We start from the raw sequence: 115,343 nt of genomic DNA, 5'->3' as shown, positions 1-115,343 counted from the left end.
GAAAATCCAGAGCGTACGCTAAATTTGCTTGCGCCTATTTTTGAGCTAACAGATGAAAATATTACCGATATTTTAGCGCGACTGAGTAAAAGCAAAAACGATCCTGTGACCATCAAAATTGACTTAACCGATGCCCAATTGGCGCAGTTTAGTGAGCGCAAACCCTTTTTTCGCGGTGTGACCATTCAAAGCAAGCTGACACGTTCATACCCTTATGACGAGCTATTTGCACACGTCATCGGCTATGTGGGGCGTATCAATGATAAAGAAACCAAACGCATTGACAAAGATCGCTACGCTGGCACTGACCTTATCGGTAAAATCGGTATCGAAGATTATTACGAGGATATATTGCTAGGGCAACCGGGTTATCAGTCGGTAGAAACCGATGCTCTTGGCAATATTTTGCGTCAATTAGACACTAAACCACCTGTAGCTGGTAATGACATTACGCTGAGCTTAGATTATGGCTTACAGCAAGTCGCCCAGCAGCAGCTAGACGGTCGTCGCGGCGCTATCGTAGCAATCGATCCAAAAAATGGTGATGTATTGGCGTTTGTCAGTAATCCAAGCTATGACCCCAATCCTTTTATCTCAGGCATCTCCTTTAAGGATTATGGCAATCTGCGTGAAGATCTGGATCAGCCGCTCTATAATCGTGCGCTACAAGGGACATACCCACCCGGCTCTACGATTAAACCTTTTGAAGGCTTAGGCGGCATTCATTATGGGCTGCGCAATTGGGAAACCACTATCTATGATCCCGGTTACTTTAGCTTACCAGGAGACTCACATCGATTCCGTGACTGGAAACGCGGTGGTCACGGTACGGTAGATCTCAAAAAATCTATCGTGATGTCAGTGGATACCTATTATTATAAATTGGCTTATGAGATGGGTATTCAGCGCCTACATGATTGGATGGCACGTTTTGGATTTGGTGAACCAACAGGTATTGATTTGCCCAATGAAAAATCAGGAATTATGCCGTCACCAAAATGGAAAAAAGACACCTATGATAAAGGCTGGTTACCGGGTGAAACCATCTCAGTCAGTATCGGGCAGGGTTATTTCTTAGCCACACCATTACAGATTGCCAATGCAACCGCCATGACAGCGAACAAAGGCTATCACATTACTCCGCATCTACTAAAAAGTAGCGATGGTGCAGCACAAGTTAACGTAATCACCAAACCCGATGGTAAAATCGAATATAACGGCAAACCGTCTGACTGGCTACGTATGCACGATGCGATGGAAGAAACCGTCAAGGCAGGTACCGGACGTGGGATTTATACGCCTCGCTATCGTATTGCGGGCAAAACGGGTACTGCGCAAGTCAAGTCCATTGCGCAAGGCAAACGCTATGATAAATCTGCCATAGACAAACGTCACTGGGATCACGCGTGGTTCAATGGTTTTGCACCCGTAGAAAATCCTGAGATTGCGCTTGCAGTACTGGTCGAAAACGGTGGCGGTGGTAGTGTGGTTGCAGCACCCATCGGTCGCGCACTATTTGACTACTGGATATTACAGCGCAAAAACGACCCTATCTTGCCACCAACGGCTGACCAATTAAAAGTCATCAAGCGCCAAAAAGCTTTTGAAAAATTGATGCGTGATGCCCAGCGTGAAAAAGAAGAAAAAGCGCTAGAAGAAAAGGCAGAGGTGGAAGCAGCCACAGTCACCACGACCTCTGAGTAAAAGTACGCTAAACCAGATACGGTAAATATAAATATTATGAAAAAATCTATAAGCAGCCGCGAGCATAGGAACAATTATAAGAGCAAAAATATAGCTGCGGGCGACGTGCGGATCATTGGTGGTCAATTTAAACGCCGTGTTGTACGTTTTATCGACGCAGAGGGTCTACGTCCGACCCCAGATCGCTTGCGAGAGACGCTGTTTAGCTGGCTACTTCCTGATATTCATGGCGCTTATGTGCTTGATAGCTGTGCTGGTAGCGGTGTCTTAGGTTTTGAAGCACTGTCTCGTGGTGCCGCGCACGCCACCTTTATCGAAATAAATCCTGCGCAAAGTAATATGCTGCGGCAAAGTGCTGAACAGTTGCATCTGAGCACTGATACCCATCAAATTATCCAAGGCACTGCAGAAAGAGTATTGATGCAAGAGCAGATTGTTCCGCGCCCTTTCAATATTGTATTTATCGATCCACCGTATGCTCAAGATCTGTGGCAACCTATTTTAATAGCACTGATTACCCAGTCGTTAATTGATAGTGCAACACTGATTTATCTAGAAGCGGATAAAGATTTAGAGAGCCAATTGAAGCAACTGGAAGAGACGCTTAATAAAAATCCAGATAGCCAATCAGGTACTATTCAGCAAATAATCCGCTTTGAATGTGTGAAGCAGACCAAGGTTGGACAAGTTGTTGCTGGACTTTATCGTTTATCATCGTCATAATTGTCGGGTTAATGCCTTCCATTAACAAATTTTACAAATGTTTAGAACCGCTAAAAACTGGCCAACGCTGCAGTTTAATGTATATAAGGCGAAAATAAACCCCAATGCAGCTTGCAAGCGTAGGCACTACTGCTTATAATGTGCAGTCTGTTTTTTGAGAGCCCCGTTCCCAGCTAAACTCTCAACGAATTCTAATTTTAAGGTTTTATCATGAAAACACTTAGTGCAAAACCAGCTGAAGTGACCCATGACTGGTATGTCGTAGATGCTGACGGCAAAACCCTTGGTCGCTTAGCCACTCAAATCGCTAGTCGCTTACGTGGCAAGCATAAGCCTTCTTTTACGCCGCACGTTGACACTGGTGACTTCATTGTTGTCATCAATGCTGATAAAATCACGGTAACGGGTAAAAAAGCGCAAGATAAAAAATACTATCGTCACAGTGGCTACCCAGGTGGTATCAAGGAAACCAACTTCAGTAAGTTGCTTGCACATAAGCCTGAAGATGTTCTACACAAAGCAGTTAAGGGTATGCTTCCAAAGGGCCCTCTTGGCTATGCGATGATCAAGAAGCTGAAGCTATATGCGGGTACTGAACATCCACATACTGCACAGCAACCTAAAGAACTAGACATCTAAGGATATACTTATGGAACGCAATTACGGAACTGGTCGCCGCAAGACGTCTACTGCTCGTGTCTTTTTAGCTAAAGGTACTGGTAGCATCGTTGTTAACGGTAAGCCACTTGATGAGTATTTTAGCCGTGAAACTTCACGTATGGTTGTTCGTCAGCCTCTAGAATTACTTGACTCACCTACTGCTTATGACCTTTACATCACTGTAAAAGGTGGCGGTATTAGTGGTCAAGCTGGCGCAATCCGTCACGGCATCACGCGTGCATTGATTGAGCTAAACGAAGCCAACAAACCTGCACTAAAAGCAGCTGGCTTTGTTACTCGTGACTCACGTCAAGTTGAACGTAAGAAATTGGGTCTACGTAAAGCACGTAAACGTCCACAATTCTCGAAACGTTAATCAAAGCTATCTCTTATCTTTTTGCGGCTGTTGTCTTTATCTCAGAGCGACAGTCACAATATTAAAGAAAAGAGTAGATTTGCAAAACCTTATAAGCTGTCCGCAGCTTATAAGGTTTTTTTATGGCTGATGACTTTTGCATTTGCTCGTGATTTTGTGCGTAAACTACCTTGCAAAGCAATGCTGACTACCCCATCATGATGATAACTTTTCATTATTAGTAACAATTTTATGAAAGCGCCTGAACAATACGACCCCAGCAAACCATCTGCCAAAAGCAGCCTGCCACCACCAAGTACACAGCAGCCTGCTAAGTCCCCAGCGATACCTGCTGGCATGCCAACGATTACCCAAAATCATAAGCGCACAGCACCCATAGAAAAAAAGCCTTTTCAATGGCAGTTTTTGTTGCCCAAATATTGGGGCATTTGGCTATTGGCAGCAATGATCTTACCCATCATATATTTGCCGCTACGTTGGCAGTTTTGGCTGGGACGTCAGCTTGGCATATTTATCTATAAAATAGCAGGCTCACGTCGGCGTGATACGCTTATCAACTTGAAACTGGCTTTTCCAGAAAAGCCAGACGTCGAGCGCGAATTGATGGCAAAACAAGTCTTTGTCAATCAGGGCATTGGCGTGTTTGAAACCTTATGTGCTTGGTATCGTCCAAATGTTTTTACTCGTACCGTTTCAATTTCGGGATTACAGCACGTTGTCAATGCACAGAATGAGGGTCGTCCTGTCATTTTACTGGGCGCTCATTATACGATGCTTGATCTGGGCGGCATGCTCTGTACGCAATTTTTTCCGATGGATGGGATGTATCGACCGCAGAATAACGCGCTACTTGATTGGTTTGTTTATAATGGTCGTGCCAGTATTCTTAGCAAGCAAATAGCCAGTCGTGACATGCGCAGTTTTGTTGAATCAATTAAAGCTGGTCATGTGATTTGGTACTCACCTGACCAAGATTATGGTCTAAAACAAGGCGTCATGGCACCATTCTTTGGTGTGCCAGCAGCGACTATTACAGCATCACGGCGCATGGCAAAATTGGGCGACAAGGCACATCCACCCGCATTAATGGCGCTGCATACTTACCGGCAGACACCAGACAGTTTACCCAAAGGCAAACGCCCGCACTATCATCTAACGATTACCCCAGAAATTCAAAACTATCCAAGTAACGATGAATTGGCTGATGCGACGCGAGTCAATGAGTTGCTAGAGGGATTGATTCGTATTGATCCCACTCAGTGGATGTGGTTCCATCGTCGTTTCAAAAATGGTCCTGATGGTCGTACTGATATCTATAAGTAAGCGTGTATTGCTACGGAAGATCGCCAGAAAATTTGCTATACTTTGCAGCTTATATTTTTTATATTACCTACATATAAATAACAATGAATTTATAACAAATTGAAAAACAAAACTTTTATAAATAAAACCTTGATGAACCAAATAATGGATTTACCATGAATAACACTCATATTTCTGATAACCAAAGTTCTGACAACCAAGCTCCTAATCACTCAACGCAAGCCAAACGCATTTTGACGGGCATCAAACCGACGGGTACCTTGCATTTAGGAAATTACGTTGGCGCGATTCGTCCAGCCATTCAGTCTATCCAAAACAGTGATGACGAAGCATTCTTTTTTTTAGCAGATTACCATGGCATTATCGGCTGTTATGATCCTGCTATTATTCACGAATCGACCAAAGCCATTGCAGCGACTTGGCTTGCCTGTGGACTTGATCCTGAGCGCGTCACTTTTTACCGTCAATCAGATGTGCCGGAAATACCAGAGCTTGCTTGGATTTTGAACTGCTCATGTGCCAAAGGTTTAATGAATCGTGCTCATGCTTATAAAGCCGCTGTTGATATTAATATGAAAAAAGAAGACGTCGATCCTGATCAAGGTATTAATATGGGGTTGTTTGGCTACCCTGTACTCATGGCAGCAGATATCTTGATGTTTAATGCCACACATGTACCTGTTGGTCGCGACCAAATTCAGCATGTCGAAATGGCGCGTGATATTGCTGGTACCTTTAATCATCGCTATAAAACGCTCTTTACCTTACCATCTGCCGTTGTAGATGACGATATCCCATTACTAACGGGTTTGGATGGTCGCAAGATGAGTAAGAGCTATGGCAATACCATTCCGCTATTTGGTGATTCTAATCCGCAAGTCAGTGCCGAAAAACAGATGCATAAAGCCATCATGAAAATTGTGACCAACTCACAACTGCCTTCCGAGCCAAAAGACCCTGATGACTCTGCTATTTTTGAGATTTATAAAGCCTTTGCTACTCCTACAGAAATTGCCGATATGCGCGCGCAGTTCGCCGCTGGTATCGGCTGGGGCGATGCCAAACAAGCCCTGTTTGAGAAAATAAATACGGAAATAGCACCCTTCCGCGCGCGTTATGAGCATCTTATGGCCAACCCAAAAGAGTTAGAAGAAATCTTACAAATGGGGGCAGAAAAAGCCCGTCGTCATAGCCGTAAGCAACTAGACAAAACTCGTCGTGCCATTGGTATCCGTCCACTTGCCAAACTTAAATAATCATTTGATTATGTTAACCAAGATGGATACTAAGCGTGCAGACTGAGCTAAAAAATGAACAAGCGGCTTTACCAAAAGCCGCTCTTCTTCTAACTGTACCTCAAGCCTCTGATTCTTTAGATACTAAGCGCGCACACGACGGCTCAGTTATCAATGATATGTCTTTACGCATTTACCAGACATCCGTACAACATCTACCAGAAGATCTCTATGTGCCGCCGCAAGCCTTTGCCATTTGGCTTGAGCAGTTTGCTGGACCATTAGATTTCTTGCTATATTTGGTCAAAAAAAATAACGTTGATCTGACCCAAATGCCGATACTACCCATAACGGAGCAGTATTTGGCTTACATCAGCGAATTAGATACCGAGCATTTTGAATTGGCAGGTGATTATCTGTTGATGGCGTCCACGTTGATTGCCATTAAAACCGAGCTGTTGCTGCCCAAGCCTGAAACTCCCAGCGATGAGCGTGATCCAAAAGCAGAACTGATTGAGCGCCTTGAAGAATATGCGCAAATCAAAGTAGCAAGTCAACGCTTAGATAATCTGGTGCGTCTTGAGCGCGATGTGTTTTTGGCCATGGTCAGTATGCCCGGTCAAGACGTCATGAATGCGGAATTACCTAGCTATTCGCCAAACCTTTTGATTGACAGCTTATTTAAAATGCAACTGCAGCCCGATTATCAAATGCATACCATTAAAGTTGACGCTGTTCCCCTTGCTGATCGTATTGCCAGTATTAGCCGACAGCTCAGTACGGATGGTGAGCACTCTTTTTATGAGCTACTAGATAAAACACAAGGTAAAATAGGTGTGGTTGTCAGCTTCGTCGCCATACTAGAGCTGATAAAACGACAGTTGGTTGGTATCGTAAATACTGATTTAGAAAGTCGCCCTACCACTGACAATAATGATGCTGAAGACCGTCATATTAAACCCTTAACGTTGCAGTGGTTGGCATAGTTATTATCGACCTATCTATTCTTATAAATATCGATACACATTATCATTTAAAAAGAGTCGCTTTCTAATGACAGATACTGACAATACCAAGCAAGATTATGACAAACCATCCTCATTATCTACCGCTTTACTGTCATTGACCAATGAGCAGCGACAGCATCTAGAAGACTTAAGCAAGCATATCGAAGTGCTATTACATGCGTCAGAAGCGCCCCTCACCGCCACTGTCTTAAGAGAACACCTGTCTTTAACGGCTAAAGAGCTAACACAGGTTTTGGCGCTGCTAAGACAGCGCTTGGATATGGGTGTGCTAAGCTTGCACGAAACTGCCAGCGGTTATCGACTGCAAATCGCGAATAATTATAGTGCCTTAATTCAACGCGTCTTCCCGCAACGCCAAGAACGCCTGAGCCAAGCCTTACTTGAGACACTTAGTGTGATTGCTTACAAGCAGCCAGTGACTCGTAGCGACATAGAGCACGTGCGCGGTGTGACGCTATCAAGCAATATATTGCGTCAACTATTTGATAAAGGCTGGATTGAAGAGAAAGGTTACAAAGAAACCTTGGGTCGCCCAGCATTGCTACATACCACGCCACAATTTTTAGATGCCTTTGGACTAAGTGAGTTGGGCGAGTTACCACCGATGCCAGATATCAGCGCTATCAAAGCGATGTCTTAAGCCTTTAGAGCGTGAAGCCTTTAAAAATCATTAAGCATTTAAAACATGATATAGAAGAGATTTAGCATTATTTTCCAGAGAACCTTTATTCAAAAAAAGACAGACCGCATAGGATCTGTCTTTTCTATTTAATCAATAAAGTCTTTGATTGGTCTTTAATAATTGGCTCTTGATAACGGCCTGTTATTGATTAATAACATCAACGCCTTTTGGTGGCGTAAACTTAAACTGACTGCTACTAATGCTTGGGTTCAGTTTGATACCACTAAATTTGATGGAAGTGGTTTGACCAAGGCTATCATTTAGCACCATCATCACTGGCTTACCACCGCTAAAACTCATTGACAAGCTCTTAAAGCTAGCACTGTCTAATTTTGGGTACAGCACGTAGTAATTTTTATTGTCATATGGCTGGGTAATTTTAAAATTCTTGTCAATTTGGCTTGGGTCGCCTGATAACAGCAGTGCTGGTGTATTGCCAACTTGGCTGTCAACGTTTTGCTTGGTCGCTTGCTCTAAATCTTTGTCATAAACCCACATGGAGTTACCATTAGCGACGATCAGTTGCTGTGACGGCGACTTTGTTTCCCAGCGGAAATTATTTGGGCGTTGTACACTCATCGTACCTGTAAAAGTACCACTGTTGGCACCTTTGGTCGTTTGGCTAAAGTTAGCCGTCATGCTTTTGGTATTTGTCAGCAGCTTGTTTAAACGTTTGGCAGCGGTCAAATTATCAGCTGGTGCAGCAGTAGCTGATTGTGTCAATACCATCATTGGGGCTGCGACACCAAGCGATGTCATTAATACACCAGCTAAAGCACCGTTCATCATTTTTTGTTTTAAAGTTGTTTTGTTGGTTGATAAAGTCATCATAAATCCTCTCTAAAAATGCATAATCGCTTAAAAATTGTCGCTTTAAAATAAGACATCTTATTAAAATTTTTGTTTTCCATAAATGTTTATCTAGCAACCATAAAACGGGTGCTTATAAACAATGACAACAGTGTGCCAGTTTTTTTATTACACGCCTAGTCATGATTTGCAATCTTTACTACCGCTGCCATACACGCTTGTAACTACTCTTTTGACCATTTTTGTGATCATAAGTGGCTACACAATAATAAACCGCATGGATGGTGAGTTTTTTGACTATTCATTATTTCCTAACGTTATTTCGTAATGTTGTTTAGCAGCATAAAGCCAATTTAGCATCCTTAACCCCTACGAAAATAACTAAAAAAAAGCCCCTACTACCAAACGGTAATAGAGGCTTTTAGTCATCGGATCATTTTAGTCTTTGACTAAAACAACCTAGATGGGCAATTATGCGCTTTCAACCATTACATAACGACGGTTGAACTTACCTTTGGTCGCAAACTTTACCACACCGTCATTCAGTGCAAATAAAGTATGATCACGACCCATGCCAACGCCTTCGCCTGCGTGGAATTCTGTACCACGTTGACGAACGATGATGTTACCAGCTGTGATAGCTTGGCCACCAAAGATTTTAACGCCTAGCATTTTTGGGTTTGAATCACGACCATTACGGCTTGAACCGGCAGCTTTCTTATGTGCCATGGGAAAATCTCCTTGTTAATTTGACTTATCGCTGATGCGATAACTCTTAAGCGTTTAGTGCACTATTTAGCAGTAATTGCTAAGTGGATAATTAGGCATTAATGGCTTTGATTTTTAACAAGGTATACCATTGGCGGTGACCTTGCTCTTTGTGATAATGCTTACGACGGTTGTGCTTAACGATACGGATTTTTTCGCCGCGACCATGTTCAACCACTTCAACTTCAACGCTAGCACCTTCAACGATAGGCTGACCGATTTTGACAGTTTCGCCGTCAACAATCATCAATACATCTTCGAATTTGATTGTTGCGCCAGTTTCTGCTTTTAGTAGTTCAACTTTAAGCAACTCATCGACAACTACACGGTGCTGTTTACCACCAGTTTTGATTACTGCGTACATTGTATGACTCCGTTTAACCCGTGTGCCGTGGCTGATGTTATACCAACGCTTTTACGACGAACACGACAGGGAAAAATTAAAGGCAAGATTTTACGGCTTTTTGCTCATAAAAGCAAGCCGTCTATCTCACTTGTTTGACTGGTTTTTGTAAGGCAGTTACACGAATAACCACCTCACTTTTTATTATATCTACTGCTGATTAAGAGCGCATCCAAGATGCTACTCCAACAAAAAAACACTATATAATAATAGCGGCTATTATAACTTATATAATCAGCGACTTACAGCCTTTTATACATCTCTTAAATGAGCTTAAATGTCGCCGATAAATGACCATTAATTCTAGTGAAATTTCAGCCAACTTTTACAGTTTTTATGTCAATTTCTATATATAGTAAATCTTATTTAAAAGATAGGCGCGATGTTTTAGGCACGTTTTAACCCACAATCTAAAGGCATAGCTATGCTATTATAGAAAATAATGCCTTACCTATCTATAAAACTAAGGCTATAAAAAATTCTCTTTATTCTTATTAATATGACTATTTATTATGACCAGCATCCCTTCACATAAAACAGATTCAATGACTCAATCAACGCCTAATTATGCTTATATTCAAAGTATCGTGGCGGATGATTTTGAGATTATGGACAAGCAAGTATTCGGTAGTCTTAATTCCAAAGTTCAGCTGGTAATGAGCGTCTCACAGCATGTAATCAATGCTGGTGGTAAGCGCATGCGCCCGCTGATTACCTTGTTATGTGCACGCATGTTTGAGGACAAGCCCTCAGAAAAAGCCATGCATCTAGCCGCTATTACTGAAATGCTGCATACAGCGACCTTGGTTCATGACGATGTGATTGATGAGTCAGGACAGCGCCGTGGTAAGCCGACTGCTAATGCCACATGGGATAATGCCACCGCGGTACTGGTCGGTGACTATCTGATTGCTCGCGCCTTTAATTTATTAGTTGGCTTCCAAAGCTTACCACTGTTGCAAGTATTCTCAGATGGCACCTGCGATATCGCTGAAGGCGAAGTATTGCAGCTCCAGCATCAGCACAACCCTGCTGCGACAGAAGAGGATTACTTGCGCATTATTGATGGTAAAACCTCGCGGCTGTTTATGATGGCGACTCAAGGCGCTGCAATTTTACAAGACAGAATAGAGCATATGCAGGCTTTAGGCGATTTTGGTCAGCACTTTGGCAATGCTTTTCAAATTATCGATGATGTACTCGACTATAGTGGTGATAGTGAGCTAATGGGCAAAAATTTAGGAGACGACCTCGCTGAAGGCAAGCCAACCCTACCGACCATCAAAGCACTTGAGCTGCTAAAAGACAGCGACATCGAAGGCTATGAACAGTTGCGTGTGGCTGTACAAACTGGAAAGACACCGAACGCTGAGCAACTTATTGAGCTAGTGCGCCGCTCAGGATCATTAGATTACTGTAAGCAGCGGGCTTGGGAAGAAACCAAGCTGGCGCAACAAGCACTGAGTACGCTACCTGACAATCGTTATCGCACAGGCTTATATCAATTGACTGAATTGGCTAGCGCACGCTTGCTGTAGTCAGTATCGTCATAACAGCTGTCAATACTTGCGGCTAGCAGCCATTAGCTGTTGGTAAAGACCCTTAATGAGTAATTGTGTTAATGGTCACAGTTAATAGTTGCTAAAGTTTTTGTTTTGTTGGCAAACCTTATTTATCATTCATTAAAGACCTTACAATCTATATGGTTATGCTATTTTCACAAAAGTTTACAATTATTTCTCATTGACAGTTGTATGACTGTACATTAGCTGTTAATGAAGATGGCGCTTGCCATGACAGCATTTAATGCATTCACAAAAGCTGATATTACGATTTCTAACCATAAATCCTGCGCTCAACTACTTGACTGTGGGGTTATCCCGATAGTTTATAATTACTCGTTAACTTTACTAATCAAGGTTGTGGTTTGGCTACAGCTTTGATGCTTAAGATTCTTACACCGATACTTGATACTTATATCGCTATTAGAGGTTCTAATAGTGATGTTTGGCTAAATTCATATTATTAAGAACAAATTTAGCCAAGAAAGTAAAGATCATTAGAATCAATACTCATTTTTATATTCAATACGCTTAGATTTATTGATAAACTTTTTATACTGTCATTACTTATTTTATACCTATTGCCGAGGACATTGATGAAGCACTCTACTCTTGCGCTTGTAATAGCATCTGTACTATCTGGAGCTGTACTGATTGGCTGTGACAAAAACGAGGACGCCGCTGGCGCAGATGCCGCACAGCAGCAGATGCCGCCTGCGGTTGTTAACGTCCAGACTGTCACGCTCGATACTGTACCCCAAGTACAGACTTTTTCTGGACGTACCACGGCTTATCAGACTGCCGACGTCCGCCCACAAGTTAATGGCGTTATTGACGAAGTATTGTTCCGTGAAGGCGGCAACGTCAAAAAAGGCCAGCCACTTTATCGTATCAATACTGATAACTACGCTTCTTCTGTCACCAGTGGTCAAGCAGCAGTGCAACAAGCACAAGCAAATTACCAGACAGCACAAGCAAATAATGCCAATGCAAAAGCCGAGCTAGCCAGCCGTCAAGCATCATTAGCACAAGCGCAAAATGATTTACAGCGCTTACAAGGCTTGGTCAGCATCGACGCCATCTCAAAGCAGCAGTATGAGCAAGCACAAACACAAGTACGTACTGCACAAGCAGCGGTACAAAGTGCGGCCGCCGCTGTTGGACAGACACAAGCAGGCATCGAAAGTGCAAAAGCAGGCATTCAAACTGCTCAAGCGGGTTTAGATGCTAGTAACCTAGATCTTAACCGTACCATCGTACGTGCCCCGCTGGCAGGTCGTACTGACCGCTCTAGTGTCACCGCTGGTACTTTGGTCAGCGCAGGTCAAGCTGATCCGCTGGTGACTATCTCACGCTTAGATCCTATCTATGTTGATATCAGTCAATCATCCTCTGAGCTATTAAAGCTGCGTCAGCAAATCGCTGAAGGCAAAGCACAGCCGGGTATGAATTCGGTTGAGTTGGTATTAGAAGATGGCTCAGTCTACCCAGCACGCGGCAAGCTTGCTTTATCTGAAGCAAAGGTTGATGAATCAACAGGCGCTGTGACCTTGCGTGCTATTTTCCCAAACAGCAATAATATCTTGCTGCCTGGTATGTATGTGACGGCACGTTTGACACAGAGCGTGATTACCAATGCTGCATTGGTACCGCAAAGCGCCGTAATGCGTACACCGAAAAGTGAGACGCAAGTTTACATCGTTGATGAAAATAATAAAATCCAAGTACGTCCTGTCACTATTAATGGCACTTATAAAGGCCAGTGGGTTGTCACTGACGGCTTACAAGCAGGGGACAAGATAGTTGTTATCGGCGGCTCAAAAGTTAAGCCTGAACAAGAAGTGGTCGTTAAGCCATTAGAGAATCCAAACCCAGCACCAGCTAAAGAAGGTGCCCCTAATGCCCAGACGCCGCCGCAAGCTGCTAAAGCGATGGATAAGCCAGTTAGCAAAGATGCCACTGCTCAGAAACCAGCAGAGTCTACCGCTAACTAATTCCATTCAAAGATAGGAAGACTAGGAATATACTATGTCACGTTTTTTTATTAATCGCCCTATTTTTGCATGGGTTATGGCTATTTTAGTCATGCTCATCGGGGTGATATCGGTCATTAACTTACCGATTGAGCAGTATCCACGTATTGCACCACCGACGATTTCAGTCAGCGCAAGCTATCCTGGTGCTAATGCTCAGACGGTTGAAGATTCAGTCGTTCAGATTATTGAGCAACGCATGAAGGGTCTTGATGGGCTGATGTATATGTCGTCATCGAGCTCCTCGAATGGCGCTGCATCCATTACGCTCACTTTCGAAAATGGTACGGATTCTGATACTGCACAGGTACAGGTACAGAACAAACTCCAAGCCGCCATGAGCTCACTACCCGAGTCGGTACAGCGTCAAGGCGTCAACGTTAATAAATCCTCTAGCAGCTTTTTAATGGTGCAAGGTTTTATTTCTGAAGATGGCAGCATGGATCGTGCGGATATCGCCGATTATGTCAACTCAAACGTTGTTGACCAGTTAAGCCGTGTGGAAGGTGTTGGTGAAGTACAAGTTTTTGGTTCTGCTTATGCCATGCGCATTTGGTTAGATCCAGCGCGCTTACGTAGCTATAACATGGTGCCAGCTGATGTGGTTGAGGCAGTACGGGCACAAAACGCCCAAGTATCTGCCGGTCAGCTAGGTCAAGCACCTGCTGATACCAGTCAACAGGTTATCAATGCGACTGTCACGGTTCAAAGCTATCTACAAACGCCTGATGAATTTAAAAACATTCTATTAAAAACCGATACTGCTGGCGCAAAAGTGCGTTTAGGTGATGTGGCAGAGGTTGAGATTGGTAGTGCAGACTACGGCGTAGTGTCGCTATACAATGGTAAAGAAGCAGCCGGTCTTGGTATTTCATTGGCAGGTGGTGCAAATGCACTGGAAACTCGTGAAGCCGTTGGGGCTCGTATGGCAGAGCTGGAAGCAAACTTCCCAGCAGGTCTAACATCCGTTATCCCTTATGACACCACACCATTTGTGCGCTTGTCTATCGAACAAGTGGTTATGACACTGCTTGAGGCAATTGTTCTCGTATTTATCGTCATGTTCGTTTTCTTACAGAACTGGCGTGCGACCATCATTCCTACTCTTGCCGTACCTGTCGTACTACTTGGCACCTTCGCTGTACTTTACATCGCTGGTTTTAGTATTAACGTCTTGACCATGTTTGCCATGGTACTATCCATCGGTCTGTTGGTCGATGATGCGATCGTCGTCGTCGAAAACGTCGAGCGTATCTTGGAAGAAGATCCTGATATCTCTATTAAGGATGCTACCGTACAATCGATGGGCGAAATTAGTAAAATCGTTATTGGTATTGCGCTGATTCTATCTGCCGTATTCGTACCGATGGCATTCTTCGGTGGCTCAACAGGTGTGATTTATCGTCAGTTCTCTATCACCTTGATTACCAGCATGGTGCTATCAGCCTTAGTAGCGCTTATTTTTACCCCTGCCCTTTGTGTGACCTTACTCAAGCGTAGCAAGAGCCATGATAAAGGCAATACAGAAGAGCAAAAAGGCTTCTTTGGTTGGTTTAACCGCTCGTTTTATAAAGTCAGTCGTAGTTACGAGAATTTAGTTGGCAAAAGTTTCCGCTTGAAGTGGCTATACTTAATTCTTTATGCTGCCATTATCGGTATTATGGCAGTGGTATTCTTACGTATTCCCGGATCGTTCTTACCAGAAGAAGATCAAGGTATTATGTTTACCTTGGTTCAGTTACCTGCTGGTGCGACGCTTGATGAAACGCAAGAAGTGCTCGATAAAGTCAGTGATTATTACAGTACCCAAGAAGGCGATAATATCGCTTCAGTCTTTACGATCGCAGGTTTTAGTTTTGCAGGACAAGGGCAGAATATGGGACTGGCCTTTGTACGTTTATCGGATTGGGCTGATCGTCCCGGTGAAAAAAACACTGCACAGGCTGTCGCTGATCGCGCCATGGGTTACTTCTTTACCCAACTAAATGAAGCACAAGTATTTGCGATTGTACCGCCAGCCATTACCGAACTTGGTAACGCCAGTGGTTTTGACTTAATGATTCAAGACACCGGTAACCTTGGACATGAGGGTCTACTCGAAGCACGTAATATGCTGCTTGGCATGGCTGCGCAAAACGACAAAGTCGCAGGCGTTCGTCCAAATGGTCAAGAAGATGCACCGCAGTTAAAAGTGAATATTAATCAAGAGCAGGCCGCTGCTTATGGCTTGTCACTTGCTAGTATTAATAGCGTTATTTCTACCGCTTGGGGCTCAAGTTATATTAATGACTTCGTCGATCGCGGGCGTATTAAACGCGTCTTTGTTCAAGGTGAACCAAGCAGCCGTACTAATCCTGAAGATATTGCTAAATGGTATGTACGCAACGATGTAGGTGAAATGATTTCATTTGATGCGTTCTCTAGCAGCGAATGGCAATCTGGCTCACCGCGTCTGACCCGTTATAACAGCTTACCATCGATGAATATTCAAGGGAGTGCTGCACCTGGTCTAAGTACGGGTGAAGCGATGAGTTCGATGGAAGCAATGATGGAGAATCTGCCTGAAGGTGTGGGCTATGAGTGGACGGGTATGTCACTTGAAGAGCAAAAGTCAGGTGCACAAGCGCCGATGCTATACGCGCTTTCAATCTTGGTGGTATTCTTATGTCTAGCAGCCTTGTATGAAAGCTGGTCTATCCCCTTCTCTGTGCTATTGGTCATTCCACTTGGGGTATTAGGTGCAGTCATCTTTACTTGGCTACGTGGCTTTAATAACGATATTTATTTGCAGGTAGGTCTACTCACAGTCGTTGGTCTATCCGCTAAAAATGCTATCTTAATCATTGAGTTTGCAAAAGAGCACCAAGAGGAAGGCTATAGTCTGAGAGAAGCTGTCATGACAGCAGCGCGTCAACGTTTGCGCCCGATTATCATGACCTCGCTTGCCTTTGGACTGGGTGTTGTGCCATTATTTATCGCCACAGGTCCTGGTTCAGGCAGTCAAAATGCCATCGGTACCAGTGTACTAGGTGGCGTCGTGACCGCGACATTGTTAGGTATCTTCTTTATTCCCATGTTTTATATTTGGGTACGTAGTATGTTCCCGTACAAATACGAGAATAATAAACCAAACAATAAAGATGATGATAATAGTACGCCTGACCCGCAAAACCCAACGCCTTCTGAGAATTATCAGCCTGCAAGCTTTGGAGACAATACACAATGAGTGCTCAGAAAACATATAACACCAACTCAGCAGCGGTAGCAAATATTGCTATCACTGTGCAACCAGCGGGCTCACATATGCGCAGAAATGCTGGTCGCCTAATCGGCTTGACCGTTTTAGCGATGAGCATGGCTGCTTGTAACACGATTCCAAAAGCAGATATGCGCCCTGTGCTTGCTGAGCCAAATATCCCTATCGAACAAACCTACGGGGCATTCGATAAAGAAACAGTTAGTAGCGCTGATCAAGCAAGTATTGCGGGTCAACGCTGGCAGAATTTTTATAGCGATGAGCGTTTAAAGGGCTTGATTGCTTTAGGGTTAGAAAACAACAAAGATTTCGAAAGTGCTCGTTTAGCAATCGAGAAAGCACGTGCACAGTATCAAATTACCGATCTTAATGATCTACCAGCGATTAATGGTAGTGGTGGATACACGCGTCAAGCACAAAATAGAACTGACAAAAACCCCAATAGTAGCTATAACGTCAACCTAGGCTTGGCTAATTACGAGTTGGACTTTTGGGGCAAAATTGCTAGCTTAAAAGATCAAGCGCTACAGAATTTCTTAGCCACTACAGCGGCCAAAGATTCGACCCAAATCAGCTTGATTAGTAATATCGCTCAGAGCTATGCCAACTTGAGCTATAGCTTAGCGCAGTTAAAGCTGGCAGAAGCCACGGTTGAGAGTCGTGAAAAGTCCCTGTTTATCGCTGATAAACGCTTTGAAGCAGGCATTGATCCGAAGCTGCCATCTTTGCAAGCCAGTGCGTCATTAGAAAATGCCAAACTTGCTGTCCTACGGGCACAAAGCAGCATTTTAAAATCACGTAACGCCTTGCAGTTCTTGGTGGGTGGACCGATTCCAACCAATCTAATTCCAACACCAGCAGTCAGCAACATCACTAGCCAGCAGATATTTAGTGCAGGCTTACCAAGTGAGTTGCTACGTTATCGCCCAGATGTACTGCAAGCAGAATACAACCTAAAAGCCGCTGGTGCCAATATCGAAGTGGCACGCGCGTCTTATTTCCCGTCTATCAGCTTAGCCAGTAGCATTGGGGTTAGTAGCGGCAGTTTAGATGACTTATTCAAAAGCGGCGCTGTCGGTTGGTCGTTTGGTCCAAGCATTAGCGTGCCTATCTTTGACGCTGGTCGCCTAGATGCCAATTACGATGTGGCTAAAATTGAGCGTGAACAAACGCTCGCAGGCTACGAGAAATCTATCCAAACCGCATTCCGTGAAGTGTCAGACGTACTCGCGACACGAGCCACGCTGGGTGAGCAGCTTGAAGCACAATACCGTCTACAAGATAACTTTGAACAAACATTCCAGATAGCAGATGCACGCTTTAAAGCAGGTATCGCCAACTATCTAGATGTGCTAGATGCACAGCGTTCATTGTTCTCAACGCAGCAAGGTATTTTGGATTTAGAGCTACAAAAAATCGTGAGCCAAGTCGAGCTATACCAAGTGCTGGGTGGCGGTGCCAATCTGGATGTACCAACGGCGATTCCTGTACCACATAAAAACTTAGTGCAACTAGTGAATCTACCTGCCAATAGCAATAAAGCAAAAGCGGCAAATGCTATCGATGCGGCTAGCTCAGCGCGAGTTGCTTCTGCACAAGAAGCGAACGCCATTAAACAAGCGCAACCATCGGAAACGGCTACCTTTGAGCCGACCGCTGTCGTTGACGTCAATAATGATGGTAAAAAAGATGCTGCCGTAGGAGTCGTTACCAAACAGACGACGTATAACGAAACCAGCGTTGAGCAAGTACCGGTCACGCAGATCGTTGAGCCTTAAGCACTCATAAATAGTGTGAGGTAATTTCCTTCACATTGATAGTCGATAAGTACAAAAAGCCCTACCGACTTGGTAGGGCTTTTTGCTTTTGTAAGGCGCTTTTAGTTATAGTAGACAAATTAGCTTACACATACTTTTATCCACTTATTAATGTCCGTTCTATAAAAAAATATGCTTCAAAACAGCTTATTTAATCAAGCTGATAAATAACAATGACTAAAATCTAATGAGGACAAATCATGACTTATACCTTTAACCGTCAATTCCCTGAAACTCGTCTACGTCGACTACGCTACAACGATAACGTACGCGCGATGATTCGTGAAGTTGAGCTGCATCCTAAGCACTTTATCGCCCCTGTCTTCGTCTTAGAAGGCAAAAATAAGCGCGAAGCAATCGCTAGTATGCCAGGCGTTGAGCGCTTATCGATTGACCTACTGATCAACTATACCAAAGAATTATTAAGCGAGGGCGTCACCACTATCGACATCTTCCCTGTTATCGATAATTCCTTAAAAACACCCGACGGTAAATCAGCTTATGATGAAAATGCCCTTACTGCTCGTACCGTAAAAGCGATCAAAGATGCTGTGCCTGAAATGGTGGTAATGACCGATGTGGCGTTAGATCCTTATACCTCACACGGTCAAGATGGACTGCTGGATGATTCAGGCTATGTGATTAATGATGAAACGGTCGAAGTATTGGTCAAGCAAGCATTGGTACATGCCCGCGCTGGCGCTGATATCATCTCGCCTAGTGATATGATGGATGGCCGTATCAAAGCCATGCGTGACGCCTTTGAAGCCGAAGGCTTTGTGAATACCGCTATCATGGCTTACTCTGCCAAATACGCCTCTGCATACTATGGCCCGTTCCGTGATGCAGTCGGCAGTGCTGGCAACCTAAAAGGTGGACACAAGAAACAGTACCAGATGGATTTCGGTAATCGTGCTGAAGCGTTGCACGAAGTGGCGATGGACATAGCCGAGGGTGCAGACATGGTCATGATTAAGCCGGGTCAGCCGTATCTAGACCTTATTCGCGAAGTTAAAAATACCTTTGGCGTACCGACCTTTGCTTATCAAGTGTCTGGCGAATATGCCATGCACATGGCTGCGATTCAAAATGGTTGGCTAACCGACGCGGTGATTTTAGAATCGTTGATTGGTTTCCGCCGTGCTGGCGCTGATGGAATTTTGACGTATTTTGCGCTAGAAGCCGCTCGTCAGTTGAATAATGCCTAATATAAATTAAGCAGCTTTTTATTTATACCATCAATCTATCGCGCCAACTGTGATTAATCAGCTGGCGCGATTTTTATTATCTTATTTTAACATCTCAATAAAACTTATAAACGTTTACGCTCGTGTGGCTCATTAAAATCAAGCACTGGACCAACAGGAATGATACGCGTGGGATTGATATTGGCATGGCTAGTATAATAATGCTGCTTAATATGCTCGATGCTTACCGTCTCTGCAATACCTGGCACTTGATATAAATCACGCAAATAACCCCAAAGATTGGGATAATCAACAATACGGCGAATATTACATTTAAAGTGTCCGACATATACCGCATCAAAACGCACCAGCGTAGTAAAGAAGCGCCAGTCCGCCTCAGTTATCGTATTACCTAGCAAATAACGCTGGTCTGTCAAACGTGCCTCTAGCGTCTCTAATGCATCGAATAGCTCCGTCACTGCTTCTTCGTAAGCCTCTTGTGTGGTTGAAAATCCTGCTTTATAAACGCCATTATTAACCGCAGAATAAACCAGCTCATTAACTGCATTAATTTCTGCTAATAACTCGGTTGGTAAAAAATTACCTGCTAGTGCCCCAACCTCATCAAAAGCTGAGTTAAACATACGAATGATCTCAGAGGACTCATTACTGACGATGGTATTGGTTTTTTTGTCCCATAATACTGGCACCGTCACCCGTCCTGTATAGTCAGGCTTTGCCGCCGTATAAATCTCATATAAGTAATTAGCATTTACGATAGGATCAGCAATCACGCCATCGCCCTCTGCAAACGTCCAGCCCTTATCGCCCATAAATGGATGCACCACTGACAGCGAAATCAGGTCTTGCAAACCCTTTAGCTGACGGTAAATAATGGTACGATGTGCCCAAGGACATGCAAGCGAGATATATAAATGATAGCGATCAGCTTCGGCTTTAAAACCGCCAACACCTGATGGGCCTGCGCTGCCATCGACCGTGACCCAATTTCTAAAACCGGCATCTTCTCGCTCAAAGCGTCCACCGCTCGCCTCTGTGTCATACCATTTGTCTTGCCATTGACCATCAACCAATAAACCCATATCACTCTCCTCAACATTCTATTTTGATATAATTTTTTTGAACTATGAGTACTGTGAAACTATTATCATAATCCTCACTTTATTTTGAGAATGATACCAGTTATATACTGCCTAGCTATTAGGATTTGTAGTTCTACTGACAATAAAAAATAAACCAATTTCAATCACTATTTAATATAACTACATAAAAAAACATTAAAAGTCATTCAATATAAAGTGTGATAATCATTATTATGCTAATAAAAAAATTTATTAGAAATAAAGCTTGCAAAGTCTCAAAAACTTGATAAAATACTCAACCTAAATAGGCGTATAGCTCAGTTGGTTAGAGCGCTACCTTGACATGGTAGAGGTCAGCAGTTCGAGTCTGCTTATGCCTACCAAATATTTAGAAAGCCCCAATCTCACGATTGGGGCTTTTTTTGTCTGTAATATGTGGGCTGTCCACCCAATAAAAAGATCACCATGAATAGTATTAGATTTTGCAGTAGCGTCATGACGAAACCGCCCTTGATCCATGTAAGCAATCCAACGCCTCACCATTCTCCAGTTGCGCGGTAGAATATTAAATAAATACTTCCTGAGTAATGATCATAAGTCCATCACAGCGGTAGCACCAATACCGATTAATATTATAAAAACGACGTTATCCATGATGACTCTCTTACTGGTTTCAGTATCAATGTGATGATTGCATACAATTTTAAGTCCAGAGGGCATTATGGATATTTCGCAGGTTGCTAAACAGTCTGGTATTCCTGCTTCAACGTTACGATTTTATGAGAAAAAATGCCTAATTCGCTCTGTTGGTCGGCAAGGTATCCGCCGAGTTTTCAGCGAAGATGTATTAGAGCTTATGTCCTTGATTGCTTTAGGACGTGTTGCAGGGTTTTCACTGGATGAAATTACTGGGATATTAGGGTCTGAAAAAACTCTAGATGTTGATCGAGATTTGTTGCTGAATAAAGCCTCTGAACTGGATGAAATGATTCAAAAATTAGTCGCTATCCGTGATGGGCTACAACATACGGCAATTTACACAGCGCCTAGCCACTTGGAGTATCCGAGGTTTCGACGTCTAATGAATCTAGCAGCCACTGGCGCTATTAAAGGTAACACTTTGCATAAATAAGCAATAGAGCTGATTCTATTAGGTGATTAGGTCACTCAAATAATATTGAACTGATTAACAAATACAACTGCGATTATCCAAAAAACCTAGATTACTAGTATCACTTCACTTACCTACTTTCTCTCTATTCAATTGTGCCAAATGTATAGAGTAGCATTCGTAAATAAAGACAAACCTACTCTAAAGCCTGTCCCCTCATATAACGTTTGCTCTTAGCAACTGTCGTTAAAGCTAAACTAGCTATTTTTTATTCAAGTTATCACTCAAAGTTGGTTTTAAAATTCCAAAATATAACACCTTCAGCCATATGAAATCCTAAACTCTGGTGCTAAATTCCTGCAAACTGTCATTAGACCAGACGATCTATTGTTGATTTATTGCCTACCGTTCTTATTTTTTATTTCTTGTTTCTTCAGAGACTGGCTTACAAAATGCTCTATATTTCAGACGTGTCAATTCATTGACCAGAGATCTATAAGGCTTTTTATGATTGATATTCTCATGAACCATAGTTCTTAACACATTCATTTTTCTAACTTTCGACATACTCATTATTATTTCAGTACTAACACATTCATTGAATGACCGTCACATTTATCACTCACAAAGAAAGTCAAATATTGAAGTTACCTCGTGTAAGCGTAGCTAATATGCACACCTTGCTGAAATATAAAGTTTGTATATCTTTATGTTATATTATAACATAACGAAAATATTTACTCTTATCGTTATTTATCCCTATATAACTTCTTATTTTGGTAATCTCATGTCTCCAATTTTTCATATCAACAGATTAAGAGAACCTGATTATACTTCTGTATCTTCAGTTAATTTTAGTATTCGCCGGGTAACGACTGTATTCTCAGTAACGACAGCTTTAGGTATGGCAAGTTTGTCAGTAAATGCGAAGGATACGATGGTAGATATCAAACCTATGACATCCTCATCTTTTCACCTAAACTCTCCTGATACGACCCACCCTTCGGTGACTCTAGACACCATAGTGGTGACGTCTAACCCTTTATTGCCACAAGCGAATGAAATGGCAACCGCAACCAGTATTGTTACTGGCGATGCGCTCACTACTCAGACAAGCAGTACGCTTGGTGATGCACTAGCAAATGAAGTTGGCGTGTCTACTGATAGTTTTGGGCAAGGCGCAAGCCGACCAATTATTCGAGGGCAAAGCGCACCGCGTGTCCAAGTCATGCAAAATGGTTTGAGCGTACAAGATGCGTCACAAATCTCACCAGACCATCAAGTGGCGGTACCTGTCCTAGGTGCCAAACAAGTTGAAGTAATCAAAGGCACGTCAGCGTTGATGTATGGTGGCGGTGCTATCGGTGGTGTGGTCAATATTGTTAATGACACTATTCCTAAAGAAAAGCCTAAAAACAACATCAGCGGAAAATTGGCATTGATTGGTCAACAAGCCACAGACGGTTATTTAGGTTATGCAGAACTCAATGGCAGTATCGGTGAAAACTGGCTATGGAGTGGGTATTACCAAAAGACGGATAAAGGCAATATCCAAGTGCCACACTTAGATACCGATGAGATTGCCAACAGTTGGTACACGCAAGATAACGGTAGCATCGGCTTGTCTTATGTGACTGATATGGGCTATATCGGTGCATCATATCAGCGCCTGTCTTCAGAATATGGCTTGCCCTTTCATGTGCATAATGAATGCTCACCTGATAGCGTACTGACCAACCAACTGAGCTGTGAGGCGGATCACGAACATGACCACGATCATGGTGAAGCGCCCTATGTCGATATGACGTCAAACGTCTATCAGCTCCATGCAGAGCGAAAATTACCCATGATAGGCGTCGATAGCATCAATACGAAACTCAGCTATACCGATTATCGTCACGATGAAATAGATGAAGGTGCGGTGGGCACAACTTTTGAAAACAAAGCCATTAGTGCTCAAGCTCAAGCCACACATAGCACGTATAAAACAGGCAATCTAGGCTTTATGAAAGGTGTGGTCGGTCTAGATTACACAAACAGCCGGTTTTCTGCTGTTGGGCTAGAAGGTTATTTGCCGCAAACCGATCGTACACAAGTCGGTTTATTCTTCATTGAACGACTCACGCCTGATTATTTTGGCGCAAAAATACAGAATGCTGATAAATTTGCAGGACAACCATTATCTGCAAGTGATGCCCATGCTGGTCATAATCATGGTGAGACGACGAACTACGCTCCCCTCGATACGTCTAGTATTTTAAGAAAACAAGGCAAAAGTCCTTGGTATATTGAGTTTGGCGGTCGTCAAGATTTTCAAAATCTAATAGATAACGACAATAACATCGAAAAAACACATGCCGGAACGTCTGTCAGTTTAGAAGGTGGCAAATATCTTACGCCTAATACGCAGTTGTCAGCCAGAATCAGTCATTCTGAAAGATTGCCTTCTCCACAAGAGTTATTTTCTAATGGCGCCCATCTTGCAACCAATACTTGGGAGCGTGGCAATGGGCAATTAGAAGAAGAATCTACTGATGGCGTAGAGCTCACTTTGCGTTACGACAATGGCAATCGTTTTGATAGTAGTATTTCTGTCTTTTATAACGACAGTACAAATTATATTTATGCCAAAACTCAAGACATTGCCACTGAAGGAGAGTCTGCTGGTTTCCGTTTAGTGGATTATGTCCAAAGCGATGCCAAGCATTATGGTGGTGAAATTCAATCACGCTATTATCTTAATGACAATATTAGTATTGGCAGCTTTGCCGATATTGCGCTGATAACGCTAGATGATACAAGCCTTACACGGAAGTACGCACCTAGATTGGTAGCGCCCCGTATTGGTGGTGATATTACCTCTCAATTTGGTCAATTTGACTTGGTGCTGTCTGGATACCATCGTTTTGAGCAAGATCACATTGCTGATTTTGAAACCAATACGCCGAGCTACAACATGGTTGATGCCAAGCTTGTCTATCACAGTTCGAGCGCTCATGATTACACCGCTTTTTTTCAAGTCGAAAATATTCTGAACGAGCTTGCTTATAATCATGCCTCTTATTTGGCTGAACAAGTGCCAATGCCAGAACGCTCATTAAACGCAGGTATCACCTATAACTTCTAACAGCCTACTCTCTTTTCATTAGTCACTTGTAACTAGCAATCCTTAATCAATTGTCATAAGCCTCATAACTTATGACTGGAGTCCTTTATGAATCAAACAAATGCCTTAAGCCGTGCCATCGCGCTCGCCTTCTCTTCTTTAATCGCCGTTTCAGCACTTAGCGGCTGCGGGTCATCAGATGATAGGAAAACACCAATCATAGATTCAGAACATGACCACGACCATGGAGACGATCATGACCATGATGATGAATCTACTGTCAGCACTGAAATGGAACAAGGTCGTTTATTCATCACTGCAAAAGATGGCAGTCAAGCTTACATTTATAGCCTTGCTCAAGATAAAGTGATACAAACCCTACCTTTGACAGGTCAAGCCGATGCCGTACAAAGTAGTCCAGATGGTCATTACGCCGTCATCATGGATCGTACTAATAACACAGTCAATTTTTATCATAGTGGGCTTGAGATTGAAAACCATGGCGATCATGATCACCCATATGCTCGTGATGCGGCAAAAATGCCATTACAGCTCAACTATACCCGCCCAGTACATTTTCAAACGTTTGGTGAGCAAGCAGGGCTGTTTTTTGACGGCTTAGGTGCGACAGGAAATCCCATAGAAAACCCTGTACAAGAAGCTGGATTTGTACTTGTAACAGATACCGGTATAGCTGACGGTACACTGCATTATCAAAACCTTAATACCAGCATGCACGGTACAGCGGAACCTAGAGGCAATTATGTGATTGCCTCGCAGCGTTATCAAACAACTGGTAGCTCACTGGCTGATACGCTCTCTGTATTTGAACAGCATGGTGATCACTATCATATAAGCCAAACCTTTGAGACAAAATGCATGGGGTTGCATGGCAGTGGCAGCGTCACAGATTACAGTGTCTTTGCTTGTAGCGATGGCGTTTTAAGCGTCAAACAAACCGGAGACACATTCAGCGCCGAAAAAATTGCCTATCCCAGCAGCCTAACCAGTATTCGATGTGATAGTACAAGCAGTAGTCCTGCTCGAATTGGCTCATTCATCACTAACCACCATCACAATTATGCCATTGGCACTGCTTGCGGTCAGCCTTACCGTGTCGATCCTGTCAGTAAAAACATGACACCGATTGTCTGGACCACAGACAGCCGTCGCCATATTGTCAGCTATGATTTTGATGCCCATGGAGAGCATTTAATGCTACTCGATGATACCGGCAAGCTGTATATCCTTAATGTTACACAAAATTATAAGCAAACCGCCGTATTAAATGTTTTCCCTAATGGCATCGAAGGCAAAGCGGTTCCCTCATTTATTGTTAACCCAAACACGCAAATGGTTTATATGATGGATGACTCAAACCAGCAAATTATCGAGATTGATCCTCATGATGGTAAAATCGAGTCAAAAATAACACTGAATTTCACACCCTCTCATGTGACTTGGTTTGGTGTGAAAGCTGGGCATGATGATGAACATAGCCATTAGCGCTTAGCACCTCATCTAATAAAGATAGTTTAATGACTGCTGACAGTAACTGGCTATTAAATATATTTATAAACGCTAGTATTCAAGATAACCCTTAATCCGACGCTTCTTAAATTCCGAAGCATCCGATTAAAGCGCTCGATGATCTTGAATTCTTCTATAGGCATATCTTAAACAACTGGGCTAGTAGGATTTACTACATTAGTTATAGTCTGCTATAAAATCATATTATCCCAGTTTATAATTATAAAAAAACCAATGAAACCGCTACGATATTTTCATAGCAGTTTCATTGGTTATACGGTCTTTAACGCTAAAAATTATTAGCCGAATACTTTCATACGCTTGTCTAAAGGCTGAAACGCTTTGTCACCTGCTGGCTGCTCAATAGCGCCGAATACCATTTGAGCATTTAATTCCCAATCATCAGCGATGTCCCAAGCATCAGCAACTCTCTGATCGATGACAGGATTATAGTGCTGCAAATTAGCACCGACATCAATGCTTGCTAATGCCGTCCAAATCATATACTGATGCATAGCATTGGTTTGATGTGCCCAGATTGGGAATTTATCCGCATATAAAGGGGCGGCTTCTTGCATGTTTCTCACGACGCCTTTGTCCTCGAAGAACAATACTGTACCCGCACCCGCTCTAAAGCCTGCGATTTTTTCTTTAGTACCTTGGAACTTCTCGTCATCGCCGACGATAACCTTGAGTGTCTCTTCAGTGATGTCCCATAATTTTTTATGATCTTCACCGAATAACACCACGATACGCGTCGATTGTGAGTTAAAAGCGGATGGCGTATGCAAAACCGCATGCTCAACTAAATTAACGATTTCGTCATTTGATACTGGCAATTGATTACTCAATGCATAGATAGAGCGACGTTTTTCTGCCAATTGCTGTAATGTTTTTAGGTCTGACATTGTTTTCTCCAGTGATTATTGATAAATTTAATTAATTAAGAACTAAGTTATAAAGCTAAATGGTAATCAACCTTTAACCTTTAAAGCCTTGCGGTAATTCAGGTGCTGGCAAACGTTTCATATCAGAGTCGACATTACCGAAACGCTCATGACCATTATTCCAGTCGATAATAGATTGCTCAATCTCTGCTTTATTGTCCGCAACAAAGTTCCACCACAGTAGCACCTGGTTATTCAATGGTTCACCACCGATAAACATCACACGTGTGCCTTTTTTGGCGACCAGCTTGATGCTTTTGTTATTAGCAACATCGCTATCGTGGAAACGAAAGAGTTGATCTTGCTTACATACCTTTCCTTCAGATTCTATCTCACCCTCTGAGACTAAGATACCGTATTCAAAGCTTGGTTCTAAAGTCAGTGTAGCCTCGCCATCTTCGGTGAAGTACACGTCGATACCGACCAGCTTGGAGTATTGGATGGTAGGCGCTTCAAAGTGCTGACCTGACACATTGGTATAGCTACCAGTCGTCAAAATCATCTCAACACTATCTTCCGTCCACGTTGGTAGCTCAGGATAATGGTGAAAACCGCGCTCAATCTCTTGATCCGTCGGTAGTGCAATCCAGAGCTGTACCATACTGATAGCACGCGCCGCCTCTGACGAACCACCAGTGTCTGGAAAGACGCTTTGTTCCGTATGACTGATACCTTGATTCAGACCTGTACCTGCGTTCATGACGTTGACTTGGTTCTTAGTAATGACTTGCTCGTTACCTAAGCTATCTTTATGCAGTACTTCGCCATTTAACATCCAGCTAAAAGTTTGCAGATTGGTGTGCGGATGACGACCGACTTGCATACCGGTTTCATCTTCACCAAAGTCAGCAGGACCAGCGTGATCTAAAAAGCACCACGCACCGATAGGCTGTTTTCCTTTATTGGGTAATAATCGGGCAATCGGAATACCGCCAACATCAGCCAACCTTGGCTCTAGGGTTTGAATACTCATCATTCACCTCTTATTATAGATGGTTATAGATTATTGAATGCTTACTGGTAAATTAGTACTACTTTTTGTATGGATTGATACTGCTGTTGACTGTATAAGTGTTTAATATAGGATTATTCAATAAATAGGTACTGAATAATTAGTTACTTAATAAATAGGTACTGAATAATTAGTTACTTAATACATAGGTACTTCCATTAGTAGTACTCTTGCGTCCTCGGTCGCATCCATCGTGAAGCTTTTGGTATCTGAGATACCAAGGCCGTCACGAGTATCAAGTACATTACCGTTGATAGTCACTTTACCCTCTAGTACCAAGACATAAACACCGTTGTTGACATCTTTTAAATCATAAGTCTGAGTCACGCCTTTATTGAAATTACCCATATGGAACCAAGCGTTTTGGTGAATCCAAACCCCAGCGTCGTCCGCGTTTGGCGAGAGCACTTGGTTAAACTCATTAGCTTGCATGTGCTCATCCATACGTACTTGCTGATAACGCGGCGTCACACCCATTTTATTGGGAATCACCCAAATTTGTAAAAACTTGACAGGTTCATTGGCATCGCCATTCATCTCGCTATGAGTAATACCTGTGCCCGCTGACATGACCTGAATCTCACCCGTTTCGATGATACCTTCGTTACCGATATTATCGCCATGACCGAGCTTGCCAGATAATGGAATACTGATAATTTCCATGTCGCGGTGTGAGTGCTTGCCGAAACCTTGACCACCAATAACAAAGTCATCATTGATGACTCGTAGCGCGCCAAAACCCATACGCTCTGGATTATGATAATTGGCAAAGCTAAAGGTATGCTTGCTTTTGAGCCAGCCATGGTTAGCATCGCCACGAGAATCTGCTGCATGATAGATCGTTTTCATAAGTTATCCTTTATTTTTAATTGGCTTGTTTAAGCTATGGTCCTATTATAATTGTTGACCATATATAGATAAACAGTGCTTATTGCAAATGACTATTCTTATTTATAGAACAATAAGTGCTTAGAATTAACGTAATATAGTAGTCACGCCATCATTCGCGTTACCCATTAGTACCAATAAACAGGTGCAAAAAATATTAATGATAAAGAGAGAATAACAATGTCAAATCAGCATACAACGCATTACGATGTGATCGACAATAAAAGCCAAAATCGATTTGAGATTCATATTGATGATCAAATTGCCTTTGAAGACTATGAGTTTTTTACCACATCCACAGGTGAAGAAGGTATTGAATATAAGCACACATTTGTGCCTGATTCGCTTAGTGGTCGTGGTATTGCAGGCTACTTAGTCAAAATCATTTTAGATAACGCCGCTTCTAGAAATTTACGTGTTAAACCGACCTGTCCTTATGTGAAATCCTATATTGATAAGCATCCACAATACCAAGCCAATTCGGTGTTTCATGGTGCGAAAGCCTAAGAAAATATGAACCAAAAAAAAGCCATGATAAATCATCATGGCTTTTTACGATTAATGGCATTACTCAATAACGGTAGAGCTTTTATTAGCTAATATGCTGTAAGAACTCTGGATTACGCGCTAGTAGTGATAGGTACAGCACAGGAATGACAAACAAACCGACTGCCCAATAACTGAGATTGACGTACAGCACCGCCCCGAGTAGCGCGCCAATCACAAAGCTGATAACCAATGCCGCGCTATGCCCCAATTTTTTGGCATTATCAGCGCTACGGTTGGCAATATAATCTGACAGACCAATACCCATTTGGGTCGTATTGCCTGTCATTAATACCGTTGGACTCATGTGTTTGATGACTGTTTTACTAGCCGTATTACGAATAGCAAGTGCTGTTAAACCTAGACCACCAGTGATGGCGACAGTTATATCTCCAGCCTCAGTGAAAGGTTGGAAGGACAATCCTGCTATCATAAATACGGTCAAAAATAGCGCTTCTGCCAAAAACAAATGACTGAGTACTAATGTTTGCTTCCGACTTTTATCAATGTATATTTTGGTAATAACCACCGTTATTATAAAAAGTGGCACCGATGCCAGCTTGATCCATAAGCCATCTTCACCTTTAACCAAACCGCTACCAGCCAGTACTAAGTTACCCGTGACATGAGCGGTAAAAAAGCCAAATAAAGTGATGAAGCCAATGGTATCGATCGCTCCACCAACTATCGTTAATAGGATAGGCGCTTGATAGCGTTGCCAAAAGCTTGGTGGCTCATCATTGACAGGCGCAGTATTATTATTAGTTACCGTTTTACTCACTAGTCTGTCCAGCAAAATCTACAAAATCACTCACAAAGCGCTGTAAGAATTTCTGTGTGCGCTCGCTGACGCTGCCATCGTCATTTAAGCTGTCAATTGCACGACTTAAATGAATTTCAGGATCAATCATCATTTGTGCCGACAGCATTTGCATGCTTTTTCTGACATCAAGGCCACTATTGATACCGCCGAAACTGCCTGGCGAGGCCGTCACTACCGCAACTTTTTTATGGGTCCAAACGCTTTCTTTATAAGGACGTGAGGCGATATCTACGACATTTTTCAAGGCGGCAGGCATAGTGCGGTTATGCTCTGGCGTGACAATTAATACGGCATCAGCGCCTTTCAGCTGTTTACGGACACGCTCATAGCTGTCAATGGTCGTGTCATCATAATCTTGATTATAAACAGGCAAATCCGCAATGTGTACTTCTTCTATCACTACGCTCTCAGGCATTTGCGATACCATAAGCTCTGCAAATTTACGATTGATAGATTCTTTTCGCAAGCTGCCAATAATTAAGGCGATGTTTAGGGATGTGCTCATAGCGGCTCCTTGATTATTATGATGACAAGACGATGTTTTCTACGCCATTTACTCTACTATATTCTGCGATGATTACTGTTATCAATTGAATAAGCACCTGCTCCATGAGCAAATATCATCAAGAAACCACCCGCCATCGCAATGTTTTTCATGAAAGGGTTCATCTGTGATTCATCTATCCAGAATTGATGGAAAAGCAGCGCTGAGACAACGCTAAAACCAGCCATTAAAATCGCTACTAAGCGCGCTTTAAAGCCTAATAAAATAGCGATACCACCAAGCAGCTCAACAGCAATAACCAAAGGCAATAGCATCCCAGGCATACCCATTGCTTCCATATAACCTTGAGTAGCGGCATAACTGGTAATTTTGGTAAAGCCTGAAAAGATAAAGATCATTGATAACAATAGGCGTCCAATTGGCGCGCTTAACGCTTGCAGGTTGTCCATGGGTTTTCTCCAGTAATAGAATGTATTTTTAAGCTTTTATTTGATTATGCGATGGTACTATTGTATTCGTTGCTTATGCATAGATAAACCGTGATAATCACAAATATAAGTTCTTATTTAGAGAACAATTAAGAGGGGGTTCACATGGGACAATTAGAAGATATGGCAATGTTTGTGCGTGTTGTCGAAGCAGGCAGTATTACCAAGGCTGCCGAGCAACTGAATATTGCAAAATCTGCGGTAAGCCGGCGTTTAAAGGATTTAGAGACGCGCTTGGGCAGTCAACTGATTAGCCGAACCACGCGTCAATCAAACTTAACCCAAGCTGGTGAGCAGTATTATCAAAAGGTGCACCATATACTCAGTGAAGTGGATGCGCTGAATGAAGAAACGAGTGGTACTCCGACGCGTATCGAAGGAACATTAAAGATGACTGCACCATTGTCCTTTGGTTTGATGCATTTAAACGATGTTATTGATGAATACGCCAATCAGCATCCTGAGTTAAATTTTGAGCTGGATTTTTCTGATCGGCATACTGACTTGATTGAGGAAGGGTTTGAGCTAGCGATTCGTATTAGAGAGTTGCAAGATTCCAGTTATCAAGCCAAACGTCTAGCACTGATTCGTTATGCGTTATGCGCCAGTCCCGAATATTTAGAGAGAATGGGTACGCCAAAGACTTTTGACGATCTGACAGAACATGAGTTTGTACAATATGGTATGAGCAAATCTAGCACGATAGAATTGATAGATGAGCAAGGTAAGAAGCATCAAGTCGTAGTAAACGGTAAAATAAAAGCCAATAATGGGGACTTTTTGCGGGCGATGGCAGTTAAAGGTCATGGTATTGCTTTTCTGCCAACTTTTATTACGTATCAAGCCTTAATCAGCGGTGAGCTTGTGCCTATCCTGCAGCAGTATCAATTGCCCACTTTAAATGCTTATGCAGTCTATCCTAAAAATAGATTTTTATCGCAGCGTTGTCGTTATTTGATTGACTTTATTGCCGAGCGTTTTGGTGATAATCCGTACTGGGATAATTTTTGATAAGCACTTACGGCTCAACACTTAACGGACAAGCTTAAATGATCACTATACCTGCCATTAATACAATAAGCGCCCGCGATCCCAATGAACCAAATCGACCCTCAACAACGCTTGAGTTATTGACCTCTACCGTCAAATCCGTAGAAACAAAATTGGGATAATATTGATTTTAATAGGTACAAATACGATACTGGATATATTTCTAAGGTTTTGCCCTTCTCTCCCGAAATGGATATTGAATTTCCTATATAATGTGAACCATCTCTTTGTTGATAACCCCTTTAATTTAGGCTTTTTTCTTAGTAAAAAAATGCTGCTTATCAGGTAAAACGGTGCTTTATGTTTAACGCTTCCTCAACTCGTTTAAATAAATACATCAGCGAAAGCGGTATTTGCTCCAGGCGAGACGCTGACCGCTTTGTTGAACAAGGTAATGTATACATCAATGGTAAGCGCGCTCAAGTAGGCGATCAAGTGGTTGCTGGAGATACGGTAAAAGTCAACGGGCAACTCATTGAGCCGCGAGAGGCGGATGATTTTGTTTTTATTGTCTTGAATAAACCCGTGGGTATTGTGAGCACTACAGAAGCTTCAGAAAAAGATAATATCGTTGATTTCGTTCGACATAGTACACGTATTTTTCCAATTGGACGTCTGGATAAAGACTCTCAGGGTTTAATCTTTTTGACCAGTAATGGTGATCTGGTTAATAAGGTACTTCGTGCTGGTAATAACCACGAGAAAGAATATTTGGTGACGGTGAACAAGCCGATAACAGATAGTTTTATTGAGGGTTTAGCTGGTGGCGTGCCAATGCTTGGGAAGATGACCAAGAAATGTCCAGTTACTAAGGTGGCACCCACCGTGTTTAACATCACGCTAGTGCAGGGTTTAAACCGTCAAATTCGTCGTATGTGTGAGCATTTTGGCTATGAAGTCGTGAAGCTTGAGCGTACGCGGATTATGAATATCAGTCTTAAAGGTACTCCCGTTGGAGATTGGCGAGATTTAACCGAAAAAGAGTTGTCTGTTTTACTTAAGTCCATAGAAGGTTCTTCTTCAGATGCCAGTAATCCGGGCAAGAAATCTCGTAATGCGCCACGAAAAAATGCTCGTACTGATGATTCATCAAAGACAAAAACGTCTTCAAAATCAGCGGGGACAGCACAGGGCAATAAAAAACACGCCAAGGATGATGCGAGAAAACCAGCGGGTTCTAAAGGTAAAGATAGACGTCCTTTTGGTAATGGCAAGAAGGCTGTGGGCAATGGCAAACCTGCTACAAATGGTAAGCGCCCTGCAAAAGGTCGAAGTTCTAAGCGGTAGCAGTATCGCGACTATAGATTGATGGGTAAAGGTTAGCTAATTAGAACACTTGATAAGAAATACTGCACAAATAGCCAGACAATTTAAGTTGTCCGGCTTTTTTGTTGCCTGCAGACTCTCTCAACCAAATAATTTTTATTATAAAGCCAACTCATAACTCGTAATGCGCCCCGAAGCTTGAAATTCTTGCGGCATCCCCTGCTCTATTAATTTATTAATATCTCTTAATGCGGTATCGATAGAATATTTGGTCATAATTGCTGCGGTGCTGCCATACTATAAAATCGTTGGCGACTATCATCGCTTTTCGCCAATACTCTCTCAGTAATCTCTCAATAACTTTACGAAGTACCGTTGGTATGGGCGGACTAAAAATAGCAGAGTCTAAGACAGTTAGCAGATGTCATTGTTTAAAAATTCGATTATAGTAGATATCAAATCATACATTTAAAAGTTGAGGACAAAATAATGAAGACACTAAGTTTATGTATTTCAGCAGGACTGGGTTTAAGCGCCTGTGCTGGTGGAATGACAGGGAACACGGGTCAAAACAACAATGTCAATGGCATCGTCACTCAATACCCTGTTGAGACTGCCATGCTCAACATCTATACCAAACAACGCAGTGATACATTAGCTGCAGTTGTCGGCAGTCAAAGCGTGTCAGCAGAGATTCAAGTGACGCCTAAAGGCAGTATGGTATTTAATAATAAGTCTGTACTAGGTACCGAAATAAACACCATCAATAAGATGAATAATCAAATCACCAATCAATCAGTCGCTATCAATTACTTCACCCTGAATCCACTGATATTCCATGGTTTTACAGACGGTACAGGTAAATACTCACTATCTAACCAGACGACCACCATTCCTAAAATGGCGACAGTGGGCGCTTCTAGTAAACTACTGACGGAAAATGTCTATGCCAATAGCAGCATGCGTAACAAGATAGGGACTTATAACCAAGACTGGTCTTTATCGCGTGATACGAATAATACCGCATGGTTCTGTATAGAAACCTCAAGCAATCTATTACTCAGCTTTGACCCTGCAGGCACTTCATCAGAATGCTACAAGATCAATGCCAAAGGTGATATCTTAGCAAGCAAAGTGACACTGAGTCAGCCTAGTAGTAATGGTACTACTAAGACGGTTACTTTAAACAGTCAGTAGTGATTATCTTTGTGACATGCCCTTTATCATATAGCCTTGTTACATAGCTTTCGTCACATAGCATTTATTACATAACAACGAAACAAAAAAATAGCGCCTAATATGGGCGCTATTTTTATATCAGTCAGCTGAACGATTAAGAACGATGTCCATGAGTATGCTTAGCTTGATACTTGCTTTTTGCTTTGAGATGAGCCGCTGGTTTTTTTGATTGATGCTTTGACACTACTACCTTTTTCTTAACATGCTGATGTTTATTATCAAACTTTGCATTGACCTTTTGATGCTTCACTTTAACAACATGATGTTTAGCAATTTGCGGCGCAGCACTTGCTTGGCTAACCATTGTGAAGCAAGCAGTAATGGCTAGAATTGAACTTATCATTATTTTTTTCATTATTTTTTCTCGTATAAAGTCATATTAGTTATGAGTTGTGGTTGAAACTGCCTTACTCAATATCGAGTAAAGCATTCACGTGATAAAAAGCATCGTGATAAAAATTTGCTCTATCGACAACGAGAATGATAAATGATTCAAACGTTAAGTAGATTTATGAAGATTAAAGAAAGGTAACCTTAATGAGGGAAGGTTTCTTAAGTGGTACGCTATAAGCGTCATATTGGCGCTTTTCTAGACGGGCAAGTAATGGTAAATGAAAAGATATCTTATATATAGCTTAGGGTGACTGGCTTTGGCATATTTTTTATAAAGCGTAGACGTTGTCACGATACTTTCATTTCCACCCTATAAAATGCGTTGATTATTCAAAGCCATTAACGATATGCCGCATCACAATAAAGTCTTTTAAAGAGTAAAGACCAAACTAAGCAGACTAGATAAGTATTTTGCAAGAGTCGTTGGCGTTGGGATTTTTTTAAAGTAGCCAACTGATGGCTTTCTGAATAGCAATTTTTAAATAACTGAGAATCGATGTAATGAACCATTACTTATGTTTGACAGATTATGAAAAAAACTTGATTGATAGTGCTTTGCTCATTCTGATGAAAAAAAACATCCAGTATAGCGATCAATCAAAAGAAAACTCAGTGCAGCAATACTATCAAGATTTTAATCTCGCACTTTTTGAGCTATGTGCAAAAATAAAAGCACCTGATTTTGATAAACAAATGGATTTATCCTCGAAAGAAATCAAAACAATTAAAAAAGCCCTAACCTCACTGTACAACCGTATCTATCAAAGAACCCTTAAGGACATAGAGGGCAATCAAGAAGATCACTATAAGAGCTGTAAGTTACAGATTATAGAATTAGAGAGAAAAATCGATATTATCGAGAAAAACAATATAGAGAGCAATAGTTGTTAAATTGTTCTTTTTTACCGAAAAATTTCACTATTTTTAAGTCGCTAGCACCATCAATATTGGTCGCGTAAAACAAAAAATCGCACTCCGCATTACATTAGCCTATCTTTTCCGCTGGGTTTTATTAGCTCTTTCCCATTTACTTGGCTATCGTCTAGCTACTTCAGTCATCTAACCTTCTCAGTACAAGATGAATATAAGTACAGCAAAGTATAATACGGCAAATAGCAGGCTGAGCAAACATGACGACGCTGTGACCGACTTCTCTAGAATGCCCGATATATCTCTATACAAGACTTGTAAAGAGCATACCCCTTGTCTTAGAATGGCATTGTTAATGATAATGTCTATTTTGTTAAGTATTCTTTCTAAAATGCTTTAAACTGACGTTTTAAGTTAGCACACCTCCTTACTTATAAATGTTACCTATGCATCATCAGCATGCTGGTAATACGATGACCCTATCATGTCTACTAAGCGCCGTAAGCTTGTTTTACGATATTCATCACCGGTAACGATGTGGTTCGGCATGTTGGTCGCGTGTTTTGCTTGGATCATGCACATCACGCTGTTGCTCACACCTCTATGGGATGATAATGCCCACTTAGGTCATGGTATCTGTTCAGAGCTTGCACCGATTGTATCGGCAGCTAAGCAGTATGAGCAAATACAGACTGATATTGCGCAAACGAATCACAACATACCCATTGATAGTGCCGCTCGTCATTTACTTCATCATAATGCATCCTTATCTTTAACATCGCCTGCGACCGTTGAGCCAGTTATAACGGTTGACGCCGCACCTTCGCAGGAAGCCTTATATAGCAAAGATAAGGTTGCAAGCTCTGAATCTAACCCTGATACCGTAAAATACACTGGCTGTGACCTTTGCACTGCCATGTCTGCGGCACTATTGCCAGTCGCTTTTACACATACTGACTCGGCTTTGATTGAGCTGTCTACTGTCTCAGTTACGTTTTTGTATCGCTCACATACCTACTCTCCTAGTAATTTTTTACGACCCCTCGCACGCGCTCCTCCAGTCACACCCACATAACTATCTACATTTATAGTCCAATATTTTTAGGGCGTGTCCTCATTTTAAAAATGGTGATAAACATGAGATAAATTGCCGTCAAACAAGAAAAGTAGCGCAAATAATATCGAGATATTAATAAGCTATTTGACGATGTTTGGCAAAATTTAGCCATTTTTAGCCCATTTCGAAAGTAATCGATTGAATTGGGGACACGCCCTAGAGCATTAGTGACAAGGCTCTCAATCAACGCGCTCATTTGACGCTCTGATTGAGGCACTTGTATGCGTTTGCCTAAAACATTGCGCTCAAAACTGTGCTCATAATATTGTGCTCAAAATGCTATCTATTTATATCGGAAAATATTCAGTAAGCACCTAGTCTAAGTCCATAAATGGCTTGGCTTACCTTGGCTTACATTGCCTCTTAGTAAAAACTGAATAACCGATTTCATAAAATATTTTTGCGAATTTCTAGGAAAGTAAGATGTTATCTTCATCAATGAATGCTGTACCTATTTTAAAACTAAGTGTTTTAGCTTTGTCTTTATTGCATATCAGTAGCGCTTATGCGGATTCCACAACCGTAAAGGCGCACATGCCTACTACTGATGATGAGCCACATATTCAATTGCCAGAAATCGTCGTTTATGCGACAGCAGCGGATAAGCGCTCTAGTACCAATGCACTTGGGACAGCCGCCACCCTTGATCAAAAATTTATTAGCAGCAAACAAGTGGCAAGCAGTGATACAGCCACTATACTGACAAAAATACCCGGTCTAAATGTACAAAGTGCCGGTGGTATCTCAAACCTGCCCGTGATAAGAGGCTTGGCGGACAACCGTCTGCGTATCTTAGTGGATGGCGTTGACTCAATCGCCTCCTGTCCAAACAGTATGAACTCACCCTTGTCTTATATTGCGCCAAGCGCTATAGAGAAGACAACCGTCTATGCAGGTGTGACGCCTGTGAGTGTCGGTGGTAATAGTATTGGCGGTACTATCGTTGTCGAAACAGCAGAGCCTATGTTTTCAACGGATAGCGACATATTAACCTCAGGTGAAATTGGCACATTTTATCGTAGTAATGGTGACGCTTATGGTGCCAATGTATCTACCACAGCAGCAAACGAGCAGCTTAGCCTCACCTATAAAGGCAGCTTTGCGCAGGCGGATAATTATAAAGCTGGTGGTGATTTTAAATCTTATACAGAGACAGGGAACGCTGGTAAAACCTTAGCGAAAGACGAAGTTGGTTCAACCGCCTATGAAAGCAAAAACCAGTCAGTAGATGTGGCTTATAAGAACGGCAATCATCTGCTACAAGGAACTTATCTGTGGCAAAACGTCCCAAAAGAGTTATATCCAAATCAGCGGATGGACATGCTCGACAATCAGCTTGACCGCATTAATTTGCGCTACAAAAGCGAGTTAAATTGGGGGCAGCTAGAAGCACAGGCCTATCATGAAGATGTCGATCACTATATGAATTTTGGGGAAGACAAACAGTTCTTATATGGTAATGCCAAAGGTATGCCGATGTACACCAGTAGCGAGACCATCGGTGCCAATCTTAAAGGTATTATTGATTTAACCAACCAAGGCACGCTCAATATAGGTGCTGAATATCAAGACTACACTCTCGATGACACGTGGGCGGCATCTGGCGACGGTATGATGTCGCCAAACGACTTTCAAAATATCAACAATGGTCAGCGTCAGCGTATCGGTATCTATGGCGAATGGGAAAAAGACATCTCGCCTGACTGGAGCACCCAGCTTGGCGCTCGCTATGAAAACGTACGTACCAGTGCTGATGAAGTACATGGCTATCAAATCGATGGTCAAAACAATATGACCAATCAGCTGCGAGATAGCGCTAACTTTAATGCCAGTGACCGCCGAACCACCGATAACAACTTTGATATTACTGCACTCGCACGCTACGACATTGATTCACAAAAAAATCTAGCCTTAGGTCTATCGCACAAAGAGCGCACGCCAAGCTTATATGAACGCTATACCTGGTCCACTTGGAAAATGGCGGCCATCATGAATAATACCGTTGGTGACGGTAATGGCTATTTTGGTGATCCTAATCTGCGTTCTGAAAAATCCAACACCCTATCTGCCACCCTAGACTGGCGCGGTGCTGATGATAGCTGGGGCGTTAAAGCCACGCCTTACTATTCAAAAATTGATGACTATGTCGATGCCGTACAGTGGAACCCCATGGCAAACACAGCAGCTAGCACTCAAACAACGAATCAATATAATGTGCTGCGCTATACCAACCAAGATGCTGAGATATATGGCATAGATATCTCAGCCAATCGGCAGCTGGCAGCAAATGCTTGGGGGTACTGGAATATGGTAGGCTCCTTAAGCTATACCAAAGGGGAAAATAAAGACAGCGGCTCAGACTTATATAACATCATGCCATTCAATGGCAGTGTTGCCCTGAATCGGGAAAATAATGGTTGGACAAACCAAATTGAAGTGGTGGGTGTCGCGGCTAAAAATGATATCTCAACCCCTCGTAACGAAATTAAAACGGCGGGTTATGGTCTCTTAAATCTCAGTACAGGCTATCAGTTTAAAGAGGTAGCAATTGAGGCTGGTATCGATAACGTATTCGATAAAAACTATGCCCTACCTCTAGGGGGCGCATACATGGGACAAGGCAAAACCATGTCGATGAATGGCGAAATAGGCAACAGTTCTAACTGGGGTACTGCCGTTCCTGGCGCGGGTCGCTCATTCTATGTAGGTGTTAACTATAAGTTTTAGGTGTCATTAAGATAGATTGTTAACTGACTTTATTTCTCTTATACCATTTCCAAAAATTAGAATAATAAGGATAACTTTTTTGACTATGACCGCTAACAGGCTTAGCAAGTCTAATAAAGTTAATCGTATTTTTGGATTTGGTATTATATTATAGGAAGCACTTTCATGACTATGGCACTATTAATTGCAGCATTCTTAATGGGATTTTTTGGTTCGCCGCATTGCTTAGGTATGTGTGGCGGTATCGTCACCGCATTCGGACTATCGATGAAAGAAACCAGTCCAGCAAAAAAACGCGGCCTCATTGCGACTTACCATTTGGGACGCTTACTCAGTTATGCCCTATTGGGCTTAATTGCTGGAGTGATTGGCACTACGGTATTAACCCCTCTGATGGTTGGCAATAGCACACCTCGCATTCTACTAGGGTTGGTCTTGGTATTTGTCGGATTAACCATGCTAGGGTTGCCTTTTTTGAACAAGCTTGAACGTCTTGGTATGCATTTTTGGCAAGCTTTATCACCTCTTCGGCAGAAAGTATTCCCCTTAAACACCTTTCCTCGAGCATTGACGGCAGGTTTATTATGGGGATTTTTACCCTGTGGTCTCGTTTATGGCGCATTACTTATTGCGGTCGTCGGTCATGACCCGCTCACAGGTGCCGTATTAATGTTTGTCTTTGGTCTAGGAACCGTACCCATGCTCGTCGCCACGCACGAAACGGTCAACTGGATGCGCAATCAAATCGGGCGTTTACGCCTAAGGCAAGTGAATGGCGCAATCATGACGCTATCTGGCTTAGCCGTCATAGCGGTGCCGATGGTCATGGCCAATATGCATGGTGGACACGGGCAAATGAACCATGAGCAAATGAACCATGAGCAAATGAACCATGAGCAAATGAATCACGAGCAAATGAACCATGAGCAAATGAACCATGAGCAAATGAACCACGAGCAAATGAATCACGAGCAATAAAAACGTCTCTCATGTACATAGGAGGCAATGATATTTTAAATTATGGATAGGGCATTTTTAGCGTGCCCTATTTTTTCACCTACTAATGCGCCAACCCCTGAATTTAGCAAAGAAACCTTTTAGCCTTTCAGAAAAGTTGAAAGCTTCTGACTCCGGCACCTCTTCAACATGATGACGAGCTGCCAGTATCGGCTGCTGCACCAATCTTTCGTGATGATCAAAAGCCCGATCAAGACTGATACTCATGATAGAAAAGTTAGTCGGACGTGGTAGACAGCGATATACCTGACCCTTGTTAATTAAATCAATGACCATATGAGCATCTTTGAATTCAGTCAACATCAGAACCATCATATCTGGCTGGATATTTTTTAAGGCATAAACGATGGGCGTAATATTTTCTTTATTGAGCGTCGAATCTGTAATCGTGACACCAAAGCGTTTTTTTTGTAATAACTTTGCGGCCTGTTCAAGGTTACTCGCCCAGCTCACGGTATAAGCGCTCTTAAAATGACTTTTTATTTGTTGATAGACACTCTCATCATCGTCTAGTACCAATATATGGCGATTGCTAACCGTGCCACTATTAACACGGTTTTGAGTTGCATCATTTTTCATAGTGTTTTGTGTGATTTCTTGCGTTTGCTGAGCAATTTCTGTGGCTTTATTAACGATTTTTTTAAGTTCATCATTTTGCCATGGCTTAGTGATATAGCGATAAATTTCGCCCTCATTCACAGAATCCATCACGGCATTCAGATCCGCATAACCAGTTAACAAGATACGAATAGTATTTGGTGAAGCTGCTTTGATGTCACTCAATACTTCTATACCTTGCTTATCTGGCATGCGTTGGTCGCTGATGACCACTTGTACTTCATTCCGGCTAACATATTCCATTAGCTCAGTGGCATCGGTAGTAATAAATACATCATGTGACTGGCGAAAATGCATTTTTAAGCTGCGCAAGATACGCGGCTCATCATCGATAAAAGCGATTTTTGGTTTTTGCATGACGCTCTCTTTAAATAAATGGTTGGAAGTCTCTCAACTTTCAAATAAGACTTGCGCAGGTTTCTTTTCATGAACGATAGACTGTATCGGTAGCATGAGGGTAAACGTCGTGCCCGCGCCAACGATTGAGCTAACCTCAATGCGTCCACCATGTTGTTCGATGATTTGTGCCGTAATGGCCAATCCTAACCCTGTGCCATCGCCTGCTTTTTTGGTGGTAAAAAACGGCTCAAAGATATGCGTTAAAATATGCTCTGCGATACCGACACCATTATCTATAATGCGTACCACGATATATTGCTGCGCCGCATCGACAGACGAGCTGACTTGCAATGTCCCTTTATGATCTGGCGGCATGGCTTGCGCGGCATTATTAAATAGGTTTAGTAATACTTGGTTAATTTGTGAAGGATTACATTGAATCAGTGGCAACTCGGCTAGATTGGTATTGACGTCTAAGGTTTTTAAATTATTGCGAGCCATAATCAATGAGGTATTAATGCAATCATTGATATCGATATCTTTTACTTTGGATCCGTCTAGTCGAGAAAAGTCGCGCAAGCTGACGACCAGTTCAGCAATTTGGTCGACGCCATACAATCCATCTTTGATTAAATCTGCCAAATCTTCACTGACTTCATCTTCTTTAATCTCTTCACAGCATTGTAAAGTCTCTTCTATCAGTATCTTGACTTGCTCTTGATTGATAGTTGGCGCTTTTAACGCCTGCAATAATTGATCGGTATGCTGTAGCAATTCATCAAAACGCACGAGATTATCACCGACCAGCTCCATATTACTTCGCACGTAGCCCAGCGGTGTGTTGACCTCATGCGCCACGCCCGCCACCATTTGACCTAATGTCGCCATTTTTTCGGAACGTACCAGATGCACTTGTGAGGCTTTTAACTCATCCATGGCTTGCTGCAAGTCTTGCGTACGGGTGGCGACTTGCTTTTCTAGATGGACATTGATTTCGGCAAGCGCGCCTTCATTCTCGACGACGCGGTCAATCAATTGGTTGGTCTGCTCGCTGATGATTTGAATCTCGCTGACATTTGAGTGCGGCAGTTTAAGGGCGCTTAATTGTTGATATTTTTTTTGCTCAATTAATGCACCCATATCAGCCACTGCTAGTGCCATGTATTTTAGTGGTCGTGTAAAGTAGCGACGGAACACCCACGCGGTCAACAACAGGATAGGAATAAAACCCAGTAGCATGGTTTGAATCAGCTGGTTTGACAACGCATTTGCCACGCTCATCATGTCATTATTGGGCTTGACGATGACCATCTTCCAATAGGTAAATGGCATGCGAAACACAAAGGCGGTGGCGGGCTGCTGCAACACAAAATCATTGGGCACAGCGATGGTCTCAATCAAGTGACTGTCTACCAGATTAAACGTTTGGTCAATATTCAATAGCAGCAATGCTGACAGCAACTTGGATTCTTGTTCGCTGATTTTATTCAGATTGGTCGTACTCAAAATACTACGTGCCGCGAGCGTATAACGACTCTCATCTTTGGTAACAGCCTCATCGATGAGTGTTTGATTAATGCTATCTAGGCTATCCGCAATAGGGGCGAAGCTAGGGTTGTTTTCGGCCAATTGATGCGCGGTTACCATTTCTCCTTGGGGATTATCTTCAGTCGCTTGCGTGACCATAGATTGATCAGGAAAGGTCAAAAATCGATTGTCCAAGTCTACCAAAAAGACATAACCACCCAGCTTATCTTGCCACTTTTTCATAGCCTCATCGAGGTTATCTAATAGCAGATTAAAACTCACTACCCCATCAAAAGCCTGATTGCGACTGTCATACAATGCCTTGGCACACGTCATCATCGGCTGATTGCTTTGCGGATCAACATACGCACGGCTCCAGACACAGTGGTCATGGCGTGCGTACATCGCAGGAATGTACTACCACTCTCGATAATAAGGATTCGGCGTTTGGCGCACTTGATTATACTGCTCTAACGGCTGCATGTTGCCTGCGTCATCACGCGCCCACACAAACGACTGGCGCTCTCGGTTTTGAGCGTACATATTTGGATCAAACCACACGCCGCCGCCCACAATCCGTTGATCGGTTTGTTGCATAAGATTGCCAAAGGTTTCTCTATAAAGGCTGTCTTCTTTTGGCAAGCCGCCCGCCATCGCACTGGTTGCCTTTGCCAGTCCGTCGACATGGCTGATATTCGCCATAATGCTATTAATGGCTTCGTTACCCGTTTCAACTACTATCTCTGAGGTCATCTCCAGTATGCGCGGCTTAGCTTGGGTTTCGATGACCCAGTACACCATCAGGATAATTAGTAAAAAAGCCAATGCTAGAATAATCAGCATGCGTGTGGAAATACTACCAAGCCGACCAGCAACACTCATAGAGAAACCTTATATTGATGCATCTACCATCATCAATGCATCACTTAATAAATAAAGACATCAGTGATACGCAACCACCATTTATAGTGCGCTCAAGGATACGATGCCATCATGACAATATGATGACAAAAGTTTTGTTTTCTTATCTGTTGACCAGTACCTTTTAATTAACAACTATTAGCTTGCCGTTGATAGATACAACCTTGTACTCATTTAGCGCTGCTCTCTTTTTATCATCAATAACATCATGCAGCTTATTGAGCGCATAGCTGTACTATCAGCCATTGCAAGGTACAAAAAAGCCACTTATTTTTTTAAGTGGCTTCTTCATATTAAAGTCAGTCTCTAATTTTTCTATTTATGTCATCAATATCTCTATGATTATAGAGTCTGCCAAGTTTATATTGTTCTGTACTGTGAAATTTTATACATATGTTATATTAATAATACTAATATAGAGGGCGTGTTTGTATTTTATATAATGTCGCGGATCACCGTCACTTATCACTGATTGCAATGCCTGTCTGTTGTACACTCAGAGCTTGATATAACTCGCTCATACCGTTATTCAACTAACCCTAAAGAAAGGCGCTCACAAAGTCTTTCTCTTTTAAATATTAAAGGAAAAGCGATGCGCTCTTTGTTTTTTAGTACTTTGTGCTTAGCAAGCAGTCTTTCACTAATGGCTTGTAGTAGTCATCCACCAACCACGGCAAAAGAATCAACAGCTATCATTACCAACACGACAAAAGAGAACGCTGACGAACAGCTAAGCATGGAGAAGTCCAGCGCCGAAGAACCGTTATCAGCATTCACCGCTTTTGGTAATACAGAAAAAAGTTGGCGCACAGTAATTGATGGTAACCAACTTAGCATTGAAGCAGATTTTTTGAAACCAACGACCATCGTTGTCTCTCGTTCGACCTATGCCGAAGGTGTGGAATACGTGAGTACCGTTAGCGGCAAACCTATTATTATGAATATAAATAGCCAGATTTGTACCGATGATAATGGCTATCAAAATGAATTTACGGTGACGTTGACTTATGATAATAAAAGCTATCAAGGTTGCGCCGTTGCTGGAGCGTATGAAACAGCGCCTACGTAATTGCATAGAATTTATTGTGGTTAGCAACCATCATAAATAGTCAGCCATTAGCCAATGGATAACGCATAATTTGGCAAATAAGTACTTATATTACTTTCGATCGATGTCATTATTGTTTAATAAAAACACCCTATAGTCTGTCTATAAACCCTTCATTTTAGTCAAATAACCTTTTATATCAGTCTTACTAAATAAGGATGAACCTATGAAAATTATAAAGACTCAAATCAATAATCCGGTAGACCACGACACATTTATCCATCAGCCTGATGCCAGTAAAACTCGTGTAGCAAACATACCAGGCAAGCGCTTACCCTTCCCTGATCAAATTGGTAATTATCAGCGCAATATTGGGACGCCCACTGACGCTTATCAGGACAGTAAGGTTTATATTGTTGGGGGCGGTATTGCAGGTTTGGCCAGTGCTTATTACTGCATCCGAGATGGCAAAGTATCCGCTGAAAACATTACCATTTTAGAGCATCTTGACGTGGCAGGTGGCTCCTTAGATGGTAGCGGCAATCCTGAAACGGGATATATGGTGCGCGGCGGTCGTGAAATGGATTTCACCTACGAAAACTTTTGGGATTTATTCCAAGATATCCCCGCTCTTGAAATGCCTGCGCCTTATAGCACCTTGGATGAGTATCGCATAGCAAATGACACCGATCCCAATTACTCTATTGCACGCCTGATCCATAAGCAAGGCGAGATAAAAGACTTCAGTCAACTGGGATTGAGTAAAACCAACCAACTCGCTTTAATTCGTTTGCTATTAAAACCCAAGGAAGAGCTAGACGATATCACTATTGAAGATTATTTTGATGACAGCTTTTTGAGTAGTAACTTCTGGACATTTTGGCGAACCATGTTTGCTTTTGAAAACTGGCACAGCTTACTTGAGTTTAAGCTTTATACGCATCGATTTTTACACGCATTGGACGGTCTAAACGACATGTCTGCACTGGTATTCCCAAGATACAATCAATTTGATAGCTTTGTTAAGCCACTACAAAATTATTTAAAAGATAAAGGTGTGCAATTTCAGTATGACACGCTCGTTACCGATTTAGACATTGAATTTGAGCATGCTGATAAAGTAACAGGCACCAAAAAGGTCAAAGCCATCATCACGGAGAAAGCGAGTGAGCAAACCACTATTCCTATGGGTAGCAATGATTTCGTTATCGTGACGACTGGCTCCATGACCGAAGATACCCGCTATGGTGATGATAATACTGCGCCGACGCTAGATTTCACAAAAGACAGCATGGGGCAATCGTCTGGTTGGAAAGTATGGAATAATCTGGCTAAGCAATCTGCCGTCTTTGGTCACCCAGAAAAATTTAATCAGCATGTGGATAAATCTGCTTGGATGTCGGCGACGTTGACCTGCCAGCCGTCTGCCTTTATTGATAAGCTCAAAACTCTGTCTGTCAACGATCCTTATACGGGTAAAACAGTGACCGGTGGTATCATTACCATTACGGATTCAAACTGGTTGATGAGCTTTACTTGTAACCGTCAACCGCATTTCCCTGATCAGCCAAAAGACACGTTAGTCGTATGGCTATATGCCTTGTTTATGGATAAAGAAGGCAATTATGTCAAAAAACCCATCCCAGAATGTACAGGCAAAGAGATCTTGAGCGAACTCTGTCATCACCTTGGCATCCTCGATGATATAGAGAATATCATGGCCAATACCATCGTCAGAACGGCTTATATGCCCTACATCACCTCGATGTTTATGCCCCGTGCTAAAGGCGATCGTCCTGAGATAGTCCCTGATGGTTGTGTCAATATGGGTCTAGTCGGTCAGTTCGTCGAGACACATAATGATGTGGTATTTACCATGGAGAGCTCTGTTCGTACTGCTCGTGTCGCAGTTTATGAGCTAATAAATGTGCAAAAACAAGTCCCCGATATAAACCCATTACAATACGATATCCGTCAATTATTGAAAGCCGCGAATACACTCAATGATGGTAAAGGTTTCATCGGCGAAGGTCTATTAACTAAGCTTCTTAAAGGTACTTATTACGAGCACATATTGCCAAAAGCCAATCAATCCACCAACGGCAATGACTCAATATTTACTCAGCAATGGGAGGCAATCAAAGGGATTTGGCATAAGTAGTTCTGGCATCAGTAATGTTAGTTTTGATAAAAGCAGCTTTGATAAAAATGGCTTTAGTAAAACTAATGACGAAAAATAAAAGCGATAACGCTCTAGGGCATGTCCTCATTTTAAAAATGCAGATAGAAATGAGGTCATGCCCTAGTCAGACTTGGACAACTGCTGTAATTGCTCAATCAGCCAACGGTGTATACCACTGTGACTGGTACGTGGGTGCCATGCTGCTATCACCTTAAATGTGGGTGGCAGGGCTTCCACTTTGAGCTCTTTAACCCGACTGTTTGGTAATAAACGCGAGGGATAAAATGCAATCATATCGGTTGTATAAAGGATATCTGGCACCGCAGAAAAGCTAGGAACGGACATAACAATGTTTCGTTTAAGACCTTTTTCTGCAAACCACTGGTCATGAGAACCACGTAAGTTAGCGCGTGAAGGTGACACCACCAGCTGCGAGTGTGCGGCAATTTGCGACAGTGACAGCGGCTCTGTTGTAAAACTATTATTGCAACCAGTAATGCAGAAATGTTGTTCTTCAAGCAGCGTCACATAAGCCAAGTTATCAGGAATAAATTCTGGGAAAGTAATCAGCAGATCAAGCTCGCCTGCCGCAATAAGCTGATTGATATTGTCTGAGGCAAAATCACGTACGATTAACTTCAAATCAGGCGCGTCGCGGCGCGTTATATGAAACAACTGCGGTAATAATGCCTGCGTCGCATAGTCGGTCGCGCTAATCGTAAATACGCCTTTATAAGTCTGCGGCGAAAACACATCTGGCTCTAACAGTGCTTCTAACTGCTCTAATATGCGACTAATGGGTTGCTGCATCGATAGCGCTTTGGGGGTTGCCACCATGCTATTGCCTTGACGAATAAACAAACGATCATCAAACAAATCACGCAGCTTACGTAATTGTTCGCTGATTGCCTGTTGTGTCAGCCCCATTTTGCGCGCAACTTGTGAGAGATTTTTTAGATCAAGCAACGCATGTAGCACTCTCAGCTGCTTGATATCGAGTCGGTTAATTCCATTCATAACATATACCATTAATAATTGTATCTTAAACAACAAAACCTTGTTTCCAATTGTATCTATAAAACTCTATGCTTACCAACCTTACTTACGCAGTAATAAAGCATCAAAACAAGCTCAATGGTTTAAACAATAACCCCGTCCATTTGTTTTAAAAGAGAGTTTTATGGAACCATCTAATATCGATACCAGCCCATTATTTGCATCTGTCACACTTGGACCATATACGTTAAAAAACCGTATTGTCATGCCACCGTTGACACGCTCTCGCAGCACGCAACCGGACAATATTCCTAATGAATTAATGGCAAGCTACTATACACAGCGTGCCTCTGCAGGTTTTATGGTCACTGAAGGCACACAAATTGAGCCAAGGGGTCAAGGTTATGCGTGGACGCCAGGCATACATTCGCATGCCCAAATCGAAGGCTGGAAAAAGGTCACTCAAGCGGTACACGCAGCAGGTGGTATCATTTTTGCTCAGCTTTGGCATGTTGGTCGCGTGTCGCATACCAGCTTACAACCACAAGGCGCTCAGCCAATTGCACCATCAGCTATCACTGCTGACAATGTAAAAGTATTTATCGAAACAGCACCAGGTGCAGGCGCGTTAGCCGATCCTAGTGAGCCACGCGCACTCAGTACTGATGAAGTTAGTGAACTGGTCGCTATGTATGCGGCAGCCGCACGCAATGCATTGGAGGCAGGTTTTGATGGCGTCGAGCTGCATTGTGCCAATGGCTATTTGGTGAATCAGTTCATCTCTGAACATAGCAACACACGTGATGATCAGTATGGCGGTTCATTGACCAATCGCTTGCGTTTCTTAAAAGAAATCGTAGCTGCCGTCAGTGAAGTGGTTGGCGCTGATCGTTTAGGCGTACGTTTTGCACCGCTGTTTGCTAGCACAGATGAGACTCGCGTATATTTAGGGCTAGTGGAATCAGATCCACATCATACGTATATTGAAGCGATTAAAGTACTTGAACAAGCGGGCATCGCTTATTTATCTATTGCAGAAGCTGACTGGGACAATGCTCCTGATTTACCAGAGACTTTTTATCAGGCCGTCAGAGCTGAGTTTTCAGGACGCATTATCTATGCGGGTAAATACACGACGGAAAAATCGGTACATATGCTAGCTAAAGGTTATGGTGATTTATTTGCTTTTGGTCGTCCTTTTATTGCTAATCCCGATTTACCTGAGCGCATCGCCAATCATTGGCCACTCAACGAGGCAGATCCTACCACGATGTATGGTGGCACCGAAATTGGCTATAATGATTATCCTTACTATCAAAACTCTTAATACAATAAGGCCATTCGTGGCCTTATTTTTTTGCTTATAAATAGGATATTTTTAATAGCTGATGCATATATATAGCCCTTATGATTCATCCGACTGATCAAACAACTTTTTGATAGGCTTGCTGTGTATCTTTGAGCTATTGAACAGCGACTTATTACCAGTATCCGCTTCTGTCCAAAAATTAATATTGAATTGGGCATCATCACTTAATTCTACACGGTGCCAATATTGAGGCGGACTGACAGCGAACTGCCCTGCTTTAATAACAATGGTTTTTTCAGGTTCAGTGGCGGCTTCATCAGCAAAGCCATAAAAGGTAACCGTGCCTTGCATGACACAAATTTGGCCGTATACGCCCTCTGCCGTATTATGATGAGTCAACAAGGCTTTTGGGACTTTATCTTTAGTAAAAAAGTGGGTCGAACGCTTTATTTTCCAATGGCTGGGTATGACGGGGTTTGAGGCGACAGTATGACTCATGGTAACTCCTTGGCTAATTTGATGGGTGTATCCAATCCTTTTTATTAACAGCTTACTTGAGAATAAAATTTTATTGATAAACGAGAAAAGCACGCACAATAATAGTTATTATTACTATAGCGCATCATATTTTCAAATGTATTGCTATTCTCATATCATCTTAGTTAACCATCAATATATAGGATATTAAAGCCACTTTTTAATCCCCATTAAGTAGTATGTGAAATGACATTCATACTGCTTTCGCCTAATGGTTAGCGAGCTTACTTATTGCTACATTAACTCCATCTAAACTATCCAGTTCGACAGTGGAGAATACTTGTCATGCATGCAAAAGAGCTACTTGAGGTTGAACGCCGTGATATAAGAGCGCTCCACTATACGTGGATTGCTTTTTTTCTGACCTTTTATGTCTGGTTCAATATGGCACCACTAGCCACTTCTATGCTAGAGGCCGAAAGCTACTTAACTTCTGAACACATCAAATTATTTCTCATTGCCAACGTTGCTTTGACCATTCCAGGGCGAGTGGTAGTCGGCATGGCATTGGATCGCTTCGGTCCGCGTCGCGTGTTTTCCATACTGATGGTCGTCATGGCGATACCGACATGGTTCTTCGCTTTTGGTAATTCCGCGATGCAGCTTTTCGTCGCTCGCCTATTTATGTCTATCGTGGGCGCAGGGTTCGTCGTTGGCATTCACATGACTGCCCTTTGGTTTAAGCCAAAAGACATTGGCTTTGCCGAAGGATTTTATGCAGGCTGGGGTAATTTTGGTTCAGCTGCCGCAGCGATTACCATTCCCACGGTTGCGCTACAGTTCTTTGGTGGTGATGACGGTTGGCGCTGGGCAATTGCATTATCTGGCTTACTGATGGCCGCTTACGGGGTAGCCTATTGGTTTTTAATCACCGATGGTCCTACACAAGATACCCATAAAAAAGCACGTAAGGCAGGTGCTTTAGAGGTATCAAGTTGGAGAGATTTATTATTATATTGCCTATTTATTATTCCTTTATATGGCGTATTAGGTGTATTGGTTTATCGCACTAAAAACATGGGATTCCTGAGCGAAACAGGCGCTTGGGGGTTTTATACTCTCATCGCTGTGGTGGTTATTTATCAAATTTATAAAGCCATCAGTGTCAACGTACCCATGCTCAAAGCGGGTATCCCTGAGGATGACAAATACCCCTTTACCTCTGTTGCCGCCCTAAATGTCACCTACTTTGCTAACTTTGGCGCAGAGCTGGCGGTCGTCTCTATGCTACCGATGTTCTTTGCCGCAACGTGGAAGCTCGACCCTACCGTCGCAGGGTTAGTCGCATCGACCTTTGCTTTTGTTAACTTATGGGCGCGACCACTTGGCGGCTATATCTCTGACAAGGTTGGCAATCGTCGCTTGGTGATGTTGGTATACATGTTCGGTATCGGTATCGGCTTTGGATTGATGGGATTGCTGAATGCAGAGTGGCCATTGTTTATCGCGGTCGTCTTTACGATTCTATGCTCAGTCTTTGTGCAAGGGGCAGAAGGTGCGACTTTTGGTATTATCCCCTCAATTAAGCGGCGCTTAACGGGTCAAATTTCTGGTATGGCGGGGGCTTATGGCAACGTGGGCGCTGTGTTCTATCTATTCATATTTACCTTGGTCGAACCAAATCAGTTCTTTTTTATCATTGCGATAGGTGCATTTATCGCTTGGGTACTTTGTTTCTTCTGGTTAAAAGAGCCTGAAGATGCCTTTGGTGACGAATACAAGATGTCCTCGGTCGATCGTCAAATTGCCGCTGAAGAAGGCTAATTTGGTTAGCTTATAAAATAAAAAAGCCACCCAGCATCACTGCTCGGTGGCTTTTTGACTGATATAGAGAACTATCTAGACATGTAATAGGGGTTATTCAGATGACCCATGATTTTTTTATAAAAAGTAACGCTTTCAAAAAGTAGCATTTTCAAAAAACAACTACTTCGATAAATAACCATTTTGACAAACGACTACTTTGATAAATGATTCACGGTCCATACTGCTGCCTCTACCCGTGTACGTAGTCCAGTTTTGTTCAGAATATGCTTAACATGCACTTTTACTGTGGATTCTGCGATATCCAGTTTGTTGGCGATCATTTTATTACTTAAGCCTTCCGCAATCATTTGAATCACTTGCAACTCTCTAGTGGTGAGATTGCCAGCGATATCTTCAATGCTTGGTGTACGTAATGTTTGTGCCAAGATTGAGGCCAAATTGGGACTGATAACCAGCTCACCGCGCAACACTTTTCTAATATCGACGATGATTAACTCAGGCTCCATATCTTTTAGCAAATATCCGTCCACCCCTAATTTCAACGCTTCTTGCACGTCTTCTCCGCTGTCAGAAACTGTAAATAGCAAGGTAGCCACGTCAATATTTCTGGCCTTGATTTCTCTTAAGGTTTCGATACCAGTCAACACTGGCATTTTATGATCTAGAATGACCAGATCGACCGGATTGTTTGCCAAAAAATCCAACGCTTCTTGTCCGTTATTCGCCTCACCAACGACCGTTACATCACTTTCGAGACTGAGCAGTTCTGCGACACCGCGGCGCAGCATAGGATGATCATCAACCAATAGTAGCCGAGCCGGAGAAGCAGACGTATAAACTTTAGTAGTCATAAAATACTCACAAATTGAAAAATGGTACAAAAAATACAATGCAGTAATGCAGTGGTTAAGAGCGTTTACTAAGCCTATTCACTTAGTTTTGCTCAGCCATATAATCCGTAAAGAAACTGGGTACAAACCTGACGATGACGCTGGTACCTGCGGGTACATTATTAGAGATGATCAAATCACCGCCTAATTTATAGGCACGCTCTTTCATAATCATTAGACCATGATGCTGGGTCTGATTGACAGTCCCTGATATGCCGATGCCGTCATCATTGACCATCATCGCTACATAATTACTTTCATCGTCATAAACCAAATCGATAGTGACGCTGTTAGCATGGGCATGGCGACTGATATTCGACAGTGCCTCCCTTATAATTTGAATGAGATGTACTTGTTCGGTTGCCGTTAGATTCAAGGATAGGATTTGATTGTTGACCTTTATGTCAAACTGCCCTTTTACAGCAAACTCATCAGCCGCCTCATATAAAGCTTCATCAAAATTGCCGCTATCAATCGTCAAGCGAAAAGTCGTCAATAAGTCTCGCAGCTCATGATAAGCAGAGTTCAGACCCATTTTTATTTGACCGATATGCTGCCCAACCTTGATTTGACTTTGCTCATCAAATACCACCAGCCCACTGTCTTTATCAGCAGACAGTTGCAGATGTTTTTCGAGCACGCTGACTTGTATTTTTAGATAAGACAATGACTGTGCTAAAGAATCATGCAACTCCCTAGCAATGGTCGAGCGCTCTTCAAGTAGAATAAGCTGATGGTCTTGCTGCCTTTGTCTGCGTAGGGATAAGGCGGTGCTGACGAGATTGGTCAGCACAACGATCAACTCATTATTTTTAGCAGTTAAATAACTACTATCCACCTCTACTACCTTGATACGTGTTGAATCTTCCTCGCTTTTTTTCTTATCTTCTGCATAAGCTTGATTGGTCATTAAGACAGATTTCGGTCTGACCTTTAGCTCACCAAATTCTATATCTTGATGAATGATCGGAAAAGTTTTGGTATAAACGTCTTCTTTAATAGAGCAGCTTTCACAAGTGAGTTTGGTACATAGCTCCTTCATCCTATCATCGTGCAGGGCTATAGAGTTTTTATTGGTGAGAATATTGCTTTGAATACACAGCGTAAAATCTAAATATGGGAATATACACCCAAAGCCAGTAATCAATTCATCAAGCCGATGTAAGCTCACAGGACTACTGGTCAATTGCTTTGAGAAATCATAAAACAACGATAAGGCTTGGTTGGCTTTTACCAGATGCTGAGTCTTTGTCTGTACCTCACTCTCAAGTGAGCGCTGATACCTCTCAATGGTACTGGCCATACCGTTAAAAGAATTGCCAAGCGCTTCAAATTCTCTATAACCGCTGATAGACACTCTCGTATCATATTTGCCTTGTTTAAACGCCCGATTGGCTTTAATGAGTTGTTGAATAGGCGTTAGCACTAAGTTCTGTAATCTCCGTACGCCTATCAGCATAATAATCATGCTCAGTATCAGTGATAGTATTTGTAGGTTTTGCTGCCATGTCTGACGCTGCTCATTTCTATCCTGTAACGCGCCAACAAAACGATTAACATCGTCAATATACTTGGTTGAATTACTATAAAAGCCTTGCTTGTCTTGTGCCAACAATGCTGGTTTTAAATCACGAAACCATTGTGATTTTATCTGGCTCCATTGATCACTGATGACCTTATCTCTGTTGGCACTGGTCAGTTGATACGCTTGTAATTTGTTGAGACGACTCTCCATGTCTTCAACCAGTATGTCTATTTTTTCAGACTCACTTTTATTGGAGAAATCCAGTCTGTCTTGCTTTTCTACCTGCGGCGCATTGTCACTAGCTAAGCCATCTTGTTTGATATTTAGACTTGAGCTAAAGGGATGGTTATCCGCAAAATCAGTCGCTAGCTGAAAGCTAATACGATACGTTGCCATGCGTATCGAGCCTGCGGTATTAATCGCCTCAGCATCAGACTTTGCGACCCAAGCGAGCGCACCGCTGCCTATCGCTGACATCAAGAACAAAGTAGCGATGATCGTAATAGCAATCCAAGTATGAAGGAACAAAGACTGCCGTCGTAGATTAGACATGATTAATAGCGCTCCCATCAAACACTTTCTGCACAAAAGATTTGAGACCTTAAAATTGAACGTCGCAAAAGCAAAAAACATACAGCATAAAAAATACTACAGCGCACTTATCATTCCATCGACAAGCAAAATTTTAGTGATAAACCTACCCGCAATATACCCCTTTTAGTCATCAGTATACCACTATGTATGAATACTACTCACCGTGATAACACAGTACCGTGAGTTATCATTTTTTGATAGAGCAAGTGATTCATAGCGCTCATAAGCCAGTACGGCGGCTCTTTGTCATCAACAATAACAGGAGTAAGCGCTACGGTTTACTTTAAGTTTAGACAGCCATTTGATGATAAAAAATACTGAACATAACTAGGCATAGCTGATACTAAGTGAGGAATAACATGGGCAATAATTACAACTTCAAAGGTGGTAAGCTCATCACTGACTGGCGACCTGAAGTAGAAGAATTTTGGGAAGGAGGCGGCAAAAAAGTCGCTCGTAGAAATTTATGGATATCCATTCCATCGTTGCTATTGGCATTTGCAGTATGGATGGTATGGAGTGCCGTCATCGTCCGTCTGCCAGAGATTGGTTTTGATTTTGATGATGGGCAGTTGTTTTGGCTCGCCGCGCTGCCCGGACTATCAGGGGCAACGCTGCGAATTTTTTATTCTTTTATGGTGCCTATCTTTGGTGGGCGACGTTGGACAGCGATATCTACCTTATCCCTGTTAATTCCAGCATTATGGATGGGCTTTGCGGTTCAGAACCCTGATACGCCATTTATGATATTTGCCATCATTGCCCTACTTTGTGGCTTCGGTGGTGGTAACTTTGCCTCCTCCATGTCCAATATCTCGTTCTTCTTTCCAAAAGCAGAACAGGGCACTGCGCTTGGGCTAAACGCGGGTTTGGGTAACCTTGGCGTGTCGGTCATGCAGTTCGTTGTACCGATGATTATATTAGTAGCAGCCTTTGGCAGCTTAGGCGGCGACCCACAAGTCTCTGCAAGCGGTCAGCTGTTTTATCTACAAAATGCAGGCTTTATTTGGGTACCCTTTATTCTGCTATTTTCAGCACTGGCATGGTTTGGCATGAACGATATTGCCACTGCTAAAGCTTCCTTTAAAGACCAATCCGTCATCTTTAAACGCAAACATAACTGGATCATGTGTATCCTATATATGGCAACCTTTGGCTCGTTCATTGGCTTTTCAGCCGCGTTTCCGATGCTGATTAAAAACTCATTTCCTGCCATTGATGCGCTTAAGTTTGCCTTCTTGGGTCCTTTAGTTGGTGCGCTATTTCGCCCCTTAGGTGGTTGGATATCTGACAAAACCAGTGGTGCAAAAGTGACTTTTTGGAACTATATCGTGATGGTATTGGCGGTATTGGCGGTGATGTATTTCCTGCCTAGCGAGACTCATGAGGGCAGCTTTGTCGGATACTTCATCTCCTTTATGGTGCTGTTTATTACCACGGGTATCGGTAACGGCTCTACCTTTACCATGATTCCCGTTATCTTCAGAACCTTTCATGAACGCCTTGAACCTCAAAAAGCAGGTACAGAGGGCTTGTTTGTCGAGATACGTAAAGAATCAGCAGCAGTGGTTGGCTTTACCTCAGCGATAGCAGCCTATGGCGCATTCTTTGTCCCAAAAATGTTTGGTTCAGGACTGGGTGTTGATGGTACTTTTATCGCTTTAATTGTCTTTTATGTTCTCTGTATTGTGTTGACATGGTGGTATTACAGTCGCCCTAATGCTGAGATTCCTTGCTAAAGCAGCCTTGTATAAATCATTCTTTGGAAACAGATTTTTAAATTAAAAACATCTCTCTTTATAGTGCTACTTGCCAGCGTAAGTAGCACTTTTTTTATTTTTACCAATCCATATTCTGCTTGTAAATAAGCCCTACCTATAAATACTTAACGATTTTTTAAGCACATTTTATCATTTACCGCTACTACTAAGGTGGTAGTGCTCTGCTCATGTTAGCGGATAGCAAGAGGGCGATGGCTTACTTAAAATAATACCATCGAAAAACATTTACAGCTTGGGCAATGGGTTGTTTTTACCACGCCATTCAGCTTTAGATACCCCATAGGCAATAATACAGAGGATAGCGAAATGAGCCATTTACTCGACCAATTCCGTTTTTTTAAACGTAAAAAGGGCGAATTCTCCGATGGGCATGGTGAGACGCGCGATGAGTCTCGTGACTGGGAAAATGTGTATCGTAGCCGTTGGCAGTATGACAAAGTCGTGCGTTCAACGCATGGCGTCAACTGTACTGGCTCTTGCTCATGGAAAATTTACGTAAAAAACGGCTTGGTCACGTGGGAAACGCAGCAAACTGACTATCCTGAAACCCGTCCAGACTTACCAAACCACGAACCGCGTGGCTGTCCTCGTGGCGCAAGCTACAGCTGGTACATGTATTCAGCGAACCGTGTGAAATACCCTAAAGTACGTAAGCCGCTTCTAAAATTATGGCGTGAAGCCAAAGCGCAGTATCCTGATCCAGTCGATGCGTGGGGCAGCATTGTCCAAGACCCTATCAAAGCAGAACAGTATAAATCCAAGCGCGGTTTGGGCGGTTTTATTCGCTCAACGTGGGCAGAAGTCAATGAAATTATCGCTGCCAGTAATGTCTATACCGCCAAAACTTTTGGTCCTGACCGTATCGTTGGTTTCTCTCCGATTCCTGCGATGTCGATGGTCAGTTACGCCGCAGGTAGTCGTTATTTATCGTTGATTGGGGGTGTTTGCTTGTCATTCTATGACTGGTATTGTGACCTGCCACCAGCCTCGCCAATGGTTTGGGGCGAGCAGACTGACGTGCCAGAATCCGCCGATTGGTACAACTCTGATTATATTATTGCGTGGGGTTCAAACGTTCCGCAAACGCGTACACCTGATGCGCATTTTTTTACCGAAGTTCGTTATAAAGGCACTAAGACCGTTTCTATCACCCCTGACTATGCTGAGGTTTCTAAGTTAACTGACTTATGGCTAAATCCAAAACAGGGTACTGACGCTGCTGTGGCGCAAGCATTCTGTCATGTCATTATCAAAGAATTTTATCTTAAGCAGCCAAGTGACTATTTCTTAGATTACGCCAAACGCTATACCGATTTACCAGTGCTCGTGATGCTAGAAGGTGAAGAAGGCGCACGCCGTGCTGGTCGCTACCTGCGCGCTTCTGACTTAATCGATAATTTAGGTCAAGAAAACAATCCTGAATGGAAAACCATCGGTCTAAATAGTGATGGTGAACTGGTTTCTCCACTCGGCTCGATTGGCTATCGTTGGGGCGAAAAAGGCAAATGGAACCTTGAGCAAAAAAATGGTACGACAGGCGCAGAAATTGACCTAACATTGACTTTAAAAGACAGCAATGAGACCTGCAAAGTCGGCTTTGATTACTTTGGTCATGTGGATCATCCACATTTCACCTCCGTACCGGGCGAAGCGATACAGCAAAAAACCGTTCCTTGTAAAACCATTACCCTTGCCGATGGCAGCACCGCTATCGTTGCGACCGTCTTTGATCTAACCGTTGCCAACCTTGGCGTGGATAATGGTGTTGGCGGCGAGCATGTCACCGATGACTATAACGATGCCACCGTACCGGGTACGCCTGCTTGGCAAGAAGTCATCACCGGTCTAAGCCGTGAGCGCGTCATTCAAGTCGCGCGTGAATTCGCTGAAAATGCCCATAAGACTCATGGTAAATCGATGATTATCATCGGCGCGGGTATGAACCACTGGTATCACCTCGATATGAACTATCGCGGCGTGATTAACATGCTCATGCTATGTGGCTGTATCGGCAAATCTGGCGGCGGCTGGGCACATTATGTTGGTCAAGAAAAACTGCGTCCTCAAACGGGCTGGCTGCCATTGGCCTTTGCGCTTGATTGGCATCGTCCGCCGCGTCATATGAACGGCACGAGCTTCTTCTACAATCACAGCTCACAGTGGCGTCACGAAACCATTTCTGCCCATGAGATACTCTCGCCTCTCGTTGATAAAAAGTTTTTCCCTGAGCATATGCTTGATTACAACATTCAAGCAGAACGCGCAGGCTGGTTGCCTTCAGCACCACAACTCAACCGTAACCCACTGACCATTGCTGCCAAAGCCGCCGATTGCGGTAAAGGCGTGGAAGAATATGTGGTCGATTCTCTCGAAGATGGCAGCTTACGCTTTGCTTGTGAATCACCTGATAACCCAGCCAACTTCCCTCGCAACATGTTTATCTGGCGCTCAAACCTATTGGGCTCGTCCGGTAAAGGTCATGAATATATGCTGCATTATTTCTTGGGCACCAAAAACGGCTTGCTCAATAAAGAAAACGCCGAGGGTCACCTGCAACCAAAAGAAGTCGATTGGGTAGAAAAAGGCCCAACTGGTAAATTAGACTTGGTTGTCACATTAGACTTCCGTATGTCTTCTACCTGTTTGTATTCTGACATCGTGCTACCGACTGCAACTTGGTACGAAAAAGATGATATGAATACCTCAGACATGCATCCATTCATTCACCCATTAACCGCCGCGACTGACCCTGCGTGGGAATCTAAGACCGATTGGGAAATTTATAAAGGCATTGCCAAGAGCTTCTCTGAAGTATCAAAAGGTCATTTAGGTGTTGAAACTGACGTTGTCACCTTGCCAATGCAACATGACACCCCAGGTGAATTAGCACAGCCATTTGGTGGCACTGACTGGAAAACGGCTGGCGAAAAACCTATACCGGGTAAAAACTGTCCCATGATTAAAGTGGTTGAGCGTGACTATCCGAGCACTTATAAAAAGTTCACTTCTATGGGTCCTGCCTTAGAAAAACTGGGCAATGGCTCAAAAGGCTTGAATTGGGATATGAAAACCGAGGTCAAACAGCTTGGTGATTTAAACCACCGCGTGACTGAAACGGGTATCTCTGAAGGCAGACCACGTCTCGATACAGCCATTAATGCTTCTGAGATGATCTTGATGCTCGCGCCTGAGACCAATGGTCATGTCGCCGTAAAAGGCTGGGCCGCACTCTCTGAATTTACTGGTCGCGACCATACTCATCTTGCCAAATCTAGCGAGCATGAAAAAATCCGCTTTAAAGATATCGTCGCACAGCCCCGCAAAATCATCTCAAGCCCGACATGGTCAGGCATTGAGTCGGATCAGGTCAGTTATAACGCGGGCTATACCAACGTCCATGAGCTGATTCCATGGCGTACGATTACTGGTCGCCAGCAGTTTTATCAAGACCATCCTTGGATGCAGGCGTTTGGTGAGCAAATGCAGCAGTATCGTCCACCTATCGATACCAAGACCACTGAGCTGCTCAAAGACGCCAAACCAAATGGCAATAAAGAGATTGTACTGAACTTCTTAACCCCGCACCAAAAATGGGGCATCCACAGTACCTACTCTGAAAACTTGCTGATGCTGACCCTAAGTCGCGGTGGACCTTGTGTCTGGATGTCAGAAGTCGATGCGCAAAAAGCCGGCATCGTCGATAACGACTGGATTGAGCTGTTCAATGCTAATGGGGCAATCACTGCCCGTGCCATCGTCAGCCAAAGGGTGAAAGAAGGCATGACCATGATGTATCACGCCCAAGAGAAATTGGTCAACATTCCAGGCTCTGAGCAAACAGGCACGCGTGGCGGTATCCATAACTCGGTCACTCGGACGATTTTGAAACCGACGCATATGATTGGCAGCTACGCCCAGCAGTCTTATGGCTTTAACTATTATGGCACCGTCGGTTGTAACCGTGATGAATTTGTCGTGATTCGTAAAATGTCAAAAATCGACTGGCTAGAAGATAAGCCAGATAACGAATTGCCACGTCCGTTACCAACCAGCATTGAAGGGTAAAGCTGTTTCTTCTATCGAAAAGATATCCTGATTTCAGGATATCTAGGAAGAACATAAAGCTGCTTTTTTACTATTATTTGGAGCACAGATCCATGAAAATTCGTTCGCAAGTCGGCATGGTGCTTAACCTTGATAAATGTATCGGTTGTCACACCTGCTCAGTCACCTGTAAAAACGTCTGGACCAGCCGCGAAGGTATGGAGTATGCGTGGTTTAACAACGTTGAATCAAAACCCGGTATCGGCTACCCCAAAGAGTGGGAGAACCAAACCAAATGGAAAGGCGGTTGGATACGCAATGCCAATGGCACCATCAATCCGCGTATCGGCGGTAAATTCAGAGTATTGGCAAATATCTTTGCTAACCCTGACCTGCCTGAGATTGATGACTATTACGAGCCGTTTGATTTCGATTATCAACATTTACATACTGCGCCTATCAGTAATCATCAACCTATCGCCCGCCCGCGCTCAGCCATCACTGGCAAGCGGATGCAAAAGATTGAATGGGGTCCTAACTGGGAAGAAATCCTCGGCTCAGAGTTTGAAAAACGTCGCAAAGATAAAAACTTTGACAACATCCAAGCGGAGATTTATGGCGAGTACGAAAACACCTTTATGATGTATTTGCCACGTCTGTGCGAGCATTGCTTGAACCCTACTTGTGTGGCGTCATGCCCAAGTGGTGCGATTTATAAGCGTGAAGAAGACGGCATTGTCTTGATTGACCAAGAAAAATGTCGCGGCTGGCGCATGTGTATTTCAGGCTGCCCGTATAAAAAGATTTACTACAACTGGAAGTCGGGGAAATCTGAAAAATGCATCTTCTGTTATCCCCGTATCGAAGCCGGATTGCCGACCGTTTGTTCAGAAACCTGTGTTGGTCGTATCCGCTACTTGGGCGTACTGCTTTATGATGCTGACAAAATCGCTGAAGCAGCAAGCACACCTAACGAGCAAGACCTTTATCAAGCACAGTTAGACGTATTTTTAGATCCAAATGACCCTGCGGTTATCGCCCAAGCATTAAAAGACGGTGTACCGCAATCGGTCATTGATTCAGCCCAGCGCTCACCAGTTTATAAGCTAGCGATGGATTGGAAGCTTGCGCTACCACTACATCCTGAATACCGCACGCTGCCGATGGTTTGGTATGTACCGCCATTATCACCGATTCAAAATGCTGCTGAAGCAGGCAAAGTCGGTATGGATGGTTTGATTCCAGATGTCGACAGCTTACGTATTCCACTGCGTTATTTAGCAAACATGCTTACCGCAGGCGATGAAGAGCCAGTTCGTCTAGCATTGAAGCGCCTACTTGCTATGCGTAGCTACAAGCGTATGCAATTGGTCGAAAAACAAGAAGTCCAAAGTATCTTGGATGATGTGGGTTTGACCAAGCTGCAAGTGGAAGAGATGTACCGCTACTTGGCTATCGCCAACTACGAGGATCGCTTTGTAATTCCAACGGCGCATCGTGAAGAAGCATTGAGTGACGCTTTTGCTGAACGCAATGGTTGCGGATTCACCTTTGGCGAAGGCTGTTCAGGACATTCGGACAATAGCATGTTTGGACAACGCAAAACCAATCGCCGCGATTTCATCGATACTGTCCAAAAGTGGGAGTCATAAGATGCAAACTACTCAACTTAATAACAGCACTTCAGTGCATGAGCCAATTACCCAACCAACCATCGGCCATTCAGACTTAAAGCTACTCAAGGTACTCAGCCTACTTATCGATTATCCAAGTAATGAGCTGTTTCTCGGTGATACGCTTGCCGATTGCACAGAGATTGTTGCCAGATCAACGCTGATTAGCCCAGAAGTACGCACGCAAATCATCGACTTGATCGAAGATTTAATCGATACCGGCTCTCTTGAGGCGCAAGCGCGTTATGACGGTCTGTTTGAGCGCGGGCGTTCTTTATCACTATGGTTGTTTGAGCATGTACATGGCGAATCGCGCGACCGTGGTCAAGCGATGGTCGATTTGATGGGTCAATATCAAGAAGCGGGCTTTGAGATTAGCGTCAAAGAGCTGCCTGATTATCTGCCTTTATATCTCGAATTTTTAGCGTATCAAGCAACCATTATTGAAGACGACATTCAAATTCGTATGGATATCGCTGATGTGAGCCATATCCTCGCTTTGCTTGCCGCCAGATTAGAAGGTCGCGGTAGCTTGTATAAAGGCTGCTTCAATGCGCTATTGCAAATCGCTGGTAAACCGCTCGATATCGTTGAAGAGTACCAAGAAAAAATCAGCAAAGAAAAGCGTGATGACAGCTTTGAGGCATTAGACAAAGAATGGGAAGAAGAAGTGGTGACGTTTTTGGATGCGCAACAAGAAGAGCGCTGCCCGTCACAAACAAGTACCCAAAATCTTGCAGCAAAAGCTGGTATAAAAAATACCTCTGCTACAAATGCGGTCGATGCTCCAGTGCACTGGGTAGATTTTAAAACCAACCAACCGGTTAAATCATAATAAGGAGAAAGGACATGAATATCGCAGATCCTAGTGTGCAGTCTTTAGCCAACTTAAACTGGCTACAAATTTTCCTTTTTGGCGTTTATCCGTATGTGGCATTGACCATCGCTATTATTGGTACTTGGGTACGTTTTGATTTATCTCAGTATTCATGGAAGACAGGCTCGACGCAAATGCTCAGAAGCAAAAACATGCGCCTTGCCAGCAACTTATTCCACGTTGGCATTATCGTGGTGCTCCTCGGTCATTTATTTGGTATGTTGACACCGCATTTTCTTTATGATCGATTTATCAGCGCCGGACATAAGCAGATCCTAGCGGTGGTCGTTGGGGGTATCGCAGGGGTGTTTTGTTGGTTTGGCTTAGTCATGCTCATGTGGCGACGCTTTACCGATGACCGTATCTCAAACACCTCATCGTTCTCAGACAAGCTGGTACTGGTGCTGTTATTTATCCAGCTGAACTTAGGTCTGCTGTCCATCTTTACGTCAGTGAAGCATTTAGATGGCTATACCATGATGAATTTGGCAGGCTGGGCACAGGACATCACAATCTTAAGACCTTTGCAGGCAGCGGCGCGCATTGAGCAAACTGACTTAATTTATCAGCTGCACATGGCGCTAGGCATCACCCTGATTGCGATATTTCCGTTTACACGGCTTATTCATATCATCAGCGCGCCAATTTGGTATTTCGGCCGTCGCTATCAAATTGTCAGACAAAAGAACTCTCAGTAAGGCTGTAGAGCAGTCTCTAAATGGAATGGCATTTTTAACCCTATCCTCACCTAGATACTGCTCTTGACCCTGCCTTTAACGATGAATCAACACGCCCTATATTTTAGAATTTTTATTACCAGAATCCTTAGTGGAGCAAAGCCATGACTGTCAGTACCTACAATCCAGCCGACCATGCGACCAACCAAAACGCTCATGTGCACAGTGGTAATCATCACAGCCATGATAATGACAATCACAGTCACAGTCACAGTCACAGTCACAGTCACAGTCACAGTCACAGTCACAGTCACAGTCACAGTCATGCCGATCACACCCCTACTGGTCGCGGTGATGATATTCTTAGAGTAATGCCAACCTTGTCTGATTTGCAAAAACCGCATTCTGACCAAGAGTTCATCGAAAAAGCAATGGCAGAAGAGCGCAGCAACCATAAAAACCTGATTGCCTCTAGCCGTGATGAGCTGCCTTCAGTGACGGTCAATGGGGTGATGATAGATAGAACCAATATCGCTCAAGAGCTGCAATATCATCCAGCAGAAAACAAAGAAGACTCCGTCTTTTTAGCGACGCAAGCCTTAGTAGTGCGCGAATTACTGAGATTGGCGGTTTTAGATGAGCCAAGCCTTGGTGAAGCGGCATGGGAAAACGACGAAGAGCAAGCTATCTCTACTTTAATAGACAAAAACGTTCAAGAAACGATGCCAGATATGGCAACTTGTGAGCGCTATTATAAGCAAAATATAACTGACTTTAAGACTGATCCCATCATGACTGTACGCCATATTTTATTGGCATGCCCGCCTGAAGATGGTGATGAGCGCTTAAAGCTTAAAAAGACCGCGTATGAGTTTATCGAACAAATCAAAAATAACGCCAATCCTGATGCTGAGTTTATCCAGTTAGCACGCCAGCATTCTGCTTGCCCTTCAAAAGAGCAAGGTGGCGAACTAGGTGTGATTAGCAAAGGTCAAACCGTACCAGAATTTGAAGGTGTATTATTTAAGCTCGATAAAGGACTTGCGCCAAGCCCTATCGAAAGCCGTTACGGTTTTCATATCGTTGAGGTGCTCAATAAAGAACCTGGGATACAGATGACTTATGAGCAAGTCAGCCCTGCGATCCATAATAAATTGAGCCAACAAGCCTTTCACCAATCATTATGCGATTACTTGTTTACCTTAGCGCATGAAGCTGATATCCAAGGTATCGAGATGACGCTTGAGCAAGAGAATATATTCCGCGGCTAAGCAGTCCGCTGTCGGTCACTTAATTCTTATGTTATAAAGTAGCTGCTATGGTATAAAGGTTCTGGTGATACAACACCCTTTTTATGCTATGTGTCGTTCAATATCAATAACACAGTTCAATATTAATAAAATGAGTAGACGTTTATGATTACGGTTGCAGGACTTATCTCTGAAATACAGCAGCGCATAGAAGCTTATAATACTAACGACTATCCGCTACATAAAAGAGCGGTCGCAAGCTACGATTTATTAGACAGCCGTCATCATATATTGGCAGAAGATATTGTCTCGCCTTTTGCCATACCAAGACAAAATCTATCGGCGATGGATGGTTATGCGATCGCTAAAGACAGCATACTCTCAGCAGATAGCACGATTGATATCGTGGGTGAATCACAAGCGGGCAGTCCTTATAGTGGCGACATTTCAGCAGGACAAGGGGTGCGTATCTTTACCGGTGCGGTCGTTCCTGATAGCTGTGATACGGTCATCATGCAAGAAAACACCAACTTTGCCGCCATAAAAGGCAGCATTGATAAATCGCAGCTTTACGCTATTACCCTCAGTCAAGACGCTAAGCATGATGACAATATCCGTAAACAAGGCGAAGAGATTGAAGCTGGTGAAGCGGTTTTATTAACAGGTAAACGCCTAAATCCTGCTGATATTAGCTTATTGGCTAATTTGGGCTTTGGTCAAGTGACGGTCTATCAGCCTTTAACCGTTGGTGTACTCGCAACCGGTGATGAGCTAGTTGCCATTGGCAATGAGCTTACGAGTTTGGCGCAAATCTATAACTCGAACACGCCTACCCTAAAAAGCTTACTCGCTGATTTACCCATTACTATTCGTGATTATGGCATTATCCCAGATGATTTAGATAGAACCACCGCCGCCGTAACCCAAGCCATGCAAGAGTGTGACGTCCTTATCTCTACCGCTGGTGTATCGGTTGGCGACTATGACTTTTTAACCACTGTCATTGGGCAGCTTGGACAGATTAACCACTATAAAGTCGCGATGAAGCCCGGTAAGCCATTTGTCTTTGGCGAGCTAACCAAAGATCTTGCCAAGCCCGTGCTATATTTTGGCTTACCCGGCAATCCGCTATCGACCATCGTTGGTAGTCTGCAATTTGTCATTCCAGCCTTGTGGCAAATGGCAGGCGCTGCGCCACAAGAGCGACCTATGCAGTTAAGTCTCACTGCAACGCTTAAAAATGATATCAAAAAATCAGCGGGACGGATGGATTTTCAAAGAGGTATATTGTCCCAAAACGAACTTGGCGATTTCCAAGTTGAAAGCTTTACCAAGCAACAATCGCACCGTATCAAACAACTAAGCCACGCCAATTGTTTTATTGTCTTGGCACAAGATTCTGGCAATGTAGCCGCTGGTGAAACCGTAAAAGTGAAACCTTTCCCTTGGTTGCATCGCTGAATAATAGCTAAACAACAGCTAAATAATTGAATCATTAATAACGGTATAGCTAAAAAACTGCATGGCTAATCAAGGGTGTAAAGCGTTACACAGTTAATAACTCTTTATACTGTTGATTAGCCATAAATCATGAGAAACTGCTTAGGGCGTATGTTGATTTTAAAAATCATAATCAAGTAGCATCTACTACTTTAGTGGTAGTTTTTGGGTCACTTACGGTGAATAGTTATTTACTTGCAAACTGTCATAATCGTGTTTAAATAGAACTTCCCACTCACAACCTGAGGCAACGCCTAAAAGTACACACTATACTTAATATTAATGGTAATCATCTATGAACCATCTTGCCCCTACCCTAGGTAATGCGCAATTGTATTCGCCTGCCGCTGCACCCGTTATTTTTGATGGTGACTCATCATCGAACGTTACAACGCAAGCTGCTAGCACGTCGACGTATTTTCCGGTCACGCTCTCTCAACCATTAACCGATGGTTTCGCACGACGTCTCACCTATTTGCGTCTATCGATTACTGATTTCTGTAATTTTCGCTGTGAATATTGCCTGCCAGATGGCTATCAAGGCAAACCACCACAAAACGAGCTTAGCGTCACTGAAATTGCCACGTTAATCCGCGGCTTTGCCCAAGTTGGCACCAAAAAAGTCAGGATTACGGGCGGTGAACCCTCTATACGCCGTGATGTGGTAGATATTATTAAAACCATCAAAAATACCGAAGGTATAGAAACCGTTGCCATGACCAGCAATGGTTATAAACTTGGCAAGCACTTAGCTAGCTGGCAAGCGGCTGGACTGAATCAGCTTAATATCAGTATGGATAGCTTTGATGCCGCAACCTTCCATAAGATGACTGGCTTTGATATGTTGCCGCAGCTCTTGGCTGATATGGATACTTTACTGGCAACCACAGATATTAAGCTGAAAATAAACAGTATCTTAATGGCAGAAACCGCCTTTGAAAATTTGATGAATGCCATCGAATACATCAAAAACAGAGCGGTCACTTATCGCTTTATTGAATTTATGCAGACCAGTGATAATAGCGATTTATTTTTTGCGCAGCATGCACAGTCCGATATTATTACCAATTACTTATTAAAAAATGGCTGGCAAACTCATATACGTGGCAGCAACGATGGTCCAGCGATAGAATACAGCCATCCAGATTATCAAGGGCGTATCGGCATGATTGCCCCTTATGCCGCTCATTTTTGTGACAGCTGCAATCGTTTGCGGGTAAGTAGTCAAGGCAAGGTGCATCTGTGTCTATTCGACCAAGGTAATTACGATATTCGTCAGCATCTAGCACACGATGATGTCACAGGACTCGTTAATACCCTTCATAGCTTTATGCCCATCAAACCTGAACATCATCATCTTCACGAATCAAACAGCGGCATGATGAATAATTTGTCGATGATTGGTGGATAAAATCAATAATGTATCAATAATAAAAACTTTTATTTCCATAACAAGCGTATTTATTAAGGATTATTCATGAGTAAGCTGCAAGCACCCTTTACCCCGCTTAATATCGCCATCTTAACGGTTTCTGATAGTCGTACTCTTGCAGAGGATACCTCAGGGCAGTATTTAGTTGACCAGCTGACCACAGCAGGACACCAACTTGCCGATCGTCAGTTGATTATTGATGATATTTACAAAATCAGAGCCGTCATCAGCGGTTGGATTGCCGACCCAAATGTGCACGCTATTATCACCACTGGCGGTACTGGCTTTTATATCCGCGACAGTATGCCAGAAGCGGTCGGCGTATTATTTGATAAATCGGTTGATGGTTTTGGTGAGATGTTCCGCTTAATCTCAAAAGACGATATCGGCATGTCTACCATCCAATCTCGCGCTGTGGCTGGCATGGCAAATGGCACGGGCATTTTTTGCTTACCCGGCTCATCAGGCGCTTGCCGCACTGCGTGGGAAGGTATCTTACAAGAGCAGCTCGATAGCCGCACGCGTCCTTGTAATTTTGTCCCGCACTTTATGCGCACCAATCCAGGTCACGATTAATTCATGCTTGAAGTTGCGGATAGCTTAATAAAGATAGATAAATGCAATCTCTTAGCAGGTATCGTAATTTTGGCGGGCGGTGCGTCCAAACGTATGGGATCGCCAAAAGCTGAGCTTATCTTGCCAACAGGTGAGCGTTTGCTTGATTACCATGTTAGAAAAGCGCTTGAATTGAGTGCTGCGATCATAAGCAATCTACCTATCATGATTGCGGATAATGGACGCGGCTTTAGCATCAATCCAGATTTGATTAAGAATTCGCCATCGCCGGTCTTTCATATTACTGATTATCTATCTGCTAACGATCTTTCTAACAAGATTCTGTCAAGCAATGATGATAAGCCGATTGAAACAGGTGGCGCGTTGGTAGCGATTGAAGCAGCGCTGCAATCATTAAAGAGTTTGGTAAGTTCAAACCAATTAACAAAAGACGCAAGCTGGCAGCAATCTTGGTTGATGGTTATCAGCTGTGACAGCTTAATTCCTGTCACCGATTTATGGCAAAAACTGCAACCTTATATGACGAAAAATCCTGATAAAACTGTTATTTGCCTGACCGATGACAGTCATTTATATCCATTATTAGGTTTATATCGTTTAAGTATTGAGCCTGATTTAAAGGATTATATTGACGATGGACAGCGGCAAGTGATGAAGTTTATTAAACCGATTGTGCAGCCCGTCCCTTTTGCAAAAAACTGGCAGTATTTGACCAATTTCAATACGCCTAAAGATTTTGAGCATGCCTATTTAGCTTTAAACGACTTACAAACTAAACGACTTATAAAAAGGTTTATTGAGAGAAACTAGCTTTCAGAAAAACTGACCATTTAAGAGAAATAAAAATGAATAGCGACCAAGTGAACAACAATAATAAAAACAATCAATCTGGCTTATCCCATTTAGACAGCGACGGTGATATTACCATGGTCGATGTGAGTGGCAAAACAGCTAGCACCAGAGAAGCACATGCAAGCGGACAAGTGGTTTTTCCCGCGGACATTTATAAGCAAATCAAAGCCGCGGACGGTATGACCAAAAAAGGCAGCATCACTCAGACTGCTCATATTGCCGGTATCATGGCAGCCAAACGCACCCACGACTTGATTCCACTTTGCCATCCTCTGCCCTTAGATAAAATCAGCTTAAGCTTTGCATACGATGATGCAAAGCATAGCATTGCCGTGACTGCCACGGTTAAAGTCACCCATAAAACTGGGGTAGAAATGGAAGCATTAACCGCCGTCAGTGTCGCTTGCTTGACCATTTATGACATGACAAAAGCCATCTCGCATGACATTGTGATTGATAATATTCATTTAATGAAAAAAACGGGCGGTAAGTCCGACTATCAACATGCTTAAATTAGCTTTATGAATATCACCTACAAAAAGCTTAGTAATGAATAAATAAAGGAGATTTCTATGAGCACTTTAGTAGAAAGCAATACAAATTCAGAGATAGATGCCACGATGAATATTAATATTTTATACTTTGCTAGCTTAGCTGACGAAGCCAATTGTCACGAAGAAACAGTCACTGTGCCCCAGTCGACTTCATTGACCGAACTGTATGAACAGCTGAGCCAAAAGCATCGCTTTAGTCGTCCGCAGTCGGAGCTACGCGTGGCAGTAAATGACTATTTTGCCAAATGGACAGATGAGATTTATGAGGGTGATAGTGTGGTTTTTATCACCCCAGTAGCTGGTGGTTAAAACCATTTAACTATCATCTATATCACTAAGAATCTTAAAAACAATAAGAGAAAATGGTTATGACAGACAATGTACACGGTCAATCGATGAGCATTAAACGTACCATTGATGAGGCGTACCTCATCGCTGAACGTGATGGTTTTGCGCTGTTAGATACCTATATTGATGAAAATCGGCTTAAAAGCACCCTTGATAATGACAGTTGCGGCGCGTTTGTCTGCTTTGAAGGACGAGTACGCAATCATAATAATGCCAGTAGCGTCAATCGTTTGACTTATTATGGCTACGAAGATCTTGCCATTAATCAAGGTCGCGCCATTATCGAAGAGGCCAAAAAGCGCTTTGAGATTACCCATGCCATTGCCATCCATCGTATCGGTGCATTAGAGATTGGTGATGTCGCTATTTGGGTTGGCGTGGTTTCTGCCCATCGCTATCCTGCCTTTGATGCTTGTCGCTGGATATTAGATACTATTAAAGCCGACATTCCAGTTTGGAAGCAAGAATATTACCAAGACGATTCATCTAAGTGGCTTAGTAATAATGGGTAATAATGCGCTTCAAATGACTACTTAAAGCGATAGCTAACCTTTAGCAATAACAGTGAGCGACACTGGAGAGCAATAATAAGAAGGTTTTATAATAATGATTAAAATAATAACGATATCATCAGCTTGCTTAGCGTTAACGCTCACCGCTTGTAGCAAAGAGCAAACCGCTGAGCTTGTTCAATCGGACGCCAACAATGCCACTGAGCAGAGTCAAACACTGCGCATCGCAGCGGCTGCCAACTTATCAGATGTATTGCCTGAGATTATTGCGGGTTATAAAATGGATAAGAATTTGCCTGCACAAGCGATTGACGTGACTTATGCCTCTTCAGGTAAGCTATATGCGCAGATTACCTCTGGCGCACCTTACGATATATTTTTATCCGCCAATCAAGAATTTCCTGCCAAGCTTGCCAAAGAAAAACTAGATAACGCAAAATCTGCTGACGAAGCAACCCACGAGCCCTTTACTTATACCCAAGGTCAGCTGGCACTTTATAGTGTTAACAAATCCCTTAAAGGACTCAATACGACTACTTTAAATGCATTATTGATGTCTGAATCTGATAGCAAAATCACCATTGCCAATCCAGAACTCGCCCCTTATGGCAAGTCGGCACAAGCGTACCTGCAATCACAAAATATCTTTGACACTCTCACTGAGCAAAGTCGCATTATTCAAGCTGAAAATATCGGGCAAGCGTTTCAATATGCGCACACTGGCAATGTCGATTATGGCTTTGTCGCTCAATCACAACTGACAGCGATTAAAGCCACGCCTGAGCAGTTCTATACGTTAGCGCCAGAGTCTTACCCCCCTATTTTGCAAGACGGGTTGGTGATTAGTGAGACTGCTGCCGCGACAGATTTTTCAAACTATCTTCGCTCGCCTGCTGGACAGCAGTATTTTTCTGACGCAGGATATCTCGCTATAGATTAAAAAAATTTTGATAAAAAATGCGCTTTAGCGGTTCTCATCGGAGCGTTTGATACTGTCTGGACTGGCATCATAAATAGCCTCTAATTCTTCTGTTGTCAGATAGCGCTCAACGATAGGAAATAATTCTCGTTCTTCAAAACGAATATGATCGTATAGCAAGGTGGCGAGTTCTTTGACTTGTCCAACGGTGACGTGATTGCTTTGAGAGTGCGGCAAATCTTGAACCTCTGCCATGAGTGCATGCAGGGACTTGTGCTGCGCATCAAGTGTATTTAGTACCGATGCCACCTCAGGATTGGAGCTGCTATGAGGCTGTAAGGCATGAGCCATTAGATTGTCTTCAATCTGAAAATGCTGTTGCATCTCGTTAATATAAGACGTGATATTTAGCCAATGCTCGGCAATTGCGTTAGGTTCATCAGCACACTCTTTAGCATGGCGAGATAGATTCAGACCTAGATGATGTTGACGAGATAATGGTTGTAATTGTGCGACGCGTTTCATGATTAAGTACCTCAGTTAATCGACATAAAGCCCTATGTCAGTGGCATTTAAGGATTGTTATCTATGCTTAACTATATACTCATACTACACTTGTTAGGCGCTACTGTCTGGACAGGTGGTCATCTGATTTTGACCTTGGTGGTCTTACCAAAAGCGCTATCATCCCGAAATATTGATGGCCTGATGCAATTTGAGCAGCTGTTTGAAAGGGTTGGGATGCCAGCTTTGGTGCTGCAAATAATCACTGGACTTTGGATGGCCTACCAGCTATTACCCAACATTGCTGCATGGTTTAAACTTGATAATGATTTTAGTATTCTTATTAGTCTCAAATTACTATTATTACTAATGACTGTTCTGGTTGCCTTGCACGCTCGTTTCTATCGAATACCCAGATTGTCTATTCACACCCTGAAAGGATTTTCAATCAATATCATATTGGTCACTTTGTTTTCTGTCGCCTTTGTTGTCGTTGGCACGCTCTTTCGCACAGGTTTAAATTAGGATGTGTCATCGTTTAGGTTATTAGGGTCTGTTGAACATTCGACTACGGCACTGACAGTGACTATTTTTTAGTCGATTTTAGATTAAAAATATCTAGTTTAGTCGTTCTAAGCGGATGTTTTTAATGACGAAGCGGCAAAAAAGAGTCCTGTCTCTTTGAGCTGATGTTAAAATCGCTTCATACTGTGTTGCAAGTCTAGCTAAGGCACGAGCATTATCTTCAATTTGCGCCTTGTCTGAAACGATTTGATCAATCAGCAGTGCCTATTTGTGAATGTTCAACAGACCCTAATATGTCCTAATATCTTATTGAATTCAACTACCTTAACATCTTCTTAACAGCGTACTTGTTACTGTAAGGCATTACACTCCTTACCATCCTGTTGAGAAGTACTTGTATGTCAATATCTCAAGCCGCCAAAATCAATGCGCCCAAAGCTAATAAAAAAAGCCGCTCACTAAGCAAGCTCTATGATCGTGAGATCAATCTCAACCATCTGATCATAGCCGTTGCTCTGTACTTAGTAGCGACGGCGAATATTGGCTTTTTTGAGCAAGTACTCAGCGTTTATCCATTGAGCACAAACACGAGCTTTATTTTTTCCATCACAGGCTTATTATTTGGGCTGATGTGGTTGGTGTTGTCACTGCTGTGTCATCGCTCAACAGCAAAAGTAGTACTTATCATAATGGTGCTGATTGCAGCTATCTGTGGTTACTTTACCGACGCCTACGGGACGATATTTAATCGTGATATGCTCATTAACGGCTTACAAACCGATCAAGCAGAAGCCATGGGATTGATGGCACCCAGTCTATTTATTCGCCTGTTTTTACTAGGTATAGTGCCTGCTTTCATGATTGGTAACATTCGTCTAAAGCGATTGTCTTGGCAACAAGCAACCCTTCAAAAATCAGTCACCCTATTATTACCTATCGTATTGGTAGCGGTGTGTCTAGTGCCATTTGGTGACCAATACGCCAGCTTTTTTCGCCAGCACAAAATAGTCCGTAGTTATGTCAATCCTATTACCCCTGTTTATTCTGTTATCAAACTGGGTACTGATTATATCGCTGAGCGCCGTCGTCCCGATACGCTAATCCCCCATGCCACAGATGCAAAACGCAGCATTTCTTTTAACACTAGCAACAGCGCTGTAAAACCTAAGTTGATGGTATTTGTAGTAGGAGAAACCGTCCGCGCTGACCATATTGGCTTAAACGGTTATGAGCGCAACACCACGCCTTTGCTTTCAAAACAATCAGACATTTACAGCTTTAAAGACGCCTCGTCATGCGGCACATCCACCGCCTATTCAGTACCTTGCATGTTTAGCTACGCCAATAGAGAAAATTATGACCCTGATAGCGCTAGCTATAATGAAAACGTGCTCGATACACTACACAAGCAAGGCGTCAAGGTCGTTTGGCGAGACAATAACTCTAGCGCCAAAGGGGTGGCTGACCGCGTAACTTTTGAGGATTATAAAACAGCCGCGCTCAATCCAGATTGTGATATTGAGTGTCGAGACATAGGCATGCTTGATGGTTTTGATAAACTGGTTAAGTCAGGCAGCTCACAGAAAGAGACACCTAAAGACACACTTATTTTGCTGCATCAAATGGGCAATCATGGACCCGCTTATTTTAAGCGTTACCCTAAAGATTTTGCAGAATATCAGCCCGTCTGTATGACCAATGAGCTATCAAAATGCGACAACCAATCGGTTATCAATGGTTATGACAATGCCATTCGTTATACAGATTATTTTTTAAATAGCGTGATCGACATCTTAAAACCTTATGAGCAAGATTATGAGGTGGTGATGGTATATATTAGTGATCATGGAGAAAGTTTGGGCGAAAACAATATTTACTTGCATGGTCTGCCATACGCTATTGCGCCAAATGCTCAAAAGCACGTGCCAGTGATTATTTGGTCACCGAATGGCAACGGCATTGATAGCAGCACTATTGCTAAGACTAGCCTAGCTAACATGATTGATCAGCCCGTATCACATGATTTTATTACGCCAACCTTGCTTCAGTTTTTTGGTATCACCACTGACGAAACCAAAGCAGCACCCACCTTTTTTAAAGTGGCTAATTGAATTCTTTATCATCGCTCCGCCTTTTTAGGTAATAATACTCATGTACAAGATACTCATCATTGAAGACAATCCCGATATCGTCGCCAATATTTATGCTTTTTTTGAGCCGAAAGGCTTTGAGCTAGACAATGCCCATAATGGCATTAGTGGCTTAACGCTCGCATCAAATAATCGATATGACGTCATCTTGTTAGATGTCATGCTGCCGGGTATGGACGGCACTAAACTGTGCAAAAAGCTCAGGGAAGAGCTGCATGACAAAACGCCAGTATTGATGCTGACCGCTCGCGATACGATTTTAGATAAAGTGGCAGGATTCGATAGTGGCGCTGACGATTATCTAGTTAAGCCTTTCTCATTGGTGGAATTAGAATCTCGTATTAAGGCTCTCATACGCCGACATAAAGATGATCATTTTGAGCATGGTTTAACTGTTGGCACATTGTCTTTAAACCATAGTGAGCATACGATTACACGTGAAGGTAAGTCGCTAAAACTCACACCCACAGGCTTCAAAATACTACATACCTTAATGAGCGCCGCGCCGCGCGTGGTTAGCAAAACCGAGCTGGAAGAAAAGGTATGGGGCGAAGACATACCAAGCAGTGATGCACTGCGCACTCACATGCATGGGGTCCGTGCGCAGGTAGATAAGCCGTTCGATAAAATCATGATAGTCACGTTGCCCGGTGTCGGTTACCAGATTATCGATCCAGATAAAGCCTAAAAAACCATCGTCTGATGTCCTTATTTGACTCTCAACGTCTTTCACAACGAAGTAAATATCATGTTTAATATCGACTCCATCGCCAATAAGTTTCGACTCTCCTACTTGTTATTTGCCCTATTACTGTGTGCCACTTTCGTCAGTATTTTCATGTATGCCGAAGTCAGAATGGAGCAACAGCTGGTCAAAGCTCGCTTATTACAACAGTTAGAGCTTAGCCAAGAAAAAGAAGGCGATCAGCCTATTTATACCGCTGAACCGGGTATTAAAATTTATCGCTTCGATAATGCACCGAGCAATCTGCAAAAACTGGCCACCCAAACCGTACAAGAGATGCCCGTCACTGTCACCACTGAAAACGGTCAATCGACAACAGAGTTACATTTTTTTAATTATAAAAAAGACAAAGAAAACTACATTTTAACCTACTTAGAAAACACTGAAATGGTGATGGGGAATTACCCTGTTCTGGTTATATTTGAGCATTTAGAAGACATATTTGCCAACGCCCTAAAAGTAGCGGTCATTTTGAGCTTATTGATTGCAGCGATATTTTCATCGCTGTCCTCCAAGCAAATCATTAAACCTTTATTAGACTTAAAGCAAGCCGTAGAAACAGATCATCGCAACTTGACGGAATTGACGCATCTGCCCTCCGAGGTTGGCGTGTTAGCACGCGCAATCGATGAAAAAAACCACAAACTTGAGCAGTACCTCAAACGCGAGCAGCTATTTACTGGTGATGTCAGTCACGAGCTACGCACGCCTTTGACGATTATCATGGGGGCATCAGAAGTATTGTCCTCACAACTAGAAAACGATCCTCACTTGAGCGCATTTGCCACTCGTATCAGTACGACCGCCAAAGAAACCTCGGAGATTATCAGCGCCTTATTATTGCTGTCTCGTGCTCCTGAAAAACTGGATGCACCGCCAACGTCTATCAATGACATCGCGTTAAATGAAGTACAGCGCTTAAATTACTTGCTTCGCCATAAGTCAGTCACCTGTAAAGTAGTCGCAGAACAGCTGTATGTCGCACACGTACGACCTGAACTACTAAAAATGGCACTGGGTAATTTGATAAAAAATGCGTTTCAGTACACCGATGAGGGTGAGGTCATCATCACTATCGATGCTGAAAAAATCACCGTCACTGATACTGGTCTAGGTATTCCTGAGGTGATGATGCCGCTGCTATATGAGAGATTTGAGCGTCTAGAGCAGCAGTATAAAGACATCTCATTGGATACAGAATCGTCATCGGCAGCTGACGCCCATTATCCAGCAGAAGGCACAGGCTTGGGACTCAGTATCGTACAGCGCATCATGACACATATGGGCTGGCAGCTTACTCATCAAGTCAATCCGTTAGGTGGCAGTACCTTTATCATCAATTATCATTAGAGCAGATCTCTATTTTAAAAAAGCTTAACGTTTTCTTAATGCCTACCCGCTTATACTTAGGGCATATTGAACATTCGACCATGGTTAAATGATTAATATTTATCGCATACCTTGATATTAATAGACTGTGAAGCATTTGATATGAATAAAGCAAATCCTATTAATCTTGAAAACCAGTCGACGAGTCGTGGGGGTTTAAGCCCAATAGCAGGCAAAAAACAACTGCTACCTCATAGCTATGCCAGTGAGGCCAAGGGTAAAACAGGATTTTACCGTATTATAAAAGCCGCTGGTTACTCTCTGGACGGCTTTAAAGCAGCTTACAAATTTGAGGCGGCTTTTCGACAAGTATTTTGGCTCAATCTCATATTATTCACGGCTATTATATTGTGCCCTTTCACTATCAGCGTCAAAATGCTGCTGGTCGTTGCTTCTTTCTTATCGTTAATTGTCGAACTCATTAACACGGGAATCGAAACCAGTGTCGATCACACATCGACCGCCAAGCATCCATTGGCAAAGATAGCCAAAGATGTTGGCTCTGCGGCACAATTTTTGGCATTACTACTGCTATTTATCTTGTGGATGATGGCATTATTGAGTGTTGTATTTTGAAAATATATTCAGCCAATGGAGTCTGGCTTAAACTCCTATGTTTGACCATCATAGCGACACTGTTGTTTGAGCACAGCCAATTAGACATTCATATTAGTGAGCTTTTTTACACTAATGGACACTGGCTACTAGAAAAAGGCACACAACCTTTTGCCTTTATTTTTTATGACTTGCCTAAATTGCTACTCATCTTGCTTGGCATTTATCTCATAGCCGTTCTAATTCTGAGACATAAACAGAATTCAGACATCAATCTGGTAATAAAAAATGCTCAGTACGATAAACGGCTCACGCCTTTATCCACGCGTGAAATAGGTTATCTACTGCTTGTTTTAATTGCCGTTCCCAGTATGATTGCGCTACTCAAAGGTGTGACTCATGTCAGTTGCCCCAATCATTTAATACTGTTTGGTGGCGACTTGCCTTATCTAAATATTTGGCAAAATATAGTCGCTAACACGCCTGCCAAGTGCTTCCCAGCAGCTCATGCCAGTGCCGGATTTTCTCTATATGGCTTGGCATTTTTACCCACTCTCCATCAGTATCGCTATAGAATATTTGAAATAGTCACGGTCGTAGGATGGACAATGGGACTGTATAAAATGCTGTTTGGTGATCACTTTTTTAGTCATACATTAGTATCGATGCTTCTGTCATTGACCATAACCTGCGCGCTTGCAACGCTATTTTTTAAATACCCAGTAGCGAATAAAGCCAACAGTATCAATGCTAATGGCAAAAAAACTGATGCGGCAAGCTTTCAAAAATCGTCGAAAACCCAATTTTAGCTGTTAAATAATAGCCAAATTAACAATGATACTCTTATAAAAATAAAGCTACTAAGCATTTGATAAGTAATGTATAAATAGTTATGACTGCCTGACTTAATATTGAGTAACAGCATGGATTGCGCTCGTCGACGACGTTCTTTATTTATCAATAGCCCGCAAAGGAATGTAGCTATGAGCATCCTATCTTTTATTCTAAAAAAATCAAATATCTACCCTTTACTGACATTGACACTGCCATTATTAATAATAAGCGCTGCACATAGCAGCCATGCCGCCAGTTATACCATCAATCCTGCTGGCACCCATGTGCGCTTTGCCATTGAACGCTTCCAATCCCCTGCCACTGCGGGCGGCTTTTATAATGTCCAAGGTCAACTGCAATATGACTCAAGTCTAAAAACTGGCAATATCTCCTTGGTCATTCCGATCAGCTCTCTAAATACGGGGAATAAAGCATTTAACCAGACTTTGATAGGCCCTAGCTTCTTTGATATGCAGCGCTTTCCATTGGCACGTTTTGATTCTAACAAATGGTATTTTAGCCAAGACAAATCACGCCCAATGGTCACAAAAGTAGACGGTCATCTAACGCTGCATGGCGAAACCCACCCTATTAGCTTAACAGCGACTAAGTTTGACTGTTATCTACACCCTACGCTCAAAAAAGATATTTGTGGTGGGGATTTTACGGCGATGATTGATCGCACCAAATGGAATATCGATAAATATGCGTGGTTTGGCGTTACTAAAAACCTTCACTTAAACATTCAGGTCGAGGCAACCAAACAGTAGCAGTCCTTATCAGTATTAATTTTATGACATTAATTTTTATAGAACTGCTTTTTTAGAGCCTATCCTCATTTTAAAAATGGGCTAAAAATAGCTAAACGTGCTGAGGCGGTACGGAATACGTACCAACCACATGAGCCACCATGTCGCGAGAGCCTTCAGAATAAAGCGCAACCTCGCCAACGATTAGCGTGCGCCCAACTTTCATCAACGTACACTCAGCGATAATACGTGCTTCTGCTGAGGGTTTACGCAAGAAGTTAATGGTCAAGCTCGTCGTCACCGTTAATGGCACAATACCTATTTTACCAAGTATCGCCACATAGAGAGCCACATCAGCGATGCTCATCAATACTGGTCCAGAGACCGTACCACCGGGACGCAATTCATTGTTACCAATATCGTGTGATAAGGTCGAGCGATTGTCACCGACTGCCTCGATGACACATTTGGTTTGTGGAAACTCTAACGCCATAAAGGCGACAATTTCTTCTTTGGTTGCAGACATATCCCTTCCTTGGATTTTATTATCCTTAATCAATGCACCACTGGCGTACCTTCTGTACTAAATGCAAAGCCTTTATTGCTAAAATTACCGATCATCACCGCCTCAATGACAGGCTTGACCGTCTCGTCTATCCCTTCGACTTCGATGATAAAGTTGGCGCCCGATCCGCCTTTATCCTCTTCTTTTTCGACGATATAATTGAGCGTGGCCATTGCTGGAAGCTCAATCGGTTTGTTTAAATAGGATTTTATAAAGGTTCCATCAGTGCCATAGTAGTCAATTTTATTGATGTATAGTGATCTTTTTAGCGTGGTATTGCGTACACTCAGAGTCGCTGATAGCAAGACTTTACGATTGTCTCTGTCAGTATAAATGTCAGAATAAATGGGCACATAAAAGGTTTGTTTATAGGAAAACTGGCTACGATCAACCGCTGTTGTCATCTCCAGCTCTTGAATGGGGTCTTGATGTTTTTCTGAATATAACACGTTCGGGTCTTGCGGCGTCTGATCACAGCCTGACAACAATGCCATCGTCGCAAGCAACAAAATGGATATAGTGCGCTTACTCATAAGTTTCCCCTTTACCTTTTCATGTCACGGCTGTTGCAAATGTTTATTTGATTTTCACACCGACACTACGCAGAAACTCGTTGATATGCTTGTTAGCACCGTAGATGACCAATACGTCTTTATCTTGCAATACTTGCTCAGGCGCCGCCAAACCTTTAATACTAGGCTTACTTTGCGTACGACCAAAGCTGTCTTCATAATACTCATAGCGCAGGGTACTAAGCAATCGAATATTGAACTTTTGCTCCAACTGCAAGTCATCAACGGTCTGACCAATCAACGACTTGGGAATGCTAATCTCTACCATACTGAAATGATCACTCAGCTCAAACGAGTCGACGAAATAACGTAGCGACAGCCGTTTGGCCCAGCGATTGGCCGCCTCTTTTTCAGGGTGAATAAGGTCGTCCACACCGATAGCTTGCAACACTTTTTCGTGCAGTGGATTGATACTACGGCTGATCAAACGTTTTGCTTTTAGGGTTTTAAATAATGCCGTCGCCATGACGTTTGCGCCTTGGTCTTCACCGATTGCGACAATAACGATATCGGTGTCGATAATCGGTAAACCATTGACAGTATATTCATCCGTGGCATCCATACAGATGGTATGAGAGATGACTTCCTTATACGCCTCAACCTTTTGCATGCTACTGTCAATGGCAATCACTTCGTGCCCCTGACGGGTCAACGCCATGCCTAGCGATGAGCCAAAGTTCCCTAACCCTACGATGATATATTTCATAACCTTATTAACCTTTTTCAGTATTTTTTAATGATGAAATGGCTTATTTACGACCATTTAATTGATCGTGATTTCTTCAGTTGGATAGCGATAATTGCGCTGGCGTCTATTTTTAAGTAGGGCAATAAAGATGGTCAACATGCTGACACGCCCAACAAACATAATGACAGACACCACTATTTTGCTAAAATCTGATAAATCTGCCGTCAAATTCAGACTTAATCCCACCGTGCTGTAAGCTGAAAAACACTCAAAAACCACCTTGATTAAATCAAGCTCTGGTTGATCATAGCTGATGAGCGTCACCCCCATACCGATGACCAATAAAGACAGCCACATAATAGAAAATGCACGGCGAATTGAGATGTCAGCAATCTGCCGCTTAAAGACCTCAACATTGGTCTGACCACGTGCCAAACTCAAAGTATTTAACAGTGCAATCGCAAACGTACTGGTTTTGATACCACCGCCCGTCGAGTTTGGCGAGGCACCAATCCACATCAAAAATATCGTCAACATAATCGTGGGAAACGCGAGTTCACCCATGTCGATGGTATTAAATCCTGCGGTTCGCGGCGTGGCAGCAGTAAACAGCCCTGTGACAAGCTTACCGAAAAAACTGCGATGGTCTGCCAGCACATTATTATATTCAAATATCATCACACCGATGAGACCTACCAGCAATAAAGCGCCCGTCGTAATCAAGGTTATGCGGCTATTAATATTGAGCAACCATGGTCGATAAATATAACGCTGATCATGGCGATATATCAGGCGCTCGGCACGATCACGCAAATAACGCAGCACATTGACCACAATGACAAAACCCATGCCGCCAAAGATAAAGGTCGTGGCGATAATCAGTTGTAATGGGTAATTAAAACGTAGCGCGTCATCATACATGCCAGCGCTAAATGTAGAAAATCCAGCATTACAGAACGCAGAAATCGCATGGAAAACAGAGAAGAATAACTGCTCAGACCAATCCATATCTGGTATGTCATAAATGCTAATATAAATGAGTGCCGCAGCCACTGCCTCAACGGCAAATGTCACATATAAGATGGATTTGAGGGTCGATACCACATCACCCATGCCGCGCATGTAAGACATCTCACTGATGCTCGCCTGCGTCTCATAACTGACCCCGCCCTTAAAGAAATAACTAAAATACGTCACAAAAGTCAAAATACCCAAGCCGCCGATCTGTATCAGCCCCATGATAATGACTTGCCCAAAAGTTGTGAAATAAGTCGCCGTATCTACCACGATGAGACCAGTCACACAGACGGCACTGGTCGCGGTAAAGAGCGCATCAATGAAAGACAGCGGCTGCGTCGTTGCATTGGGCATCATCAGTAGCAATGCACCGACCAATACCAATGACAGGAAGCTTAAGATAAAAAACTGTGCAGGGTTTAGAAAGGTACGATTAAGATTAAAATCATGGTCAGATATTTCACGAATAAAGGTCACAAAGACGGCAATTTTGATGGCAACGAAGCCATCAACAGCGACCGACATCCCAGAGCGCACCAAATCAGTGAAATGCGCTACCAGTAAAATGACAATCGCGATACTGGTCAGTAAGTCAAAGACCGCGACTTTATTTAGAGTCAGCGGCTTTTTGCTATAGAAGTAACGCCCTGCCGTCACAACAAAGCCTAAAAAAATAATCGCCAGATAAAAAATATGGAAAACCTGTTGTAGCCACATCGGCAGCGTGAAACCACTGTCTAATAAAGCAATGGCTACGCCGATAATACTAATGACAATCGTGACATTATTTAACAATCGATAACGCTTGGCTGCATGCATCGCCCTAATCCATGATAGGAATAACCACGATATTTATACTCCTTTTTTATGTTACTCACAAAAACTGATTTGAGATAATCGTAACCAATTATGATGCGCTGTTGAACACTCATACTTAGCCATGCTGATTGCTAAAATGGCTGTAGATAAATTATAGATTGGCAGTGACGGTAATATTTACGTTCTAACGAGGTTTTGTGAGGTTAGATTAGATAAAAAATGATTATTGTGAGGGTTGCATAGCGGCATTTCTACATAGTGACATTTTTAAATAGTGACATTTCTACATGGCTACACTTTTGGATAGTTACAGTGCAAACATATGCTCTAGTAGGGTCATTAGTTTATAGGTTGGCGTATTGAGCGCTATATCCTAATGGTCATCTTTACGTAGTTTCTATCGATGTGGTCGCCATTTTCACCCCGCCCCATGTCACCAAACCAACGCCCAGTGCGATCAATGAAGCACCCAAAAACAGCCCTTCTGGCGGCATCTCACCCTGCAAAAAAATAGCCACTGGCACACCGACAATTGCGCCGACCGATCCTAATAAACTTAATAAAACAGGACCGCCGGTTTTTTGTAGTAAAAACAACAATAAGAATTGACCTGCAAATACGGCGGCTTGTATGCCAATCAAACCTAGCGGCACCCAGTCTAGTGGCATATTAACTGAAAAATTAGGCAATACACTGAATGACAGCAGCAACAGCGACGCCGCGATTAGCATACCTGGCGCGAGTGCGCTAGGTGATGCCTTATCAGGCCAACGTAAGGTGCGATATATATTACCAATAGCCAGTAATACTGGCCCGCAAAGCGCGATCAAAATCCAAAAAACACTGGCGTCTGGCGTCAAAAACTTACGCGCTGCCAATACTCCTGCGCCAAGAAGCGCCGCGGCCACACCCAAAGCGCGGACGATATTAAATCGCTCCATCCGCAGTGCCAATGCGCCAAGATAAGTCAACAATGGTGGAAGCGAGATAATGAGCGCGACGAAACCTGCACCCACATGTGGGATAGCCGAAAACAGTAGTAAATTAGAACCTGCAACACTGATGAGCGCCGCCACAAAATAGTATTCAAAGCTACGCGCATTTAAGGGAGGTAATTCGTGGCGTATTAATGCAACGATCAATAAAATAACAGCAGCGCCCGTGATGGACCAAAAGAGAAATGCCAGTGGTGTAACACCTATCTCACCAGCATATTTTGCCAAATTGGTAGAAATACCAATCAGACCTCCTCCGCCTAACAAGCAAGCAAAAGGGATGAGCCATGTGCTGGTGTTGCGAGAAGCTGGCTGTTCTAAAGACTCACTCATCAACTATCCCATTGGATGGTGACGCTGATGACGATAGCCCATCAGACAAACCTAAATCTAAACCCTGTACTGCCTTATTTGCCGCGTCGATAGCACCAGCAATATAACCAGGAAACGCCTCTGACCATTCGCTTGCGCTACCCGTTAGGCAGTTTTGCCATACCCCTGTATTTGGCTTAGCGTTCGGTGCGACAGCATGTTGACCTGCGCCACTGGCATCAGCAGGCGTCGCGGTCAATGAATCTTGCGCCCAGTCTTTCAGATACTCAGCCGTTGGCGTCTCTGCCTGTGCGCCAAATAAACGTACCAACTGCGCTCGGCAATGGGCTTTTAGCTCTGTTTCAGAGACGCTTTGACGGACGTGAGCAGGAACCCCAAAGAAGCCAAATAATGCACCTTCGCCATCTACCAAGGACGCATCATGAATCTCAGTAAGTGGCCCTATTGCACTGCGCGCTGAACCCGATAGTCCTTGATTGCGCCAAAATGGCGAATCATAAACCGCCACATATTTGGCATGTGGCGCCATCCATGTCGCGGTCTCTTGCCATTCTGTTATCAACGCCTGTGGTAAAGCAGGTTCAAACTTGATGTTACTCGCCGCCAAACGAGGCGGTAGCGCAAGGAGCACATGCTGCGCTTGATAAGTATTTATTTGACCAGCTGTTATCTTTTCAGAGCTGCTCTCGCTCTCTATGCTGATACAGCGCTCAGTCTTGGTTACATGCTTTACAATTTGCCCCGTGATAATGCGCGCAGGATTTAAGCACACATACAGAGCATCAATGAGCGCTGCCATACCACCGACGAGGCGCATAGACGGTGGCGAGCTTTGATAGCCTTGGGTACGGATAGGTAACTGATTGGCAGCACGTTCAACCATCATGTCGCCGTCCTCGAATTGCGCAAAACGTGGTAAATCTAATGCCTCGATAAGACTGCTCAAATGCGGCTGATACTCTGGCCAAAACCACGATGGCCCTAAGTCGAAGCCATCGTTTGATTTTTCATTATCGACACTTTGACTACTAGCATTCTGATCTACTGATGATTTCGCAACAGCGATGCGCCCGCCCAATCTATCACGCGCCTCAAGCAATATATAATCGATGCCTCGTTGATCTAATAAAAATGCTGCATATAAGCCACTCAAGCCACCACCGATAATTACAATAGGTAGGTTTTGCATAACAAATCGTTCCTGCTTAGTTGAAGCTTTTTCAGTACTCAGTATCGAAGTTATTCAGCCAACAACTTGGTAAGCAGCTCGTCTATCTCAACCTTAAACTCTTTATCTTCAATCTTATTAGCCGTAATTTTGGCATTCTGTAGACTTTGAATAGCCGCTTCTTTGTTACCTGTCTCAAGCTGTAGAACCGCCATAGAAAAAGCAATCGACGACAGATGATCTTTTGAATTAATCGCAGTCGCTTTCGCTAAGGCCTTGTCATAAATAACTAAGGCTTCGTCTAAATCTTCGGTAAAGTCAGCCAATGTTTCCCACTGTTCTGGATGGTCTTTATCGGTATTTTCATTATCGTTACAAATGGCTTCTAATTCAGCATAAAACCCATCAAATGCTGCTTGATTGCCTATACGATCAGCTTCCAATAACTCTTCAGCTAAAGTATAAATTGCTTTATAAATTTTGGTATTAATCATTGCTCATAACCTTTTATGAATTAGGATCTATGGTACTTGTTTTTCAGCCAAGAGTACTTGGCGAATATTACTTGGTAAACAGTGCTTAGCTGGGATTATAACGCAATTCCACTAGCCAAAATGACTGACACAAAAAAAGGATGCGATAACTGATATCACACCCTTTCTATTCATCAAACTACTAATTATTTTTTATCTGCCTAAAAGCTCATTATCTTGGTGGTTTGATCGACCATTAGCGCCCCGATGTCAGCAGGATCAGCAGCACTCACGCCGTCAATCAGTGCCGATTGGTCAATACCCTTACCCGGTAGATAAAGCGCACAAACCTCAACCTTGGTATTGGTATTCTTCATGACCATTTGCATCAAACCCTGTGGGCTCATATTTTTAGGCGGTTGTGCTGTGGTCACACTTTTGGGTGCGTCACGGAGCGCCATATCACCGGCTGGACCGCAGAGCAATACTCGAGTATTGGCACCTTGCTGCGCTGATTGCATGGTCAGTACCATCGACATCAGCTGCACTTGAGCATCCTCTGATGTCACATTTATCAACACCGATGGCGTCGGTTTTTTATTCTCTGGAATGACGTCACTCTTTTGTGACATGGCATTGGTCGCTGTACAGCCAACCATCAGTGAGGCGGCGCTTATAGCAAGTGCAGTTGCAACTATCCGTTTCATCATCTTCTCCATTTATCAACCATCATTAAAATCATCGTTATTAAATTATACACTAAAATATATTAATAAAAGGTATAATATTATTTATGATAAGAAAGTTATGATAAGAAAGTTATGATAAGAAATACAATCTGTGGCGTGTCCTCATTTTGAGAAGAGAAGAAAAGAATACAGCACTGCGATCAACTCAGTTCGCGCCAGTGCAGCCACAACCGCGTATCAAGCTCAAACTGATGATACTCAGGCTCCATATGACAGCATAATTGATAAAAAGCTTTGTTGTGCTCATGCTCTTTAAAATGCGCCAACTCATGCACAACAATCATGCGCAAAAACTCAGGCGGCGCTTCTTGAAATAAGCTGGCCACGGTGATGCTGTTGTGCGATTTGAGCTTGCTGCCCTGTATGCGAGACTGGGTGGTATGAATACCTAGCGCATGTTTGAGAACCGTTAATTTACTGCTATAGCTGACATTCGATAACTGTCCCACTTTGCGCATATATTGGTTTTTTATCTCATTGATATACTGATAAAGCGCCTTATCACTTTTTATTTGGTGCTGAGTGGGATACTTTTTTTCTAGATATGCGCCCAATTTACCATCGCTAATCAGCAATGCCGCTTGGGTTTGAACTTGCTCAGAATAATGAGCGATGTACTTTAATGTGGTCACAAACTTATCCTTTGCTAATATTTCGAAACTGATAATCCGAAACGTATCTTTATATATTTTACCCTATATCTACTGATTTTATTTTTCATAAAACAACCCCATAAGCTGCATTCAACTTATGGGGTTGTTTGTTACGATGTTTTTACTTAAGTGTTTTTACTTAAATATTCAGGACGTGTTGATAAATCAATTAACGCTCTAAATGTAGATACTGCAAATGGCGCTCGTACTGATTTAAGATATCGACCAATACTTGCTCTTTGGAGTAACCTACCAAGTCATACTCTTGTGAGCCTTCACTCAAGAACACTTCGGCACGATAATAGTACTCTGCATTCTTAGTTGAGGTGCTCAATGTAAAGTTAGGACGCTCAGCTTTAATCAAATTAACTTCATAAATAAAGTCATCTTCATCGCCATGTCCAACTCGCAATTTTAGACCATCTATTTGACCGCTACTTTCATCCATGCCTTCATCTATATCTTGTCCGATATGTTCAGGGTTACGGATGTCCAAAGAGGTTTTTAGACCGCCTGCCGCAAATTCTTTTTCAACTTCCGTCATGGCAGGTCTAACCACATTTTGTAAAAAGCGTTCAACTTGTGCATGTCTAGGGAAACTGACGATACGTTGCAAGCGTGCTTTCCAACTCTTACCACTATCCAGCACATTAGCCGTACCAATCGTACTTGCCTTACGTTTATTACCTTCTTCTTTTAATGATCTCCACATCGACACCATATAGAGCACAAGGATGAGTGAGAATGGCAAACCTGCAATAACGGATACTGACTGTAATGAGGCAAAACCACCAGCAAATAATAATCCTAAAGTGATAAGACCCGTTGCTGCTGCCCAAAACAAGCGCAACCAAACAGGAGCGTCCGTGTCATTGGTCATGCCGCGTGAGCTCAAATTCGCTAATACTAACGCGCCTGAGTCCGCTGAGGTCACAAAGAATACTAAACCAATGACCACACCAGCGAATGATAAAACGTCACTGTAAGGAAAATACTCAAACAAGGCAAACATACCCATGGCGGCGTCATTAACAGCGATTTCACCAAGCTCAGTGGCACCATTAGCAACCAAATCTATCGCTGAATTACCAAAGATAGAGAACCAGGCAAAAATGAAACCAAGCGGAATAAACATCACACCAAAGACAAACTCACGCAAGGTACGACCACGGCTAATACGTGCGATAAATAGACCAACAAACGGTGCCCAAGCGACCCACCATGCCCAGAAAAAAATTGTCCAGCCTGATTTCCAGTCGGCACCAGCAGTACCGTCATAGGCATATACATCAAAAGTTTTAAAGAGAATGGTTTGGAAATATTGACCGATATTTTGGGTAAAGGTATTCAGCAAATACACCGTATTACCCATCACCAATATGGCGATTAATAGTAATATCGACGATAGCATATTAAATTCAGATAAGCGGCGGACGCCCTTTTCCACACCTGTCATCGCCGAAATAGCTGCAGCAGCAACGACACCTACAATAATAAGCGTCTGGACTGTTTTGCTAGATTCAATACCGAAAACATGGGTCAATCCAGCATTGGCCTGCAATACCCCAATGCCTAAGCTGGTGGCGATACCCATCAAGGTACAAACAACACCAAAGGTATCAATACCATCACCAAGCCAGCCCTTGATTAAACGCTCGCCAAAGATAGGCGTCAGTGGTGAACGCAGCGCCAATGGCATGTTTTTACGATACGCAAAGTACGCCAATGCCATACCGATGAGTGCATAAATACCCCAACCATGTAGACCCCAATGTAAAAAGGTTTGCGCAAGTGCTTCGCGCATGGCTTCTGCACTGGCAGGCTCCAGCCCCGTATGCGGCGTTAAATAATGCATCAATGGCTCAGAGGCACCAAAAAACAGTAAATCAATACCGATACCCGCAGAGAACAGCATCGCGGCCCATGCTAGGAAAGGAAACTGGGCTTTTTCGTGATCTTGCCCAAGCTTGATATCGCCGTATTTAGAAAAACCAACAAATAGTGCAAATATACTGTAAGCGGCAACCACCAGCATGTAATACCAGCCAAAACTCTCTGATACCCATGCCATGCTTGAGCTTAACAATGTCTCACTATAATCTGGAAACGCAATCGTCCAGATAATTAATAAAATAGAAATAATAGCTGAACCTAAAAAAACCGTCTTGTTTAGAGTCAGGGGTTTCGTCGCATCTTTTGATGGCGAGCTGTACATAAAAGACCTCAATAGGTAAATTAAACAGGGTCTGATATTGATTTGTCCGTCATAATTTGAGGACTGTATGACGCACAAAGCAGTACCAATAAATAAAAATTGCGATGTAAATAAAAATTTAAATGACAATCAAAGGCAGCCATAACAGTATTAAAAATACTTAATACGTTAGCGCTGATGAAAAAGACCTTTGCGTGGAAAGGTCTTCTTATTGAAATTGCTTATATATTTCATTGCCTAATAGCTCATATAGCTCTTTAGACAGTAGAGCGGTAAGCGCGCATCGGCTCAGTTCTAAGCGGTGCACCATTGGCAACGTAATAGTCTACCGTCGAGCGTGGCAACTGCTTACCACGCATCTTATCGACGATTTTTTCGGCAAGCATAATGGTGGTGGCGTTTAGATTACCACTGATGATATTTGGCATAATCGACGCATCAACGACGCGCAAGCCATCGATGCCGTGTACGAGTCCTTCGCCATTGACGACCGAATCATTACCTTCACCCATCGCACAAGTACACGAAGGATGGTAAGCGGTCTCGCTATGATTACGAACATATTCGTCTAGCTGCGCATCGGTCACCAAGTCATCGGTTGGCGCAATCGAGCGACCACGATAAGGGTCGAGCGCTGGCTGATGCATAATCTCACGGGTGATACGCATGGCAGCGCGGAACTCTTGCCAATCTTGCTCGTGAGACATATAGTTAAACAAGATGCTCGGATGCGCGCTTGGATCTTTTGAGGTCAGCTTGACGCGACCACGACTTGGCGAGCGCAATGAGCCCACATGCGCTTGGAAACTGTGCGACTTCACGGCACTACGACCATCGTAGCGCACTGCTAACGGTAGGAAATGATACTGAATATTAGGATGGGTAAACTTCTCATCGGTACGAATAAAACCGCCACCTTCGAACTGATTTGACGCGCCAAGTCCTGTGCCATTGAACAACCACTCGGCACCGATGGCAGGCTTATTCCACCATTTATTGGCAGGCGCAATCGACACTGGCAGCTTACATTCGTACTGCATATACAACTCTAAATGGTCTTGTAGATTATTACCAACACCCGGTAAATCTAAAATCTCATTGATACCCAAATCTTTAAGCCATTGACCAGGACCAATACCAGAGCGCTGCAATAATTGCGGCGAGGCAATCGCACCTGATGAAACAATCACCTCACGAGACGCGTAAAAATTCTTGGTTTGACCTTGATGCGCGACTTTAACGCCGACAGCGCGCTTACCGTCGAATAAGATTACGTCAGTCAATGCACCCGTTAAAATGGTGATATTGCTACGCGGTTTGGCGCGGTCGAGATAACCGCGAGCAGTCGAAGCGCGGCGACCATTAGGCGTCACAAAGCGATCCATCGGCCCAAAGCCTTCTTGTTGATAGCCATTTAAATCATCCGTGCTTGGATAGCCTGCTTGCACGCCTGCTTCGATCATCGCTTCAAATAAAGGATTGACCCCAGGTTTGGAGGTGGTCATCTCAACCGGACCGCCCACACCATGATAGTCATTCTCGCCAGCATCACGATTTTCTAACTTTTTGAAATACGGCAAGCAATCCAAATAGGTCCAATCTTCTAGGCCTTTGATCTCAGACCAGTCATCAAAATCTAAGGCATTACCACGGATATAGCACATCCCATTAATCAGAGACGAGCCGCCCAGTCCTTTACCGCGACCGCAATCCATGACGCGGTTATTCATATAGGGCTCAGGATCGGTTTTATAACCCCAGTTATAAGTAGTACCTTGCAACGGCATAGCGAGCGCTGCTGGCATCTGCGTGCGAAAGTCTAAGCGATGGTCTGGGCGACCCGCTTCTAACAGCAACACCTTAATGTTGGCATCTTCGGTCAAACGGGTGGCCAGCACATTGCCTGCTGAGCCTGCGCCAACGATGATGTAGTCATATTCAGGTGTGGTTGATGTCATAAAACGCTCCATAATATTAAAAAATCCATCATTTCATATCAGTAAGGCGGTGCCAAAAGGACAAATTAGTCCTAATAATTCAGCCTTACCGTTTTAAAAATTTCACAGAAAAAGTGATTAAAATACCGATTCAAACTTACCAAGCTCTACTTGGATAGACTTGGTCTGCGTATAATGCTCAAGGGCTTCAATGCCGTTTTCGCGGCCGATACCTGAGTGCTTATAACCGCCCACTGGCATTTGTGCAGCCGACTCGCCCCACGTATTTAACCAGCAAATACCCGCTTCAATTTGAGCGATGACTCGATGCGCTCGGGTCAAGTCAGCAGTCACGACCCCAGCTGCCAAACCATACTCGGTATCATTGGCACGGCGAATCACTTCTTCTTCAGTCTCATAAGTCAATATTGACATCACTGGACCAAAGATTTCTTCGCGCACGATAGTCATTTCATCGGTGCAATCAGTGAATACCGTCGGTGCGACGAATGCGCCATTTGCCAATTTGCCTGTTGTCACACGGTCACCGCCTGTTAGCAGACGAGCACCACTCGCTTTTCCTTGCTCGATATAGCCAAGTACTCGCTCCATATGTGGGAAGCTGACCAATGGACCCATATTAATACTCTCATCCATTGGATCGCCCAATTTAATACGCTCGACGCGCAATAATATGGCTTCTTCAAACTTGGCTTGTAAGGCTTTAGGGATAAACACGCGCGTGCCATTGGTACAAACTTGACCACTGCTATAGAAATTCGCCATCATCGCAATATCAGCGGCGGTATCGATGTCCGCATCATCAAATATAATCAAGGGCGACTTACCGCCAAGCTCCAAGGTTACGTCTTTAAGCGACGAAGATGCGGCACTTTCCATCACTTTTTTACCAGTGGGTACACCACCGGTAAACGAGACTTTGGCGATATCAGGATGCTGAGTTAACGCTTCGCCGACTTTATAATCCCCTTGCACAACATTAAAGACGCCATCTGGTAAGCCCGCTTCTGTCAATATTTCTGCCAGTTTTAGCGCAGTTAGAGGCGTGACTTCAGAAGGTTTAAAAATCATCGCATTGCCAGCGGCTAACGCTGGTGCTGCTTTCCACATCGCGATTTGAATAGGATAGTTCCACGCACCGATACCTGCGACGACGCCAAGTGGCTCGCGGCGAGTATAGACAAAGCTAGTATCACGCAATGGAATCTGACGACCTTCAATCATCGACGCAAGCCCTGCATAATACTCAACGACATCAGCACCAGTCACGATATCGACATATTTGGTTTCAGAGAGCGCTTTGCCCGTGTCTTTGGTTTCAAGTAACGCGAGTACATCGTTGCGCTCACGTAATATCGCAACCGCCTTTAGTAAAATACGACTGCGCTCAACCGCCGTCATCGCCGCCCAAACTTTTTGACCTTTTTGTGCTGCTTTTACCGCTTCATTAATCTGCTCACTGGTCGTTTGCTGAACGGTAGTTAACACTTCACCCGTGGCTGGATTGATGTCTTCAAAAGTAGCAAGCGATTCGTCGATTGCTAAGTAACGACCATTAATATAAGCAGTTTGTATTTGTTTTAAATCAATGGTGTCTGTTAAGTTGTTTAGGTCTGTTTTTGAATCTGTCATGCGGTGCTCCTATTAACGACTGGCACAAGCCTTATAAACAAGCTAATGCTAAATAATGTCGTCATGGGTTAAATGTTTAAAATAAATTTATATAGCCTATTGCTACAAGCCTGTCTTTCAATGCTTTTTTAATAAAAAATCTTCTTTGATCAATCACTTAAGAACAGTATTTTATTCATTCTCAGGTTGCGTCATTTTTATCAAACGCTTATGAATAGAGGTTTTATCTGAGATACTAATGCCTGAAAAATCAGAGAGCCAAATGCCATCAGCCACAAGACGCACCATACATAATGTTTCGGTATTGTCAGTTGCTTGATGTTTCTTTAATTGTGCATTTGCCCACTTGGCCCACAACTCACGTAACTCACTATCGCCTAGCATCAATGCATATAAGGTTGCTTGACTATCGAGCTCTTCCTGCCCTTTTTCGCCTAAGCTAATTGTGGCATTGATATAGGCACGAGTAAAAGAGCCATAACGCACAGGGTCTTCTGCCATGGCTTGATTGACTTCTGCCTCAAATCTAGCCATCGCATCATGAAACACTTCAAGAATGAGTGCATTTTTAGTGGTGAAATGATGCATCACCCCGCCTTTGGTCACTCCGACCGCATCAGCGACCGCCTGAAAGGTCACTTTTGATAAGCCCTGCTCTAACGTGATTCGCGCTGCCTGATCTAGTAGCGCACGACGGACAACTTCGGGCTGTTTTTTACGTTTGTAAGCGTTTTCCATTTCCATATCAGTGCACCACAGAATTAGAGAATAAGTTCATCACCACGACACCGCCCACAATCATAGCGATACCAACCACAGCTGCCGTATCAAGACTTTGCTTAAAAAAAATCAAGCCAACGAGCGATGTCAGCACAATCCCCAACCCGCCCCATAGTGCATAAGCAATACCAAGCGGTATGGTTTTGATGGTTTGAGTTAATAAGTAAAACGAGATGGCATAAAGCACACCCATAATCAGGGTCGGTACCAAACGCGTAAACTGCTCTGACTTGACTAAAAAGGTCGTGCCAACCACTTCGCAAATGATGGCGATGGCTAGATAACCGTAAGCAATAGTGGTGGGACTCATAATTAGGTTACCTGTCTCAGATTGATCACATATTAATAATGTATATACATTAAAGAAACCATACGGTCGGTATTCTATAGAAATATTCTAGCAATGTGAAGGGCTGTTTCTGATTTTTTTGTTTCGAGGGAGGTACAGATTGTTTTACTATTCAAAAAGATAGGCGACTTGTCTAATCAAATTACCGCTAGATTTTATATACAACTTACATAAATAAGGGTTTTGACCATTTTTAGCCCATTTAGAGATTTATCGATTGAATTGAAGACACGCCCTAGTCAAAAAATAATATTTTAGCGGTCAAAATTTGCCAAAACAGCCCGCTTTATAAGTGATTGCTGGTTATTTTTGATAGATAACAACAATATTTATAATTAATGGCATAATAAGGTTGACAGCCTATAACAACTTGGCTAAAATGTGCCCCACATAACGCAAACAAGACAAGCAATAGCGCTTATCTAACTTATCGTTATACCAACTTATTCTCCAATAGCTCAGTTGGTAGAGCAACGGACTGTTAATCCGTGTGTCCCTGGTTCGAGCCCAGGTTGGAGAGCCATATACTAAAAACCTTCATCATTATTTGATGAAGGTTTTTTTATGGTTGCCGTTTTCAATTAAGAAGATAGTCGCAATCTTAGGGCGTGTCCTCATTTTAAAAGTGGTGACAAAAATGAGATAAATTGCCGTCAAACAAGGACAGTAGCACAAATAATGTCGAGATATTAATAAGCTATTTTACGATGTTTGGCAAAATTTAGCCATTTTTATCCCATTTAGAGGTTAATAGATTGGATTGAGGACATGACCTAGTGCGATTGGCATGGCTACGGTGTTCTTTTAGGCGTTTTTGTTGTATGGTAAGGATAGTTTTGATTGGGTTAGTTTTTGTCTGAGTGCTTTACTCCTACTCACTAAAAATAATGGTTTATTATGATACCTGTACGTGTGAAAAATAAGTTTTCTGATCATCCGCAAAAAATCATGCGCCCGATCAGTATTCGTTTGTCTGAAGAGATGATTTCGCTATTAGAAGCCACTTCAAAAGAGTTGGGGTTTAAACGCATCCAAGGGCTTATTCGTTTATATATTCGCCAAGGACTTGACCGCGATCATCAAGACTACACCCTAGCCCATGATGAGGTGTTCATCGAAAGCCTGCGTAAACGCGGGGTCAGCCAGCATATTATTGATGAGGCCATTGTTGTGACCCACAATAATAATATTACTCACTCACTATCTGAGCTGCAAGAAAATGACCAAGCTCATGACTAACTATTCAAACAGTCGTTAGCTGTTACTGCTGTCAATAAAAAAGACTGAGTTTGCTTAACGGCACTCAGTCTTTTTTTTGTGGGCGTAATAAAAATAGCTATTGTGAATAAAAATACCGATCATGATTGCTTGTCAGAACTTATTATAAATAGTACGTCTCCTGCCCTTTTTTGCTGTCATATAACAAAAATATGCCTATTTTGCTTGCGATACAGCATTTAGCGATAATTAAACACAACCTCTCATCAAACGAGGTATATTAAGAAAACGCTCATTATTTTGTTGTCATTCTTTATTATCCATAAAGATTTTTAAGGAGGTGTACGATGGCGAGTTTACATCAACGCTTGAATAAAGCTTTGTTATTGACGATTGCCTTAGCGATACTACCAATCGTTTCTGGTTGCTCACAGCCAACCGCGGATCCAACCAAAAAAACCATACCGACCAACTCAGATCAGTGGCAGAAAAAACTCGGCACCACTTTTGAGCAGTTGCCTCAATCTGAGCAGCAATTACTCAGCCGCTACATGTTGCGAATGAAACTCAGCGGTGCCTATGAGTCGGGGGCGATGCCGCGTACCACTATCAAGCAAGCCCTTGTGCAACAGCGTGAATACGAACGATTACATCCAAACAATCCAACAGGTAAAAAAAGCCCCATCGTCAGCAGCCAGCCAGCTTATAGTGCCAATGCGCAGAACTACCCTGTCGCTCTACTACCAGTCAAAACCAGCGATAGTGACAGCTTAAATCAAGTAAAACTGCAGTTTATGCTCTCTAATCACGGCAAGGTCGCCATTCAAAGCTTTAAGGGCACACTGACCATGCAAGATGCTAACTTGGCGCAGGGCAAAAGCTTTAACGTACCACTAACACAGTTTGACCCGCCTATTAAACCAGAGCAGTCTGGCAAGATCATCATCGAGAGCAGTATTGAAGACATCAACGTTATGCGTGCCATTAAAAACACCAAAGACTTGACCATCATGATCAGTAAAGGCACATTGATATTGGAGAATGGGCAGGAAATTAAATTTGATGAGTCGCTAATGAGATAAAAAAGTGCTGCAGAGTATTTATAAAATTATAGGATAAATAACCAGCATAAAAAAAGCCCCTATCATCACTGATTAGGGCTTTTTTTGAATTTGGAGGAGACGGAGAGATTCGAACTCTCGAAGGGCTACAAACCCTTGTCGGTTTTCAAGACCGGTGCATTCAACCACTCTGCCACGTCTCCATTTGTGCGTTATTATAGCGATATAACATAAGAATGCAAGCAATTAATTGCACGAATTTAAATTATTTTGATGCTATCGTTGATTCAGTTTAAAAGAGAGTCAAAGCAACTGCGTGCAGATGTATATATGATACTTGCAGCGAGGTTAACGCGGTCACTTTTTTATAGATAACTGACGATAGGTTTTTTATAAGATGCCAGATGTAGACACATATCTAGTAATCTATTGGCATAACCCCATTCGTTGTCATACCATGCAAAAACCTTGTACTGGCTACCCACTTGCATGAGCTGCTGACCATCAATGATCAAAGACTCAGTCTGATGGATAAAATCACTGGATACCAGTGGCTCATCCGTATAAGCCATGATGTCACGCAAATGTGCCTGACTGGCAGATTTGAGTGCCTCGCGGACTGCCTCGACAGACACATCGGGCTTATCAAAAACAAAGGTCACATCAATAGCCGCTACATCAATGGTAGGTACGCGTATCGAATGCCCATTTATCTTGCCTACCATAGCAGGTAGGACACGCTCTGTCGCCGCGATACTGCTAGAGGTGGTTGGAATGATGTTATAACCAGACGCGCGCGCGCGTCTTGGGTCACGGTGCGCTTGATCGAGCACTGTCTGATCAGCGGTGACAGCATGAATCTCCGTCATCATCGCTGACTTTACCCCAAATGCGGTATCAAGCGTCGCAATCAAAGGAACCAAGGCCTGCGTGGTACAAGAGACACTCGATATAATCGGCAGCTCACGTGTTAGCTCATCAGTATTAACGCCCATAACGATACAAGCATCGACATCATCGAATGGTGCAGCACCGATAATCACCTGCTGCGCGCCAGCCTCTATGTGCAGTTGCGCTTGCTCATAAGAGCGAAAATGTCCGGTACACTCTAACACCACATCGATACCCAGCGCCTGCCAAGGCAACTGCGCAGGGTTAGGTTCCGAGAATAAATTGATACAGTAGGTATAATTGTTTTTTGTGAGACAAAGCTGTGTGGCGCTTTTATTGTTACCGTCATCGCTAGCGTCATCCGCACCACTCTCTACAATCTCTGCATTGACCCCAAGGCGACTTAGGCGACCATGCGTGCTGTCAAACTTTAATAAATGCAGCAAAATATCCGCTGGGGCTAAATCATTAATTGCCACGACATGGATCGCACGGCCTAATACCTCAAAACGCTCTAGCAATGCCCGCAAAACGTTGCGCCCTATACGTCCAAAACCATTGATAGCAATCCTCAGTGGCTGTGTGTGCTCACTAGATGCATGAAACGCCGCTGCTGCTACTGGGTCAGACGTTAATTGATAAGTGGCGCTCGAAAAATCAGGCATAAAAAGATATCGCTATAAAAGGATAAAAAATTGAGCGCTATAAAGTCAGCGCTACAATGAAATAAAACCAACAAGTTGTCAATCGGCTCTAAGGATTGTTATATAACAGCTAAATGGCTTTGGTGAATGCTTGAACCCTGAATTGTCATACTCAGTATCAAGACACCATTGGGCATTAAGGCGTTATAAAAATCAGTGCCAAACGAATGGCATTGTAATCAATACTTTGCTTAAGATGATCGAATATTGGACGCAATTTAATACTGCCATCATCATTGAAATCATTTGGATTATTGGCGACTTTAATCGCGACGTAGGCATTACCAACCGCCGTCATCACCTCATCCTCTGGCCGCAAATGATCACAAGCAAGGCTTGGATCTTGTGATTTTAGGTCAGCAATATGACGCATAATCGTTGATTGTGAAAGCTGACGGGCTTGCGAGATTTCTGCAATCGACAAGCTTTCCTCTAATAATAATCGCGTCGCAAGCAAGGTACTGTCCGACTTATCAGAAACTTGATTGCCCAGTTTCTGTTTTTTGTCTATTTGCGCTTGTTGTTGCTCGCGGCGCTTTTTTTGCAAAGTGGCATAAGCATCAATCACTGATTTACTCAGTGTACCGCCCGATTTTAGAATAAATTTTTCATGTGCCTGCGTCATGCTCTCTTCATCAAGCATCGCATAATTGGCATCGGCTTCTTCTGACAGCACCAAAAACCGTTTGTCCGCGCCGCGTGCTAGCGGATCAAGCTGCAAACTCATGTCGTTCATACCCAGCAACTGCAGACCTGCCAGCGATTTTAATCGTGACAATGCCACATAGCCCTGCCCCAACTCAAAAGTACATGATAAGTCAATCTCTGCAGCATCGAGGGTCATGCCTTGTGACTTATGAATGGTAATCGCCCATGCTAGACAAAGCGGTACTTGCTCATAGCTTGCCAGCACATCTCCTGTCTCATCTTCGATGATCCATTCTTCAGGCTCAGCGACAACTTCACGCCCTGAATTGAGCCGAACCACGGGCATTTTTTGCGTCGTTGGCTTTTTGGCTTTGGGTTTCTCTTTTATGGCTTTTTTACTTTTGCCTTTTACAGTCTTATCAGTCTCACTTTCAGCACTGTCGTCATCGTCTTCGATTAAATCATCACTGCTGTCTTTGCTATCATCATTAATTTTAACAGCAGCAAAGCCAATCAGCTCACCCATCGTACCGTTGGACACGCCAAGTTCAGTATTGTTTTTGATAAACATCACCTTGGCACCGACTTTTAGTACCAAATCATCTTGGGTACGTACCGTTTTTTTAAGGGTCTCAACCAATTTACTGTCACCCGTGGACGTTGCAGTAAAGCGCATCATCTCACCCTCTAACGCGGCAAGCTCTTTATCATTGATGCTATTAACGTTGAGATTGTGCGTATAAAGACGGGTACGTTTGATATCGACATTTTGGTCAAAAGTCGCCTCCAGCGCGGCAATCGATTCAAAAGTGACTTCCTGACGACGAATTTGGTTGAGAATATCGTCCAAATCAAGCCCGCCATTTGCCGCTTCACTAACCTGCCTGTGTTGCTCAGACAGATAACAAATATGGAACTTGGCATCAAGCCACGCTTCAGACATAAAGGCAAATTTTTCACGATTGGTTTCACCCTTACTACCAATCGGTGGCAGCTGAAAAAAGTCCCCTGCCACGACCACTTGGATACCACCAAAGGCTTTGTCATTTTTGCGGATATGCTTGAGTACTTGGCTGACCAAATTGAGCTGCTTAGCATGCAACATCGATATCTCATCAATGACCAATACCGCGGTGTCTTTTAGTCGGTCTGCCAAAAACTGCTTGCGTGATAACGTAGTCAAGTCGCGGTCGCTTAACTCATCTTTGATACCGATGCCGGACCAGCTATGAATCGTTGTGCCATTCATGTGTGTGGCAGCAATACCGGTACTCGCAGTGACGGCGACAGGCACACGGCGCGCGCGCAGATAGTCAATATATTGATTGAGAGTATAAGTCTTACCTGAACCTGCTGAGCCAGTCAAAAAGACATTTTGACCCGTTTTTAAGATATCAAGAGCAGAAGATTGACGCATATATCTAAACCAATTAAGTTAATAGTAATAAGAAAAACAGCTTAAGAGCAAATAATAAGAGAAAAAGCTGCCAACAATTATAACAGCTACATCCGTTTCGCGGACGACTTTAACCCTGATAAGCCACATAACTTAAAGTTATACGATACGAAATATATCATTATAAAAAGTCATTATCGCTCATCGCTAAAGCTCAGTACGATAGGGTCATAGCTTGGTCAGGATGGCCAAATATTTATGCTTAAGTCGTTTGTTCTTAACTAGCCATAATACACAACAAGGAGTCGTTAATGTTATACGCCTATCCCAATACTGAAAATAGTCCTGTTCAATTCCGCAAAAAATATGACAACTTCATCAATGGTGAGTGGGTCGCGCCAATCGATGGTGAATACTTTGACAACTCAAGTCCAATCGATGGTAAAACCTTCTGTCAGATTGCGCGCTCTAAAGCTGCCGATGTTGAAGCTGCGCTAGATGCGGCTCATGCCGCAAAAGACGCATGGGGCAAAACCAGTGTCACTGATCGCTCTAATATGTTGCTCAAACTTGCTGACGGTATCGAAGCCAATTTAGAGGCAATCGCTATCGCTGAAAGCTATGAAAACGGTAAACCAGTTCGCGAAACTCTCGCCGCTGATATCCCAATCGCCATCGACCATTTGCGTTATTTTGCGGGCGTTATCCGCGCACAAGAAGGCGGCATTAGTCAAATTGATGAAGATACCGTTGCCTATCATTTCCATGAGCCTCTAGGCGTCGTCGGTCAAATAATTCCTTGGAACTTCCCTATTCTAATGGCGATTTGGAAAATTGCCCCCGCCCTTGCTGCGGGTAACTGTATCGTCCTCAAGCCTGCCGAGCAAACTCCAGCTTCTGTTTTATACATGCTTGACGTCATAGGCGCGGCGGATATTTTACCGAAAGGCGTACTAAACGTCATTAACGGCTTTGGCGTTGAAGCCGGTAAGCCAATCGCTTCCAACCCACGTATCGATAAAGTATCCTTTACGGGTGAAACCACCACTGGTCGCTTAATTATGCAATACGCCAGTGAAAATATCATTCCAGTCACGCTAGAGCTGGGCGGTAAAAGTCCGAATATCTTCTTTGCCGATATCATGGATGAAGACGATGACTTCTTAGATAAAGCAGTCGAAGGCTTGGTCATGTTTGCGCTAAACCAAGGTGAAGTTTGTACTTGCCCATCACGCGCCCTCGTACACGAAAGCATCTATGATGAATTTATGAAACGCTGTATCGCTCGCGTGAAAGCCATTAAAATGGGCAACCCGCTCGATACTGATACTATGATTGGCGCGCAAGCCAGCTCAGATCAGTTAGAAAAAATCCTATCTTATCTTGATATTGGTAAAAAAGAAGGTGCAAAAGTCTTGGTCGGTGGTGAACTTGCCAAGCATGATGGCGATATGGCAAACGGTTATTATGTGCAGCCGACTATCTTTGAAGGCACGAATGATATGCGCGTGTTCCAAGAAGAAATCTTTGGTCCTGTGCTTGCTGTCACCACGTTTAAAGACGATGAAGAAGCGATGGCGCTTGCCAATGATACTTTATACGGTCTTGGTGCTGGTGTCTGGACGCGTAACGGTACTCGTGCTTATCGTTTCGGTCGTGGCATTAAAGCTGGCCGCGTTTGGACGAATTGCTATCACCTTTATCCTGCGCATTCAGCGTTTGGTGGTTATAAGCAATCTGGTATCGGCCGCGAAAACCATCTGATGATGCTTGATCATTATCAACAAACCAAAAACATGCTGGTCTCTTATAGTCCTAAAGCGATGGGCTTCTTTTAATTCTGTTTTTCAAAGCACTTTATGGCAGAACTGTAAAGTGCGACCTCGATGCTCGCCGAGCATCTTAATGTAAAGAACGATGACAAGGAGTTACAACGTGAGTAATAAAATGAAAGCGGCCGTGCTGCATGAATTCGGACAACCCTTAGAAATTGAAGAAGTAGATATTCCAACCGCAGGTGCTGGTCAAATCGTTGTAAAAATGCAGGCATCAGGTGTCTGTCATACCGATTTGCATGCCATTGAGGGCGATTGGCCAGTCAAACCTAGCCCACCGTTTATCCCAGGTCACGAAGGCGTTGGTCTTATCACCGCCGTTGGTGAAAATGTCCACCATGTCAAAGAAGGCGACCGAGTCGGTATCCCTTGGCTCTACTCTGCTTGTGGCCACTGTACCCATTGCTTAGGTGGTTGGGAAACTTTATGTGAAAGCCAACAAAACTCTGGTTACTCGGTAAACGGCAGCTTTGCAGAATACGTGCTAGCAGATGCCAACTATGTCGGTATCATTCCTGAAAGCGTTGACTCTATTGAAATTGCACCAGTGTTATGTGCAGGTGTTACGGTCTACAAAGGTCTCAAAATGACCGACACCAAGCCAGGCGATTGGGTCGTCATTTCAGGTATCGGCGGTTTGGGGCATATGGCAGTTCAGTATGCCATTGCGATGGGATTGAACGTTGCTGCTGTAGATATTGATGACGAAAAACTGGCATTCGCTAAAAAACTGGGTGCTAAAGTCACTGTCAATGCGAAAAATACTGACCCTGCTGAATATCTACAAAAAGAAATCGGCGGTGCTCACGGTGCGCTCGTGACAGCGGTATCTTCAAAAGCCTTTGATCAAGCGTTGGGCATGTTACGACGCGGTGGTACTTTGGTCTGTAACGGTCTACCAACGGGCGAATTCCCAGTATCCATTTTTGATACTGTTTTAAACGGTATTACCATTCGTGGCTCAATCGTTGGTACGCGTCTCGACTTGCAAGAATCGCTAGACATGGCAGCAGCAGGCAAAGTAAAAGCCACCGTTGCCGCTGAGCCACTAGAAAATATCAATGATATCTTCGATCGTATGCGTGATGGCAAAATCGAAGGTCGCATTGTCATTGACTATAGTCTGTAGCAACCATTATCTAGCCATATGCTTTATGATATTTTGAAATTCGTAACACCGTCTCAATGACTGGCTAGAGTAATCATCAGTAAAGGGTCGTATCGTTTTCAACCACATATGATAAATCATGTGAGTGAATATGATGCGACCCTTTATTTTCTATTCAGTATGATTATGAAAGACATTCGTTCGGGTCTAACGATAAGGAAATCATTATGAAAGTCACAGCGACAGAGTCCTGCAAAGCATTAATCGACTTACTAAAATCTAAGCACGGTGAGCTGATGTTTCATCAATCAGGCGGCTGCTGCGATGGCAGTTCACCCATGTGTTATCCATTGGGCGAATTTAAAGTAGGCGGACAAGACGTACTCATCGGCGAGCTGGTTGGCTGTCCATTTTATATGGGTAAAGCTCAGCATAAGCTCTGGCAACATACCGATCTAACGATAGATGTGGTCGATGGACGCGGAGCCAGTTTTTCGCTTGAAATACCAGAAGGTAAGCGCTTTATCGTACGTTCAGAGGTATGTGCTATATAATTTTAAACAGCCTATACCAGCGTTTTAACGACCTAGTATTGTTTTGCCATGCCATATGTTGATCGATAAACACCCCTTAGTCATTTTTATTTTATTATTCCAGCAAAATAATAGATACTGTAATGCGTACCCTATTTCAATAAACGCGTTTTAACGAGCACGTTTTACTCAGCATGGATGCTAGAAGGAATATAAAATGGAATTTGATAAAAAATTTGATTACGTCATCGTGGGTGGTGGTTCAGCTGGCTGCGTACTTGCTAGCCGATTAACAGAAAACCCAGACATTAGTGTCTGCTTATTAGAATATGGCGGTGAAGGCAAAGACCTTGCTGTCCGTGTCCCTGCTGGACTGATTTTGATGGTGCCAGGCAAGCCGCTGAAACTGAATAATTGGTGCTTTCACACCACGCCGCAGACGCACCTGAATGACCGCCGTGGCTTCCAACCACGTGGTCAATGCTTAGGCGGTTCATCCGCTATCAATGCCATGATTTATACCCGTGGTAGTGCGCTCGATTATGAACGTTGGGTAGAACAAGGCTGTACTGGCTGGGGATTTGATGATGTACTGCCCTACTTTATCAAAGCAGAAAATAATATTCATGGTAGCGGCGAGCTGCATGGTGATAGCGGACCGCTGCATGTCAGCGACTTACTGAGTCCGCGTGATATCTCCAAAGCATTCGTAGAAGCCGCCATCACCAATGGTTTAGATCATAATCAAGATTTTAATGGCGAAAAGCAAGACGGTACAGGGCTATATCAAGTCACCCACTTTCATGGCGAAAAACAAGGTCAACGCTGCTCTGCGGCGGCCGCTTATCTACATCCAGTACAAAACCGATCAAATTTGACCGTCATCACCCACGCCCAAGCCAACCGCGTCATTTTTGAAGACAAACAAGCCGTTGGCGTCGCTTATGAAAAAGATGGCGTCGAGCATGCGGTTATGGCGCGTCATGAAGTGATATTATCTGGGGGCACTTTTGGCTCACCCAAAGTCCTGATGTTGTCAGGTATTGGACCTGCTGAGCATCTACAATCGCATGGCATAGACGTCATGGTAGATGCGCCCGATGTTGGTGGTAATCTACAAGATCATTTGGACGTCGTTTTTGATTACGAGGTCAATACCACTGACGTCATCGGTATTGGTATGGCGACGATTTCGACATTGACCAAAAGTATTCGGCAGTGGAGAAAGGATGGTACAGGCCTCTTGTCTACCAACTATGCTGAAGCGGGCGCGTTCTTTAGTGTCGGTGATGATCCAAAAGAGTGGCCAAATACCCAACTGCACTTTGTCATATCCCGCGTAATTGAGCACGGTCGTGATCTCAGACGTGGCTTTGCGGTCTCTTGTCACAGTTGCTACCTACGCCCTGAAAGCCGCGGTACGGTCAGACTGGACTCCGCCGACCCCTCAGACACGGTATTGATTGATCCAAACTACCTCTCGCACCCAAAAGATGTGGAATATATGATTGCAGGCGCGGAGCGTACGCGCGCCATCATGCAAGAATCACCCATCGCCAAATATATTACTGAAGACTACCCTGCCCCCTATATCGAAAAAGACGGTATGCTCGGCTATATTCGCAACAAGTCAGATACCATTTATCATCCTGTCGGCACTTGCCGTATGGGCTCAGACAGCAATTCAGTCGTCGATTTGCAATTAAAAGTACGCGGTGTAAATGGATTAAGGGTCATCGATGCCTCAATCATGCCGACTTTAATCAGCGGTAATACCAATGCGCCAACGATTATGATTGCCGAAAAACTCGCAGATCTTATCAAAGCAAATCACGGTCATATCGAATGATATCACGCCATAAAACATGGGAAGATATGCGTCTTATAATTAGTATTTTTATTTAAGAAACTTATTTACTGAAACTTTATATTCAATAAAATGAAAATAAGCGAATTATATAAAAGTTTAACCTTTGTTTTTTCGTGATTATTTTATCAGCATTTCTAAAATAAGGAGGAACTCTAACAAATTCGGCAATAAAGATATTAAAACAGAACGTTTTCTATCAAATTAGCTTATGGATGTCTTGCATTACCACTGTTGAACAGAGTATATTTAAACCACTTATTTATATCGGTATTTTTTGCAAATCTGAATAATGGTTAATACAACCTGAAATATTTTTTATTTTGCATATTAGAAACACGATATAAACAATTGCTTTAAAGGGAATTAAAAGCACGCTCATTATATTTGTAGGTCAAAAACGATCTTATAAATATATTGACGACTATTTATCATTACATAGGATGTAATAATGCAAAAATCACTCTTCAAACTGACGATGTTGGCGACAGTTATTCTAGGCATCAGTGCCTGTAGCGGCGACAACAAAACCACCGATGAATCTGCTGCCAGCTCAGATGCTAAAGCAGCCAAAACCTTACTTTATTGCTCAGAAGGTAGTCCGGCTGGATTCGATCCAGCACAATACACTGCAGGTACAGATTTTGATGCGAGCGCCTTTCCCATCTACAACGGCTTAGTGGAATTCAAAAGAGATGGTACTGAGATTCAGCCAGCCTTAGCCGAAAGCTGGGATATTAGTGAAGACGGCAAGACTTATACCTTTAACCTACGTAGAGGGGTTAAATATGGTAAGACCGATTACTTTACCCCAACCCGTGATTTCAACGCAGATGACATTGTCTTTACCCTGGAGCGTATCACCAATCCAGACTTTGAATTTAATAAAGCCTATCCTGCTGAGTTCCCCTATTCGGTCGGTATGGGGCTACCTGATATTATCTCCAATATCGAAAAGGTTGATGACTCTACCGTCAAAATCACGCTCAGCGAGACCAACGCGCCATTTTTACAGAACCTAGCGATGCCCTTCGCTTATATCGATTCTGCTGAGTATGCAGAAAAGTTAATGGCTTCTGGTAATGCTGCTGATATCAACACCAAACCCGTTGGTACAGGACCTTTCGTCTTTACTTCTTATCAAAAAGACGCGCAAATTCGTTATACCAAAAATCCAGACTACTGGAACAAAGACGATATTCATATCGATAATCTCGTGTTTGTTATCACCAAAGATTCGGCGGTTCGTGCGCAAAAAGTGCAAGCAGGCGAATGTCATGTGTCCGCTTATCCAAAACCTGCCGAAATTGACTCTGTCAAAAAATCTGGTAAGGTCACCGTTCTCGATCAACCTGGCTTTAACGTCGGTTATGTGGGCTATAACGTTGAAAAACCGAAGCTTAGCGACCTTAAAGTTCGCCAAGCATTAGATATGGCCATTAATAAAGACGCTATTATCAATGCGGTTTATCAAAGCGAAGGATTAAAAGCCACCAATCCAATGCCACCCACACAATGGGGTTACGACAAATCTATCAAAGATGCGCCTTATGATGTGGAAAAGGCCAAGTCCCTTATAAAAGAAGCAGGCGCGGACAAACTTGCCATTAATCTATGGTATATGCCCGTTCAGCGACCATACAATCCTAATGCTAAACTCATGGCTGAAATGCTACAAGCAGATTGGGCAAAAATTGGTGTCGATACCAAGCTTGTGACGTATGAATGGGGCGAGTATCTAAACCGCGCTGCTAAAGGTGAACCTGATGTCATTCTAGCGGGTTGGACTGGTGACAATGGGGATCCTGATAACTGGCTTGGTACATTACTATCTTGTGATGCGGTCGGTGGTAACAACTACTCACGCTGGTGTAATAAAGACTTTGACACTTTGGTGACTAACGCCCGTCAGATTACCAATCAAGATGAGCGCGTCAACGACTATGTACAAGCTCAGCAGATATTCAAAGAGCAGCTGCCTTGGACGACAATGGCGCATTCGGTGGTCACGGTATTCACCGCACCAAACGTCGTCGATTATAAAATTAGTCCGCTTGGCTCAATACGCTTCGATGGTGTAAAGGTTGAATAACCTGAGCTGATGACGTCCGGTAAGACATGCATGATTGTTTAATTTATATTCGGCTGGGTCAGACACTTTGCTCCAGCCGTATTTATATGAGTTAAGCGCCTTATTAAGCATTTTGTCACCGACTCTCTCATCTCTGCCAACATTCTACTCATCGATCTCAAACGATTGAACCACAACTATTGAATTGAGCAGCCCATGCTACTTTATATTTTGCGTCGCATTGCCATTCTAATTCCTGTCTATCTTGGCTTAACACTATCGACATTTACCCTAATTCGGCTCGTCCCTGGAGATGCCGTCGAGATTATGATGGGTGAGCGTATGGTCGATCCAGAGCTACATGCTCGAGCGTTAGAAAGACTTGGCTTAGACAAACCCCTCATTGTCCAATATTGGGATTACTTAACTGGAATATTGACCGGTGATTTTGGTCAATCCTTTCGTACTCGTACTCCGGTATTACAAGACTTCTTTGCTCATTTTGTACCAACCTTAGAGCTGGCTTTGTGTGCCATTGTCATTGCCAGTGTTGTCGGTGTGAGCTTAGGTATCTTTGCCGCGCTACGACGTGGTACATGGATTGACTACACTCTAATGTCAGGGGCGCTGGCTGGCTACTCTATGCCCATCTATTTATTGGGGCCTATCCTCACGGGTATATTCGCCCATTATCTCGGCCTGTTGCCCGTCGCTGGTGTCATATCTGTCGCGCAGTTTTTAGACGTCAAACCTTTATATGGATCATGGCTACTTGGCTCTTTAACATCAGGAGAACCTGGCGCATTTTGGGATGTGGTCAAACACTTTATCCTACCGTCTATTGCCTTATCGACCATACCACTCGCAATGATTGCACGGATGACACGCTCGGCGATGCTAGAGGTGTTAGATGAGGACTACGTGCGTACAGCGCGCGCCAAAGGCCTATCGCCGCGCCGCGTGATATTGGTACACGTCATGCGCAATGCCCTTATAACTGTGGTGACGGTGATTGGCTTACAGATGGCGACCTTGCTCGCGGGGGCTATTATCACTGAGACTATCTTTAGTTGGCCAGGTGTTGGTAATTGGCTGCTCGATGGGTTTTTCACTCGTGATTATCCTATCGTGCAAAACGGTATTTTATTGGTCGCCACCGCCCTGATTTTGGTTAGTTTATTTATTGATATTTTGTATGGTCTTATCAATCCGCGTATTCGACATACTTCTTAATTTAACATTGATAAATACTCATATTATAAATAGTGGTTATTGGTGTTTGTATGGTCTTGAGTGAGTTTTAGCACATTTTAAATTATTGCTAGAAATGGAACTCTACATACTTTCAACGCGTTAGCCACTATAGGAACTGCTCATGAAGCCTTCTGTTCTTCCCTCTGATGTCAATCTTATGGCCGCCACACCGCCGTCATCTTGGCAGCTATTTTTATCGACATTCTGCCGAAATAAAGGCGCGGTGCTTGGTTTTATTGTGCTGGCATTGATGGTCATTATTGCCATCCTTGCGCCTGCCATTGCGCCCCATGACCCTTACGAGTTGTTTACTGGTCAAGAGCAGTTGCCGCCTGCCTTTCTAGATGGCGGCAATACAATGTTTTGGCTAGGCACGGATGATGCTGGACGAGACACCTTGTCTCGGGTGATGTATGGCGCGCGTTATTCTCTATTTATCGGTCTGAGCGCGACGACTCTTGCCATGTTAGTCGGTGTTTCATTAGGACTTAGTGCTGCATTTTGGCCCAAGGTTTGGGGCAAAGCGGTCATGCTGGTCAACGATATTTTGATGTCTTATCCGAGCTTACTATTGGCCATCATCATTGCCGCTATCTTAGGACCTTCTATGACCAATACGATTATTACCATCGCCTTGGTCTGTACGCCACCTTTTATTCGTCTGACTCGTGCTACCGCGATGGTAGAGCTACAGCGTGAGTATTTTATCGCTTCGCAAGTGATGGGCGCTGGTGTGCTTAGATTGTTATTTATCACCATTTTGCCCAACTGTATGGCACCGCTTATCGTACAGGCGACGATGATTTTCTCGTCTGCTATTTTGGAAGCAGGTGCAATTGGTTTCTTAGGCTTTGGTGTACAGCCACCCGATGCTGAATGGGGTGCAATGCTTGGTACGGCGCGTCAATATATTCAAAGTAATGTTTGGCTAGCGATTTGGCCCGGTGTCGCCATTTTCTTAGCCGCATTGTCGATTAACTTGACTGGTGATGGCCTACGCGATGCGCTAGATCCCAAATTAAAGCAGGTGACCTAAGATGACTGAACCATTAATTAAAACGCCTATCACTCACACTTCTATGAATGACGCATCAAAAAAAGAATCACCATTGCTGTTAGATATTGAAAATCTTTCGGTCACTTTCGGTCAAGGTGTACGGGCTTTTCGTGCAGTCGATGATGTGTCGTTAAAGATTACACAAGGCGAAGTCATCGCAGTCGTCGGTGAATCTGGCTCGGGTAAGTCGGTCACTATGATGGCACTGATGGGGCTACTACCACCCTCTGCAACTGTACGTTCCAAGCGTGTTATGTTCGATAATAAAGACATGCTCAGTATGTCAGCAAAAGAAAAACGCGGCATCATTGGCAAAGACATCTCAATGATCTTTCAAAATGCCATGTCTTGTCTAAATCCAAGCTTCACGGTTGAGATGCAACTGGGCGAAGTACTACGCAAGCATCTAGGCTTGCGTGGTTCAGCAGTACAGACACGTCTCTTACAGCTGTTAGAGCTGGTCGAAATGCCCGATGCCAAAAATCGACTCAAGGTTTATCCACATCAGTTATCAGGCGGTATGAGTCAGCGGGTCATGATTGCGATGGCAATTGCTTGTGAGCCAAAACTACTCATCGCTGATGAGCCTACCACCGCGCTCGATGTCACGGTACAAGCACAAATCATGGACTTGCTAAGCCGATTGCAACGCGAAAAACAGATGGCAATGATACTGATTACCCATGACTTGGGTTTGGTCGCGCAAAACTCGCGTGATGTCGCGGTCATGTATGCCGGACAAGTGGTCGAAACCAGTACCGTGCCGGAGATTTTCCAAAAGCCTGCTCACCCTTATACGGAGGCCTTGCTGCAAGCTATCCCTGAACTGGCTATTGGTCAAGATAGATTGAACAGCTTACCCGGTGTAGTACCCAGCCAATATGATCGCCCGAGTGGTTGCTTATTGTCTCCTCGCTGCCCGTACAAAGAGCCTGCCTGTGAGGTGCCACCGCCCATTTTAGATACGCCCAATGGCAAAGTGCGCTGTATTCACTCAGAATTACCCAGCTTGCCTTCTCACCTATCTACCTCTCACGCTGCTACCTTGGAGTCACAAGTATGAGTAATAAAGTGGTCCTAAAAGCAGACAATCTACATAAACACTACCCAGTATCGCAAGGGTTGGGTAAAGCAAAAGCTTACGTTAAAGCATTAAATGGTGTGTCGTTTGAGCTTGAGGCTGGCAAGACGCTAGCCGTCGTCGGTGAATCAGGCTGCGGTAAATCTACCCTTGCCCGCCAGCTCACACTCATCGAAGAGCCTACTGATGGCGAGCTATTTATCAATGATGAAGCCACCACTGGCTATAGCAGAAAAGCGCTCAAAGAGCTGCGTACCGAGATTCAAATGGTGTTTCAAAACCCTTATGGTAGCTTAAATCCGCGCCATACTATTGGCTATCAGTTGACTGAGCCATTAGATATCCATACCAAACTCTCTAAAGACGACAAGCGTGACAAAATCAACGAGATGATGCGAAATGTGGGTCTGCGTCCCGAACATGCTGGCCGCTATCCGCATATGTTTTCAGGGGGTCAGCGCCAACGTATTGCCCTCGCCCGTGCCATGATGCTCAATCCTAAAATTGTCGTCGCTGATGAGCCTACCTCCGCACTCGATGTATCGATTCAAGCGCAAGTTCTAAATCTATTCATGGATTTGCAGGATGAGTATCGTACTGCTTACGTTTTTATCTCACACAATCTGTCGGTCGTACGTCATGTCGCTGATGATGTGATGGTGATGTATTTAGGTCAGGCAGTTGAGCATGGCCCGAAAGAAGCAATTTATAACGCGCCAAAACATCCATATACTATCGCTCTGTTGGCTGCCGCGCCAACGGTAAATGGTCATAAGAACGATTTAACGCTACAAGGTGAGCTACCAAGCCCGCTCAATCCACCAAGTGGCTGCGCCCTGCACAAACGCTGCCCATATGCCAAGCATCAATGCAGCGAGATAGAGCCGCAACTGCGCGAGTGGGACGGTCGATTGGTGGCTTGTTTACGCTTGGAAGAAATCTATGGTTAAGGTGACTAACGATTAATCAATATTCACCATACCCCAACATTTAGGAAATTTGCTACAACCAAAAAAGGTCTGACCTTGCTGCTGACCTTTTTTGCAACGCGTTATATATATTTAGCTTTACTCAAATTAAGCATGTTAAATCGAAACATCATACCAATTAATTATCGATATGATATATTACAAAACATAATTTCGTTCTATTGAGATAACAGAATGCTACAATCAATTAGACTCAGAAACTTACGTAGTTTTGCAGACACTGATAACTCACCTTATATCGATCTAAAGCCTATCACAGTGCTAATAGGTAAAAACAGTAGCGGCAAAAGTACCTTTTTGCGTAGTTTGCCATTACTAAGGCAGTCAGTTGAGGCCAATACTACTGGCCCTATATTATGGTATAGCTCCTATGTAGACTTTGGGGCTTTTTCTGAGGCAAAGAAATTTGATGTTAAAGATAATATCATTTACTTTGACTTTAAAATTCAACTCAGTCCTAATACTCCTAATTATTTTTCCTCATACTACTATCACTTGAAAAGAAAGATATTAAGCTCTAAAGATATTAATACGGTGGTAGAGGTTGGTGTTACAGAAATCAATAATAAAACTATTTTAAAGAAATTGAGTTTGCAACTCTACAACCATAAATATCTTTTTGTTTTTAATAATGATAAAAAGTGTGATTTGTATATAGATGGCACTCTAAATAAAATATCAGAAGATTTGGGTTATTTAAATTTAAATCAATTTCTACCTTTAATAGGATTTTGGACAAAAGATAATCAAAGATTTGATGATGAAGGAGCAAACGAATATTTCTACGATATATTACATTCAAAAATAAAGAAGTATTTTGGAAATACAAATGACTCCACAATAAAAGATGGATTAGTTCGTATTGGTTTGAATGAAAGAGATGACATCAAAGGTGTTTTAACTAAGATATTTAAAAACAATAGAACATTTATCAAAAATTTAGAGAAAAAAGAAAAAGATATCTGTGACATGGTCTACCAACTTTCTCTATCTGCTAGTATTAGCAGTCTATTAGTAACTATAAATAATGAGATAGTAAATACTTTTAAAAATATTAAATATATAGCACCTCTTCGATCTACGGCTGAAAGATATTATAGACATCAAGATCTACAAGTTAAAGAAATTGATCATACAGGTTCAAATCTAGCAATGCTTCTAAGGTCACTTCCTAAAAAAGAAAATGAACTATTTACTCAATGGACAAATGAAAATTTTGGATTCCAAGTCAAAGTTGAAGAACAGGGTTTACATTATGCTTTGAAAATAAAAGCTGGAAGTGACCCGAGAGAATATAACATTAACGATATGGGTTTTGGTTTTTCACAAATACTTCCTATTGTCGCATCTATATGGATGGAGACGTCAAGAAATAAGAAGCTAACTTTGAGACAAAAAAAATCTGATATTATATTTGCAATTGAACAGCCTGAACTACATCTTCACCCTGAGTATCAAGCGCGTCTTGCTAGAATGTTTGTATCTGTCATTAACGCAGCAAAAGAAAGAGAACTATCACTTAAAATAATTTTTGAAACTCATAGTCAAACTATGGTAGATACTCTTGGTGACTGTATCGAAGATGAATTATTAAGCTCACAAGATGTTAATATAGTGCTTTTTGAGAAAGAGCTAGACAGTAGCACTACTAAAGTAAAGTTCTCTTATTTTAATAGTGAGGGACTTTTAGAACAATGGCCTATTGGTTTCTTTTCAGGTCGAAAATAATGCTATTTAAAATCAAAAACTGCCTTCCTGACCAATACGCACATGATAGTGATAGACAACATGCCTTAGAAAATTTAATTATGAGTAGTGCCTTTAGACATAATATTATTATATTGGACACCAAGACTATTGAAAGCATATTGATATGTGACATGTATAATACTAATATTAAAAATTATACTCATGATATACGTTCGTACAGAAGAGAGTATGCTGGAATCGCCAATACTCTTTCTACTCATGCTGTTGTTGACTTCAACTACGAAGGAGATATCTGTGCTTTTGAGAAAGACAAGCCTATCATTAAAGTTAGCTATAAATATTTTATAGATCCTAAAAATTTGGGACCTATAACCCTACTAACTGAAAATCTTGAGGATTTTAAACTATATAACATTATTACTGAGTACTACTCTCATTCTATATCGGATCATAAATTAAACTTTTCTTTTGATTTCTCACTTGGGGGTGGAAGCCAAATAAAAACGATGTTTGATAATATAAAGAATTCTAAAAAGTTAGTACTTTGTATTGTTGATAGTGATAAATATCATCCAAATATGGCAGAAGGTTCAACTTCATCGCCTTTTTCCAAAGAAGATAGAGAAAATATTGATGGAAGTTTAGCTTATATTATTGATATGAGAGAAATTGAGACACTCATACCTACAAACATTATTCAAAAAATAGCTATAGAAAAAAAGCTAGATGAACAAATCGAATCATTAGATGATATTACTACTTTTACATCTATTGAAGGTCAATTTAGAAAGTTTTTTGATCATAAGAAAGGTCTTACTTTAAAAGAAGCTATACATATAGATAATACATATAGTAGCTTTTGGCTAGATATATTAGGGTGTGTATAGAATTCAAATCAAGGGCAACCAGATAAAGACACAAGCGAGCATTACCGCCGCTGCAAAGCTATC

Annotated in this window: 97 protein-coding genes, 3 tRNA genes and 1 pseudogene (1 of these 101 running past the window's edge); 64 read left to right on the top strand and 37 right to left on the bottom strand. The window is 43.0% G+C overall.

The window, feature by feature from the left end; genetic code table 11:
• From mrdA to scpB, 8 genes are all read left to right on the top strand, one after another.
• Window positions 1-1,704, top strand: the 3' portion of a protein-coding gene (mrdA, locus tag JMX82_RS07290; protein ID WP_201540047.1) for a penicillin-binding protein 2. It extends 282 nt beyond the left edge of the window; 1,704 of the gene's 1,986 nt are visible here — the last part of the coding sequence; its start codon lies off the left edge, out of view; its stop codon occupies window positions 1,702-1,704.
• A 36-nt stretch (window positions 1,705-1,740) separates the two neighbouring features.
• Window positions 1,741-2,427 carry a 16S rRNA (guanine(966)-N(2))-methyltransferase RsmD gene (gene rsmD / locus JMX82_RS07285; protein WP_201540046.1) on the top strand — a complete coding sequence of 229 codons (687 nt, stop codon included), beginning with the start codon at window positions 1,741-1,743 and terminating at the stop codon, window positions 2,425-2,427.
• 210 nt (window positions 2,428-2,637) lie between these two features.
• Entirely contained in the window at window positions 2,638-3,066 is a 429-nt protein-coding gene (gene rplM, locus JMX82_RS07280; protein ID WP_045447009.1) for a 50S ribosomal protein L13, read from the top strand.
• Window positions 3,067-3,076: 10 nt separating this feature from the next.
• Window positions 3,077-3,463, top strand: coding sequence for a 30S ribosomal protein S9 (gene rpsI, locus JMX82_RS07275; protein WP_045451158.1), 387 nt, complete (start codon window positions 3,077-3,079; stop codon window positions 3,461-3,463).
• Between the two features lie 231 nt (window positions 3,464-3,694).
• On the top strand, window positions 3,695-4,786 hold the full coding sequence (locus tag JMX82_RS07270; RefSeq protein ID WP_201540045.1) for a lipid A biosynthesis acyltransferase: 1,092 nt from the start codon (window positions 3,695-3,697) through the stop codon (window positions 4,784-4,786).
• Between the two features lie 155 nt (window positions 4,787-4,941).
• Window positions 4,942-6,042, top strand: coding sequence for a tryptophan--tRNA ligase (locus tag JMX82_RS07265; RefSeq protein ID WP_201540044.1), 1,101 nt, complete (start codon window positions 4,942-4,944; stop codon window positions 6,040-6,042).
• A 158-nt stretch (window positions 6,043-6,200) separates the two neighbouring features.
• Window positions 6,201-7,007, top strand: a complete 807-nt coding sequence (locus tag JMX82_RS07260) for a segregation and condensation protein A (protein ID WP_201540082.1) — start codon at window positions 6,201-6,203, stop codon at window positions 7,005-7,007.
• 67 nt (window positions 7,008-7,074) lie between these two features.
• Entirely contained in the window at window positions 7,075-7,689 is a 615-nt protein-coding gene (gene scpB, locus JMX82_RS07255; RefSeq protein ID WP_201540043.1) for an SMC-Scp complex subunit ScpB, read from the top strand.
• A gap of 183 nt (window positions 7,690-7,872) precedes the next feature.
• Here the strand turns inward: scpB and lolA are convergent, their stop codons facing one another.
• The 3 genes from lolA to rplU form a co-directional block, all read right to left on the bottom strand.
• Window positions 7,873-8,559 (bottom strand): outer membrane lipoprotein chaperone LolA, encoded by a 687-nt coding sequence (gene lolA, locus JMX82_RS07250; RefSeq protein ID WP_201540081.1) that lies wholly within the window; start codon window positions 8,557-8,559, stop codon window positions 7,873-7,875.
• A gap of 453 nt (window positions 8,560-9,012) precedes the next feature.
• Window positions 9,013-9,270, bottom strand: a complete 258-nt coding sequence (rpmA, locus tag JMX82_RS07245; RefSeq protein ID WP_055123782.1) for a 50S ribosomal protein L27 — start codon at window positions 9,268-9,270, stop codon at window positions 9,013-9,015.
• 91 nt (window positions 9,271-9,361) lie between these two features.
• Window positions 9,362-9,673 (bottom strand): 50S ribosomal protein L21, encoded by a 312-nt coding sequence (gene rplU / locus JMX82_RS07240; RefSeq protein WP_010199185.1) that lies wholly within the window; start codon window positions 9,671-9,673, stop codon window positions 9,362-9,364.
• 584 nt (window positions 9,674-10,257) lie between these two features.
• Between rplU and JMX82_RS07235 the strand changes: the two genes are divergently transcribed.
• From JMX82_RS07235 to hemB, 5 genes are all read left to right on the top strand, one after another.
• On the top strand, window positions 10,258-11,250 hold the full coding sequence (locus JMX82_RS07235) for a polyprenyl synthetase family protein (protein ID WP_201540080.1): 993 nt from the start codon (window positions 10,258-10,260) through the stop codon (window positions 11,248-11,250).
• A 620-nt stretch (window positions 11,251-11,870) separates the two neighbouring features.
• Window positions 11,871-13,268, top strand: a complete 1,398-nt coding sequence (locus JMX82_RS07230) for an efflux RND transporter periplasmic adaptor subunit (protein ID WP_201540042.1) — start codon at window positions 11,871-11,873, stop codon at window positions 13,266-13,268.
• 34 nt (window positions 13,269-13,302) lie between these two features.
• The gene (locus tag JMX82_RS07225) at window positions 13,303-16,533 is read left to right on the top strand and encodes an efflux RND transporter permease subunit (protein ID WP_201540041.1); all 3,231 of its coding nucleotides are present in this window, start codon (window positions 13,303-13,305) and stop codon (window positions 16,531-16,533) included.
• On the top strand, window positions 16,530-18,341 hold the full coding sequence (locus tag JMX82_RS07220) for an efflux transporter outer membrane subunit (protein ID WP_201540040.1): 1,812 nt from the start codon (window positions 16,530-16,532) through the stop codon (window positions 18,339-18,341). Before JMX82_RS07225 ends, JMX82_RS07220 begins: the two co-directional genes overlap by 4 nt.
• Before the next feature lie 239 nt (window positions 18,342-18,580).
• Window positions 18,581-19,588 carry a porphobilinogen synthase gene (hemB, locus tag JMX82_RS07215; RefSeq protein WP_201540039.1) on the top strand — a complete coding sequence of 336 codons (1,008 nt, stop codon included), beginning with the start codon at window positions 18,581-18,583 and terminating at the stop codon, window positions 19,586-19,588.
• Window positions 19,589-19,692: 104 nt separating this feature from the next.
• On the opposite strand, the gene JMX82_RS07210 is transcribed toward hemB, so the two are convergent.
• Window positions 19,693-20,670, bottom strand: a complete 978-nt coding sequence (locus JMX82_RS07210; RefSeq protein WP_201540038.1) for a glutathione S-transferase family protein — start codon at window positions 20,668-20,670, stop codon at window positions 19,693-19,695.
• A gap of 306 nt (window positions 20,671-20,976) precedes the next feature.
• On the opposite strand from JMX82_RS07210, the gene JMX82_RS07205 reads away from it, so the two are divergent.
• Window positions 20,977-21,053, top strand: a tRNA-Val gene (locus JMX82_RS07205).
• On the opposite strand, the pseudogene JMX82_RS14455 reads toward JMX82_RS07205, so the two are convergent.
• A pseudogene (locus tag JMX82_RS14455) lies at window positions 21,004-21,246 on the bottom strand (DUF2938 family protein); the annotation flags it as partial. The gene JMX82_RS07205 and the pseudogene JMX82_RS14455 sit on opposite strands and share 50 nt — an antisense overlap.
• Before the next feature lie 145 nt (window positions 21,247-21,391).
• On the opposite strand from JMX82_RS14455, the gene JMX82_RS07195 reads away from it, so the two are divergent.
• The 3 genes from JMX82_RS07195 (at window position 21,392) to JMX82_RS07185 (ending at window position 26,393) form a co-directional block, all read left to right on the top strand.
• Complete coding sequence (locus tag JMX82_RS07195; protein WP_201540037.1) at window positions 21,392-21,802, top strand: helix-turn-helix domain-containing protein; 411 nt, start codon at window positions 21,392-21,394, stop codon at window positions 21,800-21,802.
• A gap of 766 nt (window positions 21,803-22,568) precedes the next feature.
• Window positions 22,569-24,908 (top strand): TonB-dependent receptor, encoded by a 2,340-nt coding sequence (locus JMX82_RS07190; protein WP_201540036.1) that lies wholly within the window; start codon window positions 22,569-22,571, stop codon window positions 24,906-24,908.
• Window positions 24,909-24,995: 87 nt separating this feature from the next.
• The gene (locus tag JMX82_RS07185; protein ID WP_201540035.1) at window positions 24,996-26,393 is read left to right on the top strand and encodes a YncE family protein; all 1,398 of its coding nucleotides are present in this window, start codon (window positions 24,996-24,998) and stop codon (window positions 26,391-26,393) included.
• A gap of 323 nt (window positions 26,394-26,716) precedes the next feature.
• On the opposite strand, the gene JMX82_RS07180 is transcribed toward JMX82_RS07185, so the two are convergent.
• From JMX82_RS07180 to JMX82_RS07170, 3 genes are all read right to left on the bottom strand, one after another.
• Window positions 26,717-27,325 carry a nitroreductase family protein gene (locus tag JMX82_RS07180; protein WP_201540034.1) on the bottom strand — a complete coding sequence of 203 codons (609 nt, stop codon included), beginning with the start codon at window positions 27,323-27,325 and terminating at the stop codon, window positions 26,717-26,719.
• A gap of 73 nt (window positions 27,326-27,398) precedes the next feature.
• On the bottom strand, window positions 27,399-28,337 hold the full coding sequence (locus JMX82_RS07175; protein WP_201540033.1) for a pirin family protein: 939 nt from the start codon (window positions 28,335-28,337) through the stop codon (window positions 27,399-27,401).
• Window positions 28,338-28,514: 177 nt separating this feature from the next.
• Window positions 28,515-29,225 carry a pirin family protein gene (locus JMX82_RS07170; RefSeq protein ID WP_201540032.1) on the bottom strand — a complete coding sequence of 237 codons (711 nt, stop codon included), beginning with the start codon at window positions 29,223-29,225 and terminating at the stop codon, window positions 28,515-28,517.
• A 219-nt stretch (window positions 29,226-29,444) separates the two neighbouring features.
• Between JMX82_RS07170 and JMX82_RS07165 the strand changes: the two genes are divergently transcribed.
• The gene (locus tag JMX82_RS07165) at window positions 29,445-29,771 is read left to right on the top strand and encodes a GNAT family N-acetyltransferase (protein WP_201540031.1); all 327 of its coding nucleotides are present in this window, start codon (window positions 29,445-29,447) and stop codon (window positions 29,769-29,771) included.
• An 85-nt stretch (window positions 29,772-29,856) separates the two neighbouring features.
• Here the strand turns inward: JMX82_RS07165 and JMX82_RS07160 are convergent, their stop codons facing one another.
• From JMX82_RS07160 to JMX82_RS07150, 3 genes are read right to left on the bottom strand one after another with little or no spacing between them, the layout of a single operon-like run.
• Window positions 29,857-30,591: a YoaK family protein gene (locus tag JMX82_RS07160; protein WP_201540030.1), complete on the bottom strand. Its 735-nt coding sequence runs from the start codon at window positions 30,589-30,591 to the stop codon at window positions 29,857-29,859.
• Entirely contained in the window at window positions 30,584-31,138 is a 555-nt protein-coding gene (locus tag JMX82_RS07155) for an NADPH-dependent FMN reductase (RefSeq protein WP_201540029.1), read from the bottom strand. The genes JMX82_RS07160 and JMX82_RS07155 overlap by 8 nt, the downstream gene beginning before the upstream one ends.
• A gap of 56 nt (window positions 31,139-31,194) precedes the next feature.
• Entirely contained in the window at window positions 31,195-31,587 is a 393-nt protein-coding gene (locus JMX82_RS07150; protein ID WP_201540028.1) for a DoxX family protein, read from the bottom strand.
• A gap of 144 nt (window positions 31,588-31,731) precedes the next feature.
• On the opposite strand from JMX82_RS07150, the gene JMX82_RS07145 reads away from it, so the two are divergent.
• The 3 genes from JMX82_RS07145 to JMX82_RS07135 all read left to right on the top strand — a co-directional run bounded on the left by JMX82_RS07145 (window position 31,732) and on the right by JMX82_RS07135 (window position 35,139).
• Window positions 31,732-32,637, top strand: a complete 906-nt coding sequence (locus JMX82_RS07145; protein WP_201540027.1) for a LysR family transcriptional regulator — start codon at window positions 31,732-31,734, stop codon at window positions 32,635-32,637.
• Window positions 32,638-32,976: 339 nt separating this feature from the next.
• Window positions 32,977-33,963 carry a 23S rRNA pseudouridine(2604) synthase RluF gene (gene rluF, locus JMX82_RS07140; protein ID WP_201540026.1) on the top strand — a complete coding sequence of 329 codons (987 nt, stop codon included), beginning with the start codon at window positions 32,977-32,979 and terminating at the stop codon, window positions 33,961-33,963.
• A gap of 468 nt (window positions 33,964-34,431) precedes the next feature.
• On the top strand, window positions 34,432-35,139 hold the full coding sequence (locus tag JMX82_RS07135; RefSeq protein ID WP_201540025.1) for a hypothetical protein: 708 nt from the start codon (window positions 34,432-34,434) through the stop codon (window positions 35,137-35,139).
• 136 nt (window positions 35,140-35,275) lie between these two features.
• On the opposite strand, the gene JMX82_RS07130 is transcribed toward JMX82_RS07135, so the two are convergent.
• The gene (locus tag JMX82_RS07130; protein WP_201540024.1) at window positions 35,276-35,536 is read right to left on the bottom strand and encodes a hypothetical protein; all 261 of its coding nucleotides are present in this window, start codon (window positions 35,534-35,536) and stop codon (window positions 35,276-35,278) included.
• A gap of 539 nt (window positions 35,537-36,075) precedes the next feature.
• On the opposite strand from JMX82_RS07130, the gene JMX82_RS07125 reads away from it, so the two are divergent.
• The 4 genes from JMX82_RS07125 to JMX82_RS07110 all read left to right on the top strand — a co-directional run bounded on the left by JMX82_RS07125 (window position 36,076) and on the right by JMX82_RS07110 (window position 41,266).
• Window positions 36,076-36,465, top strand: a complete 390-nt coding sequence (locus tag JMX82_RS07125; RefSeq protein WP_201540023.1) for a hypothetical protein — start codon at window positions 36,076-36,078, stop codon at window positions 36,463-36,465.
• 463 nt (window positions 36,466-36,928) lie between these two features.
• Window positions 36,929-37,519: a hypothetical protein gene (locus tag JMX82_RS07120; protein WP_201540022.1), complete on the top strand. Its 591-nt coding sequence runs from the start codon at window positions 36,929-36,931 to the stop codon at window positions 37,517-37,519.
• 465 nt (window positions 37,520-37,984) lie between these two features.
• Window positions 37,985-40,288: a TonB-dependent receptor gene (locus JMX82_RS07115; RefSeq protein ID WP_201540021.1), complete on the top strand. Its 2,304-nt coding sequence runs from the start codon at window positions 37,985-37,987 to the stop codon at window positions 40,286-40,288.
• A 165-nt stretch (window positions 40,289-40,453) separates the two neighbouring features.
• Window positions 40,454-41,266 (top strand): sulfite exporter TauE/SafE family protein, encoded by an 813-nt coding sequence (locus JMX82_RS07110; RefSeq protein WP_201540020.1) that lies wholly within the window; start codon window positions 40,454-40,456, stop codon window positions 41,264-41,266.
• Between the two features lie 75 nt (window positions 41,267-41,341).
• On the opposite strand, the gene JMX82_RS07105 is transcribed toward JMX82_RS07110, so the two are convergent.
• The 3 genes from JMX82_RS07105 to JMX82_RS14240 are packed head-to-tail and all read right to left on the bottom strand — an operon-like array spanning window position 41,342 to window position 44,671.
• Window positions 41,342-42,280, bottom strand: coding sequence for a response regulator (locus JMX82_RS07105; protein ID WP_201540019.1), 939 nt, complete (start codon window positions 42,278-42,280; stop codon window positions 41,342-41,344).
• 33 nt (window positions 42,281-42,313) lie between these two features.
• The gene (locus tag JMX82_RS07100; RefSeq protein WP_227676445.1) at window positions 42,314-44,194 is read right to left on the bottom strand and encodes a PAS domain-containing sensor histidine kinase; all 1,881 of its coding nucleotides are present in this window, start codon (window positions 44,192-44,194) and stop codon (window positions 42,314-42,316) included.
• Window positions 44,195-44,206: 12 nt separating this feature from the next.
• The gene (locus JMX82_RS14240; RefSeq protein ID WP_227676439.1) at window positions 44,207-44,671 is read right to left on the bottom strand and encodes a hypothetical protein; all 465 of its coding nucleotides are present in this window, start codon (window positions 44,669-44,671) and stop codon (window positions 44,207-44,209) included.
• Between the two features lie 631 nt (window positions 44,672-45,302).
• Between JMX82_RS14240 and JMX82_RS07095 the strand changes: the two genes are divergently transcribed.
• Together JMX82_RS07095 and JMX82_RS07090 are read left to right on the top strand one after the other, a co-directional pair.
• Window positions 45,303-45,779 (top strand): hypothetical protein, encoded by a 477-nt coding sequence (locus JMX82_RS07095; RefSeq protein WP_201540018.1) that lies wholly within the window; start codon window positions 45,303-45,305, stop codon window positions 45,777-45,779.
• 205 nt (window positions 45,780-45,984) lie between these two features.
• Window positions 45,985-47,919, top strand: coding sequence for an oleate hydratase (locus JMX82_RS07090; protein ID WP_201540017.1), 1,935 nt, complete (start codon window positions 45,985-45,987; stop codon window positions 47,917-47,919).
• A 141-nt stretch (window positions 47,920-48,060) separates the two neighbouring features.
• On the opposite strand, the gene JMX82_RS07085 is transcribed toward JMX82_RS07090, so the two are convergent.
• Window positions 48,061-48,957 (bottom strand): LysR family transcriptional regulator, encoded by an 897-nt coding sequence (locus JMX82_RS07085; RefSeq protein ID WP_201540016.1) that lies wholly within the window; start codon window positions 48,955-48,957, stop codon window positions 48,061-48,063.
• 178 nt (window positions 48,958-49,135) lie between these two features.
• On the opposite strand from JMX82_RS07085, the gene JMX82_RS07080 reads away from it, so the two are divergent.
• A complete protein-coding gene (locus JMX82_RS07080) occupies window positions 49,136-50,263 on the top strand; it encodes an alkene reductase (RefSeq protein ID WP_238035363.1) in 1,128 nt (375 codons plus the stop codon).
• A 78-nt stretch (window positions 50,264-50,341) separates the two neighbouring features.
• Here the strand turns inward: JMX82_RS07080 and JMX82_RS07075 are convergent, their stop codons facing one another.
• Complete coding sequence (locus tag JMX82_RS07075) at window positions 50,342-50,743, bottom strand: DUF1971 domain-containing protein (protein ID WP_201540014.1); 402 nt, start codon at window positions 50,741-50,743, stop codon at window positions 50,342-50,344.
• Window positions 50,744-51,067: 324 nt separating this feature from the next.
• On the opposite strand from JMX82_RS07075, the gene JMX82_RS07070 reads away from it, so the two are divergent.
• The gene (locus JMX82_RS07070) at window positions 51,068-52,546 is read left to right on the top strand and encodes an MFS transporter (protein WP_060491594.1); all 1,479 of its coding nucleotides are present in this window, start codon (window positions 51,068-51,070) and stop codon (window positions 52,544-52,546) included.
• A 194-nt stretch (window positions 52,547-52,740) separates the two neighbouring features.
• Here JMX82_RS07070 and narL read toward each other — a convergent pair whose 3' ends face one another.
• Window positions 52,741-53,400, bottom strand: coding sequence for a two-component system response regulator NarL (narL, locus tag JMX82_RS07065; RefSeq protein ID WP_045447151.1), 660 nt, complete (start codon window positions 53,398-53,400; stop codon window positions 52,741-52,743).
• An 82-nt stretch (window positions 53,401-53,482) separates the two neighbouring features.
• The gene (locus JMX82_RS07060) at window positions 53,483-55,516 is read right to left on the bottom strand and encodes a histidine kinase (protein ID WP_227676437.1); all 2,034 of its coding nucleotides are present in this window, start codon (window positions 55,514-55,516) and stop codon (window positions 53,483-53,485) included.
• Between the two features lie 401 nt (window positions 55,517-55,917).
• On the opposite strand from JMX82_RS07060, the gene JMX82_RS07055 reads away from it, so the two are divergent.
• From JMX82_RS07055 to modA, 14 genes are all read left to right on the top strand, one after another.
• A complete protein-coding gene (locus JMX82_RS07055; protein ID WP_201540012.1) occupies window positions 55,918-57,297 on the top strand; it encodes a NarK family nitrate/nitrite MFS transporter in 1,380 nt (459 codons plus the stop codon).
• Window positions 57,298-57,645: 348 nt separating this feature from the next.
• On the top strand, window positions 57,646-61,404 hold the full coding sequence (locus JMX82_RS07050) for a nitrate reductase subunit alpha (protein WP_201540011.1): 3,759 nt from the start codon (window positions 57,646-57,648) through the stop codon (window positions 61,402-61,404).
• 92 nt (window positions 61,405-61,496) lie between these two features.
• Window positions 61,497-63,035 carry a nitrate reductase subunit beta gene (gene narH, locus JMX82_RS07045; RefSeq protein ID WP_055125087.1) on the top strand — a complete coding sequence of 513 codons (1,539 nt, stop codon included), beginning with the start codon at window positions 61,497-61,499 and terminating at the stop codon, window positions 63,033-63,035.
• 1 nt (window position 63,036) lies between these two features.
• Window positions 63,037-63,891 (top strand): nitrate reductase molybdenum cofactor assembly chaperone, encoded by an 855-nt coding sequence (gene narJ / locus JMX82_RS07040; RefSeq protein WP_201540010.1) that lies wholly within the window; start codon window positions 63,037-63,039, stop codon window positions 63,889-63,891.
• A gap of 14 nt (window positions 63,892-63,905) precedes the next feature.
• Window positions 63,906-64,631, top strand: coding sequence for a respiratory nitrate reductase subunit gamma (narI, locus tag JMX82_RS07035; RefSeq protein ID WP_045447153.1), 726 nt, complete (start codon window positions 63,906-63,908; stop codon window positions 64,629-64,631).
• Between the two features lie 350 nt (window positions 64,632-64,981).
• Window positions 64,982-65,881 (top strand): peptidylprolyl isomerase, encoded by a 900-nt coding sequence (locus JMX82_RS07030; RefSeq protein ID WP_201540078.1) that lies wholly within the window; start codon window positions 64,982-64,984, stop codon window positions 65,879-65,881.
• Window positions 65,882-66,025: 144 nt separating this feature from the next.
• Complete coding sequence (gene glp / locus JMX82_RS07025) at window positions 66,026-67,321, top strand: gephyrin-like molybdotransferase Glp (protein WP_201540009.1); 1,296 nt, start codon at window positions 66,026-66,028, stop codon at window positions 67,319-67,321.
• A 334-nt stretch (window positions 67,322-67,655) separates the two neighbouring features.
• The gene (gene moaA / locus JMX82_RS07020) at window positions 67,656-68,771 is read left to right on the top strand and encodes a GTP 3',8-cyclase MoaA (protein WP_201540008.1); all 1,116 of its coding nucleotides are present in this window, start codon (window positions 67,656-67,658) and stop codon (window positions 68,769-68,771) included.
• Window positions 68,772-68,837: 66 nt separating this feature from the next.
• A complete protein-coding gene (gene moaB, locus JMX82_RS07015; protein ID WP_060491600.1) occupies window positions 68,838-69,368 on the top strand; it encodes a molybdenum cofactor biosynthesis protein B in 531 nt (176 codons plus the stop codon).
• A gap of 3 nt (window positions 69,369-69,371) precedes the next feature.
• On the top strand, window positions 69,372-70,178 hold the full coding sequence (locus JMX82_RS07010; RefSeq protein WP_201540007.1) for a molybdenum cofactor guanylyltransferase: 807 nt from the start codon (window positions 69,372-69,374) through the stop codon (window positions 70,176-70,178).
• Window positions 70,179-70,213: 35 nt separating this feature from the next.
• Window positions 70,214-70,732 carry a cyclic pyranopterin monophosphate synthase MoaC gene (gene moaC / locus JMX82_RS07005; RefSeq protein ID WP_201540006.1) on the top strand — a complete coding sequence of 173 codons (519 nt, stop codon included), beginning with the start codon at window positions 70,214-70,216 and terminating at the stop codon, window positions 70,730-70,732.
• 60 nt (window positions 70,733-70,792) lie between these two features.
• A complete protein-coding gene (locus JMX82_RS07000) occupies window positions 70,793-71,083 on the top strand; it encodes a MoaD/ThiS family protein (RefSeq protein ID WP_201540005.1) in 291 nt (96 codons plus the stop codon).
• 59 nt (window positions 71,084-71,142) lie between these two features.
• Window positions 71,143-71,634 carry a molybdenum cofactor biosynthesis protein MoaE gene (locus tag JMX82_RS06995; RefSeq protein ID WP_201540004.1) on the top strand — a complete coding sequence of 164 codons (492 nt, stop codon included), beginning with the start codon at window positions 71,143-71,145 and terminating at the stop codon, window positions 71,632-71,634.
• A 94-nt stretch (window positions 71,635-71,728) separates the two neighbouring features.
• Entirely contained in the window at window positions 71,729-72,574 is an 846-nt protein-coding gene (gene modA / locus JMX82_RS06990) for a molybdate ABC transporter substrate-binding protein (RefSeq protein ID WP_201540003.1), read from the top strand.
• A 24-nt stretch (window positions 72,575-72,598) separates the two neighbouring features.
• Here the strand turns inward: modA and JMX82_RS06985 are convergent, their stop codons facing one another.
• Window positions 72,599-73,078, bottom strand: coding sequence for a hemerythrin domain-containing protein (locus tag JMX82_RS06985; protein WP_201540002.1), 480 nt, complete (start codon window positions 73,076-73,078; stop codon window positions 72,599-72,601).
• 63 nt (window positions 73,079-73,141) lie between these two features.
• On the opposite strand from JMX82_RS06985, the gene JMX82_RS06980 reads away from it, so the two are divergent.
• From JMX82_RS06980 to JMX82_RS06950, 7 genes are all read left to right on the top strand, one after another.
• Window positions 73,142-73,582: a CopD family protein gene (locus JMX82_RS06980; RefSeq protein WP_045447163.1), complete on the top strand. Its 441-nt coding sequence runs from the start codon at window positions 73,142-73,144 to the stop codon at window positions 73,580-73,582.
• A 398-nt stretch (window positions 73,583-73,980) separates the two neighbouring features.
• On the top strand, window positions 73,981-75,693 hold the full coding sequence (locus JMX82_RS06975; protein ID WP_201540001.1) for a phosphoethanolamine transferase: 1,713 nt from the start codon (window positions 73,981-73,983) through the stop codon (window positions 75,691-75,693).
• A 40-nt stretch (window positions 75,694-75,733) separates the two neighbouring features.
• On the top strand, window positions 75,734-76,420 hold the full coding sequence (locus tag JMX82_RS06970) for a response regulator transcription factor (protein WP_045447165.1): 687 nt from the start codon (window positions 75,734-75,736) through the stop codon (window positions 76,418-76,420).
• 60 nt (window positions 76,421-76,480) lie between these two features.
• Window positions 76,481-77,827: a sensor histidine kinase gene (locus JMX82_RS06965; protein WP_201540000.1), complete on the top strand. Its 1,347-nt coding sequence runs from the start codon at window positions 76,481-76,483 to the stop codon at window positions 77,825-77,827.
• 141 nt (window positions 77,828-77,968) lie between these two features.
• Complete coding sequence (locus JMX82_RS06960; RefSeq protein WP_109589356.1) at window positions 77,969-78,442, top strand: diacylglycerol kinase; 474 nt, start codon at window positions 77,969-77,971, stop codon at window positions 78,440-78,442.
• Between the two features lie 41 nt (window positions 78,443-78,483).
• The gene (locus JMX82_RS06955) at window positions 78,484-79,230 is read left to right on the top strand and encodes a PAP2 family lipid A phosphatase (protein ID WP_413786758.1); all 747 of its coding nucleotides are present in this window, start codon (window positions 78,484-78,486) and stop codon (window positions 79,228-79,230) included.
• Window positions 79,231-79,404: 174 nt separating this feature from the next.
• Window positions 79,405-80,025: a YceI family protein gene (locus tag JMX82_RS06950; protein WP_201539999.1), complete on the top strand. Its 621-nt coding sequence runs from the start codon at window positions 79,405-79,407 to the stop codon at window positions 80,023-80,025.
• Window positions 80,026-80,116: 91 nt separating this feature from the next.
• On the opposite strand, the gene JMX82_RS06945 is transcribed toward JMX82_RS06950, so the two are convergent.
• From JMX82_RS06945 to JMX82_RS06880, 14 genes are all read right to left on the bottom strand, one after another.
• A complete protein-coding gene (locus tag JMX82_RS06945) occupies window positions 80,117-80,530 on the bottom strand; it encodes a PaaI family thioesterase (protein WP_201539998.1) in 414 nt (137 codons plus the stop codon).
• A 29-nt stretch (window positions 80,531-80,559) separates the two neighbouring features.
• Window positions 80,560-81,102: a DUF3124 domain-containing protein gene (locus JMX82_RS06940; RefSeq protein WP_201539997.1), complete on the bottom strand. Its 543-nt coding sequence runs from the start codon at window positions 81,100-81,102 to the stop codon at window positions 80,560-80,562.
• Between the two features lie 43 nt (window positions 81,103-81,145).
• A complete protein-coding gene (locus JMX82_RS06935) occupies window positions 81,146-81,847 on the bottom strand; it encodes a potassium channel family protein (protein ID WP_045455117.1) in 702 nt (233 codons plus the stop codon).
• 57 nt (window positions 81,848-81,904) lie between these two features.
• A complete protein-coding gene (locus JMX82_RS06930; RefSeq protein WP_201539996.1) occupies window positions 81,905-83,665 on the bottom strand; it encodes a TrkH family potassium uptake protein in 1,761 nt (586 codons plus the stop codon).
• A gap of 386 nt (window positions 83,666-84,051) precedes the next feature.
• Window positions 84,052-84,993, bottom strand: a complete 942-nt coding sequence (locus JMX82_RS06925; RefSeq protein ID WP_201539995.1) for a DMT family transporter — start codon at window positions 84,991-84,993, stop codon at window positions 84,052-84,054.
• On the bottom strand, window positions 84,986-86,182 hold the full coding sequence (locus tag JMX82_RS06920) for a flavin monoamine oxidase family protein (protein WP_201539994.1): 1,197 nt from the start codon (window positions 86,180-86,182) through the stop codon (window positions 84,986-84,988). The genes JMX82_RS06925 and JMX82_RS06920 overlap by 8 nt, the downstream gene beginning before the upstream one ends.
• 50 nt (window positions 86,183-86,232) lie before the next feature.
• The gene (locus JMX82_RS06915) at window positions 86,233-86,655 is read right to left on the bottom strand and encodes a hypothetical protein (RefSeq protein WP_055125108.1); all 423 of its coding nucleotides are present in this window, start codon (window positions 86,653-86,655) and stop codon (window positions 86,233-86,235) included.
• 200 nt (window positions 86,656-86,855) lie between these two features.
• Entirely contained in the window at window positions 86,856-87,341 is a 486-nt protein-coding gene (locus JMX82_RS06910) for a hypothetical protein (RefSeq protein WP_201539993.1), read from the bottom strand.
• A gap of 182 nt (window positions 87,342-87,523) precedes the next feature.
• Window positions 87,524-88,015 (bottom strand): M48 family metallopeptidase, encoded by a 492-nt coding sequence (locus tag JMX82_RS06905; RefSeq protein ID WP_045447188.1) that lies wholly within the window; start codon window positions 88,013-88,015, stop codon window positions 87,524-87,526.
• A gap of 190 nt (window positions 88,016-88,205) precedes the next feature.
• Window positions 88,206-90,251 (bottom strand): choline BCCT transporter BetT, encoded by a 2,046-nt coding sequence (betT, locus tag JMX82_RS06900; protein ID WP_055125110.1) that lies wholly within the window; start codon window positions 90,249-90,251, stop codon window positions 88,206-88,208.
• Window positions 90,252-90,508: 257 nt separating this feature from the next.
• Window positions 90,509-92,209, bottom strand: a complete 1,701-nt coding sequence (gene betA, locus JMX82_RS06895) for a choline dehydrogenase (RefSeq protein ID WP_201539992.1) — start codon at window positions 92,207-92,209, stop codon at window positions 90,509-90,511.
• Between the two features lie 117 nt (window positions 92,210-92,326).
• A complete protein-coding gene (betB, locus tag JMX82_RS06890; protein ID WP_201539991.1) occupies window positions 92,327-93,841 on the bottom strand; it encodes a betaine-aldehyde dehydrogenase in 1,515 nt (504 codons plus the stop codon).
• Between the two features lie 171 nt (window positions 93,842-94,012).
• A complete protein-coding gene (locus JMX82_RS06885; protein ID WP_055125112.1) occupies window positions 94,013-94,585 on the bottom strand; it encodes a TetR/AcrR family transcriptional regulator in 573 nt (190 codons plus the stop codon).
• A gap of 1 nt (window position 94,586) precedes the next feature.
• A complete protein-coding gene (locus tag JMX82_RS06880; protein WP_201539990.1) occupies window positions 94,587-94,931 on the bottom strand; it encodes a DMT family transporter in 345 nt (114 codons plus the stop codon).
• A gap of 486 nt (window positions 94,932-95,417) precedes the next feature.
• Here JMX82_RS06880 and JMX82_RS06875 point away from each other — a divergent pair.
• The 3 genes from JMX82_RS06875 to JMX82_RS06865 all read left to right on the top strand — a co-directional run bounded on the left by JMX82_RS06875 (window position 95,418) and on the right by JMX82_RS06865 (window position 97,270).
• A tRNA-Asn gene (locus JMX82_RS06875) sits at window positions 95,418-95,493 on the top strand.
• Window positions 95,494-95,867: 374 nt separating this feature from the next.
• Entirely contained in the window at window positions 95,868-96,209 is a 342-nt protein-coding gene (locus JMX82_RS06870) for a CopG family transcriptional regulator (RefSeq protein ID WP_109589375.1), read from the top strand.
• Between the two features lie 326 nt (window positions 96,210-96,535).
• Complete coding sequence (locus JMX82_RS06865) at window positions 96,536-97,270, top strand: hypothetical protein (RefSeq protein WP_201539989.1); 735 nt, start codon at window positions 96,536-96,538, stop codon at window positions 97,268-97,270.
• A 91-nt stretch (window positions 97,271-97,361) separates the two neighbouring features.
• Here JMX82_RS06865 and JMX82_RS06860 read toward each other — a convergent pair.
• The 3 genes from JMX82_RS06860 to JMX82_RS06850 form a co-directional block, all read right to left on the bottom strand.
• A tRNA-Ser gene (locus tag JMX82_RS06860) sits at window positions 97,362-97,452 on the bottom strand.
• A gap of 162 nt (window positions 97,453-97,614) precedes the next feature.
• Window positions 97,615-98,805 (bottom strand): type I glyceraldehyde-3-phosphate dehydrogenase, encoded by a 1,191-nt coding sequence (locus JMX82_RS06855; RefSeq protein WP_227676432.1) that lies wholly within the window; start codon window positions 98,803-98,805, stop codon window positions 97,615-97,617.
• A 175-nt stretch (window positions 98,806-98,980) separates the two neighbouring features.
• Window positions 98,981-100,909 carry an AAA family ATPase gene (locus tag JMX82_RS06850; RefSeq protein WP_201539988.1) on the bottom strand — a complete coding sequence of 643 codons (1,929 nt, stop codon included), beginning with the start codon at window positions 100,907-100,909 and terminating at the stop codon, window positions 98,981-98,983.
• Window positions 100,910-101,199: 290 nt separating this feature from the next.
• Here JMX82_RS06850 and JMX82_RS06845 point away from each other — a divergent pair, with 290 nt between their 5' ends.
• The 11 genes from JMX82_RS06845 to JMX82_RS06795 all read left to right on the top strand — a co-directional run bounded on the left by JMX82_RS06845 (window position 101,200) and on the right by JMX82_RS06795 (window position 115,280).
• Window positions 101,200-102,726 (top strand): aldehyde dehydrogenase family protein, encoded by a 1,527-nt coding sequence (locus JMX82_RS06845; RefSeq protein WP_201539987.1) that lies wholly within the window; start codon window positions 101,200-101,202, stop codon window positions 102,724-102,726.
• A gap of 97 nt (window positions 102,727-102,823) precedes the next feature.
• A complete protein-coding gene (adhP, locus tag JMX82_RS06840; RefSeq protein ID WP_173936718.1) occupies window positions 102,824-103,852 on the top strand; it encodes an alcohol dehydrogenase AdhP in 1,029 nt (342 codons plus the stop codon).
• A gap of 206 nt (window positions 103,853-104,058) precedes the next feature.
• A complete protein-coding gene (locus tag JMX82_RS06835; protein WP_201539986.1) occupies window positions 104,059-104,385 on the top strand; it encodes a DUF779 domain-containing protein in 327 nt (108 codons plus the stop codon).
• A 196-nt stretch (window positions 104,386-104,581) separates the two neighbouring features.
• The gene (locus JMX82_RS06830) at window positions 104,582-106,213 is read left to right on the top strand and encodes a GMC family oxidoreductase (RefSeq protein WP_201539985.1); all 1,632 of its coding nucleotides are present in this window, start codon (window positions 104,582-104,584) and stop codon (window positions 106,211-106,213) included.
• Between the two features lie 469 nt (window positions 106,214-106,682).
• The gene (locus JMX82_RS06825) at window positions 106,683-108,323 is read left to right on the top strand and encodes an ABC transporter substrate-binding protein (RefSeq protein WP_201539984.1); all 1,641 of its coding nucleotides are present in this window, start codon (window positions 106,683-106,685) and stop codon (window positions 108,321-108,323) included.
• 195 nt (window positions 108,324-108,518) lie between these two features.
• Window positions 108,519-109,535, top strand: coding sequence for an ABC transporter permease (locus JMX82_RS06820; protein ID WP_045453107.1), 1,017 nt, complete (start codon window positions 108,519-108,521; stop codon window positions 109,533-109,535).
• A 142-nt stretch (window positions 109,536-109,677) separates the two neighbouring features.
• Window positions 109,678-110,592 (top strand): ABC transporter permease, encoded by a 915-nt coding sequence (locus tag JMX82_RS06815; RefSeq protein ID WP_087814459.1) that lies wholly within the window; start codon window positions 109,678-109,680, stop codon window positions 110,590-110,592.
• Between the two features lies 1 nt (window position 110,593).
• Window positions 110,594-111,676: an ABC transporter ATP-binding protein gene (locus tag JMX82_RS06810; RefSeq protein ID WP_265089310.1), complete on the top strand. Its 1,083-nt coding sequence runs from the start codon at window positions 110,594-110,596 to the stop codon at window positions 111,674-111,676.
• On the top strand, window positions 111,673-112,644 hold the full coding sequence (locus JMX82_RS06805) for a peptide ABC transporter ATP-binding protein (protein ID WP_201539983.1): 972 nt from the start codon (window positions 111,673-111,675) through the stop codon (window positions 112,642-112,644). The genes JMX82_RS06810 and JMX82_RS06805 overlap by 4 nt, the downstream gene beginning before the upstream one ends.
• 213 nt (window positions 112,645-112,857) lie before the next feature.
• A complete protein-coding gene (locus JMX82_RS06800; RefSeq protein WP_201539982.1) occupies window positions 112,858-114,411 on the top strand; it encodes an AAA family ATPase in 1,554 nt (517 codons plus the stop codon).
• Window positions 114,411-115,280 (top strand): hypothetical protein, encoded by an 870-nt coding sequence (locus tag JMX82_RS06795; protein ID WP_201539981.1) that lies wholly within the window; start codon window positions 114,411-114,413, stop codon window positions 115,278-115,280. Before JMX82_RS06800 ends, JMX82_RS06795 begins: the two co-directional genes overlap by 1 nt.
• Window positions 115,281-115,343 lie beyond the last annotated feature (63 nt).

It is taken from the genome of Psychrobacter sp. 1044, assembly GCF_904846525.1.
GTDB lineage: Bacteria > Pseudomonadota > Gammaproteobacteria > Pseudomonadales > Moraxellaceae > Psychrobacter.
The sequence above is the reverse complement of the archived record's forward strand: the minus strand, read 5'-3'. Positions and strand labels throughout refer to the sequence as shown.

What these genes read in the sequence shown, in the direction of transcription:
- rsmD (WP_201540046.1), top strand. Translation starts at nt 1,741, where the DNA reads ATGAAAAAATCTATAAGCAGCCGCGAGCATAGGAACAATTATAAGAGC.
- rplM (WP_045447009.1), top strand. Translation starts at nt 2,638, where the DNA reads ATGAAAACACTTAGTGCAAAACCAGCTGAAGTGACCCATGACTGGTAT.
- rpsI (WP_045451158.1), top strand. Translation starts at nt 3,077, where the DNA reads ATGGAACGCAATTACGGAACTGGTCGCCGCAAGACGTCTACTGCTCGT.
- JMX82_RS07270 (WP_201540045.1), top strand. Translation starts at nt 3,695, where the DNA reads ATGAAAGCGCCTGAACAATACGACCCCAGCAAACCATCTGCCAAAAGC.
- JMX82_RS07265 (WP_201540044.1), top strand. Translation starts at nt 4,942, where the DNA reads ATGAATAACACTCATATTTCTGATAACCAAAGTTCTGACAACCAAGCT.
- JMX82_RS07260 (WP_201540082.1), top strand. Translation starts at nt 6,201, where the DNA reads ATGTCTTTACGCATTTACCAGACATCCGTACAACATCTACCAGAAGAT.
- scpB (WP_201540043.1), top strand. Translation starts at nt 7,075, where the DNA reads ATGACAGATACTGACAATACCAAGCAAGATTATGACAAACCATCCTCA.
- lolA (WP_201540081.1), bottom strand. Translation starts at nt 8,559, where the DNA reads ATGACTTTATCAACCAACAAAACAACTTTAAAACAAAAAATGATGAAC.
- rpmA (WP_055123782.1), bottom strand. Translation starts at nt 9,270, where the DNA reads ATGGCACATAAGAAAGCTGCCGGTTCAAGCCGTAATGGTCGTGATTCA.
- rplU (WP_010199185.1), bottom strand. Translation starts at nt 9,673, where the DNA reads ATGTACGCAGTAATCAAAACTGGTGGTAAACAGCACCGTGTAGTTGTC.
- JMX82_RS07235 (WP_201540080.1), top strand. Translation starts at nt 10,258, where the DNA reads ATGACTCAATCAACGCCTAATTATGCTTATATTCAAAGTATCGTGGCG.
- JMX82_RS07230 (WP_201540042.1), top strand. Translation starts at nt 11,871, where the DNA reads ATGAAGCACTCTACTCTTGCGCTTGTAATAGCATCTGTACTATCTGGA.
- JMX82_RS07225 (WP_201540041.1), top strand. Translation starts at nt 13,303, where the DNA reads ATGTCACGTTTTTTTATTAATCGCCCTATTTTTGCATGGGTTATGGCT.
- JMX82_RS07220 (WP_201540040.1), top strand. Translation starts at nt 16,530, where the DNA reads ATGAGTGCTCAGAAAACATATAACACCAACTCAGCAGCGGTAGCAAAT.
- hemB (WP_201540039.1), top strand. Translation starts at nt 18,581, where the DNA reads ATGACTTATACCTTTAACCGTCAATTCCCTGAAACTCGTCTACGTCGA.
- JMX82_RS07210 (WP_201540038.1), bottom strand. Translation starts at nt 20,670, where the DNA reads ATGGGTTTATTGGTTGATGGTCAATGGCAAGACAAATGGTATGACACA.
- JMX82_RS07195 (WP_201540037.1), top strand. Translation starts at nt 21,392, where the DNA reads ATGGATATTTCGCAGGTTGCTAAACAGTCTGGTATTCCTGCTTCAACG.
- JMX82_RS07190 (WP_201540036.1), top strand. Translation starts at nt 22,569, where the DNA reads ATGTCTCCAATTTTTCATATCAACAGATTAAGAGAACCTGATTATACT.
- JMX82_RS07185 (WP_201540035.1), top strand. Translation starts at nt 24,996, where the DNA reads ATGAATCAAACAAATGCCTTAAGCCGTGCCATCGCGCTCGCCTTCTCT.
- JMX82_RS07180 (WP_201540034.1), bottom strand. Translation starts at nt 27,325, where the DNA reads ATGTCAGACCTAAAAACATTACAGCAATTGGCAGAAAAACGTCGCTCT.
- JMX82_RS07175 (WP_201540033.1), bottom strand. Translation starts at nt 28,337, where the DNA reads ATGAGTATTCAAACCCTAGAGCCAAGGTTGGCTGATGTTGGCGGTATT.
- JMX82_RS07170 (WP_201540032.1), bottom strand. Translation starts at nt 29,225, where the DNA reads ATGAAAACGATCTATCATGCAGCAGATTCTCGTGGCGATGCTAACCAT.
- JMX82_RS07165 (WP_201540031.1), top strand. Translation starts at nt 29,445, where the DNA reads ATGTCAAATCAGCATACAACGCATTACGATGTGATCGACAATAAAAGC.
- JMX82_RS07155 (WP_201540029.1), bottom strand. Translation starts at nt 31,138, where the DNA reads ATGAGCACATCCCTAAACATCGCCTTAATTATTGGCAGCTTGCGAAAA.
- JMX82_RS07150 (WP_201540028.1), bottom strand. Translation starts at nt 31,587, where the DNA reads ATGGACAACCTGCAAGCGTTAAGCGCGCCAATTGGACGCCTATTGTTA.
- JMX82_RS07145 (WP_201540027.1), top strand. Translation starts at nt 31,732, where the DNA reads ATGGGACAATTAGAAGATATGGCAATGTTTGTGCGTGTTGTCGAAGCA.
- rluF (WP_201540026.1), top strand. Translation starts at nt 32,977, where the DNA reads ATGTTTAACGCTTCCTCAACTCGTTTAAATAAATACATCAGCGAAAGC.
- JMX82_RS07135 (WP_201540025.1), top strand. Translation starts at nt 34,432, where the DNA reads ATGAAGACACTAAGTTTATGTATTTCAGCAGGACTGGGTTTAAGCGCC.
- JMX82_RS07130 (WP_201540024.1), bottom strand. Translation starts at nt 35,536, where the DNA reads ATGAAAAAAATAATGATAAGTTCAATTCTAGCCATTACTGCTTGCTTC.
- JMX82_RS07125 (WP_201540023.1), top strand. Translation starts at nt 36,076, where the DNA reads ATGAACCATTACTTATGTTTGACAGATTATGAAAAAAACTTGATTGAT.
- JMX82_RS07120 (WP_201540022.1), top strand. Translation starts at nt 36,929, where the DNA reads ATGTCTACTAAGCGCCGTAAGCTTGTTTTACGATATTCATCACCGGTA.
- JMX82_RS07115 (WP_201540021.1), top strand. Translation starts at nt 37,985, where the DNA reads ATGTTATCTTCATCAATGAATGCTGTACCTATTTTAAAACTAAGTGTT.
- JMX82_RS07110 (WP_201540020.1), top strand. Translation starts at nt 40,454, where the DNA reads ATGACTATGGCACTATTAATTGCAGCATTCTTAATGGGATTTTTTGGT.
- JMX82_RS07105 (WP_201540019.1), bottom strand. Translation starts at nt 42,280, where the DNA reads ATGCAAAAACCAAAAATCGCTTTTATCGATGATGAGCCGCGTATCTTG.
- JMX82_RS07100 (WP_227676445.1), bottom strand. Translation starts at nt 44,194, where the DNA reads ATGTACGCACGCCATGACCACTGTGTCTGGAGCCGTGCGTATGTTGAT.
- JMX82_RS14240 (WP_227676439.1), bottom strand. Translation starts at nt 44,671, where the DNA reads ATGAGTGTTGCTGGTCGGCTTGGTAGTATTTCCACACGCATGCTGATT.
- JMX82_RS07095 (WP_201540018.1), top strand. Translation starts at nt 45,303, where the DNA reads ATGCGCTCTTTGTTTTTTAGTACTTTGTGCTTAGCAAGCAGTCTTTCA.
- JMX82_RS07090 (WP_201540017.1), top strand. Translation starts at nt 45,985, where the DNA reads ATGAAAATTATAAAGACTCAAATCAATAATCCGGTAGACCACGACACA.
- JMX82_RS07085 (WP_201540016.1), bottom strand. Translation starts at nt 48,957, where the DNA reads ATGAATGGAATTAACCGACTCGATATCAAGCAGCTGAGAGTGCTACAT.
- JMX82_RS07075 (WP_201540014.1), bottom strand. Translation starts at nt 50,743, where the DNA reads ATGAGTCATACTGTCGCCTCAAACCCCGTCATACCCAGCCATTGGAAA.
- JMX82_RS07070 (WP_060491594.1), top strand. Translation starts at nt 51,068, where the DNA reads ATGCATGCAAAAGAGCTACTTGAGGTTGAACGCCGTGATATAAGAGCG.
- narL (WP_045447151.1), bottom strand. Translation starts at nt 53,400, where the DNA reads ATGACTACTAAAGTTTATACGTCTGCTTCTCCGGCTCGGCTACTATTG.
- JMX82_RS07060 (WP_227676437.1), bottom strand. Translation starts at nt 55,516, where the DNA reads ATGTCTAATCTACGACGGCAGTCTTTGTTCCTTCATACTTGGATTGCT.
- JMX82_RS07055 (WP_201540012.1), top strand. Translation starts at nt 55,918, where the DNA reads ATGGGCAATAATTACAACTTCAAAGGTGGTAAGCTCATCACTGACTGG.
- JMX82_RS07050 (WP_201540011.1), top strand. Translation starts at nt 57,646, where the DNA reads ATGAGCCATTTACTCGACCAATTCCGTTTTTTTAAACGTAAAAAGGGC.
- narH (WP_055125087.1), top strand. Translation starts at nt 61,497, where the DNA reads ATGAAAATTCGTTCGCAAGTCGGCATGGTGCTTAACCTTGATAAATGT.
- narJ (WP_201540010.1), top strand. Translation starts at nt 63,037, where the DNA reads ATGCAAACTACTCAACTTAATAACAGCACTTCAGTGCATGAGCCAATT.
- narI (WP_045447153.1), top strand. Translation starts at nt 63,906, where the DNA reads ATGAATATCGCAGATCCTAGTGTGCAGTCTTTAGCCAACTTAAACTGG.
- JMX82_RS07030 (WP_201540078.1), top strand. Translation starts at nt 64,982, where the DNA reads ATGCCAACCTTGTCTGATTTGCAAAAACCGCATTCTGACCAAGAGTTC.
- glp (WP_201540009.1), top strand. Translation starts at nt 66,026, where the DNA reads ATGATTACGGTTGCAGGACTTATCTCTGAAATACAGCAGCGCATAGAA.
- moaA (WP_201540008.1), top strand. Translation starts at nt 67,656, where the DNA reads ATGAACCATCTTGCCCCTACCCTAGGTAATGCGCAATTGTATTCGCCT.
- moaB (WP_060491600.1), top strand. Translation starts at nt 68,838, where the DNA reads ATGAGTAAGCTGCAAGCACCCTTTACCCCGCTTAATATCGCCATCTTA.
- JMX82_RS07010 (WP_201540007.1), top strand. Translation starts at nt 69,372, where the DNA reads ATGCTTGAAGTTGCGGATAGCTTAATAAAGATAGATAAATGCAATCTC.
- moaC (WP_201540006.1), top strand. Translation starts at nt 70,214, where the DNA reads ATGAATAGCGACCAAGTGAACAACAATAATAAAAACAATCAATCTGGC.
- JMX82_RS07000 (WP_201540005.1), top strand. Translation starts at nt 70,793, where the DNA reads ATGAGCACTTTAGTAGAAAGCAATACAAATTCAGAGATAGATGCCACG.
- JMX82_RS06995 (WP_201540004.1), top strand. Translation starts at nt 71,143, where the DNA reads ATGACAGACAATGTACACGGTCAATCGATGAGCATTAAACGTACCATT.
- modA (WP_201540003.1), top strand. Translation starts at nt 71,729, where the DNA reads ATGATTAAAATAATAACGATATCATCAGCTTGCTTAGCGTTAACGCTC.
- JMX82_RS06985 (WP_201540002.1), bottom strand. Translation starts at nt 73,078, where the DNA reads ATGAAACGCGTCGCACAATTACAACCATTATCTCGTCAACATCATCTA.
- JMX82_RS06980 (WP_045447163.1), top strand. Translation starts at nt 73,142, where the DNA reads ATGCTTAACTATATACTCATACTACACTTGTTAGGCGCTACTGTCTGG.
- JMX82_RS06975 (WP_201540001.1), top strand. Translation starts at nt 73,981, where the DNA reads ATGTCAATATCTCAAGCCGCCAAAATCAATGCGCCCAAAGCTAATAAA.
- JMX82_RS06970 (WP_045447165.1), top strand. Translation starts at nt 75,734, where the DNA reads ATGTACAAGATACTCATCATTGAAGACAATCCCGATATCGTCGCCAAT.
- JMX82_RS06965 (WP_201540000.1), top strand. Translation starts at nt 76,481, where the DNA reads ATGTTTAATATCGACTCCATCGCCAATAAGTTTCGACTCTCCTACTTG.
- JMX82_RS06960 (WP_109589356.1), top strand. Translation starts at nt 77,969, where the DNA reads ATGAATAAAGCAAATCCTATTAATCTTGAAAACCAGTCGACGAGTCGT.
- JMX82_RS06950 (WP_201539999.1), top strand. Translation starts at nt 79,405, where the DNA reads ATGAGCATCCTATCTTTTATTCTAAAAAAATCAAATATCTACCCTTTA.
- JMX82_RS06945 (WP_201539998.1), bottom strand. Translation starts at nt 80,530, where the DNA reads ATGTCTGCAACCAAAGAAGAAATTGTCGCCTTTATGGCGTTAGAGTTT.
- JMX82_RS06940 (WP_201539997.1), bottom strand. Translation starts at nt 81,102, where the DNA reads ATGAGTAAGCGCACTATATCCATTTTGTTGCTTGCGACGATGGCATTG.
- JMX82_RS06935 (WP_045455117.1), bottom strand. Translation starts at nt 81,847, where the DNA reads ATGAAATATATCATCGTAGGGTTAGGGAACTTTGGCTCATCGCTAGGC.
- JMX82_RS06930 (WP_201539996.1), bottom strand. Translation starts at nt 83,665, where the DNA reads ATGCATGCAGCCAAGCGTTATCGATTGTTAAATAATGTCACGATTGTC.
- JMX82_RS06925 (WP_201539995.1), bottom strand. Translation starts at nt 84,993, where the DNA reads ATGAGTGAGTCTTTAGAACAGCCAGCTTCTCGCAACACCAGCACATGG.
- JMX82_RS06920 (WP_201539994.1), bottom strand. Translation starts at nt 86,182, where the DNA reads ATGCAAAACCTACCTATTGTAATTATCGGTGGTGGCTTGAGTGGCTTA.
- JMX82_RS06915 (WP_055125108.1), bottom strand. Translation starts at nt 86,655, where the DNA reads ATGATTAATACCAAAATTTATAAAGCAATTTATACTTTAGCTGAAGAG.
- JMX82_RS06910 (WP_201539993.1), bottom strand. Translation starts at nt 87,341, where the DNA reads ATGAAACGGATAGTTGCAACTGCACTTGCTATAAGCGCCGCCTCACTG.
- betT (WP_055125110.1), bottom strand. Translation starts at nt 90,251, where the DNA reads ATGTACAGCTCGCCATCAAAAGATGCGACGAAACCCCTGACTCTAAAC.
- betA (WP_201539992.1), bottom strand. Translation starts at nt 92,209, where the DNA reads ATGACATCAACCACACCTGAATATGACTACATCATCGTTGGCGCAGGC.
- betB (WP_201539991.1), bottom strand. Translation starts at nt 93,841, where the DNA reads ATGACAGATTCAAAAACAGACCTAAACAACTTAACAGACACCATTGAT.
- JMX82_RS06885 (WP_055125112.1), bottom strand. Translation starts at nt 94,585, where the DNA reads ATGGAAATGGAAAACGCTTACAAACGTAAAAAACAGCCCGAAGTTGTC.
- JMX82_RS06880 (WP_201539990.1), bottom strand. Translation starts at nt 94,931, where the DNA reads ATGAGTCCCACCACTATTGCTTACGGTTATCTAGCCATCGCCATCATT.
- JMX82_RS06870 (WP_109589375.1), top strand. Translation starts at nt 95,868, where the DNA reads ATGATACCTGTACGTGTGAAAAATAAGTTTTCTGATCATCCGCAAAAA.
- JMX82_RS06865 (WP_201539989.1), top strand. Translation starts at nt 96,536, where the DNA reads ATGGCGAGTTTACATCAACGCTTGAATAAAGCTTTGTTATTGACGATT.
- JMX82_RS06855 (WP_227676432.1), bottom strand. Translation starts at nt 98,805, where the DNA reads ATGCCTGATTTTTCGAGCGCCACTTATCAATTAACGTCTGACCCAGTA.
- JMX82_RS06850 (WP_201539988.1), bottom strand. Translation starts at nt 100,909, where the DNA reads ATGCGTCAATCTTCTGCTCTTGATATCTTAAAAACGGGTCAAAATGTC.
- JMX82_RS06845 (WP_201539987.1), top strand. Translation starts at nt 101,200, where the DNA reads ATGTTATACGCCTATCCCAATACTGAAAATAGTCCTGTTCAATTCCGC.
- JMX82_RS06835 (WP_201539986.1), top strand. Translation starts at nt 104,059, where the DNA reads ATGAAAGTCACAGCGACAGAGTCCTGCAAAGCATTAATCGACTTACTA.
- JMX82_RS06830 (WP_201539985.1), top strand. Translation starts at nt 104,582, where the DNA reads ATGGAATTTGATAAAAAATTTGATTACGTCATCGTGGGTGGTGGTTCA.
- JMX82_RS06825 (WP_201539984.1), top strand. Translation starts at nt 106,683, where the DNA reads ATGCAAAAATCACTCTTCAAACTGACGATGTTGGCGACAGTTATTCTA.
- JMX82_RS06820 (WP_045453107.1), top strand. Translation starts at nt 108,519, where the DNA reads ATGCTACTTTATATTTTGCGTCGCATTGCCATTCTAATTCCTGTCTAT.
- JMX82_RS06815 (WP_087814459.1), top strand. Translation starts at nt 109,678, where the DNA reads ATGAAGCCTTCTGTTCTTCCCTCTGATGTCAATCTTATGGCCGCCACA.
- JMX82_RS06810 (WP_265089310.1), top strand. Translation starts at nt 110,594, where the DNA reads ATGACTGAACCATTAATTAAAACGCCTATCACTCACACTTCTATGAAT.
- JMX82_RS06805 (WP_201539983.1), top strand. Translation starts at nt 111,673, where the DNA reads ATGAGTAATAAAGTGGTCCTAAAAGCAGACAATCTACATAAACACTAC.
- JMX82_RS06800 (WP_201539982.1), top strand. Translation starts at nt 112,858, where the DNA reads ATGCTACAATCAATTAGACTCAGAAACTTACGTAGTTTTGCAGACACT.
- JMX82_RS06795 (WP_201539981.1), top strand. Translation starts at nt 114,411, where the DNA reads ATGCTATTTAAAATCAAAAACTGCCTTCCTGACCAATACGCACATGAT.